General features: G+C 65.7%; 105 protein-coding genes and 13 pseudogenes (2 of these 118 only partly in view). 45 read left to right on the forward strand and 73 right to left on the reverse strand.

The genetic code is table 11. The features are described 5' to 3' along the window. The 6 genes from MYXE_RS22735 to fadD5 form a co-directional block, all read right to left on the reverse strand. Window positions 1–599, reverse strand: partial view of a virulence factor Mce family protein gene (locus tag MYXE_RS22735; RefSeq protein ID WP_048890428.1) — the 5' end (the start) only. It extends 1,006 nt beyond the left edge of the window; only the first 599 of its 1,605 coding nucleotides appear in the window; its start codon is at window positions 597–599; the stop codon falls past the left edge of the window. Beyond that, window positions 596–1,636: a virulence factor Mce family protein gene (locus MYXE_RS22740; RefSeq protein WP_048890427.1), complete on the reverse strand. Its 1,041-nt coding sequence runs from the start codon at window positions 1,634–1,636 to the stop codon at window positions 596–598. The genes MYXE_RS22735 and MYXE_RS22740 overlap by 4 nt, the downstream gene beginning before the upstream one ends. Continuing rightward, window positions 1,633–2,943: an MCE family protein gene (locus MYXE_RS22745; RefSeq protein WP_085195398.1), complete on the reverse strand. Its 1,311-nt coding sequence runs from the start codon at window positions 2,941–2,943 to the stop codon at window positions 1,633–1,635. Before MYXE_RS22745 ends, MYXE_RS22740 begins: the two co-directional genes overlap by 4 nt. A gap of 5 nt (window positions 2,944–2,948) precedes the next feature. Next, window positions 2,949–3,818: an MlaE family ABC transporter permease gene (locus MYXE_RS22750; protein ID WP_085195400.1), complete on the reverse strand. Its 870-nt coding sequence runs from the start codon at window positions 3,816–3,818 to the stop codon at window positions 2,949–2,951. Between the two features lies 1 nt (window position 3,819). Beyond that, window positions 3,820–4,536 (reverse strand): MlaE family ABC transporter permease, encoded by a 717-nt coding sequence (locus tag MYXE_RS22755; protein ID WP_415624503.1) that lies wholly within the window; start codon window positions 4,534–4,536, stop codon window positions 3,820–3,822. 300 nt (window positions 4,537–4,836) lie between these two features. Then, complete coding sequence (gene fadD5 / locus MYXE_RS22760) at window positions 4,837–6,468, reverse strand: fatty-acid--CoA ligase FadD5 (protein WP_050947727.1); 1,632 nt, start codon at window positions 6,466–6,468, stop codon at window positions 4,837–4,839. 132 nt (window positions 6,469–6,600) lie between these two features. On the opposite strand from fadD5, the gene MYXE_RS22765 reads away from it, so the two are divergent. Further along, the gene (locus tag MYXE_RS22765; RefSeq protein ID WP_039890417.1) at window positions 6,601–7,317 is read left to right on the forward strand and encodes a GntR family transcriptional regulator; all 717 of its coding nucleotides are present in this window, start codon (window positions 6,601–6,603) and stop codon (window positions 7,315–7,317) included. On the opposite strand, the gene MYXE_RS22770 is transcribed toward MYXE_RS22765, so the two are convergent. Together MYXE_RS22770 and MYXE_RS22775 are read right to left on the reverse strand one after the other, a co-directional pair. Continuing rightward, a complete protein-coding gene (locus MYXE_RS22770; RefSeq protein WP_004571635.1) occupies window positions 7,318–7,761 on the reverse strand; it encodes an SRPBCC family protein in 444 nt (147 codons plus the stop codon). A gap of 30 nt (window positions 7,762–7,791) precedes the next feature. Beyond that, window positions 7,792–8,262, reverse strand: a complete 471-nt coding sequence (locus tag MYXE_RS22775; protein WP_004571634.1) for an acyl-CoA thioesterase — start codon at window positions 8,260–8,262, stop codon at window positions 7,792–7,794. Window positions 8,263–8,276: 14 nt separating this feature from the next. On the opposite strand from MYXE_RS22775, the gene MYXE_RS22780 reads away from it, so the two are divergent. Next, a complete protein-coding gene (locus MYXE_RS22780; RefSeq protein ID WP_071700170.1) occupies window positions 8,277–9,383 on the forward strand; it encodes an alcohol dehydrogenase catalytic domain-containing protein in 1,107 nt (368 codons plus the stop codon). A 14-nt stretch (window positions 9,384–9,397) separates the two neighbouring features. Here MYXE_RS22780 and MYXE_RS22785 read toward each other — a convergent pair whose 3' ends face one another. Together MYXE_RS22785 and MYXE_RS22790 are read right to left on the reverse strand one after the other, a co-directional pair. Further along, window positions 9,398–9,973 carry a hypothetical protein gene (locus tag MYXE_RS22785; protein ID WP_004571632.1) on the reverse strand — a complete coding sequence of 192 codons (576 nt, stop codon included), beginning with the start codon at window positions 9,971–9,973 and terminating at the stop codon, window positions 9,398–9,400. A 90-nt stretch (window positions 9,974–10,063) separates the two neighbouring features. Continuing rightward, window positions 10,064–11,236, reverse strand: coding sequence for a CaiB/BaiF CoA transferase family protein (locus tag MYXE_RS22790; protein ID WP_085195434.1), 1,173 nt, complete (start codon window positions 11,234–11,236; stop codon window positions 10,064–10,066). 81 nt (window positions 11,237–11,317) lie between these two features. On the opposite strand from MYXE_RS22790, the gene MYXE_RS22795 reads away from it, so the two are divergent. Continuing rightward, on the forward strand, window positions 11,318–11,992 hold the full coding sequence (locus MYXE_RS22795) for a DUF427 domain-containing protein (RefSeq protein WP_085195404.1): 675 nt from the start codon (window positions 11,318–11,320) through the stop codon (window positions 11,990–11,992). Between the two features lie 72 nt (window positions 11,993–12,064). On the opposite strand, the gene MYXE_RS22800 is transcribed toward MYXE_RS22795, so the two are convergent. After that, window positions 12,065–12,946 carry an acyl-CoA thioesterase gene (locus MYXE_RS22800; protein WP_004571629.1) on the reverse strand — a complete coding sequence of 294 codons (882 nt, stop codon included), beginning with the start codon at window positions 12,944–12,946 and terminating at the stop codon, window positions 12,065–12,067. Between the two features lie 38 nt (window positions 12,947–12,984). Beyond that, a complete protein-coding gene (locus tag MYXE_RS22805) occupies window positions 12,985–13,911 on the reverse strand; it encodes an LLM class F420-dependent oxidoreductase (protein ID WP_085195406.1) in 927 nt (308 codons plus the stop codon). 91 nt (window positions 13,912–14,002) lie between these two features. Here MYXE_RS22805 and MYXE_RS22810 point away from each other — a divergent pair, with 91 nt between their 5' ends. Next, the gene (locus MYXE_RS22810) at window positions 14,003–14,842 is read left to right on the forward strand and encodes an SMP-30/gluconolactonase/LRE family protein (RefSeq protein WP_172442125.1); all 840 of its coding nucleotides are present in this window, start codon (window positions 14,003–14,005) and stop codon (window positions 14,840–14,842) included. Between the two features lie 16 nt (window positions 14,843–14,858). Next, window positions 14,859–15,671, forward strand: a complete 813-nt coding sequence (locus tag MYXE_RS22815; protein ID WP_004571626.1) for a thioesterase family protein — start codon at window positions 14,859–14,861, stop codon at window positions 15,669–15,671. A gap of 116 nt (window positions 15,672–15,787) precedes the next feature. On the opposite strand, the gene MYXE_RS22820 is transcribed toward MYXE_RS22815, so the two are convergent. Continuing rightward, window positions 15,788–16,456, reverse strand: coding sequence for an SDR family NAD(P)-dependent oxidoreductase (locus MYXE_RS22820; protein WP_139821157.1), 669 nt, complete (start codon window positions 16,454–16,456; stop codon window positions 15,788–15,790). Window positions 16,457–16,579: 123 nt separating this feature from the next. Between MYXE_RS22820 and MYXE_RS22825 the strand changes: the two genes are divergently transcribed. Beyond that, window positions 16,580–17,116, forward strand: coding sequence for a TetR/AcrR family transcriptional regulator (locus MYXE_RS22825; protein WP_004571624.1), 537 nt, complete (start codon window positions 16,580–16,582; stop codon window positions 17,114–17,116). Here MYXE_RS22825 and MYXE_RS22830 read toward each other — a convergent pair. Further along, window positions 17,113–18,463 (reverse strand): annotated as a pseudogene (locus MYXE_RS22830) (FAD-binding oxidoreductase). The gene MYXE_RS22825 and the pseudogene MYXE_RS22830 overlap by 4 nt on opposite strands. Window positions 18,464–18,501: 38 nt before the next feature. Here MYXE_RS22830 and MYXE_RS22835 point away from each other — a divergent pair. After that, a complete protein-coding gene (locus MYXE_RS22835) occupies window positions 18,502–19,398 on the forward strand; it encodes an alpha/beta hydrolase (protein WP_085195438.1) in 897 nt (298 codons plus the stop codon). Window positions 19,399–19,628: 230 nt separating this feature from the next. Here the strand turns inward: MYXE_RS22835 and MYXE_RS22840 are convergent, their stop codons facing one another. Then, the gene (locus tag MYXE_RS22840) at window positions 19,629–20,303 is read right to left on the reverse strand and encodes a TetR family transcriptional regulator (RefSeq protein WP_071700167.1); all 675 of its coding nucleotides are present in this window, start codon (window positions 20,301–20,303) and stop codon (window positions 19,629–19,631) included. A 107-nt stretch (window positions 20,304–20,410) separates the two neighbouring features. Between MYXE_RS22840 and MYXE_RS22845 the strand changes: the two genes are divergently transcribed. Next, complete coding sequence (locus tag MYXE_RS22845) at window positions 20,411–20,536, forward strand: hypothetical protein (RefSeq protein ID WP_004571620.1); 126 nt, start codon at window positions 20,411–20,413, stop codon at window positions 20,534–20,536. Between the two features lie 67 nt (window positions 20,537–20,603). Here MYXE_RS22845 and MYXE_RS22850 read toward each other — a convergent pair whose 3' ends face one another. Genes MYXE_RS22850 through MYXE_RS22860 form a run of 3 tightly spaced genes read right to left on the reverse strand, consistent with a single transcriptional unit; the run spans window position 20,604 to window position 23,452 of the window. Then, window positions 20,604–22,028: an NAD(P)(+) transhydrogenase (Re/Si-specific) subunit beta gene (locus MYXE_RS22850; protein WP_004571619.1), complete on the reverse strand. Its 1,425-nt coding sequence runs from the start codon at window positions 22,026–22,028 to the stop codon at window positions 20,604–20,606. Beyond that, window positions 22,025–22,354, reverse strand: a complete 330-nt coding sequence (locus MYXE_RS22855; protein WP_004571618.1) for an NAD(P) transhydrogenase subunit alpha part 2 — start codon at window positions 22,352–22,354, stop codon at window positions 22,025–22,027. The genes MYXE_RS22850 and MYXE_RS22855 overlap by 4 nt, the downstream gene beginning before the upstream one ends. Beyond that, window positions 22,355–23,452 carry a Re/Si-specific NAD(P)(+) transhydrogenase subunit alpha gene (locus MYXE_RS22860; protein ID WP_039890410.1) on the reverse strand — a complete coding sequence of 366 codons (1,098 nt, stop codon included), beginning with the start codon at window positions 23,450–23,452 and terminating at the stop codon, window positions 22,355–22,357. A 123-nt stretch (window positions 23,453–23,575) separates the two neighbouring features. Here MYXE_RS22860 and MYXE_RS22865 point away from each other — a divergent pair, with 123 nt between their 5' ends. The 4 genes and pseudogenes from MYXE_RS22865 (at window position 23,576) to MYXE_RS22880 (ending at window position 26,775) form a co-directional block, all read left to right on the forward strand. Then, the gene (locus MYXE_RS22865) at window positions 23,576–24,790 is read left to right on the forward strand and encodes an acyl-CoA dehydrogenase family protein (protein WP_004571616.1); all 1,215 of its coding nucleotides are present in this window, start codon (window positions 23,576–23,578) and stop codon (window positions 24,788–24,790) included. Next, window positions 24,787–25,604: pseudogene (locus MYXE_RS22870) on the forward strand (tyrosine-protein phosphatase). The gene MYXE_RS22865 and the pseudogene MYXE_RS22870 overlap by 4 nt, the downstream one beginning before the upstream one ends. 493 nt (window positions 25,605–26,097) lie before the next feature. Further along, window positions 26,098–26,331 carry a hypothetical protein gene (locus MYXE_RS22875; RefSeq protein WP_004571614.1) on the forward strand — a complete coding sequence of 78 codons (234 nt, stop codon included), beginning with the start codon at window positions 26,098–26,100 and terminating at the stop codon, window positions 26,329–26,331. 6 nt (window positions 26,332–26,337) lie between these two features. After that, a complete protein-coding gene (locus tag MYXE_RS22880; protein ID WP_004571613.1) occupies window positions 26,338–26,775 on the forward strand; it encodes a type II toxin-antitoxin system VapC family toxin in 438 nt (145 codons plus the stop codon). A gap of 98 nt (window positions 26,776–26,873) precedes the next feature. Here the strand turns inward: MYXE_RS22880 and MYXE_RS22885 are convergent. The 12 genes and pseudogenes from MYXE_RS22885 to MYXE_RS22940 all read right to left on the reverse strand — a co-directional run. Then, a pseudogene (locus MYXE_RS22885) lies at window positions 26,874–27,191 on the reverse strand (response regulator transcription factor); the annotation flags it as partial. A gap of 68 nt (window positions 27,192–27,259) precedes the next feature. Further along, on the reverse strand, window positions 27,260–27,610 hold the full coding sequence (locus MYXE_RS22890) for a type II toxin-antitoxin system PemK/MazF family toxin (protein ID WP_004571611.1): 351 nt from the start codon (window positions 27,608–27,610) through the stop codon (window positions 27,260–27,262). Window positions 27,611–27,634: 24 nt separating this feature from the next. Further along, window positions 27,635–28,273, reverse strand: a pseudogene (locus tag MYXE_RS24810) (helix-turn-helix transcriptional regulator); the annotation flags it as partial. Between the two features lie 32 nt (window positions 28,274–28,305). Next, window positions 28,306–28,520, reverse strand: a pseudogene (locus MYXE_RS22905) (NADPH:quinone oxidoreductase family protein); the annotation flags it as partial. 3 nt (window positions 28,521–28,523) lie between these two features. Then, window positions 28,524–29,387, reverse strand: coding sequence for an SDR family oxidoreductase (locus tag MYXE_RS22910; RefSeq protein ID WP_003921445.1), 864 nt, complete (start codon window positions 29,385–29,387; stop codon window positions 28,524–28,526). Window positions 29,388–29,418: 31 nt separating this feature from the next. Beyond that, the gene (locus tag MYXE_RS22915) at window positions 29,419–30,840 is read right to left on the reverse strand and encodes an aldehyde dehydrogenase family protein (protein WP_085195410.1); all 1,422 of its coding nucleotides are present in this window, start codon (window positions 30,838–30,840) and stop codon (window positions 29,419–29,421) included. An 86-nt stretch (window positions 30,841–30,926) separates the two neighbouring features. Then, entirely contained in the window at window positions 30,927–31,856 is a 930-nt protein-coding gene (locus MYXE_RS22920) for a class I SAM-dependent methyltransferase (RefSeq protein WP_085195412.1), read from the reverse strand. Window positions 31,857–31,885: 29 nt separating this feature from the next. Further along, window positions 31,886–32,838 (reverse strand): annotated as a pseudogene (locus tag MYXE_RS22925) (class I SAM-dependent methyltransferase). An 82-nt stretch (window positions 32,839–32,920) separates the two neighbouring features. After that, on the reverse strand, window positions 32,921–33,361 hold the full coding sequence (locus MYXE_RS22930) for a TetR family transcriptional regulator C-terminal domain-containing protein (protein WP_332102255.1): 441 nt from the start codon (window positions 33,359–33,361) through the stop codon (window positions 32,921–32,923). A 42-nt stretch (window positions 33,362–33,403) separates the two neighbouring features. Continuing rightward, window positions 33,404–33,568, reverse strand: a pseudogene (locus MYXE_RS25145) (TetR family transcriptional regulator); the annotation flags it as partial. A 44-nt stretch (window positions 33,569–33,612) separates the two neighbouring features. Next, the gene (gene dps / locus MYXE_RS22935) at window positions 33,613–34,173 is read right to left on the reverse strand and encodes a DNA starvation/stationary phase protection protein Dps (RefSeq protein ID WP_003921439.1); all 561 of its coding nucleotides are present in this window, start codon (window positions 34,171–34,173) and stop codon (window positions 33,613–33,615) included. A gap of 149 nt (window positions 34,174–34,322) precedes the next feature. Next, a complete protein-coding gene (locus MYXE_RS22940; protein ID WP_085195440.1) occupies window positions 34,323–35,234 on the reverse strand; it encodes a DNA-3-methyladenine glycosylase family protein in 912 nt (303 codons plus the stop codon). A 110-nt stretch (window positions 35,235–35,344) separates the two neighbouring features. Between MYXE_RS22940 and MYXE_RS22945 the strand changes: the two genes are divergently transcribed. Then, a complete protein-coding gene (locus MYXE_RS22945) occupies window positions 35,345–35,719 on the forward strand; it encodes a nuclear transport factor 2 family protein (protein WP_112650240.1) in 375 nt (124 codons plus the stop codon). Here the strand turns inward: MYXE_RS22945 and MYXE_RS22950 are convergent. The 4 genes and pseudogenes from MYXE_RS22950 to MYXE_RS22965 all read right to left on the reverse strand — a co-directional run bounded on the left by MYXE_RS22950 (window position 35,716) and on the right by MYXE_RS22965 (window position 38,085). Continuing rightward, complete coding sequence (locus MYXE_RS22950; RefSeq protein WP_003921433.1) at window positions 35,716–36,096, reverse strand: DUF427 domain-containing protein; 381 nt, start codon at window positions 36,094–36,096, stop codon at window positions 35,716–35,718. The two genes, MYXE_RS22945 and MYXE_RS22950, sit on opposite strands and share 4 nt — an antisense overlap. Before the next feature lie 72 nt (window positions 36,097–36,168). Continuing rightward, window positions 36,169–36,497, reverse strand: a pseudogene (locus tag MYXE_RS22955) (hypothetical protein). A 68-nt stretch (window positions 36,498–36,565) separates the two neighbouring features. Beyond that, window positions 36,566–37,582: an NAD-dependent epimerase/dehydratase family protein gene (locus MYXE_RS22960; RefSeq protein ID WP_085195414.1), complete on the reverse strand. Its 1,017-nt coding sequence runs from the start codon at window positions 37,580–37,582 to the stop codon at window positions 36,566–36,568. Then, window positions 37,579–38,085 (reverse strand): nuclear transport factor 2 family protein, encoded by a 507-nt coding sequence (locus MYXE_RS22965; protein WP_003921429.1) that lies wholly within the window; start codon window positions 38,083–38,085, stop codon window positions 37,579–37,581. The genes MYXE_RS22960 and MYXE_RS22965 overlap by 4 nt, the downstream gene beginning before the upstream one ends. Before the next feature lie 69 nt (window positions 38,086–38,154). Here MYXE_RS22965 and msrA point away from each other — a divergent pair, with 69 nt between their 5' ends. Continuing rightward, window positions 38,155–38,667, forward strand: coding sequence for a peptide-methionine (S)-S-oxide reductase MsrA (gene msrA, locus MYXE_RS22970; RefSeq protein WP_003921428.1), 513 nt, complete (start codon window positions 38,155–38,157; stop codon window positions 38,665–38,667). Window positions 38,668–38,740: 73 nt separating this feature from the next. Here the strand turns inward: msrA and MYXE_RS22975 are convergent, their stop codons facing one another. Next, entirely contained in the window at window positions 38,741–40,078 is a 1,338-nt protein-coding gene (locus MYXE_RS22975; protein WP_085195416.1) for a cytochrome P450, read from the reverse strand. Window positions 40,079–40,189: 111 nt separating this feature from the next. Here MYXE_RS22975 and MYXE_RS22980 point away from each other — a divergent pair, with 111 nt between their 5' ends. Continuing rightward, on the forward strand, window positions 40,190–40,795 hold the full coding sequence (locus MYXE_RS22980; protein WP_085195418.1) for a TetR/AcrR family transcriptional regulator: 606 nt from the start codon (window positions 40,190–40,192) through the stop codon (window positions 40,793–40,795). Between the two features lie 125 nt (window positions 40,796–40,920). On the opposite strand, the gene MYXE_RS24815 is transcribed toward MYXE_RS22980, so the two are convergent. The 4 genes from MYXE_RS24815 to MYXE_RS22995 are packed head-to-tail and all read right to left on the reverse strand — an operon-like array spanning window position 40,921 to window position 43,986. Further along, entirely contained in the window at window positions 40,921–41,154 is a 234-nt protein-coding gene (locus MYXE_RS24815) for an alpha/beta fold hydrolase (RefSeq protein WP_232061684.1), read from the reverse strand. Further along, window positions 41,126–41,812, reverse strand: a complete 687-nt coding sequence (locus MYXE_RS22985; protein ID WP_232061685.1) for an alpha/beta fold hydrolase — start codon at window positions 41,810–41,812, stop codon at window positions 41,126–41,128. The genes MYXE_RS24815 and MYXE_RS22985 overlap by 29 nt, the downstream gene beginning before the upstream one ends. 21 nt (window positions 41,813–41,833) lie before the next feature. Next, the gene (locus MYXE_RS22990; RefSeq protein WP_003921423.1) at window positions 41,834–42,868 is read right to left on the reverse strand and encodes a phosphotransferase family protein; all 1,035 of its coding nucleotides are present in this window, start codon (window positions 42,866–42,868) and stop codon (window positions 41,834–41,836) included. 2 nt (window positions 42,869–42,870) lie between these two features. Continuing rightward, window positions 42,871–43,986, reverse strand: a complete 1,116-nt coding sequence (locus MYXE_RS22995; protein WP_085195420.1) for a hypothetical protein — start codon at window positions 43,984–43,986, stop codon at window positions 42,871–42,873. 52 nt (window positions 43,987–44,038) lie between these two features. On the opposite strand from MYXE_RS22995, the gene MYXE_RS23000 reads away from it, so the two are divergent. Beyond that, window positions 44,039–44,638 carry a TetR/AcrR family transcriptional regulator gene (locus tag MYXE_RS23000; RefSeq protein ID WP_085195422.1) on the forward strand — a complete coding sequence of 200 codons (600 nt, stop codon included), beginning with the start codon at window positions 44,039–44,041 and terminating at the stop codon, window positions 44,636–44,638. Here MYXE_RS23000 and MYXE_RS23005 read toward each other — a convergent pair. Further along, window positions 44,635–45,741, reverse strand: a complete 1,107-nt coding sequence (locus MYXE_RS23005; RefSeq protein ID WP_003921420.1) for a fatty acid desaturase family protein — start codon at window positions 45,739–45,741, stop codon at window positions 44,635–44,637. The two genes, MYXE_RS23000 and MYXE_RS23005, sit on opposite strands and share 4 nt — an antisense overlap. Window positions 45,742–45,874: 133 nt before the next feature. On the opposite strand from MYXE_RS23005, the pseudogene MYXE_RS23010 reads away from it, so the two are divergent. Then, window positions 45,875–47,277, forward strand: a pseudogene (locus tag MYXE_RS23010) (IS1380 family transposase). A 178-nt stretch (window positions 47,278–47,455) separates the two neighbouring features. On the opposite strand, the gene MYXE_RS23015 reads toward MYXE_RS23010, so the two are convergent. Further along, complete coding sequence (locus MYXE_RS23015) at window positions 47,456–48,523, reverse strand: ferredoxin reductase (protein WP_085194527.1); 1,068 nt, start codon at window positions 48,521–48,523, stop codon at window positions 47,456–47,458. Window positions 48,524–48,593: 70 nt separating this feature from the next. Between MYXE_RS23015 and MYXE_RS23020 the strand changes: the two genes are divergently transcribed. From MYXE_RS23020 to MYXE_RS23030, 3 genes are read left to right on the forward strand one after another with little or no spacing between them, the layout of a single operon-like run. Continuing rightward, the gene (locus MYXE_RS23020; protein ID WP_085194587.1) at window positions 48,594–49,268 is read left to right on the forward strand and encodes a TetR family transcriptional regulator; all 675 of its coding nucleotides are present in this window, start codon (window positions 48,594–48,596) and stop codon (window positions 49,266–49,268) included. A 37-nt stretch (window positions 49,269–49,305) separates the two neighbouring features. Continuing rightward, a complete protein-coding gene (locus tag MYXE_RS23025) occupies window positions 49,306–50,100 on the forward strand; it encodes a DUF427 domain-containing protein (RefSeq protein WP_085194529.1) in 795 nt (264 codons plus the stop codon). Window positions 50,101–50,102: 2 nt separating this feature from the next. Beyond that, window positions 50,103–51,176 carry a DUF4185 domain-containing protein gene (locus tag MYXE_RS23030; RefSeq protein WP_085194589.1) on the forward strand — a complete coding sequence of 358 codons (1,074 nt, stop codon included), beginning with the start codon at window positions 50,103–50,105 and terminating at the stop codon, window positions 51,174–51,176. A 6-nt stretch (window positions 51,177–51,182) separates the two neighbouring features. On the opposite strand, the gene MYXE_RS23035 is transcribed toward MYXE_RS23030, so the two are convergent. From MYXE_RS23035 to MYXE_RS23050, 4 genes are all read right to left on the reverse strand, one after another. Next, entirely contained in the window at window positions 51,183–51,530 is a 348-nt protein-coding gene (locus MYXE_RS23035; protein WP_003921415.1) for a hypothetical protein, read from the reverse strand. Window positions 51,531–51,579: 49 nt separating this feature from the next. Continuing rightward, the gene (locus tag MYXE_RS23040; protein ID WP_003921412.1) at window positions 51,580–52,332 is read right to left on the reverse strand and encodes an SDR family NAD(P)-dependent oxidoreductase; all 753 of its coding nucleotides are present in this window, start codon (window positions 52,330–52,332) and stop codon (window positions 51,580–51,582) included. A 49-nt stretch (window positions 52,333–52,381) separates the two neighbouring features. Further along, window positions 52,382–52,987, reverse strand: coding sequence for a GNAT family N-acetyltransferase (locus MYXE_RS23045; protein WP_085194531.1), 606 nt, complete (start codon window positions 52,985–52,987; stop codon window positions 52,382–52,384). A gap of 221 nt (window positions 52,988–53,208) precedes the next feature. Continuing rightward, a complete protein-coding gene (locus MYXE_RS23050; protein ID WP_003921410.1) occupies window positions 53,209–53,664 on the reverse strand; it encodes a MaoC family dehydratase in 456 nt (151 codons plus the stop codon). Window positions 53,665–53,913: 249 nt separating this feature from the next. Here MYXE_RS23050 and MYXE_RS23055 point away from each other — a divergent pair, with 249 nt between their 5' ends. The 5 genes from MYXE_RS23055 to ag85C all read left to right on the forward strand — a co-directional run bounded on the left by MYXE_RS23055 (window position 53,914) and on the right by ag85C (window position 57,673). After that, complete coding sequence (locus MYXE_RS23055; RefSeq protein ID WP_003921408.1) at window positions 53,914–54,408, forward strand: metallophosphoesterase family protein; 495 nt, start codon at window positions 53,914–53,916, stop codon at window positions 54,406–54,408. A 22-nt stretch (window positions 54,409–54,430) separates the two neighbouring features. Continuing rightward, a complete protein-coding gene (locus MYXE_RS23060) occupies window positions 54,431–54,892 on the forward strand; it encodes a MarR family winged helix-turn-helix transcriptional regulator (protein ID WP_003921406.1) in 462 nt (153 codons plus the stop codon). Beyond that, window positions 54,889–55,707: an ATP-binding cassette domain-containing protein gene (locus MYXE_RS23065; RefSeq protein WP_085194533.1), complete on the forward strand. Its 819-nt coding sequence runs from the start codon at window positions 54,889–54,891 to the stop codon at window positions 55,705–55,707. Before MYXE_RS23060 ends, MYXE_RS23065 begins: the two co-directional genes overlap by 4 nt. Window positions 55,708–55,777: 70 nt before the next feature. Continuing rightward, a complete protein-coding gene (locus tag MYXE_RS23070) occupies window positions 55,778–56,527 on the forward strand; it encodes an ABC transporter permease (RefSeq protein WP_112650239.1) in 750 nt (249 codons plus the stop codon). 153 nt (window positions 56,528–56,680) lie between these two features. Then, window positions 56,681–57,673, forward strand: a complete 993-nt coding sequence (gene ag85C / locus MYXE_RS23075; protein ID WP_003921402.1) for a diacylglycerol acyltransferase/mycolyltransferase Ag85C — start codon at window positions 56,681–56,683, stop codon at window positions 57,671–57,673. 66 nt (window positions 57,674–57,739) lie between these two features. On the opposite strand, the gene MYXE_RS23080 is transcribed toward ag85C, so the two are convergent. The 4 genes from MYXE_RS23080 to MYXE_RS23095 all read right to left on the reverse strand — a co-directional run bounded on the left by MYXE_RS23080 (window position 57,740) and on the right by MYXE_RS23095 (window position 62,642). After that, window positions 57,740–59,080 carry a maltokinase N-terminal cap-like domain-containing protein gene (locus MYXE_RS23080; protein WP_085194535.1) on the reverse strand — a complete coding sequence of 447 codons (1,341 nt, stop codon included), beginning with the start codon at window positions 59,078–59,080 and terminating at the stop codon, window positions 57,740–57,742. Next, window positions 59,077–60,846, reverse strand: a complete 1,770-nt coding sequence (gene treS, locus MYXE_RS23085) for a maltose alpha-D-glucosyltransferase (protein ID WP_112650238.1) — start codon at window positions 60,844–60,846, stop codon at window positions 59,077–59,079. Before treS ends, MYXE_RS23080 begins: the two co-directional genes overlap by 4 nt. A gap of 93 nt (window positions 60,847–60,939) precedes the next feature. Further along, window positions 60,940–62,004 carry a S1C family serine protease gene (locus MYXE_RS23090; protein ID WP_039890393.1) on the reverse strand — a complete coding sequence of 355 codons (1,065 nt, stop codon included), beginning with the start codon at window positions 62,002–62,004 and terminating at the stop codon, window positions 60,940–60,942. A 185-nt stretch (window positions 62,005–62,189) separates the two neighbouring features. Then, entirely contained in the window at window positions 62,190–62,642 is a 453-nt protein-coding gene (locus tag MYXE_RS23095) for a nuclear transport factor 2 family protein (RefSeq protein WP_003921396.1), read from the reverse strand. 22 nt (window positions 62,643–62,664) lie between these two features. On the opposite strand from MYXE_RS23095, the gene MYXE_RS23100 reads away from it, so the two are divergent. Continuing rightward, window positions 62,665–63,090, forward strand: coding sequence for a TIGR03668 family PPOX class F420-dependent oxidoreductase (locus MYXE_RS23100; protein WP_003921395.1), 426 nt, complete (start codon window positions 62,665–62,667; stop codon window positions 63,088–63,090). 33 nt (window positions 63,091–63,123) lie between these two features. On the opposite strand, the gene MYXE_RS23105 is transcribed toward MYXE_RS23100, so the two are convergent. Continuing rightward, window positions 63,124–63,903, reverse strand: a complete 780-nt coding sequence (locus MYXE_RS23105) for an SPFH domain-containing protein (RefSeq protein ID WP_003921394.1) — start codon at window positions 63,901–63,903, stop codon at window positions 63,124–63,126. A gap of 265 nt (window positions 63,904–64,168) precedes the next feature. Here MYXE_RS23105 and MYXE_RS23110 point away from each other — a divergent pair, with 265 nt between their 5' ends. Then, complete coding sequence (locus MYXE_RS23110) at window positions 64,169–66,304, forward strand: elongation factor G-like protein EF-G2 (protein WP_003921393.1); 2,136 nt, start codon at window positions 64,169–64,171, stop codon at window positions 66,302–66,304. 15 nt (window positions 66,305–66,319) lie between these two features. Here the strand turns inward: MYXE_RS23110 and MYXE_RS23115 are convergent, their stop codons facing one another. Continuing rightward, window positions 66,320–66,961 carry a cysteine hydrolase family protein gene (locus MYXE_RS23115; RefSeq protein ID WP_112650194.1) on the reverse strand — a complete coding sequence of 214 codons (642 nt, stop codon included), beginning with the start codon at window positions 66,959–66,961 and terminating at the stop codon, window positions 66,320–66,322. A 715-nt stretch (window positions 66,962–67,676) separates the two neighbouring features. On the opposite strand from MYXE_RS23115, the gene MYXE_RS23120 reads away from it, so the two are divergent. The 5 genes from MYXE_RS23120 to MYXE_RS23140 all read left to right on the forward strand — a co-directional run bounded on the left by MYXE_RS23120 (window position 67,677) and on the right by MYXE_RS23140 (window position 72,559). Then, entirely contained in the window at window positions 67,677–69,227 is a 1,551-nt protein-coding gene (locus MYXE_RS23120; RefSeq protein ID WP_003921391.1) for an aldehyde dehydrogenase family protein, read from the forward strand. A 14-nt stretch (window positions 69,228–69,241) separates the two neighbouring features. Beyond that, window positions 69,242–70,393, forward strand: coding sequence for an NDMA-dependent alcohol dehydrogenase (locus MYXE_RS23125; protein WP_039890472.1), 1,152 nt, complete (start codon window positions 69,242–69,244; stop codon window positions 70,391–70,393). Between the two features lie 52 nt (window positions 70,394–70,445). Next, on the forward strand, window positions 70,446–70,721 hold the full coding sequence (locus tag MYXE_RS23130) for a DUF3303 domain-containing protein (protein WP_003921389.1): 276 nt from the start codon (window positions 70,446–70,448) through the stop codon (window positions 70,719–70,721). A gap of 357 nt (window positions 70,722–71,078) precedes the next feature. Then, window positions 71,079–71,834, forward strand: coding sequence for a L,D-transpeptidase (locus MYXE_RS23135; protein ID WP_003921387.1), 756 nt, complete (start codon window positions 71,079–71,081; stop codon window positions 71,832–71,834). Window positions 71,835–71,899: 65 nt separating this feature from the next. Continuing rightward, a complete protein-coding gene (locus MYXE_RS23140) occupies window positions 71,900–72,559 on the forward strand; it encodes an O-methyltransferase (protein ID WP_003921386.1) in 660 nt (219 codons plus the stop codon). A 116-nt stretch (window positions 72,560–72,675) separates the two neighbouring features. Here MYXE_RS23140 and MYXE_RS23145 read toward each other — a convergent pair whose 3' ends face one another. From MYXE_RS23145 to MYXE_RS23180, 8 genes are all read right to left on the reverse strand, one after another. Further along, window positions 72,676–74,637, reverse strand: a complete 1,962-nt coding sequence (locus MYXE_RS23145) for an acyltransferase family protein (protein ID WP_085194592.1) — start codon at window positions 74,635–74,637, stop codon at window positions 72,676–72,678. A 241-nt stretch (window positions 74,638–74,878) separates the two neighbouring features. Then, entirely contained in the window at window positions 74,879–76,303 is a 1,425-nt protein-coding gene (locus MYXE_RS23150; RefSeq protein WP_003921384.1) for an aldehyde dehydrogenase family protein, read from the reverse strand. Window positions 76,304–76,317: 14 nt separating this feature from the next. After that, a complete protein-coding gene (locus MYXE_RS23155; protein WP_003921383.1) occupies window positions 76,318–78,024 on the reverse strand; it encodes a thiamine pyrophosphate-binding protein in 1,707 nt (568 codons plus the stop codon). 2 nt (window positions 78,025–78,026) lie between these two features. Next, window positions 78,027–79,220 carry a CaiB/BaiF CoA transferase family protein gene (locus MYXE_RS23160; protein ID WP_039890470.1) on the reverse strand — a complete coding sequence of 398 codons (1,194 nt, stop codon included), beginning with the start codon at window positions 79,218–79,220 and terminating at the stop codon, window positions 78,027–78,029. Between the two features lie 16 nt (window positions 79,221–79,236). Beyond that, window positions 79,237–80,172 carry an SDR family NAD(P)-dependent oxidoreductase gene (locus tag MYXE_RS23165; RefSeq protein WP_085194541.1) on the reverse strand — a complete coding sequence of 312 codons (936 nt, stop codon included), beginning with the start codon at window positions 80,170–80,172 and terminating at the stop codon, window positions 79,237–79,239. Further along, window positions 80,173–82,020 (reverse strand): flavin-containing monooxygenase, encoded by a 1,848-nt coding sequence (locus MYXE_RS23170; protein WP_003921380.1) that lies wholly within the window; start codon window positions 82,018–82,020, stop codon window positions 80,173–80,175. A gap of 168 nt (window positions 82,021–82,188) precedes the next feature. Beyond that, the gene (locus MYXE_RS23175) at window positions 82,189–83,547 is read right to left on the reverse strand and encodes an aromatic ring-hydroxylating oxygenase subunit alpha (RefSeq protein ID WP_003921379.1); all 1,359 of its coding nucleotides are present in this window, start codon (window positions 83,545–83,547) and stop codon (window positions 82,189–82,191) included. After that, window positions 83,544–84,392, reverse strand: coding sequence for an SDR family NAD(P)-dependent oxidoreductase (locus tag MYXE_RS23180; protein WP_039890468.1), 849 nt, complete (start codon window positions 84,390–84,392; stop codon window positions 83,544–83,546). Before MYXE_RS23180 ends, MYXE_RS23175 begins: the two co-directional genes overlap by 4 nt. A gap of 169 nt (window positions 84,393–84,561) precedes the next feature. Between MYXE_RS23180 and MYXE_RS23185 the strand changes: the two genes are divergently transcribed. The 5 genes from MYXE_RS23185 to MYXE_RS23205 are packed head-to-tail and all read left to right on the forward strand — an operon-like array spanning window position 84,562 to window position 90,750. Beyond that, window positions 84,562–86,178: an SMP-30/gluconolactonase/LRE family protein gene (locus MYXE_RS23185; protein WP_085194543.1), complete on the forward strand. Its 1,617-nt coding sequence runs from the start codon at window positions 84,562–84,564 to the stop codon at window positions 86,176–86,178. After that, window positions 86,175–86,912: a GntR family transcriptional regulator gene (locus MYXE_RS23190; protein ID WP_003921376.1), complete on the forward strand. Its 738-nt coding sequence runs from the start codon at window positions 86,175–86,177 to the stop codon at window positions 86,910–86,912. The genes MYXE_RS23185 and MYXE_RS23190 overlap by 4 nt, the downstream gene beginning before the upstream one ends. 7 nt (window positions 86,913–86,919) lie before the next feature. Further along, window positions 86,920–88,509 carry an AMP-binding protein gene (locus MYXE_RS23195; RefSeq protein ID WP_085194545.1) on the forward strand — a complete coding sequence of 530 codons (1,590 nt, stop codon included), beginning with the start codon at window positions 86,920–86,922 and terminating at the stop codon, window positions 88,507–88,509. A 1-nt stretch (window position 88,510) separates the two neighbouring features. Then, window positions 88,511–89,284: an SDR family NAD(P)-dependent oxidoreductase gene (locus tag MYXE_RS23200; RefSeq protein WP_085194547.1), complete on the forward strand. Its 774-nt coding sequence runs from the start codon at window positions 88,511–88,513 to the stop codon at window positions 89,282–89,284. Beyond that, complete coding sequence (locus tag MYXE_RS23205; RefSeq protein ID WP_085194549.1) at window positions 89,281–90,750, forward strand: AMP-binding protein; 1,470 nt, start codon at window positions 89,281–89,283, stop codon at window positions 90,748–90,750. Before MYXE_RS23200 ends, MYXE_RS23205 begins: the two co-directional genes overlap by 4 nt. Window positions 90,751–90,758: 8 nt before the next feature. On the opposite strand, the gene MYXE_RS23210 is transcribed toward MYXE_RS23205, so the two are convergent. The 4 genes and pseudogenes from MYXE_RS23210 to MYXE_RS23225 all read right to left on the reverse strand — a co-directional run bounded on the left by MYXE_RS23210 (window position 90,759) and on the right by MYXE_RS23225 (window position 94,676). Beyond that, window positions 90,759–91,223, reverse strand: a complete 465-nt coding sequence (locus tag MYXE_RS23210) for an SRPBCC family protein (RefSeq protein WP_085194552.1) — start codon at window positions 91,221–91,223, stop codon at window positions 90,759–90,761. After that, a complete protein-coding gene (locus tag MYXE_RS23215) occupies window positions 91,220–91,972 on the reverse strand; it encodes an enoyl-CoA hydratase/isomerase family protein (RefSeq protein WP_232061686.1) in 753 nt (250 codons plus the stop codon). Before MYXE_RS23215 ends, MYXE_RS23210 begins: the two co-directional genes overlap by 4 nt. A gap of 283 nt (window positions 91,973–92,255) precedes the next feature. Continuing rightward, a pseudogene (locus MYXE_RS23220) lies at window positions 92,256–93,017 on the reverse strand (AMP-binding protein); the annotation flags it as partial. 3 nt (window positions 93,018–93,020) lie between these two features. Continuing rightward, window positions 93,021–94,676 carry an AMP-binding protein gene (locus tag MYXE_RS23225; protein WP_085194597.1) on the reverse strand — a complete coding sequence of 552 codons (1,656 nt, stop codon included), beginning with the start codon at window positions 94,674–94,676 and terminating at the stop codon, window positions 93,021–93,023. Between the two features lie 82 nt (window positions 94,677–94,758). Between MYXE_RS23225 and MYXE_RS23230 the strand changes: the two genes are divergently transcribed. The 3 genes from MYXE_RS23230 (at window position 94,759) to MYXE_RS23240 (ending at window position 96,153) form a co-directional block, all read left to right on the forward strand. Beyond that, window positions 94,759–94,923 (forward strand): hypothetical protein, encoded by a 165-nt coding sequence (locus tag MYXE_RS23230; protein ID WP_003921368.1) that lies wholly within the window; start codon window positions 94,759–94,761, stop codon window positions 94,921–94,923. A gap of 102 nt (window positions 94,924–95,025) precedes the next feature. Then, window positions 95,026–95,661 (forward strand): class I SAM-dependent methyltransferase, encoded by a 636-nt coding sequence (locus MYXE_RS23235; protein ID WP_003921367.1) that lies wholly within the window; start codon window positions 95,026–95,028, stop codon window positions 95,659–95,661. A 69-nt stretch (window positions 95,662–95,730) separates the two neighbouring features. Beyond that, window positions 95,731–96,153: a nuclear transport factor 2 family protein gene (locus MYXE_RS23240; RefSeq protein ID WP_085194556.1), complete on the forward strand. Its 423-nt coding sequence runs from the start codon at window positions 95,731–95,733 to the stop codon at window positions 96,151–96,153. On the opposite strand, the gene MYXE_RS23245 is transcribed toward MYXE_RS23240, so the two are convergent. Continuing rightward, window positions 96,135–96,287: a DUF899 family protein gene (locus tag MYXE_RS23245; RefSeq protein ID WP_003921365.1), complete on the reverse strand. Its 153-nt coding sequence runs from the start codon at window positions 96,285–96,287 to the stop codon at window positions 96,135–96,137. The two genes, MYXE_RS23240 and MYXE_RS23245, sit on opposite strands and share 19 nt — an antisense overlap. Window positions 96,288–96,602: 315 nt before the next feature. Between MYXE_RS23245 and MYXE_RS23250 the strand changes: the two are divergent. Then, window positions 96,603–101,395, forward strand: a pseudogene (locus tag MYXE_RS23250) (HAD-IC family P-type ATPase). Window positions 101,396–101,406: 11 nt separating this feature from the next. Here the strand turns inward: MYXE_RS23250 and MYXE_RS23255 are convergent. Next, window positions 101,407–102,969 (reverse strand): AMP-binding protein, encoded by a 1,563-nt coding sequence (locus tag MYXE_RS23255; RefSeq protein WP_085194561.1) that lies wholly within the window; start codon window positions 102,967–102,969, stop codon window positions 101,407–101,409. After that, a complete protein-coding gene (locus MYXE_RS23260; RefSeq protein WP_085194563.1) occupies window positions 102,966–103,832 on the reverse strand; it encodes an SDR family NAD(P)-dependent oxidoreductase in 867 nt (288 codons plus the stop codon). Before MYXE_RS23260 ends, MYXE_RS23255 begins: the two co-directional genes overlap by 4 nt. Window positions 103,833–104,027: 195 nt before the next feature. On the opposite strand from MYXE_RS23260, the gene MYXE_RS23265 reads away from it, so the two are divergent. Further along, the gene (locus tag MYXE_RS23265; protein ID WP_003921361.1) at window positions 104,028–104,771 is read left to right on the forward strand and encodes a methyltransferase domain-containing protein; all 744 of its coding nucleotides are present in this window, start codon (window positions 104,028–104,030) and stop codon (window positions 104,769–104,771) included. A 29-nt stretch (window positions 104,772–104,800) separates the two neighbouring features. Here MYXE_RS23265 and MYXE_RS23270 read toward each other — a convergent pair whose 3' ends face one another. Both MYXE_RS23270 and MYXE_RS24820 read right to left on the reverse strand, forming a co-directional pair. Further along, window positions 104,801–106,090 carry an acyl-CoA dehydrogenase family protein gene (locus MYXE_RS23270; protein WP_085194565.1) on the reverse strand — a complete coding sequence of 430 codons (1,290 nt, stop codon included), beginning with the start codon at window positions 106,088–106,090 and terminating at the stop codon, window positions 104,801–104,803. A gap of 100 nt (window positions 106,091–106,190) precedes the next feature. Then, window positions 106,191–106,688, reverse strand: a complete 498-nt coding sequence (locus tag MYXE_RS24820; RefSeq protein ID WP_332102198.1) for an SRPBCC family protein — start codon at window positions 106,686–106,688, stop codon at window positions 106,191–106,193. Between MYXE_RS24820 and MYXE_RS24825 the strand changes: the two are divergent. Beyond that, window positions 106,605–106,913: pseudogene (locus MYXE_RS24825) on the forward strand (cytochrome bc1 complex cytochrome b subunit); the annotation flags it as partial. The gene MYXE_RS24820 and the pseudogene MYXE_RS24825 sit on opposite strands and share 84 nt — an antisense overlap. A 12-nt stretch (window positions 106,914–106,925) precedes the next feature. On the opposite strand, the gene MYXE_RS23280 reads toward MYXE_RS24825, so the two are convergent. From MYXE_RS23280 to MYXE_RS23290, 3 genes and pseudogenes are all read right to left on the reverse strand, one after another. Further along, the gene (locus MYXE_RS23280; protein ID WP_085194569.1) at window positions 106,926–107,360 is read right to left on the reverse strand and encodes a VOC family protein; all 435 of its coding nucleotides are present in this window, start codon (window positions 107,358–107,360) and stop codon (window positions 106,926–106,928) included. After that, window positions 107,314–108,155 (reverse strand): annotated as a pseudogene (locus tag MYXE_RS23285) (AraC family transcriptional regulator). The gene MYXE_RS23280 and the pseudogene MYXE_RS23285 overlap by 47 nt, the downstream one beginning before the upstream one ends. Window positions 108,156–108,238: 83 nt before the next feature. After that, window positions 108,239–109,150, reverse strand: a complete 912-nt coding sequence (locus tag MYXE_RS23290) for a hypothetical protein (RefSeq protein ID WP_085194571.1) — start codon at window positions 109,148–109,150, stop codon at window positions 108,239–108,241. Window positions 109,151–109,370: 220 nt separating this feature from the next. Here MYXE_RS23290 and MYXE_RS23295 point away from each other — a divergent pair, with 220 nt between their 5' ends. Together MYXE_RS23295 and MYXE_RS23300 are read left to right on the forward strand one after the other, a co-directional pair. Then, window positions 109,371–110,402 carry a fused (3R)-hydroxyacyl-ACP dehydratase subunits HadA/HadB gene (locus MYXE_RS23295; protein WP_085194602.1) on the forward strand — a complete coding sequence of 344 codons (1,032 nt, stop codon included), beginning with the start codon at window positions 109,371–109,373 and terminating at the stop codon, window positions 110,400–110,402. Between the two features lie 214 nt (window positions 110,403–110,616). Continuing rightward, entirely contained in the window at window positions 110,617–110,943 is a 327-nt protein-coding gene (locus MYXE_RS23300; protein ID WP_003921354.1) for a PDDEXK family nuclease, read from the forward strand. 51 nt (window positions 110,944–110,994) lie between these two features. Here the strand turns inward: MYXE_RS23300 and MYXE_RS23305 are convergent, their stop codons facing one another. Both MYXE_RS23305 and MYXE_RS23310 read right to left on the reverse strand, forming a co-directional pair. Continuing rightward, window positions 110,995–112,263 carry an amidohydrolase family protein gene (locus MYXE_RS23305; RefSeq protein WP_039890457.1) on the reverse strand — a complete coding sequence of 423 codons (1,269 nt, stop codon included), beginning with the start codon at window positions 112,261–112,263 and terminating at the stop codon, window positions 110,995–110,997. Window positions 112,264–112,276: 13 nt separating this feature from the next. Further along, on the reverse strand, window positions 112,277–112,720 hold the final stretch of the coding sequence (locus tag MYXE_RS23310) for an amidohydrolase family protein (RefSeq protein ID WP_085194573.1). Its footprint extends 771 nt past the window's final position; only the last 444 of its 1,215 coding nucleotides appear in the window; the start codon falls outside the window, past its right edge; it ends in the stop codon at window positions 112,277–112,279.

The raw sequence follows: 112,720 nt of genomic DNA on the forward strand, positions 1-112,720 counted from the left end.
GCCTGCGCGAGTAGGTGTTTGACCTCTTCATCACGTTTGCCGACGGTGTCGGACAGTTTCGCCACGCCGTCCAGCAGGGGGCTTAGGTGGGGGTAGGTCTCATCGATGGTCTGCGACAACACGTTCAGCGAGCGCTTGACGGTGTCAATGTCCCAGCCGGCTGCCGCCCGTGTCACGTCGAAGAAGGCGTCATAAATCTGGTACGGGGTGGTGCTTTGGCCCAGCGGCAGCACCCCGTTCGGACGCAGCGCCTGGGTGCCGCGCGGCTCGATTTCGAGGACCTTCTTACCGAGGATGGTGTCGGTCTTGATTGCCAGCCGGCTTTCGGTGCCGATGGTGTTGCTTCCGGTGGAGAACTTGATCACGACGTGATCGCCGTCGATCTTGAGTCCTTGCACAACACCGACGTTGACGCCAGCGATGCGTACTTTGTCGCCTTTGTTCAGTTGGCCGGTGTCGGCGAACTGCCCGTAGTAGCTCGGCTGGGCGAACAGCATGGGGACGCTGGTCATGGTCTGGCCAAAGGCCACGATCATCAGCACCACCACCAGGCCCATGAGCCCGATGCGAAGCCGGTTGGGAGGTTCGAGCGTTCTCATTGGGGCGTACACCTGCCCGTCGGCTGCTGCCAAATCCGGACCGTGCGCACCGGACCGCCCGGCTGAAGCCCGTTCCACTTGATCGTGATGTCGCAAGCGTAAAAGTTCACCCAGTCTCCGTAGGTGCCGATCACGCGCCCGATCGTGTTCAACGCGGGCGGGGCCCGATGGAACAGATCGTCGTACTGATCACGTTGATCAATGATCGGCTGCTGGACGGCCTGCAGATAATTCAGTCCCTTGTGCAGCAGCGCGCGGTTGTCGGCCAACAGGTCGGCGACCGTTCCGGCCGCGTTGCTGATGTTGGCGGTGCCGGCGGCCAGTGGATCGGCGTGGTTCTTTAGACCGGTGACAAGTTTCTCGAAGTTGTCAACGGTCTGATCGAATTCCCTGCGATGCCTAGCGGTGGTGTCCAGCACGGTGTTGAGGTTCTTGATCACCTCGCCAATCGCCTGGTCACGCTCGGCGATGTGGGAAGTCAACTGTGCTGTCTGGTCAAGGATGTCGTTGATGGTCCCGCCTTGACCCTGGAATACGGTGATGATGGTCGATGCGATGGTGTTGACCTTGTCCGGATCGAGCGCCCGAAACAGCGGTCTGAACCCACCGATCAGCGCGTCGAGATCCAGGGCTGGGGAGGTGCGCGACAGCGGGATAAATCCGCCCGGCGGCAGAACCCGGTCGGACCCTTCGCCCTGACCGCGCTTGAGCTCGACATAGCGGTTGCCGATCAGATCCTGATAGCGGATCTGTGCTGTCGTTGACTGGTACAGCGGCAAGTCCCGCTCGACCGTGAAGTCCACCCGTACCCGCCGGCCACCGTTGATCAGCTGGACGTTTTTGACCTTGCCGACCTCCACTCCGGAGGCCCGGACGAATTGGCCGTTGCGCAGCCCGCTGGCATTGCTGAACTCCGCGGAATAGCTATAGGTCCGGTCGAAGCGCATCTGACCGAACACCACGACGATCAGCGCGGTGAACAGCAGCAGCACCACCGCGATGATGCCGAGCCTGACAGCGGTACCGGTGATTTTCATGGGTTGATCGTGTTGTCTCCTACTTGACGGCCCCAGACGTACTCGATGGCATATGGCGAGCCCGTGTCGATGTGGTTATACGGTGCAACGCTGTTGCCGGTGTCCATCACCAACATGGGTGCTGGCCAGAAATCACGGGTAATGGTCTGCCAGCAGCCCGGTGCACCACCCGGTCCGCCGTGAGCATTCACGCGCGGCAGATTCTCCGGGTAGATATAGGGATTCGGCGCGCCACCAACCAGCCCGGCCAGCCCCGCTAATCCCTGGGTTAGCACGGTGGCGGTCAATCCCGCGGGAGTCAGGACGAATCCCAACCCGGACAGCGCTTCCGTTTCCGTTCGCAGTGCGTAACCGCCACGGCCGCCGGTCCCTAAATAGACCTTGTGTTCCACATCGTGGTAGTTGCGGATGGTGCAGTACAGCTCCGGGCTGTAGGTGTCGAGCAGCTTGGCGGTGGGAACCAGGTCGGCTGCTCCCCGCTCCAGGTACGGCCCGCCCCTGCGGAAGACGTCTTCCGTGGTGTTGCCGAATCCGGTCGCAGCCAGCAACGCCGCATCCAGATCCTTTTCCTGACGGTGCAGCGTGCGCGCCGTGATCACCGCATTGTTAAGGAAGTCGAACAGATCCGGCGCCGCGTTGGCGTACACGTCACCGAGGGCGGCCAATTGTTGTATGTCGTGGCGGACCTGCGGCTGCTGCGGGTTCACGTCGTCGAGGACGGCGTTCGCCTTGACCAAGGACTGGCCGAACTTCTCGCCCAACCCGTTCAGCGCTTCCGCGGCTCCGCTCAGTGTCAGGTTGACCTTGACCGGATCCACTTTCTCGGCGATCGACGTAATCGTCTGGAACAACGTGTTGATCTCCGTCGTCACCGACGTCGCGTCGATGACATCATGTGGCGTGATCCGTTGCGGGCTGGGGTTTTTCGGTGACGTCAGTGCCACATATTTATTGCCGAACACCGTGGTCGCTTTGATATTCGCGTCCACGTTGGCCGGAATCAGCTTGATGTACTTGGGATTAACGTCGAGGATAAACTTCGCTGCCGGCTTGCCGTCATGCTTGACTTCGGAAATGCTGCCCACCCGCCCGATCTGGACACCGTTATAAGTGACCGGCGCCCCGGGATCCATCACCAGACCGGCGCGCGCCGACAGCATTGTCAGTGGTGTCTTTGGGGTGAAATTGCCCCGAAACTGCCAGTACACCAGTGCAGTGATCAACACGCCGAGTGCCAATGCCACCACCCCCGCCGTCTTGTACGGCGGGGTACGCATCGGGTTGATTTTGCCTCGCGGTGTCGTCATGGCAGCTACATCGTCAGGTTGAAGTTCGGGTTGACGCCGTAGAGCGCCAACGCAGCAAAGAGGGCAACGACCTGGACAGAGACCAGCGAGAACCGCATCGACCGCCCGACTGCCTCACCCACGCCGACCGGGCCGCCGCTGGCCGTGTAGCCGTAGTAGCAGTGGGTGAGCATGACCAGCCCGGCGATGATGACTGCCTCCACGAACGACCACAGGACGTCCTCGGGACGCAGGAATGACCGGAAATAGTGGTCGTAAGTGCCCGAGGGTTGGCCGTACAACACGGTGGTGACGAGCTGCGGGGAGATGAACGACATCAGCATCGCCGCCGCATACAGGGGAATGATCACGACCAGGCCAGCCAACGCGCGGGTGGACACCAGATACGCGATCGACTTGATGCCCATCACCTCCAGCGCGTCAATCTCCTCACTGATCCGCATCGCGCCCAACTCGGCCGTCGCGCCGGCGCCGACAGTGGCCGCCAGCGCTACGCCGGTCACCACCGGCGCGGCGATGCGCACGTTGATCAACGCGGCGAAAAAACCCGTGAACACGTCGAAACCGATGTAACCGAGCGACGCATAGCCTTGGATGGCGACCAGCGAACTACCGGACAGGGTCACGAAGGCAACAATCGCGACCGTTCCGCCGACGACCGCCATCGCGCCGGTGCCCATCCCGATCTCGGCGATCAGCCGCAGCACCTCCCGGCGGTAATGCCGCAGCGCCCAGGCAAACCCCGTCGCGCCTTCCACCGCAAACCAGGCCATCTGTCCGACCCGGCTCAGTTCGCGACCCGCGGCACCGCCGTAGCGGCTGAGGTTGGCAGTTGCTCGCGGGAAGCGCGCGCGCAGCACCTGGATCGTCGACATGTCAGCGCCCCGTTCCGAAACGGACACCGATGGTGGTCAGGATGACGTTGACCGCATACAGTGCGACCACACACAGCACCACGGTCTCGTTGACCGCGGTGCCCAGTCCCTTGGAGCCACCCCGCACGGTCAGGCCCCGGTAGCAGCCGACCAGCCCGGCGATCAGTCCGAACACGGCGGCCTTGACGGTCGCGATGACCACCTCTGGCAAGCCGGTGATCAAAGTCAGCGAGGTGAGGTAGGCGCCACCCGACACGTTCTGCAAGTAGACACCAAAGATGTAGCCGCCGACCAGACCCACCATGACCACCAGGCCGTTGAGCAGGGTGGCGACCACGGTGGCCGCCAGCACGCGAGGCACCACCAGTCGGTGGATCGGGTCGATGCCGAGCACCTCCATCGCGTCGATCTCTTCGCGGATGGTCCGCGCGCCCAAGTCAGCGCAGATCGCGGTCGAACCCGCACCGGCCACCACCAACACCGTGGTGAGCGGACCCAGTTGGGTGACCGCACCGATCGCCGCACCGGCCCCGGAGATGTCGGCGGCCCCGGCCTGAGCCAATAGAACGTTGAGCGTGAAGATGAGGAGCACGGTGAGCGGGATCGACACCGCGATCGTCGGCAAGATGCCGACCCGCATGATGAACCAGCACTGCAGGATGAACTCGCGCCACTGGAACGGGACGCGAAATAACGCCTTGCCGGTCAGCACACACATCCGGAAAAAGCCACCGACGAGGGTGATCGGCGGACCCAGTTGATCGCGGACATAGTCGGTGAGCCGCGGCTGCGTCGTCGTCACTGCTGCCCCCTCACCATCAAACCGCGAGCTCCCAGGTGTAGCGGCGGTTGATGTCGCACGCCTCCTCCTTGCCCCGACCCTCGGTGTGTGACCGCCGCCTCCCTACTCACAGGTAGTAAGAGAGACCACAGGACTGTACCCGATGGCCCGCGGCGCGTACACCGCAATCCGCACAATTGACCCTCCGTCGCCGCCATAGTGAAATTGCCATCATCGTCAATTTCCTGTTCTGGCTGTAGGACAGCTCTTTTCGGCGTCCGGGTCGGGCTTCGTCGCGGCGCCGTACCGTCTGCGCAATTCGGTCTTGAGCACCTTTCCGGCCGGGTTACGCGGCAGTGCATCCACGATTTCCAGACCCTTCGGGTGCTTGTAGCGCGCCAGCCGACCGTCGAGGAATTCGTCAATGTCTTCGAGCCGCAGGTCGTCTCGATTGACGGCTGCGACCGCGACGGGAACTTCGCCCCACCTCTCGTCAGCTCGGCCGATAACGGCAACTTCGACGATGGCGGGATGACTGGCCAGGACGTTTTCCACCTCTGCGCAGTAGATGTTTTCTCCGCCGGAGATGATCATGTCCTTCTTACGGTCGACGACCCAGACGTAGCCCTCGTCGTCCATTCGCACCAGGTCACCGGAATGAAACCAGCCACCCGCGAACGCTTCCGCGGTCGCTTCCGGATTGTTCCAGTAGCCGCTCATCAATGTTGGTGCGCGATAAACGATTTCGCCGACCTCACCGACCGGGACGTCGTTCATGTCGTCGTCAACTACCCGGGCGGCGACCGTCGGGATGACCCTGCCGACCGATCCACGTTTTCTGATGGCGTCCTCACCGAGCAGCATGCAGGTGACCGGCGACATTTCGGTCTGACCGAATGCCGCGAGGATTTGGGCGCCGGGGAAGGTTTCTGACATCTGCCGCAACAACGTGTCCGACGCCGGTGCCGCTCCCCAGGAGATCACCCGCAACCGAAGCTCACGCGGATTGGCCTGCTGTTCGGCGCACACCGCCTGCCACTGTGCGGGCACCAGGAAGATGCCGGTGACTTTTTCCGCCGCCAGCACATCGAGCAGCTGTCCGGGGTCGAACGCCCCGAGGGGATGGATCACCGTGGGGATCCCGAGCAACATCGGCGTCAGCATGTTGCCGAGCCCGGCGATGTGGAACAGCGGCACGCCGATGAAACCGACGTCGTTGTTGAGGTCGACGCCGTGGGTGTAGAGCGCGGTCATCGTCTGCCCGGTCAGGTTGGTGTGGGTCAGCACCGCGCCCTTGGGCCGGCCGGTCGTTCCCGAGGTGTACATGATCAACGCCGGCGCGTCGTTGGGGATGTCGACGGGTTGGTGTGGATCGCCGGTCATCTCGTTCACCAGGTCTTCGTAGCCCAGCAGGCCGTCTTCGGTGGCACCACCGGCGACGACGATCATGCCCAGCCTGGGCTCCTTGTCGCGGACAGCGCTGGCCACCGTCGCCAGCACGGGCTCCGTGATCATGACGCGCGGCTCACAGTCGGCCACCAGGAAGGCAAGCTCGGCGGGCGTGAGCCGAAAGTTCACCGGCACCGCGATCGCACCGATCATGTTGGCGGCCAGGACTGCCTCGATGAACTCGGTGCGGTTGAGCATCAGGATCATCACCCGGTCGCCGAACCCGACCCCGCGTCGGCTCAGGGCACCGGCCAGTGCCGCGACTCGGCCCCGCAGCTCCATCCACGTCAGCGTCTTGCCCAAGAATCTCAGCGCCGGCGCATCCGGCTGCATCAGCGCATGGCGCTCGAGTTGGTTGACCCAGTTCTGGCGGCGGGAAAGGTAAGGCTGCTCAGTGGAGGCGGCGGTCTGGCCGGTCATCAGCGCGGTCAAGTAGTGGTGTCCCTTCGTCGTCGTTCGCGCCCTGGCGGCAAGTTGATATTTGATCAAACATGGTGTTGTGTGGGTCACATTATGGCCTGACCGTCGCGAAGACAAGCGCTGGAAACGCAGGTGAACGCACCACTTTCCGCATCTGTTGCCGCATCTCGTGTTCGCCAGCCGCGCAGCTGGCGACCAGTGCGCCGGGCGCAATTGTCTGACGAGGTCGCGGGACATCTACGTGCCGCGATCATGTCCGGAACGCTGCGTCCGGGGACGTTCATCCGGCTCGACGAAACGGCCGCCCAGCTCGGTGTCAGCGTCACGCCGGTGCGCGAAGCGCTGCTCAAGCTCCGCGGCGAGGGCATGGTCCAGCTTGAACCGCACCGTGGCCACGTCGTGTTGCCGTTGACCCGTCAAGACATCCACGACATTTTCTGGCTGCAAGCAACGATCGCCACGGAGCTCGCCGCCACGGCCACCGATCTGATCACCGACGCCGAAATCGACGAACTCGAACACCTCAACGAGGAGCTGGCCGCAGCCGTCGGCTCCGGTGATACCGAGGCGATCGCGTCAGCGGAGTTCGCCTTTCACCGCGTTTTCAACCAAGCGAGCGGCCGGATCAAGCTGGCGTTTTTTCTGCTGCATGCCGCGCGCTACATGCCGGCATTGGTCTACGCCGCCGACCCCGACTGGGGTGCTGCCGCGGTAGCCAATCACCGGCAGCTGATCAGCGCGCTGCGTAGTCGCGACAAGGCCGCTGTGCTCGAGCACACCACCTGGCAGTTCACCGACGGCGCAGAGCGACTGATCCAGAAGCTCGAACGCACCGGAATCTGGAGGTAGTCAAGAACTGGCGGCCAGCTGCTCGGCGCGGCGTTTGAGGTTTTCCGCCAGGTAGTCCAGCACGTCGTTGACCATTTTCTTCACCATCGGCTTGGGCACCGACATCTCGGTCTCGACGTCCATGTCGACGGTCAGCAGCGACTTCGGACCCATCTCCACCACGCTGAACAACTGCTCGTGCTTGGTGAAATGGTCGCCTTGTTGCATGACGGTCTGAATCTGCGTGGGGCCCGGGTAGTAGACGGCCTGGATGTAGGTGCCTTCGATGCCCTGCCAAGCCATGTCCAAGCGCAGCTGGCTGGGCCGCCCGTCGTCGTAGCGGGCCAGCACCCAGAGGCCTTTGATCTCCTCGTTCCACTGTGGGTAGGACTCAAAGTCGGCGACGATGGCCATGATTGAGCCGGCGTCGGCGGCAACTTCGACTGTCTTGCTCACGAACGGCATTGGCTGAGCATACGTGGATGCACTGGGCGACTAACTGACACAGGCCGTCGACAACAGCGCTCGAATCGCGTCGGGGATCGGTACCGGTTTGCGGGTGGCCCGATCGACGTAGACGTGCACCCAGTGCCCCAGCGCCGCGACTGTCTGCGGCTCGTCGGCGGTGAGTTCCTCGGCAGCGCGAAACAGGCCGAGCCGGTAGGTGACACTGGTGCGCCCGAGCCGAGTTACCGCCAGCCCGACGACGAGCCGCTCCGGGAAGTGCAGCTCGGAAAAGTAGCGACAGCCGGACTCGGCGACGATGCCCTGTGCCGGCATGGTGACCGGATCCACTTCGATGTTCGTGTTGATCCAGCCGTTGATCGCGGTGTCGAACAGCTGGTAGTAGACGGCGTTGTTGAGGTGGCCGAACATGTCGTTGTCGGCCCATCGGGTGAGCACCGGCCAGTGCACCGGAAAGTCGCGGCTGGTGAGGTTGTCCGGTGTAGGCGGGACCGACGTCATGGTTGTATTCCAACATGTTTCGAATTCGGGGCGCCGTGCTGGAGCGGATCGGGCTGCCGCGCCCCTACGCACGATCGAAGCCCATCGATGTGGCCGAGTTGGATTTGGCGCCGCCAGCCGCGGGCGAGTTACGGGTCCGCATCGAAGCCGCGGGGGTGTGTCACTCCGACTTGTCGGTGGTCGACGGCACTCGGGTGCGACCTGTGCCCATGCTGCTCGGTCACGAGGCCGCCGGGGTCGTCGAACAGGTCGGCGACGGGGTTGGCGATGTGGCGGTGGGGCAGCGGGTGGTCATGGCGTTCTTGCCGCGCTGCGGGCGCTGCCCGGCTTGCGCCACCGAAGGCCTTACCCCGTGCGAACCGGGCAGCGCCGCCAACGCGGCCGGGACCTTGCTCGGCGGCGCGATGCGGCTGAGCCGCGAAGGTCGCCCGGTGTACCACCATCTCGGCGTATCTGGCTTTGCGACCCAGGCTGTGGTCAACCGGGCCAGCGTGGTGCCGGTCGACTTCGACGTTCCGCCAACCGTTGCCGCTCTGCTGGGGTGTGCCGTGCTGACCGGTGGCGGTGCCGTGCTCAATGTCGGCAGACCGAAACCTGGCGACACCGTGGCGGTCGTCGGGCTCGGTGGCGTAGGTATGGCTGCCGTGCTAACCGCGTTGGCGCACAACGATATTCGCGTGGTCGGGGTCGATCAGCTGCCGGAGAAGTTGGCAACCGTTCGGGCCTTCGGCGCGCACGAGGCCTACACGCCGCAGCAGGCCAGCGAGGCCGGTGTCAAGGCCGCCGTAGTGATTGAGGCCGTCGGCCACGCCGCCGCGTTGCAGACCGCGATCGAGCTGACCGCTGCGGGCGGGCGGACGATCACGGTGGGGCTGCCGCCACCGGAGACGCGGATTAGCTTGTCGCCGTTAGGATTTGTCGCAGAAGGCCGCGCACTGATCGGCAGCTATCTCGGTTCCGCGGTGCCCGGCCGCGACATCCCCCGGTTCGTGCAGCTGTGGCGATCGGGCCGGTTGCCGGTGGAGTCACTGGTGTCCTCGAGAATCAGTCTCGACAAGATCAACGAGGCGATGGACCAGCTGGCCGATGGTGCCGCCATTCGGCAACTGATTACCTTCTAGGGTGGCGTCCTGGATCACTCGAGCGGTACCAGCTCGGAAGCGACTGGCAAACTCCCCTTCATGTCGCTGAGCAGCGTCTCCGTGGGGTCCACCGGCTGGCCGGGGATTCCCGCGGCGGTAAGCGCATGGGCCTTGAACGCCCGTGCCGCCCCGCTCAGCACATGCTGAACGGTGGTCGTCCGGCGACCCACGGTCAATGGCCAACCGTCGTCCCAGAGTGTGACTTCCGTGAAATGGCGATCCAAGGCTTCGAACACCAACTCTTGGACACGTGAATTGGTCGCGAACACACCGGCACTGACCGCCAATCCTTGGCTGACCCATGCCGTGCTCGTCGGCGCGAACCGGGACTTCAGCTCGAGGGCGTGCACGCCCAGAATCTGCAACGGCCGCGTATCGCCGTGCTGCGGCAAGAGCACAGTCACCTCCCAGCCGGCTGCCACGCGGTCGTACAGCCATCCGCCGGCCGAGCGCACCACATCGACGACCGAGTTCGCGACAACGTCGAGCCGGTATTTGAGCGCTGCAGCCTGGGGATCGCTGAAGCGCCTCGCAGAATGCGGGTTTAGCGCCACAGTGGAGGTCGTCATCGCATCCCTTCAGCATTGTCGTCAAACGACGCCGAGACGTGGCCCGGCCCACATAGCGTGACAGTTTTACTTGAATCTGTAAAGCCTGTGTCATGCGCGACGGCGGCGCGCTTTGAGCTCGGCGAGAACTTGTTCAGTGTGCTCACCGAGCTGTGGCGCGGTGGATCGTGGTGCCCACGGGGTGCCGTGGAAGTCGGCCGGGGTGGCGACCATCGGGACCGCTCCGCGCGGGTCCGGTACGTCGACGAGGCCGCCGGCGGCATGGAACTGCGGATCGACGACCATGTCTTCGATCGAATTGATCGGCGACCAGAAGAACTCCGGTTCGCTAGCGAAGGTCTCCGCCCACTCGTCAAGCGGTTTGGTCGCGAAGATCTCATCCAACTGGGCGATGAGCTCGACGGCGTTGGCGGCGCGCGCTCGGCCGTCGGCGAAGCGGGGATCGGTCAGCCAGTCCGTGCGCCCCACGACGCGGCAAAGAGCGGGCCAATGGCGGTCGCCCTGCAGCCCGACAATCCAGAACCGCCGCCCGTCTCCGGCGGCGTAGTTGTTCATGCACGGGTTGGCCATCGATTCGCGCTGCCCGATGGCGATCGGTTGACCGGTCATCAAGTAGGTATTGATGTCGAAGCTCACCATGTAGGCGCCCTGCCGATACAGCGACGTGGTGACCAGCTGCCCAGTCCCAGTTCGGCCGCGGGCGAGCAATGCGGCGCAGATCGCCGCCGCCAGCGTCATGCCGGCCATGTGATCGCCCATGCCACCGCGCTGAAACGGCGGCGTATCACCCGGGCGGGTGAGCAGATGAGCTACCCCGGCGCGCGACCAGAACGCGGCGATGTCGTAGGCGGCGCGCTCGGCGTCGGGCCCGGTTTCGCCGTAGCCGGTGATCAACCCGTAGACCACACGGGGGAAGGCCGCGGCCACCGACTCGAAGTCCAATCCGAGGCGCCGCAACGCACCGAGGCGCACATTTGTCACGAAAACATCAGCGTCGCTGAGCAATTCGAATGCGAATTTGCGTCCCTCGTCGGTGTTGAGGTCGAGAACGATGCTGCGCTTGGAGCGATTGTCCATCTCGAACGGTGGGTTGGCGTCCAAGTCCAGCCCCAGCATGCGGCCGAACTCGCGCCCCGGGTCGCCCGCGGGCGGCTCGATCTTGATGACGTCCGCACCCCAGTCGGCCAGGATGCCGCTGGCGGCCGGGCCGGCCACCCACACTCCGAGCTCAACGATTTTGACGCCTTCCAGTGGTCCAGCCATGGCCATACCCTGCCACGAACCCCCGGCTCGGGGTTGTTTACAGAGCCGCCATGCTTTGTAAGCTTCAGGCGTGGAGGAACTATGAGCCTGGTCGCCGGGCGCGGGCCGCTGAGCGATGATCCCGCCGGATGGTTCTCGTCACCGCTGCCCAAGGACGTGGTCTACGTCGAACCACATCCCCGGCGAATTCAAGCTTTCCGCGACGGGCAGAAAGTGATCGACACCGAGCGCGCAGTGCTGGTGCATCGCCGAAATCGCCCACTCAGCTACGCGTTCCCCGCCGACGAGGTTGCCGGCTTGCCTGGTGAGCCCGAGCCGCAAGCACCCGGCTTGGTCCGCGTGCCCTGGGATGCGGTCGACACCTGGCTCGAGGAGGGCCGCAAGCTCGTCCACTACCCGCCGAACCCCTATCACCGCGTCGATTGCCGACCCACGCGGCGACGCCTGCGGGTCCAAGTATTGGGCACCACGTTGGTCGACACCGACGACACCGTCATCGTCTTCGAGACGGCGCTGGAGCCTCGCCTTTATGCCGATCCTGCGTTGGTGCGCACCGAGGTACTGCGGCAGAGCGACACGTCGAGCTACTGCAACTACAAAGGTTTCGCGACGTACTGGACGGCCGTCATCGGTGACGGCGTGGTCGAAGACGTGGCTTGGAGCTACCCGGATCCGCCTCCGGAGAGCCTACCGATCAAGGGTTACTTCAGTTTCGACCCGGCACGGGCCGACGTCGCCGCGGAGCTGCCGTCATAGCTCGGCGAGCGCTCCGAGTCGCCTCCGTTCGCGATCGACTTTGTGCCGCCAACCGTCCGTGCGCTGCGAACGCTACAGCCGCGCTTGGGCTTTGATCGCGGTGTCGGTCTGCCGCAGCGGCCGGATCAGCGCTTCCTGAGCAAACGACGCGAGCAGTTGGCCTTCCTCGGTGTGCACCGTGCCCCGGACATACGACATGCCGGCCCCCACTTGGGTGCTCTCATGGGTGTAGAGCAACCAGCCGGTCCACGACACCGGCTCGTGGAAGCTGACCGAGATCGTCATCGGCGCCGTCGACACGGTCAGGTGCGCCTGGCTGGTGCCGATGCCCTCGTGGGCGCGCATCGTGGTCGAAATACCCAGGTGCCCAGTGAAATACGCGACCAGCGCCTTGGCCAGGTCGTCACGTGCGGGGATCGGGTCGTAGTGCACCCACGCATACAACTCCGGCGGCCCGACCTCGTCGGGACTGTTGACGTCGACCACGTCGACCAGCCGCACCTCGCGGCCGGTCATCGGCATCGGCGACGGGTTCGCCGCAGCCGGCGGGGCCACGTCCGGTCGCGGTAGATGGTGGCGGATGACGTCGGGCGAGGGCACGTCGGCCAGCGCCGTCACCGTGATGCAGCGCCGGCTGTTCTGCTGCACCGAGACGACGGCCGTGGCGGTGGAGCGGCCCTCGTGCACGACGTCGATGTCGAGTTCCACCGGCGGGCCGACCATGACGGCGCGGGCGAACACCGCGTGGGCCGAGCGAACCGACTTGCCCGGGAATCGTTTGGCCACCGCGACAATCGCCTGAGCCAGCACCTGGGTGCCTTCCACCACCTGCCGCTCGTCCGCGCCGGCGATACCCGTGTCGCCGGTGAATCGGTCGCCCTGCGCGGCCTGTACGTCGAACAAGTCCAGGAGGCCGGTAACCGACCAGTGTGTCTGCTCAGATTCCGTGGTCACACAGGGAGAGTGACATTGTCGGGGAAAGTTGTAAAGGCTTAGGGCCGGTACGCGTCGATCACCAGGGCCCGGAACCGGTCGATGGTGTCCAGCACGTGGGCCAGGCTGTCGCCGGGCAAGCCGACCTGCACCCAGGTCACACCCAACGCGGCCAGCTTATCCAGGCCGGTCAGATAGGCGTCGGCGTTGAAGTCGTCGCTTGCCGGGCTGCCGCCGTCGAAGTTGCTGAACACCACGTCGATTGCCGACCAATCCCGGTCGGCTGCGTCCAAGCGGCGGCGCAGATCGTCGATGCCGGCGGCAAGCCGCTCGATCGAATCGATGGCCGCCGTGCGGGCGGTCTGGGCCAGCGCCGCCGGGGCGGGGAACGGACACCAGCCGTCGCCGTGCTTGACCACCCGCTGACGGGCGGCCCCGGTGTTGCCGCCGATCCAGATCGGTGGATGCGGCCGACTCACCGGCCGCGGGTGCGCGGTGATCCCGCGGGCGGTGAAATGCCGGCCGTCGAAGCACAGGTCGTCGGTGGTCCACACCGCGCGGATCACTTCGAGCGCCTCGTCGAACAGCTCGGCCCGTTCGTCGTAGTCGACGCCCAGGGCGGCGAACTCGCGTTTGAGGTAGCCCACCCCGGCCGCCAGCGTGAACCTGCCACCGGACAGCAAGTCCAGCGTCGCGCCGGATTTGGCCACCAAGAACGGGTTTCGGTACGGCAACACCACGATGTTCGGAATCAGCCGCAACGAGGTGGTGCGGGCGGCGGCGAAACCCATCGCCACGAACGGGTCCAGCGCGTCGTGGCCACCGGCGTCGAGCCAGCGCTGCGTCGGGGCGGGGTGGTCGGTGAAGCCGAACCCGTGGAACCCGGCGGCTTCGGCCGCCGCAGCAACCGCAGATATCCCCTCCCCACAGGCCAATTCCGGGTGATACGGGTGGCTGTGCATCGGGTGAGTGATCGAGAAGTACACGCCAGGCACGTTACCGCCTAAAACGGCTTGACACTCGTGAGCTAGTCTGTAAAGCCTTGGTTTGGCGTCGTCGCAGTAGGAGGCAACCAGGGTGGGCATCGTGACCACGCGCTACCAGTTGACACCGTTAGCCGACGGCTTCTGTTTCGGCGAGGGGCCGCGGTGGTTCGAAGGACTATTGTGGTTTTCCGACATGCTCGGCGAGGCGGTGCACACCGTCACGCTGGGCGGCTCGATGACGACATTGCCGCTGCCGGGCCACAGCCCGTCGGGGTTGGGATTCCGCCCGGACGGCTCACTGCTGATCGCCTCAACCGAAGACCGGGTCGTGCTGCGCTACGACGGTGACACGGTGACCACCATCGCTGACCTTGCCGCGACGGTGCCCGCGGCTCTCGGGGACATGGTCGTCGACCAAGTGGGGCGTGCCTTCATCGCATCGCCGGCCCTCGAAGGGGGCGTGATCGTGCGCCTCGATCCGGACAACTCGGTGACCGTCGTCGCCGACGACCTCGCTTTCCCCAACGGAATGGTGATCACGCCGGACGCTGGAAGCCTGATCGTCGCGGAGTCGATGGGGCGACGGCTGACCGCTTTCCGCATCACCGACGATGGTGCCCTCACCGACCGCCGGGTTTTCGCCGACGGGTTGGACGGCCCACCCGACGGCATCGCGCTGGACGTCGAGGGCGGTGTGTGGGCGGCGATGACGCAGGCACACCAGTTCGAGCGGATCACCCAAGGCGGTGCCGTGACCGAGCGCATCGACATCGGTGAGCGCGCCGCCATCGCCTGCACGCTTGGCGGGCCGGCGCGGCGCACCCTGTTTCTGTTGTCGAGCACCGACGCTTACCCCAAGCGGCTCAAAGGAACCCGGCTCTCCCGGGTCGACACCGTCACCGTCGATATCCCTGGCGCCGGCCTGCCGTGACGCCGCAAGGCCGAGCATGACCGACGCGTACTACGAGCTGACCGGTGCTGCCGACCCGCTGGGTGAGCAGTTCACTGCCACTGATCTAGTGCGAAGCACCTGGTCGGCGGCGATTCAGCACGCCGCGCCGGTGTCGGCGCTGTTGGTGCGGGCACTCGAGCACTGCGCTCGCCGTGACGACACGCGGCTGAGCAGGGTTGCCGTCGACCTGCTGGGACCGGTGCCCGCCGACGGTGACTTCTGGGTGCGCTCGCGCATCGAACGCCCCGGCAAACAAATCGAGTTGGTCACCGCCGAGATGCTGGGACCGGGACCGGATGGTCGGCCTCGGCCCGTCGCTCGCGGCAGCGGCTGGCGGCTGCAGCAGCTCGACACCGCCGATGTGATGCGGGCGCCTGCGCCGCCGATTGGCCCGCTCACCCAGGGCCGCAGCCGCAATCTGGAAAAGGATTTCGACCGCAACTACGTGCACAGCCTGGACTGGCGGTGGCTCACCCCGCCCCTCAACGACGGGCCGGGGGCATCGTGGATCAGGCCGACCGTGGACCTCGTCAAGGGCGAGACGATGACGCCGCTGCAGCGGCTCTTCGCTGTCGCCGACTGCGCCAACGGCATCGGCTCGAAACTCGACATCACCAGATGGACTTTCCTCAACAATGACCTCGTCGTCCATGTGCACCGAATCCCCGAAGGGGAGTGGATCGGTATCCGCGCCGAAACCAGCTACGGTCCGGACGGAATCGGAACCACCGTCGGCACCCTGTTTGACGAAAGCGCCGCCGTGGGCGCCATTCAGCAGTCGGTGCTGGTGCGGCGGCGGTCTGGCTGACGAGAAATCCGGATCACCAAATTCGTCCCCGGGTGGACGAGATAGCAACTCGCGGAACAAGTTTCGCAGTTTACGCCATATTCACAGGTCATATTCACGGGCCAGGCCGGCGACGGTTAGCGAACTTCTCGCCCCTTGGCGGGCGCCGCCGCGGGCCGATGCGAGATGACCTCGACAAGCCGCAGGTGCATGCGTTCGTCCGAGGCCAGCATCGCAGCGATGACACATGCCACATCGTCAGGCGCCACCCTGCTGCCCGGCCACGCCGACCGGACGAGCGAAGCCCGCACGCCGGTGCCGACGAATTCGGCATCCAAGCCCGAGACCCAGACGTCGAGTGCTTGCCGGCTTGCCGCCGACACCGCCGTCCTCGGTGGCTTCGTCCCGGCGACGAGGTCCGGGCTGACCAAAACGACGTCGCCGTGTCCATGCCGGATCATCGGCGGAATCAGTTGCGCGGCAAGGTGCTGCGCGCCAACCACGTGCGCCTCGGCAGCGCACAGGCCGGCATCGGTGATCAGCACGTCGACCTCACCGATGAGATAGCGAGCGGACTCGACGAACCGATCGATGGACACCGTGTCAGCGAGGTCGAGATAACCGGCGAACGCCGTGGCCCCCTGGCCCCGAAGGCGACTTGCCAGCCGCTCACAGTGGTCGGGACGGCGTGCGCCCATCAGCACCAGGTCGCCGCGCTGGGCCAATCGCGCGGCGGCTGCCCGGCCGACTGGTGACCATGCCGCGGTCACCATGACGGCGCGCGCAGGCTGGCCCCCTTCAGCCACGGCGAGCGGCTAGGATTTGGTGGTCGGATACGTCATCTGCGGGCGAAACGGCCCCCGCCAAGGACCAACAAAGTGGCACCCAAACAGCGTGACACTTCACCTACAGTTTGTAAAGTTTCGAATGTGAACCACCCGTCACCGACTGAGGCCGACACGTCGACCCGGCAGCGGATCCTGGCGGCCACTGCCGAGGTAATCAGCCGCAACGGCAAACGCAAGCTCAGCCTTTCAGACGTTGCCGCTCAAGCGCACGTCTCACGCCCCACGTTGTATCGCTGGTTTGCCTCCAAAGAAGAGTTGCTGGACGCGTTTTCACGCTACGAACGGCAAACGTTCGAAAGCGGTTTAGCCAAGGCCACAGCCGGCCTCAAGGGTGCCGAGAAACTCGACGCCGCACTGCGGTTCATCGTCGACTATCAGCACTCCTACTCGGGCGTCCGCATGGTCGACATCGAGCCCGAGCACGTCATAGCGCAGTTCTCCCGTGTCATCCCGGAGATGCGGGAAGGACTGCAACGCCTGCTTCCCGGACCCGGCGGCGCGGTGAAGGCCGCGGCCGCGATCCGGATCGCGATCTCGCACTACATGGTGAGAAGCGACGACGCCGACCAATTCTTGGCGCAGCTGCGGCACGCGGTGGGCATCAAGGCGGCGGACTAGTCGAACAGCACCGCGGCGTTGAGGTAGCCGGTCGGGTCGAAAGCATGCTTGACCGTGCGCATCGCCGCGATATCGGCCGGTTCGCGTGACATGCCGACATACGCGCGCTTGCGGCTACCGACGCCGTGCTCGGAGCTGACGTTGCCGCCGCAGTCGGCGATCAGCCCCATCATCGCCGCGTACAGGGCGTGTTCCTGCTGCAGCGCGCAGCGCAGGACGTTGAGATGCAGGTTGCCCTCGCCGATGTGGCCGAACAACACCGGCAGCGCGTCAGGGGCGTGCCGGTGCACGAGCTGGCCCGCCAGGCGGGCGAACTCGCTGATCACCGCCAGCGGCAGCGAGACGTCGAACTTTAGCGGCGGCCCGTACACACCGAGCACCTCGGACACCGATTCCCGCACCCGCCAAAGCCGCTGCTGCGCGGCCGTGTCCACACCCACCGCCGGCTCTCCGCACGTCTGCAGGCCGTCGAGCGCGTCGGCGAGCCGCTGGGTCTGGTCGTGATCACTGGCCAGCTCCACCAACAACAGCCAGTCGGCCCGCACGGGCGCCGTCACGCCTAGGTGTTCGGCCATCAGGAGACCGGCCCGGCCGTCGATCAGTTCCAGGGCCGCGATGCCGTCGAGATCGCGAAACGTTCGGGCGGCTTCGACCAGCGCACCCAGGTCGGCGAACCCGCACAGGGCGGTCACCCGGTGCGACGGGGTGGGGTGCAACCGCAGGTCGAGTGCGGCGATGACGCCGAGGGTGCCCTCGGCGCCGACGAACAGCGCCGCAGGTTGTAGCCGGTGTTGTCGGCGCGCACCCGGCTGTGCCGGCGCAGCACCGAGCCGTCGGGCAGCGCAACGTCCAACCCAAGCACCTGCTCGCCCATGTTGCCGTAGCGCACCGTCCGCAGGCCGCCGGCATTGGTCGAGGCCATGCCGCCGACGGTGGCGGTGTCGCGGGCGGCCAGGTCGACACCGAATACCAACCCGCGGCGCTGGCCGCCTGCTGCACGGCGGCCAGCGTCGCCCCCGCCCCGACGTGCAGGCGGCGCTCGACAGCGTCGACCTCGCCGACGGTGTTTAGCCGCTCTGTGGACAGCAGCACGTCGTCGTGCTCGGGAACGGTGCCGGCCACCAGCGAGGTGCGTCCACCCTGGACTGTGACATGAGCCGCAGCACCGCGGCACACCCGCAGCACCTCGGCCACCTCGCCGGTGGACCCTGGGCGCACCAGCACACTGGCGTGGCCGCGGTAGCGGCCGGTGTGGTCGACGCTGCGGGCGGCAAGCACGTCGGGATCGGCGCTGACATGCTGTCGACCCACCACCTCCGCCAGCTGTTGCAGCACGCTTGCGGTCATGGCGTCGAAGTATCACACGGTGCGCAATGATGCGAATCATGGCGCAGCGTGAAGACGTCCAGTTCACCTCCGGCCATGAGCGCGTCAGCGCCTGGCTGTACCGGCCGGAAGCACCCGGCGACGCGCCAATGCTGGTCATGGCCCACGGGCTGGGCGGTGTGCGCACGATGCGGCTGGACGCCTACGCCGAGCGGTTCAGCGCCGCCGGGTATGCCTGTCTGGTGTTCGACTACCGCAACTTCGGTGACAGTGAAGGCGAGCCCCGACAGCTGCTCGACATCGGCATGCAACTGCAGGACTGGGCCGCGGCCGTGGCCTACGCCCGCACCTTGCCCGACATCGACAGCCGTCGAATTGGCTTGTGGGGCACGTCTTTTAGCAGCGGGCACGTGATCGCGACGGCGGCGCAGCTGCCGGGCATCGCCGCCGTCGTCGCGCAGTGTCCCTTCACCGACGGCATCGCCTCAGCGCGGGTGGTCAACCCGTTGACCATCGCGCGCGTTACCGCGCTCGCGGTGCGCGATCTTGCCGGCGCCCGGCTCGGCAGGCCACCGGTGATGGTGCCGGTGGTCGGCCACCCGGGCGAGGTCGCGATGATGACCGCGCCCGACGCATACCCAGGCTTCATGCGGCTGGTGCCCGACGGTGTGCAAGTCCGCAACGAGGTCGCCGCCCGCTTCGGCGTCAAAGTACTCGCCTACCGGCCGGGGCGCGCCGCCAGGAAGGTCACCTGCCCGATCTTGTTCTGCGTGTGCGAACCCGACTCCGTCGCACCCGCCAGTGCCACCCTGCGCCACGCCGCCAAGGCACCTCGGGGCGAGATCAAGGTCTACCCCGACGGCCACTTCGACATCTACGTCGGGAAAGCCTTCGACCGCGTCGTTACGGACCAACTGGCCTTCCTCGACGCGCATTTGAAGGCCAGCGCGCCATAACTGCCTCCACCCCGTCACGGGTGAACTCCTTGCCGACCTGGGTCACCTTGGAGACCAAAGCTTTCCAGGGTCTTCACGTCCGGCATGGCTAAATAGGGCACTCCGGACAGCCGAGAACTCATGCAGTGGATCCCGCGGCTGGAACTGGTCGAGACGGTGGCGCACATCGACCCGGCGAATATTCCATTGAAACCCCGCCCGCCTTACCAGCTAGTGTGCGACCCCGGGGATCAAGAACTGCGACCAGCTGTATCGGTTCGCGCTGTGACGTCATCGCCCAGCGACCACTCCGCGCGGATCTTCTCGTCACGGATCAAGCCCCGCAGCAGCGCGGTGCTGAATTCGGCGGCGATCTCCTTGGCCGTGCGCCGTCCGCTGGGCCGCAGCCAGCGGTAGGCACCAAGCGTCATCCCGATGTAGCCCAGCGCCAGCACATGCGAGTCACAATCGAAGAACTCACCGCTGGCGATACCGCGGTCGATGAGGCCGTGGACGTGGTGATAGACCTGGGCTTCCTTTTCGCGGATCTCGGCGACCTGATCTTCGGTGAACCACTCGGTGATGTAGGGCTGTTCCTGAAAGTAGACCGCGGCCTGTTCGGGATTGCTCGCGATCCCGGTGAGCAGCCGCACTGTGTACTGGTAGAGCGCCTCTCGGGCGGTCAGGGACGGATCGTCGTGTACGGCGGCCAGCGTCCCCTCGGCGGCACGGCGGTAGATGTCGAACAGGATCAGTGACTTGCTGGCGTAGTAGTGATACACCGTCGCCTTGTTCAAGCCGACCACATCGGCGACGTCGTCCATCCGGGTGCCGTGGTATCCGCGCGCGGCGAACAGCTTGGTAGCGACGGCCAGCAGCTCTTCGCGGCGGGAGAGCCCATTGGGCGTGGTGATGTCGGATGGCATTTCCACTCGTTTCAGTGTCGATCAACTAGTTGGATAGTCTATTCAAGCGGTTGACGGAGGGGATTAGACTGCCGTCTTAGCACGTCGTCGAGTCGAGAGGTGGTCACATGGATCCAGATCCGAGCTACGACTTTTCCGACGAGCTGGAATTCTTCTTCAAGTACTTCACCTGGGGCTTGCGCGGCGTCACCGACGGCCAGGGCTACCCACCCCCGGCATATCCACCGGTCTAAGCCCGCGCGACCAAACGCAAAAGGCGCCCTAAAATCGCAGGTTTTGGGGTCTTTTTGGGTCCTCTCGTCACAGGGCCTTCAGCTCCTCGGTCACCTCGGTCACCGACTTCTTCGCGTCGCCGAACAACATGGTGGTGCCGTCGGCGTAGAACAGCGGGTTGTCGATGCCCGCGAATCCGGAATTCATCGACCGCTTGAGCACAATCACCGATTTCGACTTGTCCACGTTGAGAATCGGCATGCCGTAGATGGGCGAGTTCGGCTCGTTGCGCGCGGCCGGGTTGGTGACGTCGTTGGCGCCGATCACGAGCGTGACATCGGTGCGGGCGAACTCGTCGTTGATGTCGTCCATGTCCTTCATCGCGTCGTAGTCGACTTCGGCTTCGGCCAGCAGCACGTTCATATGCCCTGGCATCCGGCCGGCGACCGGGTGTATCGCGTATTTCACTGGGACACCGCGAGATTCCAGCAAGGTGGCCATGTCCTTGACCGCGTGCTGTGCCTGCGCGACGGCCATGCCGTAGCCGGGCACCACGATCACCTGGTTGGCGTAGGCCATCTGGATCGCGGCGTCGGCGGCCGAGGTGGCTTTGACGTGCTTGTCGCCGCCAGCGGCGCCGCCAACAGCCACGCCACCACCCCCGAAGCCACCCGCCACGATCGCCGGGATGGAGCGGTTCATCGCCTTGGCCATCAGGTTGGTCAGGATCGAACCGGACGCGCCGACGATCATGCCGGCCACGATCATCGCGGTGTTGTTCAGCGCCAATCCGGCAGCGGCGGCGGACAGCCCGGTCATCGCGTTGAGCATGGAGATGACCACGGGCATATCTGCGCCGCCGATAGGCAGCACCACCATCAGACCCAGGACGCCCGCGGCGGCCAGCAGTCCGATCATCCACCACAGCGGCACCCCGCCGCTGCCGGGGTGCGCGCCCAGACCGATGACCACGGCGCAGACCACGGCGCCCACCAGGAGCAGCACGTTCAGCGGCTGTTGCGCCTTGCCGATGCCGATCGGCCGACCAGGGATGACCTCCTGCAGCTTGCCGAAAGCGATGATCGAACCCCAGAACGAGATCGACCCGATGATCGCGGCGAACAGCGAGGCCACCACGATGTGCACCGTCGGCGACTCGCCGTACCGGAAAGCGGAAAAGCCTGTGGTCTCGATGAATTCCGACAACGAGATCAGTGCGACGGTGCCGCCACCGACACCGTTGAAGAAGGCCACCAGCTGCGGCATGGCGGTCATCTTGGTCAGCCGTGCCGGGGGAACCCCGAGCACGACGCCAAGCACCAGCCCGGCGATGATCAGCGGCCACTGCTGGGTGTGCCGGATCATGATCAGCGTGGCCCCCACGGCGATGGCCATGCCCACCGCGGCGATCAGATTACCGCGCACCGCGGTCTTGGGCCCGGTCAAGCCCATCAGCCCGTAGATGAACAGCGCAAACGAGATGATGTAGAGGATCGTGACCAGGTAGTTCATCGACCTTGCCCGTCCGTCTCGGCTTTAACGGGAGTGGGCTTCTTTCCTTTGAACATGCCCAGCATCCGGTCGGTGACGATGAACCCACCGATCACGTTCAGCGTGCCGAACACCAGCGCCACGAACAGGATGATCTGTAAGGCGAGCGACGGGTGCTCGATCCGCCCCAGCAACACCAGCGCGCCCAGCACGACGATGCCGTGGATGGCGTTGGTCCCCGACATCAGCGGAGTGTGCAGCGTGTTGGGCACCTTGGAAATTACCGCGAAGCCGACGAACCCGGCGAGCACCAGGATCGCCACGTTGGCCAGGAGTTCGTCGTACATCTAGCTGCCCTCTCCTGCTGTTCGGGTGACGCATGCCGCCGCCACCACCTCGTCGTCGAAGTCGGGCGCCAGCTTGCCGTCCTTGATCAACAGGTCTAGCAGCGCTGTGATGTTTTTGCTGTAGAGCTCGCTGGCGTGCTCTGGCATGGTGGCGGGCAGGTTCAGCGGCGCGGCGATGGTGACATCGTGCTTGACGACGGTGCACCCGGGCTCGGTCAATTCACAGTTTCCGCCCGCCTCACCGGCGAGGTCCACCACGACGCTGCCCGGCTTCATCCCTTCTACCGCCGCCGCAGTCACCAGCCGCGGTGCCGGCCGGCCCGGCACCAGAGCGGTGGTGATCACCACGTCGAACCCGCTGATCGCCTGCTCCAACGCTTTCTGCTGCTGCTCGCGCTCCTCCTCGCTGAGCTCACGCGCGTAGCCGCCCTCCCCGACCGCGTCGATACCCAGGTCGAGCCACTGCGCCCCCACGGAGCGCACCTGGTCGGCCACTTCAGGCCGCACGTCATAGCCGGTGGTGCGCGCGCCGAGTCGCTTGGCCGTGGCCAGCGCCTGCAGGCCGGCCACCCCGACGCCGAGCACCAGCACCGTGGCCGGCTTTACCGTGCCCGCCGCCGTGGTCAGCATCGGAAAGAACCGGGTCGACTCCCATGCGGCCAGCAGCACCGCCTTGTATCCGGCGACGTTGGCTTGGGAGGACAGCGCGTCCATCGACTGCGCCCGCGAGATCCGCGGGATTGCCTCCAGCGCGAAGGCCTGAACCCCGGCGGCCCGAAGCGCCTCGACCTGGTTGTCGGGGTTGCGCGGTGCAAGAAAGCCGATCAGGGTCTGCCCGCGGTGCAGCCGCCGAACTTCCTCGGGCGTCGGCGGCGCAACCTTGACGACGATGTCGGCGGCCCACGCGTCACCAATGCTGGCGCCGGCGGCGGTATAGAGTTCGTCGGGCAGCAGCGCCCGCTGGCCGGCACCGGATTCGACGACGACCGCGACACCGCTTTTCGTCAGCGGCACGACCGCCTTGGGAACCAGTGCTACCCGCCGCTCGTCGTCGCCCGACTCGGCGACCACCCCAACCGTCGTCTGCGTATCTGTCATCGCACGTACATCTACTTTCCTGCGCCGTCGGATTGCCTCGCTACCCTAACCCGTTGGCGCGACGGCTCCGCGAAGTCACGGGCGCCGACGCGGTGGCCTATCGTGACGGGCATGGATTTTGCGATGTCGGCCAAGGCCAGTGACTACCACAAGCGGCTGTCCGACTTCATGACCGAGTATGTATTTCCCGCCGAGGCGGAGTACGACCGATACCGCCACGACGCCGGCCCGCATGACCACACGGTGCCGCCGATCGTCGAGGATCTCAAGCACAAGGCCAAGGAGCGTGGGCTCTGGAACCTGTTCCTGCCCGCCGAGTCCGGGCTGAGCAACGTCGACTATGCGCCGCTGGCCGAGCTGACGGGCTGGAGCCCGGAAATCGCCCCCGAGGCGCTCAACTGCGCCGCGCCGGATACCGGCAACATGGAGATCCTGCACCTGTTCGCCACCGAGGACCAGCGCCGGCAGTGGCTGCAACCGCTGCTCGACGGCGAGATCCGCAGCGCGTTCTCGATGACCGAACCGGCGGTGGCCAGCAGCGACGCCCGCAATATCGAAACGGCGATCGCGCGCGACGGCGACCACTACGTCATCAACGGCCGCAAATGGTGGACGTCGGGAGCCGCCGACCCACGCTGCAAGATCCTCATCGTGATGGGCCGCACCAACCCAGACGCCGCGGCCCATCAGCAGCAGTCGATGATTCTAGTGCCGATGGATACCCCTGGTGTGACGGTGGTGCGCTCCACACCGGTGTTCGGCTGGCAGGACCAGCACGGCCACTGCGAGGTGATCTACGACAACGTGCGGGTGCCGGCGACGAATCTGCTGGGCGAGGAGGGCGCCGGCTTCGCGATCGCGCAGGCGCGGCTAGGGCCGGGGCGCATCCACCATTGCATGCGTGCGCTAGGTGCGGCCGAACGCGCGCTGGCGCTGATGGTCGACCGGGCCCGCAGCCGGGTGGCTTTCGGCAAGACGCTGGCCGAGCAGGGCGTGGTGCAGCAGTCAATTGCTAAGTCCCGCAACGAGATCGACCAGGCTAGACTGCTGTGCGAAAAGGCCGCGTGGACCATCGACCAGCACGGCAACAAGGCAGCCCACCTGCTGGTCTCGCAGATCAAGGCGGTGGCTCCGCAGGTGGCTTGCGATGTGATCGACCGGGCCATCCAGGTGCACGGCGCGGCCGGAGTCAGCGACGACACCCCGCTGGCCCGCCTGTATGGCTGGCATCGCGCCATGCGGATCTTCGACGGACCGGACGAGGTCCACTTACGGTCGATTGCCCGCGCCGAGATCGGCCGTGAGAAAAGCGCTTTCGCCGCGGCGGTTACCAGGTGACCACCGAGATCCAGGAACTGCCTGGCGCGGTCAACTTCCGCGACGTCGCGCTTTCGGCCAGTGTGCGGCCCGGCCGGCTGTTCCGCTCCGGTGAGCTGAGCCGGCTCGACGACGACGGCCGCGCGGCGCTGCGCCGACTCGGCGTAACCGATGTCGCCGACTTCCGCTCTCGCCGCGAGGTCCAGCGCCGCGGGCCCGGCCGTGTGCCCGACGGCGTCGCCATTCACCTGCTGCCGATCCCTGACCTTGCCGCCGACCAAAGCGACGCCGACGGCGACCCCCGCACGAGCACGCGTTCCGGCGGCTGATGACCGACAGGCCCAGCGCCGAGTCGGTCGCCGACGCCGCCACCCGCTACATGGTCGACGAGTACCGTCGATTTCCCACGTACGGCGGCGCACAACGCGCTGTGCGACAGGTGGTTTCGCTGCTGGCAGCCGGACGCTCGGTGTTAGCGCACTGCTTTGCGGGCAAAGACCGCACCGGCTTCGTCATCGCGGTAGTGCTGGAAGCAGTCGGACTGGACCGCGACGAGATTCTGGCGGACTATTTGCGCAGCAACGACGCGGCACCGCACTTGCGGGCCCGGATCATGGACATGATCCAGCAGAGGACGGACACCGAACTGACCCCGGAGGTGGTGACGTTTACCGAGGCCCGGCTCTCCGACGAGGTTCTCGGTGTGCGCCCCGAATACTTAGCCGCCGCTCGGCAAACGATCGACGAGACGTACGGCTCGCTGGACGCCTACCTGCGCGACGCGGCCATCACAGACGCCGATGTGGACCGGTTACGCGAAGCGCTGATGGCCTGAGCCAACCAGCACTTCCGAAAGTGAACGGCGACCGTGTTGAGCGAAGGGCACATCAACACGCTCCGCATCGGGATCGGTCGTCGTCATCCCGGTGACCACGACGATGACTGATGCGCCGTATCGCGAATTGCGCTATCAACCACCGGACTTGCCCCAGCGCGCCGGTCGAACCTCGGGGCGCGCGTCGGTCGCGTGTTCCCGAACATCAGCAATACCGGCCTCATCACCCGACTTCATGCGTGCAGCTATGTATCGGCGAACTCTCACCTTTGGACCTGACCAGCGGAGGCTGAGACCGCCACCAAGTGGTGGCTGGCCGACCTCGACCTTTGTCCGGGTCGCGACAGCCGATCCCGACGGCACGAATAGTCCTCGCGGGCTGGTCACCGTTCGTGCGCACGACCGGTTGAAAACGCGCCCCACCGGGTTGGAGACGCGTGACACCACACCCGACGATGTTGATGCGTTTTAAATATAGATGTAAAATCGATGTATGATTCGGACCCAGGTCCAGCTGCCGGACGAGCTCTACCGCGACGCCAAGCGGGTCGCGCGCGAGCACGAAATGACGCTTGCGGAAGTCATCCGTCGCGGGCTTGAGCACATGGTGCAGATTTATCCGAGGCGCGACGTGGCGTCCGACACCTGGCAGCCGCCTACACCGCGTCGACTCGGTCCGTTTCGGGTGTCGGCGGACGCGTGGCGCGAGCTCGCCAACGAGGCGTGAGTCGTCGTGCTCTCGATCGATACGAATGTCCTGCTGTATGCCCAAAACCAGGATTGCCCCGAACACGATGCCGCCGTCGCCTTCCTCGCCGGGTGCGCCGGTCGCACCGACGTCGCAGTCTGCGAGCTCGTGCTTATGGAGCTTTATCAATTGCTGCGGAACCCTACGGTGGTGACGCATCCGCTCGATGGCCCCGAGGCGGCCGAGGTCTGCCAGACGTTCCGTCGCAACCGGCGCTGGGCGCTCATCGAGAACGCCCCGGTGATGAACGATGTCTGGGTGTTGGCGGCCACGCCCGGCATTGCTCGCCGGCGCCTCTTCGACGCCCGGCTGGCACTGACATTGCGCCACCACGGTGTCGACGAGTTGGCTACCCGAAATATCAACGACTTCACCGACTTCGGCTTCTCCCGCGTGTGGGATCCGATAACGTCGGACCACTGATCCCGCGGGCTTCTCAGCCGCCGACCACACACACGTCCCGTGGTCGTCGCGGTGCCTATCCTGCGGGTCTCGCCGTCGAGCGGTGTGCGCAGTGGCGTTTAGCCGTGGCGGGCTGCCTCCTGGGCGAGCTGCACGCGGGAGGTCAGGCCCAATTTGGTGTAGACGTGGGTGAGGTGGGACTGCACGGTGCGCGGTGAGACGAAAAGCCGTGTGGCGATGTCGTTGTTGGCGAGTCCCTCGCCGACCAGCTTTACGACGTCGCGTTCGGTGGGCGTGAGCGAGGCCCAGCCGCTGGCAGGCCGTTTGCGTTCGCCGCGGCCGCGCTGTGCGTAGGCGATCGCCTCCTCGGTCGACAACGCCGCGCCCTCGGCCCAGGCGGCATCAAAGTCCTTTTCTCCCATGGCATCTCGCAGCGCTGCCCCCCGGGTACGTATCTACGACCCAGCAACGCAAATCTGCGCCACCAGGGGATCGACTAGTGGGCTTAGGCGATCTGGATGCCCAGAATTAATGCGAGGCCGCGTTCGATTTGATCCATCGTGTCGGGCGCCACGGTGCCCAGGCGCTCCAGTAGACGGGTGCGAACGACGGCGCGGATGCCGCGGCACACGGCGACGCTTTTAGTGTCCACGCCTTCGGTGAGTGAGATGTGTGGCCGCAATGGATTGTGGGTCAGTGAGCTCGACACCGGTACCACGACGATGAGTTCGTCGCCAATGCCGGTGAGGATGTCATCGACGGAGACGACGACGGCGGGGCGGTGCTTGCCGGGTTCGCCGGCGCGGGCGGCGCCGAGGGCGACGAGCCAAAGCTCGCCGCGTTGCGGGTCAGGCAAGGGCGTCGCCGACCGTGGCGGCGTTCAGGCGTGGCGTGCCGCTTCTTGGACCAGTTGTACGCGCGATGTGACTCCGAGTTTGGCGTAGACGTGGGTGAGGTGGGTTTGCACAGTGCGCGGTGAGACGAAAAGCCTTGTGGCGATGTCGTTGTTGGCCAGCCCTTCGCTGACGAGCTTTACCACGTGGCGCTCGGTGGGGGTGAGCGAGGCCCAGCCGCTGGTGGGGCGTTTACGTTGGCCGCGGCCGCGCTGGGTGTAGGCGATCGCCTCCTCGGTGGACAACGCCGCCCCCTCGGCCCAGGCGGTGTCAAAGTCCTGCTTGCCCAAGGCATTCTCGCGGCGCCCGCACCGAGGTCTCATAGCCGACGTCCCAGACCTTGAAGCGCACCGCTCCCATCCGTTGCCGGATCGCTGCCGCCGCGCCGAAAAGACTGGCGGCTTCACGGTGACTGGCGGCCTCGCCAGCCAGAGCGCCGAGACACTCGAGGACGGGAATGCCCAAATACGCTTGCATGCTGGCCGCGATCGCGAGCGCGTCGTGGGCGTCGCGCTCGGCCTGATCCGGCTCGCCCTGGGCGATCGCCACGCGGGCGCGCGTGTCAGCACGACCATTAGCCAGCAGTCGGCCGTGCTCGACACGGCCTCGTCGGCCCAGCCGCGGGCCGCGATCAGAGGGGGCGCCCACGTGCCGGCGCTCCGCCTCGTACGCCCCGGGCCGACTCCGGCGGCGCCGAGCGCACCACCTCGGCGGTCTCCATGCCGGCGATGAACGGTGGCGGCAGCTTGAGTTGGTACTCGCCCTTGCTTAGCAGCAGGTCCGGAAAGCACACCCGGCGGCGTGCGCATCGATGACCACCACGTAAACTACGCCCGGCAGGCCTGTAAGTTCTTGAACTACACAGGCTTTCACGAATTACCGAATCGAGAAACTGGCCTGCTTCGCACCCGAGAGGTCGGTGATCTGCGCCCATTTCGCAGCGACTTCGTCGACCGACGGCGGATTGTCGAAGTTGACGCCCTCGTTCTCGAACAATGCCACCCGCTGCACCTTGCCACCACCGACAACGAATACCGATCCGTTGTCGCTGGACTCCTCGGTGCACAGGTACGCCACCACCGGAGCAACGAACTCGGGCTTGAGTTTCTCCAACACCTCGGGCGGCAGGATGTCCTGCGTCATCCTGGTGGCCGCGACGGGCGCAATCGCGTTGGCGTGGATGTTGTATTTGGCGCCTTCGAGCGCCAGGGTGTTGATCAGGCCGACCAGGCCGAGCTTGGCCGCCCCGTAGTTGGTCTGCCCGAAGTTGCCGAACAGCCCGCTGGTCGAGGTGGCAACGACCACCCGGCCGTAGCTCTGCTCGCGGAAGTGCGGCCAGGCCGCCCGCAGAACGTTGTAGCCGCCGTAGAGGTGCACCTTGAGCACGGCGTCCCAATTCTCGAACGACATCTTGTGGAAGGTGCCGTCCCGCAGAATCCCGGCGTTGCTCACCACGCCGTGCACAGCCCCGAACTCGTCGAGCGCGGTCTTGATGATGTTGGCCGCACCGTCGGGCTCAGCGACGCTGTCGTAGTTGGCGACCGCGCGTCCGCCGGCATCTTTGATTTCTGCCACGACCTGGTCGGCCATCGAATGTCCGGCGCCCGTGCCGTCGCGGGCCCCACCGAGGTCGTTGACGACGACGCTGGCACCTTCGCGCGCAAGGGTCAGGGCGTATTCGCGGCCCAGCCCCCCACCGGCTCCGGTAACGACGATGACACGATCCTGCACTCCCGGCATGAGCTTCCTTTCTCGGTGTGATTACGCGCCGTCAGAACAGCCTGCGCGCCAACTTCCACGCCTTCTCTGTATACGGCGGGTAGATGAAGCTCGATAAGTCGGGTCGGGTGGGCTTGGTGAGCACCGACTTGCGGTGGCTGAATTCCTCGAAGCCCCAGCGGCCGTGGTATGCGCCCATTCCCGACGCGCCGACCCCACCGAACGGCAGCTTAGCCGTCGACACCTGGAACGCGAGGTGGTTGACGAGCATACCCCCCGCGGGCACCTCCTTGATGACCCGCTCGCGCACGGCGCGGGTCTTGGTGAACAGATACGCCGACAGCGGCTTGGGCCGCGAGTTGACAAAACGTATTGCGTCATCGAGGGATTCGACGGTGATCACCGGCAGGATCGGACCGAAGATCTCGTTGGTCATCAGCGGTTCTGCGGGGTCCGGGTCGACCACCACCGTCGGCTGGATGCGTAGATCCGCAGCGTCGAACGTACCTCCCACCGCTACCGTGCCCTTGGTGTTGGACAGATACCCGGTGAGCCGGTCGAATTGGCGTTGGTTGACGATGCGCATTCCGGCCGGCTCGTCGGCCGCGAACGCGGTGACGGCTTCACCAATCTTGGTGACGAGCTCGTCGCGGATTTTCGCCTCGGCCAACACATAATCGGGTGCGACGCAGGTTTGGCCCGCGTTGAGCAGTTTGATCCAGGCGATCCGCTTGGCCGCGACGTCCACGTCGGCATCGGCGGCGACGATCACCGGGCTCTTGCCGCCCAGCTCCAGCGTCACCGGCGTCAGATGTGGCGCCGCCGCCTCATATACCTTGCGGCCGATCTCGGTGCCGCCGGTGAACAGCACCCGGTCGAACCCTTGCGCGAGCAGTTGCTGGCTGACCGCCGCGTCGCCTTCGATCACCGCGATCGCGTCGGGGTCGAGGTACTGCGGCACCAACTCGGCCATCAGCCGTGACGACGCCGCCGCGATCTCAGAAGGCTTGAGCACCACGGCGTTTCCCGCGGCGATCGCGCCCACCGCCGGGCCGAGCGTCAAATAGAACGGGTAGTTCCAGGCGCCGATGATCAGCACCGTGCCGTAGGGCTCGTATTCCACCCAGCCGCGACCCGGCAGTTGCGCCAGCTCAAGCAGGTGGTATCTGCGGCGCATCCATTTCTTGACATGCTTGGCCGCGTAGCGGGCCTCGGCGGCGGTGGTCGCGGTGTCGGCCAGCCAGGCCTCGAATGGTTTGCGGCACAAATCGGCTTGCAGCGCCTCGGCAATCTTGGCCTCGTTCTCGGCCATCATCTTCTCGAGGGCACGCAACTGGGTGCGCCGCCATTGAAGACCGCGAGTTCGCCCAGTGGCGAAGGTCTTTCGCAAGCGGTCAACCGTCTTCTGAATCTCGGCGGCGACCGGCGCGGCGGTGTCGGCAGCGGTGGTGTCGGCGGCGGCATGGGTGGGCATGCGGTCTCCTTCCTGACCGGCGAAAACCCAATCCTAATCAACCACTGGGTTGGGTAACAGACGCGCTCGGCCAGGCCGCTGCCCGACTAGGTGCGCTCGGCCGTCACGAAATCGGCGAACGCATCCTTGTCGTCGCTCATCGGCACACCGTCGACCCAGCGACCCAACCGGCGCATCTCGTCGTGTGAGTGTTGCGCGCTGGCCCGCCAGCCGTGCCCGTTGAGCCAATCCACTACGACGGCGCGGTCCTCGTCGTTGTAGACCAGGTCCTGCACGTCGACACTTTGCTCGAAGCCGAGCTCGTCGGCGACGCGCTTGAACCGCTCTCGCATCTCTTCGCTGCGCTGGTCGGCGTGGCGTGCGGCGGTTTCGACCGCGATCCGGCTGCCCGGCGCACTGAGCTCGGTGATTTGCTCGAACAGGCGGTCCTGCGCGGTGGCCGGCAAATACATCAGCAGGCCTTCGGCCAGCCACGCCGTCGGCGCCGCGGGGTCGAAACCCGCCTCGCGCAGCGCGGCCGGCCAGTCCTGCCGCAGGTCGATGGGCACCTCCCGGCGGTCGGCCGACGGGGTCACGCCATGTGCAGCCAGCGTCGCCGACTTGTAGGCCAGCACCTTGGGCTGGTCGATCTCGTAGACCACGGTGCCGGGCGGCCAATCTAATCGGTAGGCGCGCGAATCCAGGCCGGAAGCCAAAATCACCACCTGCCGGATGCGTTTGCCGACGGCCTCGCTGAAGTAGGCGTCGAAGAAGTGGGTGCGCACCGCCTGGTAGCTACGCATGTGGTGGACGATCGCGGCAGTCTCGGGGTCGGCGGCCTCCAGCTTGGCCACTATCGACTCGTCGAGCATGGCTTCCCAGATGCCGGTGCCGGCATTGGTGACCAGCAGCCTGGCGTAGGGGTCGTTGATCAGCGAATCCGGGCGGTCGGTTTCTGTAGCGCGGGCGGCAGCCACCATCACCGCGGTCGAGCCCACGCTGGTGGTGATGTCCCAGGTGTCATCGTCGGTGCGCATCGTGCCCCTTCGCGAACGGGTCTGACCAGTCAATCGGCGGTGACGCGACGTGCGCGCAACAGTGTGCTGCTCACGGTTTCCTCAGCCAGGTCGTCCGGTATCGGCCGACCCAGACGAGCCATTTCGTCGGCGTTGCTTACCGCGTGAACCTGCCAGCCGTGCTCGGTCAACCACCGCACGGCATCGGCGCGGCGGCTGTCGTTGTACGTCAGCGTTTCAAAGTTGATGTCCAAGCCCAGCCGTTCCCGCACCCGGGCCCACCGCGCCCGCCGCGCCGCACGGCGTCGTTCGCTGGTGGGCGCGGTCAGGGAGAACGCTTCGACCGCCAGTTGGCTGTCGAGCGCGCTGAGGTCGGTGACATTCTCGAACAACCGGTCCTGTGCGTCCGGAGGCAGATAGGGCAGCAGGCCTTCGGCCAGCCACGCCGTCGGCTCGGTGGGATTGAATCCGGCGGCGATCAGCGCCGCGGGCCAGTCCTCACGTAGATCCACCGCGACCGCTCGCCGGTTCGCCTTGGGAACGGCGCCATGCCTCTGCAGTGTGCTGGACTTGTACTCCAGCACCTTGGGTTGGTCGATCTCATAGACGGTCGTGCCGGCCGGCCAGTCCAGGCGATAGGCTCGCGAGTCGAGCCCGGCCGCCAAGATCACCGCCTGGCGGATGCCGCTCGCCACCGCTGCGCGGAAATACTCGTCGAAATAGTGGGTGCGCACAGCCTGGTAGTCGCAGGTCACCCGGTGGGCGCGCCGACCATGCTCGTCGTCGCTGATCCACTCCAGATCGGGGCTGGCCAGCCGGGCCCACGCCGCCCGGCTGACGCGACCAGGACGGAAGCGAACTCGTCGCGAATCAGCGGTTCAGCAGACGCGGTCTCGACAGCGCGCGCGGCGGCGACACTGAGCGCGGTGGCGCCGACACTTTCGGTGATGCTCCAGCTGTCGCCGTCGGTCCGTACCGAGCGCACCTCATCCAGGTCAGTCATGCCGTAGCCATGCTACCGAATAACTTAGGCAAACTATGTGCTTGTGTGCGCTACATCACTGCGCAGGACTGCTGTCCGCTCACTAACTCTCCACCTGCCAGAGCCTGCCATCCATCAACCGCTCGAGCTGGCGTGTGACCGCATCCAATTCCTCTCCTTGGCCGACGTAGCCGGCATAGAAAACCACGCCGCATAGCAGCGCCACCAGCATCTCGGTCAGCGACGCGCTGTCGGCCTCGGTGGCCACCTCGCCGCGGCGGATCGCATCATCGAGCACGCGGTTAAGGAATGCGCGCGTACTGCGCAACAAGTCGGTCTCGACCGCGCGCAGCTCCGGATGGCGCCGCGACTCCAGCACCGAGGTGATCAGAAACGCCGCAGCCGACCGGTCCTGGGCATCGGTGTCGGTCGTGGCCGCGATGAACGTCGACAGCCGTCTGGGCAACGTCGTCTCGCGCTCCGCCCGCCTGATGCTGGCGGCGAGGAGGTCGCTCGTCTGCTCCAGCACCTCCAGATACAGCACACGCTTGTTGGCGAAATAGTGGTTGATTGCGGGCCGCGTCAGGTCGGCTCGGACCGCGATCGCCTGAAACGTCGCCGCTTCGTAACCGCGTTCGCTGAATACTTCACGAGCAGCATGCAAAATGCGTCTTCGCGTTTCGGCAGCCTTCGCTGCCGGGGGCGACCCGGTCCCCGACTCCCGGTTCGCGGCACGCCTAAATTGTGCCACAGATCACACTGTCGCCTCGGGCTCCAGCGAACCCCTGACGATGGCTAGGCCGATTTCGGACTCTTCCGCCGCGCCGTGCTCGCGGCGTCACGTTCGGTCGCGGATCCTTCGTGGGCCAGCTTCCCGCCCGCGTTCTCCAAGTGAGCGCGCACAAACCACTGGAACTTCTCGAGCTCGGCGGCCTGGTCGATCAGGATGTCCTGGGTGACTCGGTCGAGCTCCTCGGTCTCGTCGATACCCTTTCGGACATCTTCGATGACACCGGTGTAAACCAGGTCCAGCGCGGCTAGATGTGCTTGCACGGTGTCGCGGCCCACCGAATAGTCGTCCCACGTGCGATCTTTGACGATCGCACCAGGGGTGCCTTGCGGAGAGGCCCCAAGCGCGGCAATCCTCTCGGCCAGCACGTCGGCGTAGCCACGCACCGCTTCTACTTGTGGGTCGATCATTTCGTGCACACCAATGAAATTGGGTCCGACTACGTTCCAGTGGATGTGCTTGAGCGTCAGATGCAGGTCGTTGTAAGTGCTCAGCTGTTTCTGCAGCAGCTCCACCAGCCGCGCTGCCTGCTTGTCGGACAAGCCTGGAATTGTGAACTGTGTCATCGCGATTACTCCCTCACCTGAAAGACACATGGTCCGATCACGAGTACCCGCTGACCACGGCCGGTAAGCATCTCCTTGGCGAGCAGACGCCTACGCCCCCAATTCCGGTGCGAAATGGGAGCTTACGCGTCTGCTCGGCGGGCTGGCCCCTACAAACCGCGCAGGTTTTGGACCGGCAACCGCGGTCCGCGGCGCGGTTCGCAGGCCAATCCGCTGGCTTCGAGTAGCCGGACCACCCGGTGGCGGTGCGGCCGCATCGGCTCTAGTAGCTCAACCATGACCGCGTCGACGACCGGCCTGCCCAGCAGCGTCCACCCGATCATCTTGGGGATGTGATAGTCGCCCACCGACAACGCGTCGGCGTCACCGAATGCTCGTTGCGCGGTCTCGGCTGCGGTCCACACGCCCACTCCGGGCAACGAGGCCAGCGCCTGCCGCGCCCGTTCCGCCGGCAATGCCACCAGCCGTTCCAGCGATGACGCCCGCTGTGCGCAGGTGACGACGGTGCGCGCGCGCCGCGGGTCGACGTTTGCGCGATGAAATTCCCACGACGGGACCGCTCGCCATACCTCGGCCGACGGCGGCACCCGCATCGCGGCCGGCGCTGGACCGGGCGCGGGCGTGCCGAATTTGGTGACCAGCACCCGCCAGGATCGGAAGGCGTCGGCCCCCGGAACCCTCTGCTCGAGAATCGCCGGAATCAGCGCTTCCAGCACCCGCCCGGTACGGCCCAGCCGCAGGTGTGGCAGCCGTCGATGCGCGGCGGCGACGGTGGCATCTTGGGGCAGGAAATCCGAGGCGTCGTCGTCGGCGCCCAGCATCGCCGGCAACGCGTCGAGGAACTCCTCGGCCCCGCTGCCCCAGGCGACGCCCTCCACGGCATTGGGTGCCGCGCGGCTAATCCGCGCCGTCACAGGTCCGGTGGGCAACAGGCTGGTCCGCCAGATCGCCCCGCCACTGACTTGAAAACACGGGTCGCGGGGGCCGCGCCGCAGGGGGGCCAGCGTGATGTCCGGGCTGACCACGCCCGGGAACGTCACGGTGCGACAAGCCCGCTTCACCTGCACCTAATCACTCCAACGCCGCGACTGCCGGATCCCACAGATCATAGGTTCGTACCGGTTTACCCGTGATTGACCGCCGGTGTACTGCGAGACAGGATGGCGGTGTGATCACGCCGTTCGATAATCCCCAGGCTGAACTGGCGTGGATGTTCCTGCAGTGCCTGCAGGGCGGAGACATCGACGAGTGTTTCGCGCTGCTCAGCGATGACTTCACCTACTGGAACGTCGCTACTCGGGAATCGGCCGACAAGGCTTCGTTGCGCCGGCAAATCGAGCGGCGCAAGCAAGACCTCGAGCTGACCTTGGATTTGGTCCGCTACATCGCCGACGGTGACAGTGTGGTGATCGAGGCGCACGGCGATGGTGTCACCGCCGCTGGAACGCGCTACGACAGCCCGTATGTCTTCATCTTCGATACCCGCGACGGTCAGATCGTGTCGCTGCGCGAGTACTCCGATACCCGGGTGGCGGCCACCACCTAGTCGGGTTCCACGGTGATTTCGGCCTTGTCGGGGTAGAAGGCGACGTGGCCGGCGATCGCTGCCACAGCGGGGTACGGCTCCGCATAGGTCCAGATCGCGTCGTCGACGGTGTCACCGGCCGCGGTGGTCACGCTGTAGTAGCTGGCCTCGCCCTTAAATGGGCAGTAGGTCTTGGTGTCGCTGCGAGTCAGCACATCGCTGACGACGTCGCCTATCGGAATGTATTGCACGGCAGGCAAAGTCGCTTCCTGCAGCGTTAGTGCCGCGTGGGTGTCGGCGACGAGCTCGCCGTTGACGCGAACCCGCACCCGGCCTTTGGTCGGCTCGATCGTGATCGGGTGCTCGGTGCTTGGTTCCAAGACAATCCGGTCGCTCATGGTGGCATCTCCTCACGGTGGATAGCAGGTGTAACGCCGCGCGGCGACGGACATTCCCAGCTGTCCGTGGATTCAGAATGCGTAGCGGTGGTATTGCGCCATGTTGGCCAAGGCCGGCACCAGCGACATGGCCCTGCCCAACACCTGTGTCGGCGCGGTAGCCGGGCGAATGTGGCCGATTCATACCACCGCACCCATGCCAACAGTCGTGTGTTGGGCACCGCCGCGAGCATCTCGTCGGGGCCGTTGATCCCCCAATGCAGTCGACTCTGACCGTGGTAGCGGTCCCCGGCCGAGAACAGCTGCCGGGGCAGCTCGGCGATGTCTCTCGCGTACCGATCACCCAGGATCGGCTCCGGCACGTCGGCGTCGAGCGCCTTGGCGTAGAGCGCGGCCAGCATGGTCTGCGGCGCCCCGCGTAGCTCGACAGATAACTCAACCACCACCGGAGTGACGGTAGTACGGGTAGTCAGCTCGCAGCCGCGCTCTTGCCCTTGGCGTCGCGCAGCGCCATCCAGAACCGCGCGGCTTCACGGATCGATTCCTCGACCGGCCTTGGCTGCCAACCTAATTCGCGAACCGCCTTGCTGTGGTCTACCGGCGCTTCGGAGCGCATCATCCGCACCGACTGCAGGCTCAGTTCCGCGTCTTTACCGGTGAGCCGAGCCTTCAGACTGCCCAGGGCCCCCAGGGCGTAGAGCGCCGGTACCGGGATCGACCGTCGCGGCGGTGGCACGCCGGCTTCGTCGGCGGCGATCCGCACGACGTCCTTCAGCGGCATCATCCGTTCCGACACAAGGTATCTTTCGCCGTTGCGCCCGCGTTCAGCGGCCAATATCAACGCTCGGGCAGCGTCGTCGACGCCGACCACTTCCAGCTCGATGCCGTCCATCAGAAAGGGCAGCTTGCCGAACACCGCGCCGGCGATGAAGGCGCCATGTGGGGTGCGGCCCCAATCACCGCTGCCGTAGGTCGTCGACACGCACATCGCGACCGCGGGGAGCGCGTGCTCAGAGGCGTACCGCAGCACCAAATCCTCGGCCTGCACCCGTGATTGGACATACGCGGTCAGGCCGCGACGGCGGATCTGATCGTCTTCGGTGGCCACGTGGCCACGACGTCGGCCCACGGTCGCGTAGGTGCTGGTGAAGACGAACCTGTGCAGATCCGCGTCTTTGGCGACGTCGAGGACGTTGCGGAGGCCTTCGACGTTGGTGCGGAATAGCGGCGCGGGGTCGCGCAGCCACGCGCGGGTGTCGACGACGCAGTAGTACACGTCGGCACAGCCGTTTATTGCGGCGCGCAGCGTGGGGGTGTCGAAGATATCGCCCTCGAAGCGGGTGACCGCTAGGTCGTCGATGCTGCGGGTGTTGGCGGTGGGCCGCACCATCACCCGGACGTCGGCGCCGTCGGCGACAAGCTGTCGGGTGACGTGTGACCCCAGGAAGCCGTTGGCGCCGATCACCAGCTTGGGCGCCGCACTCATTTGTCACCTCCGTACTGGCGCATCCAGCGCGCTGCGTCCTCGTCAAGCGTGCCGAGCTGCTCAGCCTTCTTGCACCATTTCATCGCGGCGCGGACAAAGCGCAGCGGGTTGTAGATGTCTTCTTGACGACACCACAAGCCGTCGCCGGCGTAGGTGAGGATCGTGATGTTGGTCGCGCTGATGACGGTGCCGTCGCCGGGATCTTTCATCGGGTTGTCCAGTTCGCAGATGATCCTGCCGGTCGGCTCGTCGATGACCGACCACAGCGCCGGAAACGCGACCATGTGACTGCCCGGAAACGTCGACATCGTCTTGCGGATCCAAGCCAGCACCTCGTCGCGGCCCCGCATGGTGCCCGCCGCGTGCTCGACGTACTCGACGTCGGGTGTGTACTGCTGCACCCAGGCGTTCCAGTCGCGGGTTTCGGCGGCGCGGGCCACGGTCTGCTCGTAGGCGTTGAACGCGGCGGCCAGTTCGTCGCGGCTGAACGGCTGAGTCGTCACGTCAAAACTAGAACACGTTCTACCTGGATTTGTCGAGCACTTCCTATGCTCGGATGAAGGAGGCTGAACATGACGAGTACGAAGAAGGCGATTCTGGCGGGCGGCTGCTTTTGGGGCATGCAGGATCTGTTCCGTAAACAGCCCGGCGTGGTCTCGACCCGCGTCGGCTACACCGGCGGGCAGAACGCCAACCCCACCTACCGCAACCACCCCGGTCATGCCGAGGCGATCGAGATCGTCTACGACCCGGCGCGCACCGACTACCGCACGCTGCTGGAGTTCTTCTTCCAAATCCACGACCCGACGACCAAGAACCGGCAGGGCAACGACGTCGGCACCAGCTATCGCTCGGCGATCTTCTACCTCGACGACGAGCAGAAGAAGATCGCGCTGGACACCATCGCCGACGTCGACGCATCCGGCCTATGGCCGGGCAAGGTCGTGACCGAGGTCAGCCCGGCCGCCGAGTTCTGGGAGGCCGAACCCGAGCATCAGGACTACCTGGAGCGCTACCCCAACGGCTACACCTGCCACTACCCGCGCCCGAATTGGAAGCTGCCCCGACGGGCCGCGGTCGAGTAGCTGGCCGAGCAGACGCAAAATCGCCCAATTGCGTTGAGAAAACGCGATTTTGCGTCTGCTCGGCAGGGGTGGCTTAGCGGCGATGTACGACGATGCGGCCGCCACGCTTGGGGGTGAAGGCGACACCGCGCGCGTGCCACTTTTCACCGGGAGTTGTCGTCGTTTCAATAGTGAACTGCCGCAACACAGTTCGCAGCACAACGTCCATCTCCATGTTGGCAAATGCCGCGCCGACGCAGCGCCGTGTACCGCCGCCGAACGGGATCCAGGCGAAGGTGGGCGGCTTCGTGCCGAGGTAACGCTGCGGGTCGAAACGCTCCGGATCGGGGAACACGTCGGGGTCGTCGTGTATCTGCGAGATTGCGACGACGATCGAGTAGCCCCGGGGGATAACCCATTCGCCCAGCTGGTACGCGGGAGCATAGACGTGCCGACCGGCAAAGTCGATGACGGTCCGATTGCGCTGCACCTCGAGGATCGCCGCCTGGCGCAACTCGTTGTTGTCGGTATCGGCTTCCTCCACCAGCTGCGCGAGCACGTCGGGATGTCGGCTCAGCCGCTCGAACGCCCAGCCCAGCGTAGCCGCAGTGGTTTCGTGTCCGGCGGCCAACAGCGTCAGTAGCTCATCACCAATGTCTTTGCGGGACATGGCTGAGCCATCCTCGTACGTGCTGCGCAGCATGAGCGCAAGGATGTCGGTGCGGTCCTCGAAGTTCGGGTCGGCCCGCTCAGCCTCGATCAGCTTGTCGATGACGAGGTCGTACTTCCGCCGTCGCTCGGCCAGCCGCCCCCAGGGGCTGTAGCGGCCATAGGTCCGGGCGGGTTTTGGCAGTGCTGCCAGTCGTGAGCCCAGGGTGACCCAGGGCGGGATCAGGTGTCGCAGCTCGTCGAATTCGGTGCCACCGGCGCCGAATACCGCCCGCAGGATGGCGTTGAGCGTGATGCGCATCATCGAGGGCAGCGTGGGGAATTCCTTGTGTTCGGGCCAGCTTTCGGTCTCACGCAGGGTCTCTTCTTCGATGATCTTCTCGAAATTCTTGACGCTCTTGCCATGAAACGGTGGAGCCAGCAGACGCCGGCGCCGTCGGTGGTCGTCGCCGTCGAGCGCGAACACTGATCCGGAGCCAAGCAGCCGACTCAGATTGGGTTGGATATTGCCGAGCTGTTCGGGGCTGGTGGTGAATACCTGCTTGGCCAGCTGCGGGTCGGCGACCACCACGGTGTGCCTCCAGATCGGCATGGTGAGCGTGAAGGTGTTGCCGTATCGCGGCACCAGTTGCTGTATGGTCCATCGCCGCGACGTCGCGAATGCAATTCCGAGGAATGTCTTCGGGATTCGTACCGCGGGTGGCAGGTTGATCGTGGGCGGTGCTGCTGCCGCATGGGTGCCAACGGTGACGGCGTCGCTCATGGTGATGCGCTCCCAAGGTCCGCGTGGTACTGCGGTGTACCAGAGGCTCATCGGGTACGGTACTCTTTGGTACCAAACTCTGGCAAGGGAGAATTCGAGAGGAGCGCCGACGTGTCAGCTGTGGCCGACGACGCGTCTCCGCTCGACATCGATCCATTTCGGCGCCGGCTGCTCGACGGCCTCGCCACCTCGATTGGCGAACGGGGATACCGCGCGACCACGGTGGCCGACATCGTCCGGCATGCGCGCACGTCAAAACGCACGTTCTACGACCGGTTCGTCAGCAAAGAGCAATGCTTTTTGGAGTTGCTGCGCGCCGACAGCGAACGGCTCAGTGAGGAGATCCGGGCGGCGGTCGACCCCGAGGCGGACTGGCATCGCCAGATCCGTCAGGCGGTCGACGCCTACGTCGGCAGCATCGAATCTCGGCCGGCCATCGCGTTGAGTTGGATTCGCGAGCTTCCGTCCCTCGGCGCAGCGGCGCGGCCGGTGCAGCGCCGAGGGTTAGAACTGTTGACCAACCTGCTGGTCGATCTCAGCGGCAGTCTCGGGTTTCGCCGAGCCGGCCTGCCGCCGCTGACCCCGCCATTGGCGGTGATATTGCTGGGCGGGCTGCGGGAACTCACCGCGCTCGCGGTCGAAGACGGTCACGACATCCGCCAGATCGTCGAACCTGCCGTCGACGCCTCGGTAGCACTGCTCGGCCCGCGGCAGTGAAACGGACAACTTCCCCGGCCGCCGTTGCGTGCCCACTGCGATCCTGAATCGATCCGCAGAGGCCCACCGAAAAGCGCTGCGAAAGCGCATATTTCGCTGCACCAACGGCGGTGGTGCAAGGTTGTTCACACCTTGACGAACTTGCGGACGCGGTCGAGCACCAAATCGGGACGCTGTTCGACGATCCAGTGCCCGACTCCGTCGACGAGTTCGAGTTCGAAATTGCTTGCTCGCTTGGCATATCCGCGCAGCAACTGCGGCCTGATGACAGGGTCGGCGGTGCCATGCAGCCAGCGGATCGGAATGCTCAGCTGCTCACTGTTTTTCGGCTCATACGCACCGCGTAGCCAACTCAGCATCTCCCTGGTCTGGAAGGTGCGGTACCACCGCGACCCGGCGACGGCGTGCCCAGGCTCGCGCATCAGCTCGACATAGAACCAAAAGTCGTCGTCGGGCGGCGAAAACCCCGCCGACCCACGACACCAGCATTCGGAAGTAGCGAGCCTTGGGGTCGCCGATCACCCGTGGCCCGATGACCGGGAGCGCGATCGGGATTTGATACCACAACCGCCACATATTCGAGATTGTGGCAAGGTCGCGACTGGGCCACGGCGCCAAAGTGTTCAGTCCGAAGAATCCGTCCACCTTCGCCGGGTGGCGCAGCATCATAATGAACGCCACGGGGCCGCCCCAGTCGTGGGCGACCACCTTCACCTTCCCAACATCCAACCGGTCAACAACAGCGGCAAGATCGTCTGCCATCTCGTCTTTGCGGTACAGCGAACGCGGTGCTGAACTCCATCCCGCGCCGCGCAGATCGGGACACAACACCCGGTAACCGTCGGCGGCTAGCGGGTCGATCAAGCTGTGCCACTGCCACCAATTCTGCGGAAAGCCGTGCACCAGCATCACCGCCGGCCCGTCGGCGGGGCCGGCATCGGCGACGTGGATTGTCACCTCATCAGCTACGTCGATGAACCGGTGCTCGACCCCCTCTAGAGCTGGCAAGCTGACCATGTGGCGACAAGATAGCCGAAATCAGTCCCCGCCGAGCACAAACTCGACACGCTGCGCGCAAATTTCGGCCAGGTCCACCCCGTCCATCGCAAGCTTGGCGTTCAACCGGATCATCGCCACGGCCAGCAGCAGCGCCGACGTCACATCGGCGAACCGCATGTTGGTCAGCCGATGTCCGGTCAGTCGCTGGTAGCGCTCGAGGGTTTCCTCTCGGCCCGGCGTGCCGGGGGCCGGTGCATGCCCCTCGAAGGGGCTGGATATCCAGTCGGTCATCAGCATCCACGCGACGTCGCCGGCGGGATCTCCCACATAGGCGATCTCCCAGTCGAGCGCGGCGACCGGCGTGAAGTCGCGACGGTAGAGCACATTGGACATCCGACTATCGCCCCAGCACAACGTGACCCGCTCCGGGGTGTACAGATGCGCGTCGAGCCAATCGAGCGCCCGGGTAAACACCGGATGCAGCGGCGCGTCCCCGCTGGCCCAATTCAGCGCGTAGCGAAGGAAATTGGCCAGCCGCTGCGGTGGTGTGCTCCCGAACTGCGACAACGCTAGAAACCCCAACCGATAGCGGTCCGGATCTATGGCGTGGACCTTCGCGATGATGTCCAGGCAGCCATTCCACAGCGCAGCGCGGCCCTCGTCGTCGGTGTCGGCGAAGATGCCCGCCTGCTGATAAGGGGGCACGTCGCTGACGGTGACAACGTCGTCAATACGGTCCATCACGAAATACGGCGTGCCCAGCGCGGTGCCGTCGGCGTCGATCCAGCGCACGGTCGGCACTGGGACCGGTGAGCCGGCCAGTCGCTGCATGGTCAGGAACTGTCGGCGCAGGTCGTAGCCGGGAAGTATCGCGTGGTCGGGAGGACGGCGAAACACCAGGCCAACACTCGACGGAGCGCTCAATCCGACAACGTCGAACAGGTATGTCTCGGTGGAATAGCCGCCCTCGGCTCGTCGCCAATTGACGATGCGTGCCGAGTCGCCGCCTGGAATCATCTTTCGCACAACGGGTTCCAGCGCCAGCGGTAGTTCTTCGGCGGTCAACCGCGCCACGGTTACCAACCCGTGTACCCGTAACGGGGGTAGGCACCCATGAACACCATTTCGACCAGGCCATGCCCGACCTTGCCGTCCATGCGGACTTCACACAGTGTTTCGCTGAGCATGCTCACCGGTCGGATCACAGCCAGGTCGCCGGTGTCGACGGTGTAGCCATCGATGAAATCCGTTCCGCGCCAGTAACCGGAGGCGTAACCGTTGACCTCCATGTAACCGGCCAGGCCAGGCCAAAAGTCACACAGCGGAGTGACGTCGATGGTGCTCGTGCTGCGGTCACCCCGGTGGATGGTGAAGGTGCCGGAGCGAATGACGCGCAGCTCGTCACGGAACTTCAGATCGTGCTCGACGTCGATGATCTTGCCCGGTTCATGGCCGCTGTCGATCGGATACAGCAGCTCACCCTCGAATTGCCAGCGTTCGCCGGCGCTGGTCTCGCGCTGCGCGAAATGCACCAGCTCGTCATCGAACTGAAAAATGCCCATGTAATACAGCACGCCGTCGGGAATCTCGGCGGGCTGCAATTCGGTGCCTTCCGGTAGGCTGCCGCCGCCCGGGCCGTGGCGCACACCCCACGAGTGATCGCGGCCGAACCACCAGCGCTGCGGATCGATGTCGATGCGCTCGTCGCCGACTTCGATCCAGCCTTCCAATTCGCCATTCTGATAGAAGCGGCGTGCGTCCTCGATGACCCGGCCCCGGCTGCGGTGAAAAGCCGGCGTCTGCTCGTAGACGGGAAACTGGCCGCGTAACCGTAGATCCAGGCTCAGGCCATGGTCGTTGGGGCCCAACACCGCTCGCACACACCGCAGCGGTTCTTCGATCGTGTAGGTGAACGGCCCCACCGTGTAGGTGCCCAATTCCGCGGTGTCGGGTCGCAGTTCGGTCGACATGCGCACCACGGTGGTCTGTCCACCGCGTCGGGTCACCATCGCGTAGGCATCGGTGACGTTGCGGTTGGGGTAGCGAGCCAGACCGGTCATCACGTTGATGTCGCCGGACTTGTCGAATCCGTACATCACGATGCGCTCGGTCCAGCGCAGGTCGCTCTGCGAGACGTGGTCGAAAGTGGTGGACAGCTGGTGGCACAGCAGCTCGTCATGGGACGTCAACATAGGGGATTACGTTAGAGCATGCCACGTAATAAAACTAGAGTAGGTTTGCGGTGTGAAACCCCAGCCCGCAGCCCCCGGACGCCCCCGCGACCCACAGAAGGATCGCGACGTGCTTGCCGCCACTCGACAGCTGCTGGTGGAGGTCGGCTATCAGCGAACGACGATCGCCGCGGTGGCCCGGCGCGCCGGGGTCGGCGCGCCGACGATCTACCGCCGTTGGCCTCGCCGGGAGGCGCTGATCGAGGATGCCGCGTTCGGTCACACACAGCCCGCGCCGCTGCCCGCGGCGACCGGTAATCTCTACGCCGACCTGCGGGCGTGGGTGGAGGCATTCCTGGTCCAGTTGGCCGACCCGGTCACCCGCGCGGCCATCCCTGGCCTGCTGGTGGCCTATCACCGCGACGAAACACTCTACGAGCGCCTGGTATCGCGCAGCGAAGAGGATGTGCGCGCCCAGCTCGTCGAGCTGCTGGCCGCCGACGGGCTCGAGGAGCGCGCCGACGCGGTGTTCGACCTTTTGGTGGCGTCCACCGCCATCCGGGCATTGACGGTCGGGCTGCGCGACGTGGACAAGTTCTGTGAGCGGACCGCGGAAGCCCTCACCGCACTTGCCTATTCGTCGTGGCAGCCCGACCCAGGCCGCGACGGTTAGGCGGCTGCCCGTTCCTCGTCGTCGACGACGTCCTGTTGGGCGCCTTTCGGCGGGAAGGCCAGCTTGACGATCTTGCGCACCACGGTGCCGAACTGGCGCAGCAGCGGCCCGCTGTTGTACGGGATACCGTACCGTGCGCAGATCTCGCGTATCTCGGGTGCGATCTCTGCGTAGCGGCGCGCGGGCATGTCCGGAAACAGGTGGTGCTCGATCTGGTGCGACAAGTTGCCGGACAGCAGATGAAAGAGCCTGCCACCGGTCAAGTTTGCCGAGCCCAGTATCTGCCGCAAGTACCACATGCCGCGAGACTCATCCCGTGTCTCTTCGATGGAGAATTCCTGCGCACCGTCGGGGAAGTGTCCGCAGAAGATGATCATGTACGACCAGACGTTGCGGATCAGGTTGGCCGACATGTTGCCGGCGAAGACCAACGGCGCAAACGGCCCGGCCAGCAGCGGGAAGGCGACGTAGTCCTTCAGCAGTTGACGACGCGTCTTGCGCCAGATCCCTTCCAATGTCTCGCGCTTGTCGGCCAGCGAGATCTCGCCGGCACGAATGCGTTCGGTTTCCAGCTCATGAAGCGCGACGCCATATTGGAATAGCACCATCAGCAGGAATGCGTAGACGGGGTTACCCAGGTAGTACGGATGCCAACGCTGACCTTCGCTCATTCGCAGGATGCCGTAGCCGATATCCCGGTCCATCCCAACGATGTTGGTGTGGGTGTGGTGCATGTAGTTGTGTGAGTGCCGCCATTGATCTGCCGGGCACGCGGTGTCCCATTCGAAGCTACGACCCGAGATCGACGGGTCACGCATCCAGTCGTACTGGCCGTGCATGACGTTGTGCCCGATTTCCATGTTGTCCAGGATTTTCGACAACGCCAGCATCGCGGTGCCCGCCAGCCAAGCCGGCGGCACAATCCCTGCGAACAGCACGGCACGGCCGCCTATTTCGAGCACGCGTTGGGCCTTGATGACCCGGCGGATGTAGGCGGCGTCGCGTTCACCGAGGTCAGCCATGACGCGTTCCTTGATGGCGTCGAGTTCGCGGCCGAGGGCCTCGGCCTGGTCGGGCGTGAGGGTGATCGTGGGTTGTGACACGACTTCTCCTTAGCCTAAATCCGTGGATGGTTCCGGTGATTTGATCGGCGTGTGAACAGCGAAAATGCCTTCTGAACTGGGACAATACGAGTGCTGAGGCCGCATTTGTCCATAGTCCGGGAAGGCACTTTCGATGCACTCATCGTATACGTTCACCACCGGATCGGCGGTGTTTGACGAGCAGAATCTGCTGTCGGCGGCCGGGTTGGTGCCAGTGCTGGAACTGGCTGAGCAGACCGGTCTTTCGGAATTGATCAACGAGCGCGTGGATCTGCCGTCGACTCGGGTGAAGTCCGGCGCGGTCAACCCGGCTGGCAAGCTGACCTCGATCGTCGCCGGGATGATGTGCGGCGCGGACAGCATCGATGATGCCAATGTGCTGCGCGCCGGCGGCACACCCCGGGTGTTCAACGAGGTATATGCCCCATCGACGTTGGGGATCTTTTTGCGCGAGTTCACCTTCGGGCATACCAAACAACTCGCCGCAGTGGCCCGCGAGCATCTGATCGCACTGGCGGCGCGCACCCCGCTGCTGGCTGGCGCCGACGAGCGGATGTTTTTGGACATCGACTCGCTGCTGCGCCCGGTCTACGGCCACGCCAAGCAGGGCGCCTCCTTCGGTCATGCCAAGATCGCCAGCCGCGCGCTGCTGCGGCTGGGCCTGTCCCCACAGATCACCACCATCTCCACGGCGACCGCCGCGCCGGTGATCGCCGAGGCGCAGCTACGGAGCGGCAAAGCCGCCTCCGGGCGCGGTGCCGCATACCAGCTCAAGCAGGCGATCACCACCGCGAAAGCGATCAACCCCGACGCGCCGATCCTGGTGCGCGGCGACTCAATGTTTGGCACCAAGAAAGTGATCACCACCTGCATTCAGCGAGGCGCCGAATTCTCCCTGTCGATCAGCCGCAACAAGCGCATCAACGCCGCGATCGCCGCCATCGACGAGGCCGCCTGGACCCCGGTGCACTACCCGGGCGCGGTCGAAGACCCCGACACCGGGGCGTTGATCTCCGATGCCCAGGTCGCCGAAACCCCTACACCCTGCGCCTGGCCCGCGGCCGAACACTGACCGTGCGGCTGGTAGTGCGCCGGGTCAAAGACGCCCGCCACCTGGATGCGTTGTTTCCGGTGTGGCGCTATCACCCGTTTGTCACCAACTCCGCGCTGCCGGTCGACCAGGCCGATATCACCCACCGACGCCACGCCATCATCGAAACCACCTTCGCCGATTTAATCGACGGCCCACTGGCACACATCCCGTCGGGGCTGTTCGCGGCCAACTGCGCCTGGCTGGCCTGCGCGGTGATCGCCCATAACCTGCTGCGCGCCGTCGGCACCCTCGCCGGTGGCCACCATGCCGTGGCCCGCGGGGCTACCCTGCGCCGCGACCTGATCAACATCCCGGCCCGCTTCGCCGCCCCGGCCCGCAAACCAATGCTGCACCTACCCGCCCACTGGCATTGGCGAGCCAGATGGAAGGCCCTGTGGCACAACGTCATCGGTTACCCGATCGCGCAACCCCGCGCCGCCTGACCCCACCTTCCAAGCCCTGTCCGCCCCGCCATCCCAGGCCCGACCCAAGGAACCCAAAGGAAAGCTGGTACAGGCCAGCGGATCACCCACGCCCCACCGCGCCACACTCGGCCGCATCCCAAAACAACCGCGTCGACGGCAACACGAAATCACCCATCCACGGATTCAGGCTTAGGGCTTATAGGGCCAGTTCGACGTCGCCGAGAGGGACGGACACGCAGATCTGCACGTCCTCGTCGGGGGCAGTCGACACCGCACCGGTGGTCAGGTTGCGCACCGCGCCCGCGGTTTTGCGGCGCGTGCAGGTGTGGCAGATGCCCATCCGGCATCCACTTTCGGGCGACAGGCCGGCTGCTTCGGCCTGGGCGAGCAGCGGGCGCCCGTCGCCGACGATGTCAATGCCGCTGTCGGCAAACGTGATCCGTCCGCCCGACGTTTGCTCCACTGGCTCGAATGTCGGCGTCACGAAGCTTTCCGCACGGGCGTTCGGGCAGAGTTCGCGGACCGCGTCCACCAACGCGGTTGGCCCGCAAACGAACACCGCGTCCGGTGCCGGCATTGCGGCCGCCAGGTGCTCGGGGCCGAAGCGACCGTGCAGGTTGCCCGCACCGGAGCGGGTGTAGCCGTGCAGCACGCGCACCCCGGTCATCGCGGCCAGCTCGTCGCGGTAGCAGGCCTCGCCGGGGTTACGCGCGTAGTGGACGAACGCGAGCTCGCCGTCATGGCCCTCGGCTAGCAGCGTGCGCAGCATCGCCATGACCGGTGTGATGCCGCTGCCACCAGACACGAAGAGAATTCGGTGCGGCCGTGGGCTCGGCAGCACGAAATCGCCGCCGGCGCCGGCGAGACCGACCACCATTCCGGGACGGGCCCGCTCATACAGGTAGTTCGACACTAGCCCGCCGTCGTGGCGCCCGATGGTCAGCTCGAGACGGCGGGCGCCCTCGGCATTGGCCGGCGAATAGCAGCGCGTGTGCCGGCGGCCGTTGATCTCGACGGCGAGGGTGACGTACTGGCCCGCCGTGACGTCGGCGGTGAAGGCGGCGTTCGGGGTGAGGGTGAGCGTGACGCTGCGCGGTGTGCTCCGCCGGACATCGACGACCTTGGCGCGCGCCTCGCCGAGCGTCCACGTCGGCGCCACCAGCTCGGTGTAGCGGTCGATGCCGTGCGGGCCGGTAAGCAGGTCAACCAGGCCGGAACCAACCAGCCGGTGCCGCGCTGTCCGAGCCAGGACTTCAGTGAACATATGTACACCGTACGACCACACCGGAGGCCGTAGTCAAGCAGTTACGTGGCTCTGTGTTAGGTTTCACATGGTGAACAGCCGTACGCCTGATCCGCGGCCGCACCGGTCCGGCCAGGGCCGCGGCCGGGAACGTCCCTCCCGGGAAGAACGCAAGGAGGCGACGCGTCGCGCCATCGTCGCGGCCGCGCTCAAGCTGCTTGGCGACCGCAGCTTCGGCAGCTTGAGCTTGCGAGAGGTCACCCGCGAAGCCGGGATCGTGCCCGCGGCGTTCTACCGGCATTTCGAGTCGATGGAGGCCCTCGGGCTGGTGCTGATCGACGAGTCGTTTCGCACCCTGCGCGATATGCTGCGCGGCGCGCGCGCCGGCAAGCTGGACCCCAACCGGGTCATCGAGTCCTCGGTGGAGATCCTGGTCGCCAGCGTCACCGACCGACGGGAGCACTGGCGTTTCATCGGGCGCGAGCGCTCCAGCGGAATGACCGTCCTGCGCTATGCCATCCGCACCGAAATCCGGCTCATCACTTCAGAACTCGCGACCGACCTCGCCCGATTTCCCGGCTTGAACGCGTGGAGTACCGAGGATCTCAACGTGCTGGCCACGCTGTTCGTCAACTCGATGATCGTCATCGCAGAGGCCATCGAAGACGCACACAGCGCCGAAGCGCTCGAAGAGATCAAACGGATCGCGGTCAAGCAGTTGCGCATGATCGCCATCGGGGTGGCCGGTTGGCGCAGCAACCCGTGAGGTAGCCGCACTCCATCGCCGAGGCGATGATGAATCGATGGCCACCAAGATGAGCGACCTGCTCGGCGGCGTGCTCGCGTCGCTGCGCTACGAACCCACCGAGAAGCGGCTGCGGGTTTGTCTCGACGACGAGTTGGTCGCCGACACCCGCCGTGGGCTGCTGGTCTGGGAGCCGCGTCGGGTGGTGCCGACCTACGCCGTGCCGGTCTCGGATCTCTCGGCGCGGCTGGAGCACGTCGAAACCGCGGCACATCCGGGAGACCAGCCGCTGCTGGACCCCGCCGTCGCGTCCGCCGCGCACAGCTGCCCTGGCGCGGTGTTCGACGTCGTGGTCGACGACTTGCGGCGCGCGGCGGCCGCGTTCCGGCCAGACGATCCCGATCTGGCCGACTATGTCGTGCTTGACTTCGGCGCGTTCGAGTGGCGGGAAGAAGACGAGCCGATCGTGGCGCACCCGCACGACCCGTTCAAACGCATCGACATCGTGGCCAGCACCCGCCACGTCCGGCTGGAGTTGCAGGGCCGGTTGCTGGCCGCATCGTCGCGCCCGATGCTGCTGTTCGAGACGCTGCTGCCGGTGCGGTTCTATCTCCCACCCGCCGATGTGGCGGTCGAGCTTGAGCCCAGCGATACCGTGACCTACTGCGCGTACAAGGGTCGGGCGTCGTACTTCTCCGTGCCCGGCGGTCCGGCCGATCTGGCCTGGACCTACCACCACCCCCTTCATGACGCCGAGCCGGTGCGCGACCGGATCGCCTTCTTCGACGAGCGGGTGGACGTCATCGTCGACGGCGAGCGCAGGCAGCGCCCGGTTACCCCGTGGTCGCGCTGAGGATGGGGACGTCGCGGCGGCGTCCAACCGGCAAGCTGGCCGATCTCACCGGCCCCGGGATCACCGACCGGTGGGGTATGACGTGCGCCGATCTCGGCGCGTCGGTGTGCGCGCCCAACGGCATGGTGGTGTCGGTGTTTGGAGACACCTTCTCGGGCACCAAGGTTGGTGACGGCGACTGGCGTTCACCGGTGATCCTGATCGGTACCGGCGACGCCACCCATCCGATCAGCTACCAGCGCGCCGGCGGCGACGATCCCGACTATGCGCGACAGCTTTGGCATTACGTGCACCACACCAGCGGCTCGGCCCGCCGCGGCATCAGCACCGTCATTCCCTCCGACCTGCTGCGGGTCGGCGAGTCGCTTTATCTGCACGCGATCGTCAATAGCGGTTTTGGCAACGTCGTCTGGACCGAGATCTGGAGCTCTGCCGACAGCGGAATATCGTGGCGGCACTTGGGAAATCGCGCGAAGTTCCCGGCGCAGTTGCACCACGGTTACGCACAGTGCTGGTCGTGGGATTACGACCCCGACGACAACTGGGTATATGTCGTGTCCACCGGCTTTCAGCGCGACAAGGGCATCATCTTGCGGCGCGTTCGCCCGAGCGGTATCGCAGATGCGCGCCAGTATTCGGGGTGGGGTGCGGCCAACGGTCGCTGGTCGTGGGGCCAGGATCCGACCCCGCTCACGCCCCACGACGAAACCTGGGGCGAGCTGTCATTGCGCCGGCTCCCCGACGGGAAATGGATTCTCGGCGGATTCCTGTCGTCACACTATGCGCTGGGCTACCGGGTGCTTGACTCCCCCACCGCGGTGCACGACGCGCCACTCCAACGGCCGGTCGTCGGCTCGGCGTGGGAGGCTGAGGACCACGCCATCAACCGGGTCGCGCAACTGTACGGCGGATACGTTCTTCCCGGCTCGCGACTCGATATGCCCGGGGGTGTGGGTCTTGCGGTCTCGCAGTGGAACACCTCGCACGGTTGGCCGTATCGGGTGATGCAATTTCGGGCGACGCTTCGTGACACCACCCGCTCGTCGCACCGCACCGCCGACCAGATCACCCGCTGAAGCCGATCACTCGTCGGGAACCTCGAACAGCGAATCGCCGTCCTCGGGAGTCCCGCTCACCTGGCCGCGATGCGCTCGGCAACGGACGTCGTCGTCCACGGTGTCGTCGAGGACATCGGGCTCCTCGGCGGCGAGCCTGTCGTCAAGTGATGGGCTTTGGCGCTCTTGGCCTTCCGTCGTTTCGATCCTGTCGGCCTCGCTCCACGCCTCCGGTGGATCGACGACGATGTCGCCGTCCGCGTTACGGAGTTCGTCGGAATCGGTGGACTCGCTCGGGTTGAGCGTCTGGCCAGGCCCGCCCTCCTCCGGGAAGTCCGACGGGTCGACGAGGTCTTCGGCGTTGTCCCTAGCCATAGGCAACGGTTGCCCCTGGTGTCGGATCGCTAAACCAGCCGGAGGGCGGTTAGAAGTTCAGCGGGTAACCGCCGCTGACCTTCAGCGTCTCACCGGTGATGAAGGAGGAGTCGTCTGAACACAGGTACAACATCGCCGACACGACGTCGTCCGTGGTGCCGAGCCGGTGCACGAGCTGACGTTCGCGAACGATGTCGTCGACCAGCCCATGGGGCAGGTCGGCCAGTGCATTCTCGGTGTTCGTCAGGCCTGGCGCGATCGCGTTGACGCGAATCCGATCCGGTGACAGTTCGGAAGCAAAGGCGACGGTCAAGCCCCGCACCGCCAGCTTGGACACCCCATACGGGCTGACGTTCATGAAGCCGGCCATCGACGAAATGTTCAGCACGACACCGCCGCCTCGCTCCCGCATCGAATCTCGGCATGCCAGAGTGCAATTGATAACACCGATTACATTGACTTCGAACAACTCACGGATGTCGTCGCGCGAAAGCACGCTAAACGGTTGGTTGTACTTGGTGAGGTGACGACCGGCGTTGTTGATCAGGATGTCGATGCCGCCCAGCTGTTGGATGGCCAGGCCGACGGCAGCGTCGACTTGCTGTTCGTCGGCGACGTCGCAGGTCACGGCGATCGCGCGGGCGCCTTCGGCGGTCAGTTCGGCGGCGGCGCGATCCGCGGCAGCGCGGTCGATGTCGGCGATTGCCACGCTCGCCCCCTCACCGGTCAGCGCCCGGGCGAACGCTCGGCCCAGCCCCGTCGCGCCGCCGGTGATGAAGGCGATCTTCCGGTGGAATCGCACGGGGCAACGGTAGCGCGGTTACGGCCGCGCTCCAGCGGTATTGCAGCGGTTATCTCGGCGCCCGCCACATCGGCCAGAGGGTCGGCCCGCCGTCGGGGAGCACGATCTCGCCGGTGACCGTGAAGCCGAAACGCTCGTAATAGGGTACGTTGTCGGGTTTGCTCGACTCGAGATAGGCCGGAGCATGCTCGGCATCGCAGCGGTCGAGCCGTGAACGCATCAGGGCCTGCCCGAATCCGCGGCCGCGGACCGCGATGTCGCTTCCGATGACGGCCAGATACCAGTGCGGCTCCTCGGGATGGTGATGCTGCAGGAGTTCCATCGCGTCGCGCGCACCCGATAGCCGCAAGCCGAATGTGCGGATCAGCGCGGGCAGCATCGCCAGCTGCTCGCGCGCCGAGTGCTTCCACCGGTTTGGCGGATCCCACAGCGCCGCCGCGCCGATGCCCGAAGCATCCCAGGCGACCTCGACGCCGCCGCCGGAGAGATGGTGATGGCGGATCAGCGTCGCGAACAGCGCGGGCAATCGCGCGGAGCGCGCGTTGTCGTCTGGCAGCATCCAGGTGGTCACCGGATCGTCGTAGAACGCTCGTCCCAGTACCCGCGACAACCCACGGACATCGGCTTTGCGGGCGGGACGGGTCTCGATCGTCACAACCGCAAGGCTATCGTGCGGGCCTTGTTGCTGACGGGCCTAGAGGTCGCCCCAGCCGGGTGAACCCAACCGCAAACACCGACGACCGATGCAGTCGAGCCGGTGGGTCTAGAGCCGGACAAATGACGGCCGTCGCATGCTGCGCGAATACGGGCCTGCGTCAACAGCTTTCCTGTTTCAGCGTTTGCCGACCGAACACGCCGCCGCGGAATTCTAGGCGCTCAAGAAACGTAGCGGACAATGCTTTCCGCCACACAGGCCGGCTTGGCTGCTCCCTCGATCTCGATGGTTGTCGACAGCGTGGCCTGCACTGCGCCGTCACCGACGTCGGCGACGTCGACCAGCGAGCTTTGCGCCCGTATCTTCGAGCCCACCGGCACCGGCGCGGGAAAGCGCACCTTGTTCAGGCCGTAGTTGATGGCGAGCTTGATGCCCTTGACCTCGTAGATCTCATGCAGCAGGCGCGGAAGAAGCGACAACGTCATGAACCCGTGCGCGATGGTGGTGCCGAACGGCCCTTTGGCCGCCCTGTCCGGGTCCACATGGATCCACTGGTGGTCGCCGGTCGCGTCGGCGAACAGGTTGACCTCTTGCTGAGTGATGGTCACCCAGTTGCTCCGGCCGATGGTCTGGCCCTTGGCCGCGGCGAGTTCGGCGACTGACTCGAAGGTGCGCATGCGGTGTTCTCCTCTGCTAGGCCCGGCGACAATGCTGGTATGAATCGTGCCACCGTTGGCGCGGGGAGCTGCGCCGGTCCCTGACCGATGTTTCGTGCTGGTCGGTGTTCGGGTAGTCCGATGCCAGCAGGTGCGGCATCTCCGGGCATCGGAAGGACGCAACCATGACCGCAAAGAAGGGCCATAAGAGGATGCCGGCGAAACCGGTGCCGAAGCCCGGCGCAACCGCGGATAGCGCACGATGAGCGGGTGAGGCTCTTACTGCTCGCCGATACCCACATCCCGCAACGGGCTCGTGACCTGCCCGCACGGGTGTGGGACGAGGTCGCCGCAACCGATGTCGTGGTGCACGCCGGGGACTGGACAGCCCCGCAACTCCTCGACGAAGTCGAAGCTCGGGCGCGCCGGCTGGTGGCGTGTTGGGGAAACAACGACGGGGCCACGTTGCGCTCGCGGCTGCCGGAGCGAGCAGATGTCATCCTCGACGGCGTGCGTTTCACGGTCGTGCATGAGACCGGCAGCGCCAAGGGCCGGGAGACGCGCATGTCGCGGCGCTACCCCGACACCGACGTCCTGGTGTTCGGGCACAGCCACATCCCGTGGGATGCCACGACCGCCACCGGCCTGCGGCTCCTGAATCCGGGCTCGCCCACCGATCGGCGCCGCCAACCGTACTGCAGCTACATGACCGCCACGGTGGACGATGGCGTTCTCAGCGGCGTGGCGCTGCACCGCCTCGAATAGATAGCTCCTAAACAGAGCTATTATGGGTGCAGTGAAGTCACGCACTGATCTGGGCTCCGAGGTATGCCGCGTGATCGGGCGGTTTCGCCGCCAACTTCGACGATCCGCCGGCCACGGATTCGCGTCCGCGCGGTTGACCGAATCGCAGGCGGAGTTGTTGTGGCTGGTAGGACAGCGCCCCGGGATTTCGGTCAGCCTCGCCGCCGCCGAACTCGGGCTGGTGGCCAACACCGCGTCCACCCTGGTGTCCAAGCTGGTCGCCCAGCAGTTGTTGGTCCGCACCGTCGACGCCGCCGACCGTCGCGTCGGCAGGTTGTGGCTCACGGAGTCGGCGCAGCAGATGGTCGATGCGTCGCGCGCCGCGCGCCGGGCGGTGCTTTCCGACGTACTCGGTGAGCTTGACGAGCGCCAGATCGCTGCGCTGACAGAGGGATTGGAGGTCCTCGAGAACATGACCCAAATGATGCGGGAAAGATCAACATGAGCCGATCACCGATGCTCGCCGTCGATTGCCGGAATCTGACATATCGCTACGGCCAGTTCACTGCCGTCGACGATTTCACCCTGCAGGTGCGCTCCGGCGAGACGATGGGTCTGCTGGGGCCCAACGGCGCCGGAAAGACGACGCTGGTGCGCATGCTCACCACCTTGGCCCCGGTACAGCATGGCGAGCTACACATCTTGGGCTTCGACGCTCAAGCCAACACCGTCGACATTCGCTGCAACATCGGCTATGTGCCGCAGGAACTTTCGATTGAGCCGGCGCTGACGGGCCGGCAGAACGTGGAATGGTTCGCGCGACTGTACGGGGTGCCACGCGCCGAACGCCCCGTGCGTGTCGACGCGGCGCTCGCCGCGATGCAGTTGCTCGACGTCGCTCACCGGCTGGCGGCCACCTACTCCGGTGGCATGGTGCGACGGCTGGAACTCGCGCAGGCGCTGGTCAACCGGCCCTCGCTGCTGATGCTTGACGAACCCACCGTCGGGCTGGATCCGATCGCTCGTGACAGCGTGTGGGCGCAGGTGCGAAACCTGCAGGACGAGTACGGCATGACCGTGCTGCTCACCACCCATTACATGGAGGAGGCCGACTCGCTGTGCGACCGGGTCGCGCTGATGCACCGGGGCAAGCTGCGTGCGCTCGGGACGCCGACCGAGTTGAAATCGAGCGTCTCATCCGATGCCACGCTCGAAGACGTGTTCCGGCATTACGCAGGCTCCAGCCTGGACGACGACACCTCCTCGCAGGGTCTGCGCGCAATCCGTTCCATCAGAAGGGTAGCGGGTCGTGTCGGTTGATTACACCGCTGATTGCACCGCGGGCGGTCAGTTGGCCCGCGCTCCTCGTGGTTGGCAGCGGCTGCGCGGGATGTGGTCGCGTGTCAGCGCTTTCGCAGTCGTCGAACTTCAGAAACTGCAGCACGACCGCACTGAGTTGGTCATGCGGATGGTGCAGCCGGCCCTGTGGCTACTGATCTTCGGCACGACGTTTAGCAAGTTGCATGTCATCGATACCGGATCGGTATCCTACCTGGCGTTCTTGGCTCCCGGCATCATCGCCCAGTCGGCGTTGTTTATCGCGATTTTCTATGGGATACAGATCATTTGGGATCGCGACTCCGGTGTGCTCGCCAAATTGTTGGTGACGCCCGCACCGGCGTCGGCGCTCGTCGCCGGGAAGTCGTTTGCGGCGGGGGTGCGCTCGGTTGCGCAGGTGATCGGAGTGCTGGGCTTGGCGTATCTGATGGGCGTGCATTTGACCGCCAATCCGCTGCGTGTGCTGGCAGCGATGGCGGTCGTCGTAGTAGGTGCGGCGTTTTTCGCTTGTCTGTCAATGACTTTGGCTGGCTTGGTACGTAACCGCGACCGCCTGATGGGCATCGGTCAGGCCATCACGATGCCGTTGTTCTTCGCGTCGAACGCGCTTTACCCGGTCGACGTGATGCCGAGATGGCTGCGCTTGCTCAGCAAGGTCAACCCGGTCAGCTATGAAGTCGACGCCCTGCGGGCGCTGCTGATCGGTCCGGGGTTCAAGGTGGCGGACATCGCCGTGTTGGTGGTCGCGGCCGCAGTCGGCATCGCCACGGCCTCAGCGTTATTGCCGCGCCTGGTCCGCTAGCCCGAGTCCGCTCCGAGTCGTAATCGTTAGCCAACCGCGACATCCCACCACGGCGGCGACAAACGCCAGACCGTATCCCGCTGTGTTTGACTGCCGAAGAACAGCCACTCGGCCGCATCTAGCGGCAGATGAAAGTTGGGATGGGTAGGAGCTATGAAGTTCGTTGAACAGTTGCGCGGTGCAGCGGTGAGTCTGTCGCGCAGGCTGACGATCGCGGCCATAGGGGCTGCCCTATTGCCCGGTGTGGTCGGCGTTTTCGGCGGCTCGGCGACCGCGGCGGCATTTTCCAAACCGGGTCTGCCGGTCGAGTATCTGCAGGTGCCCTCACCGTCGATGGGCCATGACATCAAGGTGCAATTCCAGGGCGGTGGACCGCACGCGGTGTATCTGCTCGACGGGCTGCGCGCGCAAGACGACTTCAACGGTTGGGACATCAACACTCCGGCGTTCGAGGAGTATTACAAGTCGGGGTTGTCGGTGATCATGCCGGTCGGTGGGCAGTCCAGCTTCTACACCGACTGGTATCAGCCAGCCTGTGGCGCAGCCGGCTGCCAAACCTACAAGTGGGAGACGTTCCTGACGCAGGAATTGCCCACCTGGCTGCAGGCCAAGAAAGGTGTTTCCCCGACTGGCAATGCGGTGGTGGGCCTGTCGATGTCGGGTGGTTCGGCGTTGATCCTCGCCGACTACCATCCGCAGCAGTTCCCCTACGCCGCGTCGCTGTCGGGCTTTCTCAACCCGTCGGAGGGCTGGTGGCCGACATTGATCGGCCTGGCGATGAACGACGCCGGCGGATTCAACGCCACCAACATGTGGGGTCCGACCAGCGACCCGGCGTGGAAGCGCAACGACCCGATGCTGCAGATCCCGCGGCTGGTCCAAAACAACACCCGGATCTGGGTTTACTGCGGTAACGGCACTCCGACCGACCTTGGTGGCGACAACATGCCGGCCAAGTTCCTGGAAAGCTTCACACTGCGCACGAACGAAGCCTTCAGGGACAACTACATCGCCGCGGGCGGCAGAAACGGCGTGTTCAATTTCCCCGCCAACGGGACGCATTCCTGGCCGTACTGGAACGACCAGCTGGTGGCCATGAAGCCCGACATCCAGCGGGTGCTCGCGGCCGCACCCAACGCCGCCTGAGACACACGAACGTCGGCAGCGGCGCAGCGCCGCGCTGCTGCCGATGTTCGTATCGGCACCGTCAGGTCAGGAAGCAGTGAGCCGGGCGATCGCGCGCAACGGAATCGGCAGCCATCCCGGGCGGTGCCGCGACTCGTAGCCCGCCTCGTACACCGCCTTGTCCAGCTCATAGGCCGTGAGCACCAGCGCCGAATCGCGCGGGTCAACACCGGCCGCTGCCGTGTAACCGTCACAAAAGGCGGTGTGGTTGCGCTCGACCCATTCGCGAGCGCGAGCCGCGAGCTGTTTATCGGGCGCCAGATCCACCAAAGGCCCATAGGCGGCGTATTCGTAGGACCGCAGGACGCCAGCCACGTCGCGCAACGGCGAGTCCGGTGCCCGCCGCTCCTCCAGCGGCTGTCCCGGCTCGCCCTCGAAGTCGATCAGCAGCCACGTGTCCGGCGTGCGCAAAACCTGCCCCAGATGCAGGTCGCCGTGCACCCGCTGCACCGTAATCGTCTCTTGGGCGAGCTTTTGGAAGCGTTGTTCGATCGTCTCGGCGTACTCCTGAAGTTCCGGCACGGCCGCCATCGTCGAGGACAGCCGGGCCAACATGGTGTCGACCGGAAATGTGGCCTCCGATGTGCCGAGCTCCGCGGCGAGCGTGGCATGCACAGATGCCACGGCTTCACCGAGGCGGTAGGACTCGGCGGCGAAGTCGCCGCCGACTTCGTGCGCGTAGAGATCGCCCTCGGCGAACAGGTCGCGCACGCTGGCGGTGGCCATGGCCCAGCCTTCGGCCGCGTTGGCCGCGTACTCGGTCACCATGCCCAGTGGGAACGGGGCGCCGTCGGCCGGTGCGAGCTCGTAGGCACCCAACAGCCGAGCGACGTGGGGGTTTCCGGCGCGGCCAAGCACCCGGTTCAGCTCGATGTCGGGGTTGACCCCACCGATCACCCTGCGGAACACCTTCAGGATGGCGTCTTCCTCGAAGATCACGCTGGTGTTGCTTTGCTCGGCCTCCGACACGCGCGGAAAGGCCTGCACCGGCAGCGACACATCCGGTTCCCGGGTGAAAGTCAGCTGACCGGTGGCAAAGTCCCGCACGGCCGACGAGTCGATCAGCGACAGCAAAAATTGGGTTGCGCCCGGGTCGTACAGGGCGTCATAGCCGGTGCGATCGCCCGCTGCGCCGATGGTGGCCACGGTGGTGTACTCCGACAGCGGTGCGGTATCCCAGCTGACCAGCACTTGATAGCGTTCCGAGGACCCGTCGGTGTATGCGACGTCGACCAACACCAGGTCAAGGTTCTCGCGCAGGGCGACGGAGGTGTGCGCGCTTGCGGATGCCAACTCTCGATTACGCCCGGCATACCAACGTTGCTGCGGAAGCCAGTCTGACCATGGCAGGTTGGCTGGCGAATTCATTGGGTCTCCTCTGATGGGCTCAGCTGGAACCAGTAGAACCCGTGTCCTGGCAATGTCAGCAAGTACGGCAGCTGACCGATACGTGGGAACTCCACCCGTCCGCTTAACTCGATCGGCGTGTAGCCGTTCCAGTGCTGAAGGTTCAACTCGATGGGTTGCGGGAAACGGGACAGGTTGTTGACGCACAGCACCACGTCACCGTCGGCTTCTCGGACATAGGCCAGCACGGACGGGTTCGAGCCACCGAGTTCGCGAAATGAACCGATGGCGAACGCCTCGTGCCGGCGTCGGACCGCCAGCATGGTGCGGGTCCAGTTCAGCAGCGACGACGAGGTGTCGCGTTGCGCTTCGACATTGACGGCCTGATAGCCGTAAACCGGGTCCTGGATGGGCGGCAAATACAACCGGCCCGGGTTGGCGGTGGAAAACCCGGCGTTGCGGTCGGGTGTCCACTGCATCGGGGTGCGCACGCCGTCGCGATCACCGAGCCAGATGACGTCACCCATGCCGATCTCGTCACCGTAATAAATGACGGGCGAGCCCGGCAGCGAGAGCAGCAACGCAGTGAACAACTCGATCTGGTTACGATCCTTCTCCAGCAACGACGCCAGTCGGCGGCGGATGCCGACGTTGGCTTTCATGCGCGGGTCTTTGGCGTACTCGGAGTACATGTAGTCACGCTCTTCGTCGGTGACCATCTCCAGCGTCAACTCGTCGTGGTTGCGCAGAAAGATGCCCCATTGCGCCAGCTTCGGAATGGGTGGTGTCTGGGCCAGGATCTCCGAGATCGGAAAGCGTGATTCGCGGCGGACCGCCATGAAGATTCGTGGCATGAGCGGGAAGTGAAACGCCATGTGGCATTCATCGCCGCCGGTGTCGGGATCACCGAAATACTCGACCACATCGCTCGGCCACTGGTTGGCCTCGGCCAGCAGCACCCGGCCGGGGAATTCGTCGTCGACGACTCTGCGGACGCGCTTCAGAAACGCATGCGTCTCGGGCAGATTTTCGCAGTTGGTGCCTTCCCGCTCGAACAGGTAAGGCACCGCGTCCAACCGGAATCCGTCGATCCCGAGGTCCAGCCAGAAGCGAATGACGTCGAGCATCGCCTCCTGCACCGCTGGATTGTCGTAGTTCAAGTCCGGTTGGTGGGAGAAGAAGCGGTGCCAGTAGAACTGGCGTCGCACCGGGTCGAAGGTCCAGTTCGACTCCTCGGTGTCGACGAAGATCACCCGGGCCTCGGCGTACTTGTCGCTGGTGTCGCTCCACACGTAGTAGTCGCCGTACGGGCCGTCGGGGTCGCGGCGGGATTCCTGGAACCAGGGGTGCGAATCGGAGGTGTGGTTCATCACCAGATCGGTGATGACCCGGATGCCGCGGCGGTGAGCGGCATCGAGCAACGCGACGAAGTCGTCGACCGTGCCGAATTCGGGCAGCACCTTGTAGAAGTCGCGGATGTCGTAGCCGCCGTCGCGCAGCGGCGAATCGTAGAACGGGGGCAGCCAGATGCAGTCGATGCCCAGCCACTGCAGGTAGTCGAGGCGCTCGATGAGCCCGCGCAGATCACCACAACCGTCCGCGTTGGCGTCATAGAACGCCCGCACCAACACTTCATAGAAGACGGCGTGCTTATACCAGGTTCGATCGGCGGGCAGCGCAACAGCGTCGGCGAAGTCGTCTGCGCTGGGATGCTCGACAACCCCCGCTTGGACGTGGCTGCCCTCGGCAGGATCGTGGTCGACGGTGTTTTCGAGGTCGCGGGTCAAGTTCACTAGTCTACCGGTATCCGAAATACAGCCCCATAACCTTCTGCGGCGCAAAAGGATTGAGCGTTGCCGTCGAATATCCCGCGCCGACAATCAGCCGGGAGGACCGGGCGCCAAGGTCACATTCACGCTACGGACAGCGCCCGGACCGCTTAGCAGACCCAGCACGACGGTGTCGCCGGGGTGCCGCTGATCGAGGATGTTCGTCAGTGCGGTGGCCGAGTTGACCGGCTGGTTATCGATCGACACGATCCGATCGCCCGGGCTCACTCCGGCGGCCGCTGCAGGAGCATCAGGAATCACCCGCTGCACCAAAGCGCCGGCGCTATTGCGGGCGTCGCTGACACCGATGCCGAGGAAGCCGGTGGGACCGATGTGCACGGTGGGCGATGCCGCACCGGACCGGATTTGTCCGGCGATCGCCATGGCCTGGTTGATCGGTATCGCGAACCCTTCACCGCGCCCAAGCTTGTAGTTGTCGGAGGCGGCGGTGTTCATACCGATCACCTGGTTCGTGCTATTGACCGTCGGGCCGCCCGAGTCACCGGGACGTATTGCCGCGTCGACCTGGATCAGACCGTGCAGCGTCTCCGAGCTGCCGGTCAGGGCGTCTGCGGCCGAGACGGTTTGGTTCAGCGCGATGACGCGACCCGGCACCGCGCTGGGCGCCCCGCCGACACCACCGGCATTACCCAGCGCAACGATCGGGTCGCCCACCGCGACGGTGGACGAGTCACCGATATTGGCGGTGGGCAGCCCGCTTGCGCCGGCGAGCTGCAGCACGGCCACATCATGGCTGCGGTCGTAGCCGATCACCTCGACGGGGTAGGTCTGACCGTTGCCGATGTCCCTGGCGCGGATATCGGTCGCTCCGGCGATGACGTGGTTGTTGGTCAGCACCACGCCGCCGGGATCGATGACGATGCCGGTCCCGGCGCCCACCGCGCTCTGGTAGCCCATCTTGGTGTCGATGTCGACGATCTCCGGACCCACCTGAGCGACAGCCGACAACGGGTCGAGCGGTGCGGGCGCTTCACTGAACCGGTCAACGGTCGGCGACGCGTTGGCCGGCGCCGTGGCAAAAGCTAGGCCGACCGCAGCCGTCAGACTCAGTAAGCACGGCAAACACCGTGATATGCGGCGGTGCGATCCGCTCATCCCGTCACCTCCCGATAGGCTTAAGACTGAAAGATTGTCGCAACCATTGTGCCTGACAGTATCTTCTCAGCCTCTTCACCGTAGTGTGCCTCCTCCTGGTGAGGTCCGCATCCTGCGGTGGCGTGCCGCGCGAGCACCGCATCGGGAGTAGCCACGCCGTGTACTCGGCAAACGACGTTGCGCTTTCACGACCCAGGCACGATCGGCGCGCTCAGGTGGCGGCTCAGGTCGCCGACCAGGTCGACGAGGGTGTAGTCGCGAAAACAGAACCTCCACGCGCCGTCGACGCGTTCGAACCCGTCGTGGTAGCGGCCGACGACAATCGGCTGCAGTGGAAAGTCGTCGATCTGCTGCAGCACCGTGTAGTAGCTGCGACAACTCGCGGTGCCGGCGTCCTCGTCGATCTCGATGATCGGGTTGGTGACCACGTGTTTGGTGCGTGGTGTCCCGTCGGGATAGAGGACAACCGCGGCCCTCCAGAACCTGAGCATGGTGGCCGCGTCAACAGTGCCCCCGTCGCCGCTGCCGACCCGCAACCGGGCGTGCTCGAAAAGGGACGCGGCCCCGTCAAGGTCTCCGGCGTCCATGCATTCGGCGTAGCGGTACAGCAGGTTGATGATCTGGGTCTCGGCCGACATGCCGTCAACCTAAGCTGGCGCGGTGGTCGAATTCGACCCCAAGACCCGGTTCGCGCAGGCACCGGTAGCACGGCTGGCGACAGTGACGCCGGGCGGCATGCCGCATGTGGTGCCGGTGGTGTTCGCGCTTCGCGATGACGTGGTCTACACCGCTGTTGACGCCAAACCGAAGACCACGCAGCGCCTGCAGCGGCTGGCCAATATCGAGTGCAATCCACAAGTGAGCCTGCTCGTCGACGAGTACCGCGACGACTGGTCGCAGCTGTGGTGGGTCCGTGCCGACGGGACCGCCGCAATTTACCGCGAGGGCGACGTCGTGCACACCGGATACCGCTTGCTGCGCGCCAAATACCCTCAATACCAATTTGTTTCGTTGGACGGCCCAGTGATCACTGTCGCGGTGCAGCACTGGTCTAGCTGGCAGGCCGGGCGGAAGCCTCGGCTTTAGCCCAGGACCGTCGCGGGCTGGGTGACCTCGCGGCTAGTCGGTGGGCAGCGCCCGCTCCGGCGTCAGCCGTTCGAGGAACCGGAGCAACTCCACCGGGAACGGCAGGACCAACGTGGAGTTCTTCTCGGCGGCCACTTCGACCACCGTTTCGAGCAGCCGCAACTCCAGCGCGGCCGGGTGCTCGGCCATCACCTGCGCGGCTTGGGCCAGTTTCCGGGAGGCCTGCAACTCGCCGTCGGCGGTGATCACCCGGGCTCGGCGCTCGCGTTCGGCCTCGGCCTGCCGCGACATCGACCTCTTCATCGAATCCGGCAGCACCACATCTTTGATCTCGACGCGGTCGATATGGATCCCCCAGCCCAGCGCCGGGCTGTCGATCATCAGCTCCAAGCCTTGGTTGAGACCCTCGCGGTTGCACAGCAGGTCATCGAGGTTGCTCTTGCCGATGATCGAGCGCAGCGACGTCTGGGCGACCTGCCCGATCGCTGACATGTAGTCCTGGACATCGACGGCTGCCCGCACCGGATCAGACACCTTGAAGTAGATGACCGCGTCCACGCGGACGGTGACGTTGTCGCGGGTAATGCCGTCCTGGGCGGGCACCGGCATCGTGATGATCTGCATGTTGACTTTCTGCAGGCGATCCGCCAGGGGCAGCAGCCAGGTCAGCCCGGGCTGGCGCACCCGAGGCTGCACCCGCCCGAACCGGAAGACGACGCCTCGTTCGAATTGCTTGATGACGCGCACACTGGTGGCCAGCCACAGCGCGCCCAGCACACCCGCGACGGCGAGGACGTCTAACGCGATCACCATGCGTCCGTTCTTTGCCCAGCCAGTGGGACCGGCGGGCCCGCGTTCATGGGTCCGATTGTCCCACCGGCATTTCTGCTTCTCAACACTCCGCTGCTCAGGGTCGTTTCGACACCCGGTCGATCTTGTCGCGGTCTTGTGCTGGGTGAGCGTTAAGGGGAAGGTGGCTAGTAGGTCCGTGATCTGGGCCACACCCCCGCAACGGGTGGTATCGCCACCTTGAGGTGTGGGCGGATGAAGCGACCCGGAGGATGAGGAGAGGAGCGTCATGGCAGACAAGGCGACTACCGCCCAGGGCGCCGGAGCCGCCCCCGCTGTAGACAGTCCGGCCGCCGTTCGCAACGTGGTGCTGGTGGGCCCGTCGGGCGGCGGCAAGACCACCCTGGTAGAGGCGCTTCTGGTCGCTGCGGGCGTGTTGTCTCGACCCGGATCGGTGGTCGAGGGCACCACAGTCTGCGACTACGACGACGCCGAGATCCGCCAGCAGCGGTCAGTCGGACTTGCCTTAGCGTCACTGGCGCACGACGGCGTCAAGGTCAATCTGATCGACACGCCTGGCTACGCCGACTTCGTCGGCGAATTACGCGCCGGGCTGCGGGCCGCTGACTGCGCGCTGTTTGTGATCGCAGCCAACGAGGGTGTCGACGAGCCCACCAAGTTGCTCTGGCAGGAGTGCAAGCAGGTCGGGATGCCGCGGGCAGTGGTGATCACCAAGCTCGACCATGCCCGGGCCAGCTATCAGAATGCATTGGCCGCCGCCCAGAATGCGTTCGGCGACAAGGTTTTACCGCTGTATCTTCCTGCTGGGGACGGGCTGATCGGGCTGCTCTCACAAACGCAGTACGACTACAGCGGCGGCAAACGCACCACCCGCCCGCCCGACTCGTCGTACGCCGATCAGATCGAGGAGCAACGCGGCGTCCTGATCGAAGGAATCATCGAGGAATCCGAGGACGAGTCACTGATGGACCGATACCTCGGCGGCGAGAAAATCGACGAGTCGGTGCTCATCGACGATCTCGAAAAAGCGGTGGCCCGCGGTTCGTTTTTCCCGGTGATTCCGGTGTGCAGCACCACCGGCGTCGGCACCATGGAGTTGCTGGAGATCATCACCCGGGCGTTCCCGTCTCCGTTGGAACATTCGCTGCCGGAGGTGTTCACACCGCAGGGCGCACCCCGCAATAGCCTCACCTGTGACCCCAATGCACCGTTGCTTGCCGAGGTGATCAAGACGACGTCCGACCCCTATGTCGGCCGGCTCAGCCTGGTGCGGGTGTTCTCGGGGACCATCAAGCCCGACGCGACCGTTCATGTGTCAGGGCATTTCAGCTCATTTTTTGGCGCAAGCAATGGCCACGCCGACCACGACGAGGACGAACGCATCGGGACGCTGTCCTTCCCGCTGGGTAAACAGCAGCGTCCCGCTCCCGTCGTGCTGGCGGGCGACATCTGTGCGATCGGTCGGCTCAGCAGGGCCGAAACCGGCGACACCCTCTCCGACAAGTCGGAGCCGCTGGTGCTCAAACCGTGGACGTTGCCCGAGCCGCTGTTGCCGATCGCGGTCCAGGCGCACGCCAAGACCGACGAGGACAAGCTGTCGGTCGGATTGGGCCGATTGGCTGCCGAAGATCCAACCTTGCGCATCGAACAGAACCAAGAAACCCACCAGATCGTGCTGTGGTGCATGGGTGAAGCCCATGCCAGCGTCGTCCTCGACGCCTTGGCCAACCGCTACGGCGTGACCGTGGACACCGTGGAGTTGCGCGTACCACTGCGAGAAACCTTCGCCGGCAAGGCCAAAGGCCATGGGCGCCACGTCAAGCAGTCCGGTGGACACGGGCAGTACGCCGTCTGCGACATCGAGGTCGAGCCGTTGCCGGAGGGCTCGGGTTTCGAATTCCACGACAAGGTCGTCGGCGGCGCAGTGCCCCGGCAGTTCATCCCCAGCGTGGAGAAGGGCGTGCGAGCCCAGATGGACAAAGGCGTGCATGCCGGCTATCCGGTGGTCGACATCCGGGTCACCTTGTTCGACGGCAAGGCCCACAGTGTCGACTCGTCGGACTTCGCCTTCCAGATGGCCGGTGCACTAGCACTGAAGGATGCCGCCGCGGCGACCAAAGTGATCTTGCTCGAACCGATCGACGAAGTTTCAGTGCTGGTGCCCGACGACCTTGTCGGCGCGGTGATGAGCGACCTTTCGGGGCGGCGCGGCCGGGTGCTCGGCACCGACACGGCCGGCGATGAGCGCACGGTGGTGAAGGCGGAGGTCCCGCAAATCGAGTTGACCCGCTACGCCATCGACTTGCGGTCGCTGTCGCATGGCGCGGCGTCGTTTACCCGGTCGTTCGTGCGTTACGAACCCATGCCGGAGTCGATCGCCGCCCGAATGAAAAAACCTGACTGACCGCTACGCGCCCCGCTACTGGTTCAGCCATGCCAGGGCCGAATCCAGGTTGCGCACGTCCACCCCGATGCGACGGCATTCCTCGATCCCGCCATCGTACATACCTGAAATAGCTTCGAAGACAAGGACAATCCGGAAGTCGCGTTCGGACGCCTCGTATATCGATGTGCGCGGGCAATTGGGAAAGTTGCACCCGGCAAAGACAAGCGTGTCGCTGCCAACCTCGCGCAAGTGTTGTTCGAGCTTAGTCAGGTAGAACGCGCCCCACCGTGGCTTGTACATCACATGCTCGCGCGTCCCGACCTGTTGAAAACCGCCTTCTAGCAACAATTGATGGTCCAGCTCAACGGGACTCGGCAACAGCTCCGGTGCTATTTGCGAGCCTGTGCTGCCCGGTGCGGCAATCTGTGCGCCTTGCTCAAGTGAGCGCCGTCGCACCAGGTCCGCGTTGGAACCATCGGGCAGATACAGCCGAACGACGTGAACGATCGGTAAGCGTTTGCGCCGGAACGCGGTTGCCAGCTTCGCCATCCTCGGGATGGCGTCGCGGGTGCCGTCGATGGGTAGTGGTGCGTCGTCGGAGTAGAAGTCACATTGCACGTCGATAAGAACGAGCGCCGCCGAGCCGGAATGGGGCCGCGTGTAGGGATCGTTCATAGCGTCTTGTTTTAACAGACCAGCCAGATTCGAGTAGCACACTACGCACCCCATCCAGGCCCGCGCGCGCAAGCGTGAAACGTAGCTAACGCGGCTGCGGCAGAGGGCAAGAGCCGATCGACAGCCGATCCGCACCACCAAGGAGCCCAAAAATGACGGCTATGCCAGACACCGTGGGTGTTGTCGCACCGAACACCGAGCCCATCATCGAAGCGCCGGTCCTGGTGCCGATCCTGGTCAGTGGGGAACAGAGTGGCCCGAGTAGCACGGCAGTGAGGCTGGCCCGGCCGGCCATTCTGCGCCGCTGGGTGAAGGCAACCTTTGTTGTCATGACGCGCCGGTCGGTCATATCGGTGCCGGGCGCTCGCCGAGAACGCCGGCACCACCCGAAGAGTTACAGATTCCTCGAACACGCCTGCATGGCGCGCGATGCACCGACTGTGAAAACAGTCGACCTCCGTGGAACCAAAATTCTTGTCCCCCAAGTTATTTGCCTTCACCGATGCCTGGCGCCCGTTCGCTGGCATCGCCGCAGCAGCTGGGCACCGACATAGTAATAGCGAATTCGAGTACCCAACTACTCTATCGGGCCCTTCTGCCTGCCAGCACGATCGTTAGGCAGGCATCAACCTGACCGAACTGGCGCCACCACCAGTGACCTAGTGCCACAAACCGCGGGTCATTACCTGCACAACGGAGAATGGGATTTTCGTCCATGACTGAAACAAGATCGAAGATCGACACGACAACCATCGTGGTGCGAAACCCCGCCGATGGGTCGGTGGTCGGCCAAGTGGCGGTTCATTCGGCCGAATCCGTGGCGGCGATGGCCCGCGAGTTGCGGCTGTTTCAACCCGACTGGGACGCCGCCGGCCCAAGGGGTCGAAAGCTTTGGCTGCTGAAGTTTCAGGACTGGATGCTCGACAACGCCGAGCACATCGCCGATGTGCTGCAGTCGGAGACGGGCAAGACCCGAGCTGACGCCAGCATGGAGGTGCCGGCGTCGGCCGACATGATCAACTACTGGGCGAACAACGCCGAGAAATTCCTCGCCGACGATCACCCCAAGCCGCACAGCCCGTTGTCCGCGGTCAAAAGGCTGACCACGGTATACCGGCCGTACCCGGTGGTCGGTGTGATCACGCCGTGGAACGGTCCGTTCGTCGTGCCGAGCATGGATGTGATTCCGGCGCTGGCGGCCGGCGCAGCCGTGTTGTTGAAGCCGTCAGAAGTCACCCCGCTGAGCGCGATGGAGTTCGTGCGCGGGTGGGCCGAGATCGGCGCCCCGCCCGTGCTCGCGTTGGCGACCGGCTACGGCGAGACCGGTGCCGCTGTGATCAACAACGCGGACTTCGTCCAATTCACTGGGTCTACGGCGACAGGACGCAAGGTCGCCGTCCAGTGTGCGCAGCGGCTGATCCCGTACAGCCTGGAGCTCGGCGGCAAGGATCCGGCGATCGTGCTCGCCGACGCCGACCTGGACCGGGCTGCCAACGGCATCACCTGGGGCGGGCTTCTGAATTCCGGGCAGATATGCGTGTCGGTGGAGCGGGTCTATGTCGAGGAACCCGTTTACGACGAGTTCGTCGACAAGCTCACCAAGAACGTCCAGCAGTTGAGGCAAGGTCAAGACGACCGCGGATACAAGTTCGACATCGGTGCGTTGGCCACCGCCACGCAACGCGACATCGTGCAGCGCCATGTCGACGAAGCGGTCGCCAAGGGTGCCACGGTGCTCACCGGCGGAAAGCCAACCGGCACCGGCACGTTCTTCGAGCCGACCGTGCTCACCGACGTCGACCACTCCATGTCGTGCATGACCGAAGAGACCTTCGGCCCGACGCTGCCGGTGGTGAAGGTCGCCGACGAAGCCGAGGCGATCCGGCTGGCCAACGACTCCCACTACGGGCTGTCGGCCACGGTGTGGACCAGGGATCGCGAACGGGCGCAGCGGATTGCGCGTCAACTCGACGTTGGTGCAGTGAACATCAACGACGCGGCTGCCAACGCCTTTGCCCTGGCGCTGCCGATGGGCGGGTGGAAGCACTCGGGTGTCGGCAGCCGGCTCGGCGGCGCCAGCGGCATCCGCAAGTACTGCCGCGAGCAGGCGATCACCGCACCGCGGATTCCGACGCAGTCCAAGGAGCTGCTGTGGTATCCGGTGTCGCGTCGCCGGGTCAAGCTGGCTACGGGGGTGATGCGCGCGGCCGCGGGTCGGGGTGTTCGCCGATTCGGGATCACGCCACGCGGGAGGCGCGAGCGATGAAGTGCCAGGCCGCAGTGCTGCGCGGAGTCGGTCACGACTGGGAGATCTGCGACATCGATCTCGACCCGCCTCGTCACGGCGAGGTTTTGGTGCGGATAGCAGTTGCCGGCATCTGTCATTCGGACGACCATTTCGCCACCGGCGACATGGTGCCCACCCCGGAAATGGTTGCGACTCTGGCCGCCAACGGCTTACCCGCGCCGGACTGGTTCCCGCTGCTTGGCGGTCACGAGGGCGCGGGCGTTATCGAAGAAGTCGGTCCGGGCGTGACAGCCCTGAAACCCGGTGACCGCGTGGCCATGTCGTTCATTCCCGCCTGCGGCAAGTGCCGCTGGTGCGTGAACGGGCAAAGCTACCTCTGCGATACGGGTGCCAGCCTGCTTACGAAGGAGATGCCCACCGACGGGACCCCTCGTCGCCATCTGGGTGATGACGATCTGATGGCTTTCGCCCAACTCGGGACCTTCTCCGAGTATGCCGTGGTGGCGGAAAATTCCGCCGTCAAGATCGATGACTCGATTCCGTTCCACGCGGCGTCCCTGGTGGCGTGCGGCGTCACCACCGGGTGGGGATCGGCGACGGTGTCTGCGGGCACGGAGCCGGGTGACACCGTCGTCGTCCTCGGCACCGGAGGTGTCGGGATGAACGCGGTACAGGGGGCACGCGCGGCAGGTGCCAAGTACGTCGTCGGGGTCGATCCCCTTGAGTTCAAGCGTGATTCGGCCAAGATCTTCGGTGCGACGCATACCAGCCCGTCAGCCGAGGAGGCGATCGGCCTGGTGCGCGAACTCACCCGCGGTGTGATGGCCGACCGTGTCGTGCTGACCGCGGGCGTGGTCCACGTCGATCTGATCCCGTTGGCGATGATGCTGACCCGCAAGGGCGGCACCTGCGTGCTGACCGGCATCACACCGACCAGCGAAACGATGGTTCCACTGCAGCTTCAGGACATGGTGTTCTGGGGAAAACAGCTGAAGGGCGTTCCGTATGGCGGCATGAATCCGCGCACCGCCATGCCGATGCTGCTGTCGCTGTACGCGGCCGGTGCGTTGAAACTCGACGAGCTGGTGACGCGGCGCTATCGGCTCGACGAGATCAACGTCGCGATCGCCGATCTGCGCGAGGGCCGAAACATCCGCGGCATCATCGAATTTCCGAACGTCTAGTGGAGACGCCAATCGGCTCCGCGACGATCACAAACAAGGAAAGGGTAACACGATGAAATACCTTGTGCAGTGGAACTTCTTGGAACCATCATTGGTTCGGCCCGCGGCCCAACGTTTCCTCAAGACCGGCGCCAAACCACCGGACGGGGCAACCCAACTCGGTCGCTGGTTCGGCCTCAACGGCAAGGGATGTGCTGTGCTCGAAGCCTCCGACCCTAAGCCGGTCTTCGAGCTCATCTCGGAATGGCAAGAGTACATGCAGATCGAGGCCACACCGGTGCTCGAAGACGACGACGCCGGCGCCATCATCGGCAAGTTGTACGGGTAGATCAGCGTCCGCAGGGACGCTTGGAAAGGCGGGGGACGCGCGGGGCGTCCCCCGCTATTCGTTTGGCTTGGGCCTTGTCCGAAGTCACGAATCGTCGATTCTCTTCGGCGATTTCAGCGGCGCTTGATCCGCTGAACCACCGAATCACCGCATCGCGCGCTCGCCAGGCGCTCGGAACCGTGGCGCACCGTTCCGGGATTTTCCGCGATTTGCTGGGCAATTGGAGTGCCGCGCGCCTTGTCGACGACACTCCGTCATTGCGGTGCTAAATCGAGTTTGCTGGTCGGCGAATAGGGTAGATATTAAGGAAACAGCATGTGGTGCGGGCTCGCGCACCAACTCGAGGGGGTAGACACCATGCGAAGAGCGCTTCGGCAGGCATTCGTCGTGGCAGGGATCATGATCGCGGCGACGGCGGTGTCGGTGAGCCCCAGCTTGGCCGCCAGTGCCCCGCCTCAAACCGCTCCCGGCATCGCATCGATCCAGCCCGCCAACGGCGCGGTGGTGGGTGTCGCGCATCCGATCATCGTCACATTCACGGCGCCGGTCACCAACCGCGCCGCCGTCGAGCGGACCATCAAGATCATTTCTCCGAGTGACGCAGTCGGGCGGTTCGCCTGGGTCGACGACAACGTCGTGCAATGGACGCCGGAGCAGTACTGGGCCCCGCACACCACCGTCAAGGTTCAGGTGCACGGCTTGACGACTGGCTTCGAAACCGGTGACGTCGTGCGCGCGGTTGCCAGCATCTCCGCGCATACGTTCACCGTGAGCATCAACGACGAGGTGGTCCGCACGATGCCGGCGTCGATGGGTAAGCCGAGTCGTCCGACACCGATCGGCTCTTTCACCGCGCTGTCGAAAGAGCGGACGGTCACATTCGATTCGCGCACCATCGGCATCCCGCTCAGTTCGCCTGAGGGCTACTTGATCCAAGGACAGTACGCGGTCCGGGTGACCTGGAGCGGCGTCTACGTGCACTCGGCGCCATGGTCGGTCGACTCACAGGGGTATGCCAACGTCAGCCACGGTTGCATCAACCTCAGCCCGGACAACGCGGCTTGGTATTTCGACACCGTGCACATCGGCGACCCGATCATCGTGCAGGCCTGACACCCAGCCGGGACTTGCCAGATTGCCCACGACACTCGGCAGACTCACCGCCTACCCTCGACGTCATGGCCAACACACTGCAAGACCCCAAAGTTGCGACCGCGCTTGAGCGCATGTATGCCGAGAGCCAAGAGCAGGTGGCTCAGTTGCGGGATTGGCGTGATGAGTTGCAGCGACTATCTTCGGCGAGCGCGCAGGAGCGCGCTGACGCGTTCGGCGCGTTCTACATTCCGGTAACGCCCGACGCGGGCCGCTTGTTGTACATGCTGGTCAGAGCGGCTCAACCGACGACGATTGTCGAATTCGGCATGTCTTTCGGCATCTCTGCCATCCACTTGGCGTCGGCGGTGCATGACAACGGCGCCGGGCGGGTCATCACCACCGAACTCAGCACCGCCAAAATCGGCGCTGCCAGGAAGACATTCGCCGACATCGGGTTGGACGATTTGATCACTGTGCTCGAAGGGGACGCGCTGTCGACCCTGAGGACCGTGGCCGGGCCCGTCGACTTCGTGCTGCTCGACGGCTGGAAAGACATGTATCTGCCGGTCGTCAAGCTGCTCGAACCACAGCTGTCACCAGGTGCCCTGATCGTCGCCGACAATACCGAAATGGCCGACACGCAGCCGTACCTCGACTATGTGCGGAACACCGAAAATGGCTATGTCAGCGTCAACTTCCGCGCCCGCGAAGCCGACAGCATGGAAATCAGCTGCCGTGTCTGACGTTTGAGTTGCCAGATCAGCGGTGCCACCGGCAGCGCCACGCTGCCGGCCATCGCGGCACGACCCCTGCTCGGGTTGTGGCGGTTTCCCTGGCGGCGAGCCGGATCGGCAGGCCGTTATCGCAGCGATTCTTCGAGCCACGGCGTCAGCCACTGCACCCCTTCCGGGGTGAGGTGCACTCCGTCGCTGCGCACTTGGATACCGTCGACCTTGGCGGTGTAGACACCGTCGGGACACAACTTCCTATTCAGATCTAAGATCGATACATTCGGACGTTTTCCAATTGTGCGACGCAGCAACGTGTTCCATTGGTCGACCCGTTCAGGCTGGTCTTCTGGGTACAGGGTTCCATCCGGCTTTTCGCCGCGACGGCTGTAGGGCACGGTGGTCACTGCGACCCGAATCCCGTTGGTGCCGAGAGTATCCAGCGCTCGTTGCAGCTCACCGGCAAGATATGCGTCGAATGCCGGATCGCCGATATGAGTCCACCGTCCTTCGTTGACCCGGTCGACCGTTTCCCAGCGCCCGATGATCAGCAGTGCGACATCGGGCTGGTCAGCGGCGATTTGCGCGGACCATCTGCCGGGCCAGGCTTCGCATTCGGGTTTTTGGTCGAGCGTCTGGCCGAGATATCGATATGGCCCGCCGCGCACCAGGCTGCATCCGATGATGGTGTGATCGACGAAATGGAACCCCGGGGTCGCCGGAAGATAGTGCATCAACGTCCACGCGATCGAATCACCGAAAACCGACACGGTGAACGGCCGGTTGGGATTTCGCTGCGCCACGGGGCGAACCGGCATCGCGGCGACCGGCGGGGACGGGGTAACGGCGGCCACTTCAGATACTCCCGGTGGAAGGCTGCTCTCAAGCCCCGTATGGGGCGTTGTTCCGACCGGGACAATCAGCACCGTAGCCACGACAGCGGTACCGACTGTGGCCCCGGCCAGCGGCAACAACCGGACGCGGACCGGGCGCCACCGTCGAATAGGCTGTTCGACCAACCACCACGACGCGGCCGCCAGGGTAACTGTGACGAGGAACCGGACGGCGAACAACCGCCAGCCGGACCAGCCGGTGCGTTCCCCGTTGAGGACCAAAAAGATTGGCCAATGCCATAGGTAGATGCCGTAGGAGATGGCACCCAGCCACACCAACGGTCGCCAGGCCAGCACCCGGGCCATCGCTGTCCGCTGGTCGAGCGCCACCGGCGCGATCACCGCGACAGCGGCGATCGCCACCCCGGTCAGCAACCCGGTGCGGAATTCGCGCGCGCTGCCGGTCGCGTAGTGTGCCGCCAGCACCAACGCCGCCAGACCGGCGACCGGCAGAACGCGGGCGGTCCATCTGGCCCAGGGGGCCCGAACGGCAGACCGGCCACGGGTCAGCGCCGGCCAGTCGCGCACCAAGAGAACCGACGCCGCCGCGCCGGCCAACAGTGCCTGGGCGCGGGTATCGGTGCCGAAGTAGACCCGGTCGTGCGGGGCGTTTGACGACCAGGCGATCGCCGCGGCCGCCGAGCCGACCGCGCCCAGCGCGGCCACCACGAACACGATCAAGCGAACGCCGCTCAGGGTTGCCCACAGGCGGTAATGCCTGGCCCACATCGCCAGCGATACGGCGACCGCGATCAACACCAGCGGCCAGACGAAGTAGTACTGCTCCTCGACTCCCAACGACCAGGTGTGCCGCAGCGGTGACGGTGTGGCGCCCTGGGTGAAATAGTCCGTCTTTTCAGCGACGAATCTCCAGTTCGCCATCCAGACGAATGCGGCGATGGCGTCGTCGCGTAGCTCGGCGACGGACTCTTGCGGAAGCAGGTCGCGCCCGAGCGCCACGGTCAGAACCATCAGCACGAGCGCGGGCAGCAGCCGCCGGGCACGGCGAATCCAGAAGCCGGACAAATCGATCCGACCGGTGCGTGCCAGCTCGTCGAACAGCAGCGAGGTGATCAGAAATCCGCTGAGGACAAAGAAGATGTCGACGCCGATGAAGCCGCCGCCGAGACCGGGGATGCCGCCGTGCCCGGCGAGCACCAACGTGACCGCGATGGCGCGAAGCCCGTCCAGGGCGGGAATGCCGGGGCCAGGGCGGTGACGTGCAAGCTGTGGGACCGGAGCAACCCATCGGGGCCGTCGAGCGTAGCGAACCGGGGCAGGATAAGGCCTGGCCGGTTCAGTGTTCGCTCGCCGCGCGGCTCGGCTGGCCGGCCGGACCGCGGTGGTGTTGCTGCCGATACGTCGATGCACCTCCCCGTCGGATCATGGCAAGCTTAGCCGCGGCTGAGCACCATGAGCGGAAGACACGGCGGGGCAACAGCTACCCGGATGCGTAACCCAGGATCGCCTTGGTCTCCAGGTACTCGTGGAAGCCGAACTCGCTCCATTCGCGGCCGTTGCCGCTGCATTTGTAGCCACCGAACGGCGCGTTCATGTCGAAGGCATGGTTGATGGTCACCCAGCCGGCACGGATTCTGCTGGCGACTGCCCGCGCTTTGTCGAGGTCGGCTCCCGAAACATAGCCGGCCAGACCGTAGTCGGTGTCGTTGGCGATCTCGACGGCCTGGTCGATGTCGTCGTAGCCGAGTATGCACAGCACCGGCCCGAAGATCTCCTCGCGCGCGATGGTCATGGCGTTGGTGACGTCGGCGAAGACGGTGGGCTTGGCGTAGTAGCCGGTGGTCAGCCCGTCGGGCCGCCCTGGGCCGCCGGTGACCAGTGTGGCGCCCTCGTCGATGCCGGTCTGGATCAAGCGCTGCACTTTCTCGAACTGGGCCCGTGAGGCAAGCGGTCCGATGGCGCGGCTGTCGTCGGGGTCGCCGACCTTCACCTGTTCGGCGGTTTCGCGCGCAACCGCGACGGCTTCTGCCATGCGTGATTTCGGCACCAGCATGCGCGACGGCGCGTTGCAGCTCTGGCCGGTGTTGAGCATCATGTTGGCCACGCCGGCGCGGACACTGTTCTCGAATTCCGCATCGTCGAGCACGATGTTGGGGCTCTTGCCCCCGAGCTCCTGGGTGACCCGCTTCACCGTCGGCGCGGCCTTCGCCGCCACGTCGGTGCCGGCACGCGTCGAACCGGTAAACGACACCATGTCGATGCCGGGATGGCTGGACAGCGCCACCCCCACCCCCGCGCCGTCGCCGTTGACCAGGTTGTACACGCCGGCCGGCACGCCGGCGGCATCGAGGATCTCGGTGAAAATGTAGGCCGAGTAGGGGGCCACCTCTGACGGTTTCAAGATCATTGTGCAGCCGGTCGCCAGCGCCGGATACACCTTCACCGCGATCTGGTTGAGCGGCCAGTTCCACGGGGTGATCAGCCCGCATACCCCGATCGGCTCTTTGACCACCCGGGTAGCGCCGTGCTGTTCTTCGAACGCAAAATTCTTCAGCACGTCGATAGCGGTCATCAGGTGACCCAGGCCGAGCTGCACCTGGGGACCGGCGGCCAGCGACGGCGGAGCCCCCATCTCCTCGGTCACCGCTTCCGCGAGATCGTCGGCACGCCTTTGATATTCGGCCAGGATCGCTTGCATCAGCTCGAGTCGCTCTTCCCGGCTGCTCTGCGACCAGCTGGCGAAGGCGCGTCGCGCCGCGGTCACCGCGGCGTCCACGTCGTCGCCCGAGCCGAGCGAGATTCGGCCGCTGACCTGTTCGGTCGCGGGGTTTTCGACGTCGAAGGGCTGTGGCCGCACCGGATCGACCCACCGGCCGTCGATGTAGAACTTCAGATATTCGCGCATGACGCCATCCTCCTCTACTGGGTTCCTTCGGCGTACCAAGTTCTGAATTCTGCGTAGTTCGGCATCTCCTCCGAGTTGGCTTTGGGGTCGATCTCGACGTGCACGACCCCCGGCCGGCCGCTGGCGTAGGCACGTTTGATCGCCGGGCCGATGTCGTGCTCGTGCTCGACGTATTCGCCGTGGCAGCCCAGGCCTTCGGCGATTTTGTCGAAGCGCACGTTCTTGCTCCAGTGCACCCCGGGCTGCGGCGAGGGCTGGGGGAAAGTTCGCTTGTAGACACCGACTTCCAAACCCCACTGGTGGTCGACGCCCACGATGCACACCAGCGGCAGGTTCAGTCGTGCGGCGGTCTCTAATTCGGCGATGTGGAACAGGAACGACGAGTCGCTGGTGAGCAACATGACCGGTCGCTTGCCGCCGTCGGCCACCGAAGCGCCGACGGCATAGGGCAACCCGGTGCCGAGGTGGCCGAAGTTCTGGTTCCAGATGACGTCGCGCGGTTTGGCCTGCGAATAGGTCCACTGGAAGATGACCGTTGCACCGCCGTCGCGCACCAGAATGCCCTCGGACGGAAAAGCTTTAGTTGCCTCGACCACGAAACGCGCGGGATGGATGGGTATTTGGCCGCTGGGTGCGGTCTCAGCCAATTCAGCCAACTGGTCGGCGTCCTGCTTGACCCAGCGGGCCAGGTCGGCCGACGGTGAGCGGGGGCTGTCCCCGAGCGCGTCCACCAGCTGCGGCACGACCGCCCGCAGGTCTCCGACCAGCGCCACGTCCACCGGACGGTTCACCCCGATCGCCGTCGGATCCTGCTCGACGTAGATCCACTTGCGGATGGGGTCGTTTTGCGCCCAGTGGCGAGTCCTGCCGTAGTGGACCGGTTCGCCGAGTTCGGTGCCCAGCGCGACACACAGGTCGGAGGCGGTCACCGCCTCGACAGCCGCTGCCGAAAACCCGTAGGGGAAGGTGCGGTCCTCCAGACCCGGGATGTACGAGGTGCCGCCGGAGGTCTGGATCACCGGGCAGGCCATCAGCTCGGCGAGCGCCTTCACCGCAGTTTGGCTGCGCGACGTGTGTACGCCATGACCGACCAACAGGATCGGCGCCTTGGCGTCTTGGATCAGCCTGGCGGCCTGCGCGATTTCCCGCGCGCCCGCACCCTGGCCGACAAGGCGGTAGGTGCCGGGCGGCGGTGGTGCCGGCACCTCCAGTTCGTGCAGCAGCACATGCGCCGGGTATTCGATGTAAGCCGGGCCCGGGGTGCCCGACATCGCCCGGCGGATCGCCTCGTGAACGATTTCGTCGGTCTGGTCGGCGTATTCGATCGATGCGCTGTATTTCACCGACGGCTCCACCAGGGCCTCCTGGCGGACGAACTGGATACGCCCGCGCCGCACCCGTCGTTCGGTGATGCGCGCGCGTTGACCGCCGATGAAGATGACCGGCGAGTTCTCCACCTTGGCGCACATCATCGCTCCGGCCAGGTTGGCCACGCCGGGTCCGAGCGTCCCGATGCACAGGCCCGGCCTGCCCGTCATGCGTGCGGCCGCGTCGGCCATGAAGCCCGCGCTCTCCTCGTGATGCGGGGCCACCACCGCCCAGCCGCGTCGGTCGGCTTCCAGGAACATGTGCACGAAATTCGGGTCGGGGATACCGAACAGGGTGTTGACACCCTCGGCCTCGAACAGGTCCAGAATGCGTTGGTAGACAGGCACACCCATGCTCAGCGCTCCTTTCCGTGCCGAGCAGACGCAAAAGCCCCGTTTTCGACGGCGTGTCGGGTGCTTTGGCGTCTGCTCGCGCTGATTTCCTCGAGCACCTCGGCGGTATGGGCCCCCAACTCCGGGGCCGGCCCGGCGACCCGGCCCGGGGTGTGCGAAAACCAGGTCGGCACACCGGGAAACCGCATCCGCCCGTGCGGGCTATCCACCGTCTCGAACAGCCCGACGGCATTTAGGTGCGGGTCGTCGAACAGCCCGTCGGGTGTGCGGATTGGCGCCGCGGGTATCTCCAGCTTGCGAAACAGCGTCAGCCATTCCGCGGTGGTGCGCTCCCGCATCGTCTGGGCCACCAGGCCGTACACCGTGTCGATCTGGCGGGCCCGCTGCTCGAGCGTGGCGTACCGGTCGCAGGCCCATGGCGGCTGCACGGCGTCGATGAACGCCGACCAATGCTTGTCGGTGTAGATCAGCGCCGAAATGTAGCCGTCGCTGGTCTGGTAGGGGCGGCGGTTGGGGGCCAGCGCGCGCGGATAGCCGGCCGGTCCAAGCGGGGGCTCGAAGATCGCGCCGTTGGCGTGTTCGACCAGCATGAACGACGCCATGGTTTCGAACATCGCCACCTCCACCTCTTGGCCCTCCCCCGTGCGCTCGCGGTGGAACAACGCCATCATGGTGGCGTAGAGCGCCGTCAGGCCGGCGACCTTGTCGGCCATGATTGTGCCGACATAGCTGGCCTCGCCGGTCAGCATCTGCTGGACGGCCGGCAGCCCGCATTCTGCCTGGATGGTGTCGTCGTAGGCGGGCAGATCCCGGTCCGGGCCGCGGCGGCCGTAGCCGTAGCAGTTGGTGTAGACGATCGCCGGGTTGATGGCGGCGACTTCGTCATATGCGAAGCCGAGCTTGCCGATCGCCTTGGCCCGCATCGAATGAATGAACACATCTGCTGTTTCGATGAGTGCCCGCAGCGCGGATTTGCCGTTGTCCGAGCGCAAGTCGAGTACGATGCTGCGCTTGCCGCGGTTGACGTTCGCGAATACCCCGCTCATGCCCGGCGCGGGCCCCACCGTGACGTAACGCGTGACGTCGCCCTCCGGTGGTTCGACCTTGAGCACGTCGGCGCCCATGTCGGCCATGATCTGGGTGCAGTACGGCCCCATCACCATCGCGGTGAGGTCGACCACCCGCACGCCGGCCAGCGGACCTGTGCCGGGCCTAGCCATGAGGCGCTCCTTCCCGTGTTTGTCGCCGGGCCATCCGGAAGCTGTAGTCGATGTGGTCGGCATGGCCGTGGGGCAGCACGGGAAACATCACCGGCGTCGATGCATCCCGGATCGCGTCGATTTGCTCGCCGACCGTCTCGACCGACCATGAATCGCGGCACACGCCAGGAGTTTCGGCGACGGCGACCCGCGCAATCCGGCCAGCGATCGCGACCAGCATCTCACCGCTGATCGAACAGGCTTCGTGGGCGAGCCAACCGACAGCGGGCGCCACCAACTCCGGGCCCCACGGGGGGTAGCCAGAGGTGTCGCGGCCCTGCGCCATTCTGGTCTCGGCCGCAGGCACGATCACGTTGCACTTCACGTTGTGCGCGCCGCCCTCGAGCGCCACCACATTGGACAGCCCGATCACCCCGGCCTTGGCGGCCGCGTAGTTGGCGACGCCGTGGTTGCCGTACAGCCCTCCGATCGATGACGTCAGCACGATGCGGCCGTACCCTGCCGCGCACATGTGCGGAAACGCCGGCCGCACAACATGAAACGCACCACGCAGGTGGACATCGAGGACCGCGTCGAAGTCCTCGTAGCTCATCTGCTGCAACGAACGGCTGCGGACGATGCCGGCGTTGTGTATGAGGATGTCCAGTCGCCCGTAGCGCTCAAACGCCGCCGCGATGATCGCCGCGCCACCGGTCGGGGTCGCCACCGACTCGGTGCACGCGATCGCCTCACCACCCGCCGACTTGATTTCTCGCACTACTTCGTTCGCGGGAGCCGCGTCGGTGCCGTCGCCGGTGAGGGCACCACCGGGATCGTTGACGACGACGTTCGCCCCCCGCGAGGCGAGCAACCGTGCGTAGGCGCGTCCCAGACCCCGGCCGGCGCCGGTTATCACTGCGACTTGATCGTCGAATCTGAGCTCAGGCATCTAGATTCCGAGTTCGAGGCCGTCGAGATCGCCTTGGGCGCGCCATTTCTCGAGCAATTCGCCGAAGGCGTAGAAACCCGGCCCGTAGGGCTCGCCGAGGTGGGTGCGGATGCCTTCGCCGCCACCACCGCCTTCGTTGTTGTAGTAGCCCGGGGTGCAGGTCTGGTCGAATGCCGAAGTGTCGACCGCGGTTTCGCGGATGGTCCTGATCCACTCCTCCTGGGCCCGCTGGCTGGGCTCGACGGTGACGACGCCGCGTTTGTGAGCTTCGGCGATGATGTAGGCGATGTGCTCGGCCTGCTGCTCGAGCATCGCGGTGGTGTTGGCGGCCACGCCGCCCTGGATGAAGCCGGTGTGGAACTGGTTGGGAAACCCTCGGGTCGTCATGCCGTGCAGCGTTTTGTAGCCGTCTCGCCAGTAGTCGAACAGCGACAGCCCGTCGCGGCCCTCGATCGTGTCGATGGCGTAGCGGCGGCTGATCTCCGTGGTGATCTCGAATCCGCTGGCGTAGATGATGCAGTCGACTTCGTATGCGACACCGCCGGCGAGGACCGCCGTTTCGGTGATCCGTTCTACGCCCTTCGACTCCGCTACGTCGACCAGCGTGACGTTGGGCCGGTTGAATGTGGTCAGGTATTCGTCGTTGGAACAGGGTCGCTTGCACAGGAACCGGTAGTAGGGTTTGAGCGCTTCTGCGGTCCGCTTGTCCTCGACGATGCTGTCGATGCGGCGGCGAAGACGCTCCATGACCTTGTAGTCTTCTTCCTCCCGGATCGCCATGATCTGCTCCACGGTCAGCGACGCGGGATCGTCCATGGCCGCGATCCGTGCGGTCATGTTGCGGCCCAGTTCGGTCCAGAAGTCGCAGACCAGGTCCGGTTGGTCGAACACCACCCCTTCGAACGGGCTCCAGCGGTGGAAATTGCGCTGCCGCTCCTTCTGCCACCCCGGCTTGAGCGTTTTGACCCATTCGGGATCGGTGGGTGTGTTCCCACGCGAGTCGACCGACGACGGCGTGCGCTGGAATACGTACAGGTGCTTGGCGTAGCGGCCCAGGAACGGCACGATTTGAATGCCGCTGGCCCCCGTGCCGATCAGGGCGACGCGTTTGTCGGCCAGCTTATGCAGCCCCCCGCTCGAATCCCCGCCGGTGTACTCGTAATCCCAGCGGGACGAGTGGAACTGGTGGCCGGTGAAGTCCTGGATGCCGGGAATCCCGGGAAGTTTCGGCCGGTTGAAGGACCCGTTGGTCATGACGACGAAACGGGCTCGGATGTCGTCGCCGCGGTTGGTGCTGATCCGCCAGCGTTTGATCGTTTCGTCCCAGCGAAGCGCACGGACCTCGGTGGAAAAAATTGCCGAGTCGTAGAGGCCGAAATGCTTTCCGATGCGCTGACAATGCTCCCTGATCTCGGCGCCGTCGGCGTACTTCTTGGTCGGGATGTAATCCAGTTCTTCCAGCAGCGGCATGTAGCAGTACGAGTCGTTGTCGCATTGGATGCCGGGGAACCGGTTCCAATACCAGACGCCCCCGAAGTCGCCGCCCATCTCGATCACGTGCACGTCATCCACGCCGGCTTTCTTCAGGTAGGCGCCCGCTAGCAGGCCTGCGATGCCGCCACCCAGAACGGCGACGTAGATGTCCTCGCTGATCGGATCGCGGACCACCGGTGGCGAGTACGGGTCGATTTCGTAGAACTTGGCCAGCTCACCGGTCAGTTCTAGATATTGCTTGGAACCCTCGGGCCGCAAACGTTTTTCACGTTCCTGACGGTATTTCTCGCGCAGCGCATCGATGTCGATGTCGTCGGGAGTTCTTGTTGGTTGCTCGCAATCGGGCGTGGTCATCTGGCGCCGCTCCTCCTCATCGCTACGCTCTGCATCGTCACCAGCGCGGTCATCTGGCGCCGCTCCTCCTCATCGCTACGCTCTGCATCGTCACCAGCGCGGTCATCTGGCGCCGCTCCTCCTCATCGCTACGCTCTGCATCGTCGTGGGCGCGGTCATCCGTTCTCCTCAAAGCTCACGCGGTTCGCCGGTGCCCATGTATTTCGACAGCTGGTAGTGCAGGTTGACCGTGCTGCGTTCCATGTAGGGGTTGGGTTTGGTGCCTTTGAAACCCAGCGATTTCATGCCCTGCTGGACTGCGGCCATATTGGAGAAGTCCTGCGGGAACACAGTGCGCCAGCTCGGGTCTTCGGGCGGGAGGTATTCCCACTCTGTGTGTGGCTCTTGCCCTTCCGGGTAGAGCTCATAGCATGAGGCCTCGAAGATGCACTTGTTCGGGTCGTAGCCGTGGGGCCGGGCACTGTAACACAGCGCGGTGGTCAAGCCCTGACCGATCTGGAAATTGGGAAAGATCTGCCAGGCTGTGCCGCTGGCCGCAAGGTGTTCGGGGTCGATGGTGGGCCAGAGCACCCCGCGGGCAGCGTCGTCGCGGCGTGCAGAAGACAGCCAATGTTCGAGCACCTGGTCTGCCGGGGTGCCCTCCGGAAGTTCGTCGACCAGTCTGCGCGCGGCCTCCACCAACGTTTTGGTGGTGGTGGCGTTGGTTTCTTCCAGGGTATAGACCTGCATCTGCGCGGTGGAGATGCGCGGGTCGGCGCCAGTCCCGAGTCTTATCTTGGATTTGGTTTTTTCCAGATCCTTAGGGGCGTCATACCCAATGTTGCTGTGCCGGCCCTGGACCTTGGCCCAGCCGCGAAAGCTGCCGAACTTGTTGAACTGCGGGTGTGTCGTGGCGACATGGTAGGTCTCGTTGAAGGCCTCCATGGCCACTTTCCAGTTGCAGTCGAAATGTAGCCATTTGCGCCACTTGCAACGCATTTTGTCAAGCTGGAACGGGTCGAGCATGGTCGCGGCCGGCTCAAGGTAATCACGCAAAGGCTCGCAGTTCGGGTCCATGTTGATCCATACCCAGCCGCCCCAGGTGTCGACGTTAACCGGTGCTAGGTGGGTGTTCTCCGCTGTCAGCGCGCCGCGCCAATCTTGCTTTTCGGGCACATGAACGCAGGAGCCCTCCAGGTCGTATGTCCACCCGTGAAAACCACATACGAACGACTTCTTGCGCCCACAAGCACTTTTCGCGCCGTCCGGGATGTCGATGAGCCGACGGCCTCGGTGCATGCACACGTTATGGTGAGCCTGGAACGTGTTTGGCCCGGTGCGCACCACCACCACGGAATCATCGAGAATGTCGTAGGTCAGGTAGCTGCCCACGTGGGGAAGGTCTTCGACCCGGCCGACCTGCTGCCACACTTTGCGCCACAGCTTGTCACGTTCAGCGCGCGCGTAGTCCTCTGACAGGTAGGCGTCGACGCCGATCGTCATCGGTGCGGAAAGCTCTTCGGCTGATTGAACTTTGGAGTCGGTCATTGCATGCTCCTTAGCGCCGCCCGGAACGAGTCGTCCTTGAGAAACAACGACGTGTTGTCCGCGTCTAAGTGGGACCACCTGAGGTCGAGGCCGCCGTCGACCAGCAGGGTCTGGCCGGTGATGTAACTGGAAAGCTCCGACAACAAAAACAGGATCGCCCCGGCGATCTCCTCCGGGCGCCCCCGTCGTCCCATCGCGATGGCGCGGCGGTCACGCTCCGGGTCGTGGTCGACATACGTGCCGGAGGCCGGTGTCGCGGTGATCCCCGGCGCGACCGCGTTTACCCGGATGTTGTCCAGCGCGAGCTCGAGGGCCATGGTGCGCGTCATCGCCGCCACCGCCGCCTTGGCAGTCCCGTAGGCAATGTGAAACGGCGCGGTGTTCATGCCGCTGATCGAGGACAATGACACGATCGCGCCGGGCTTTCCGTGCTTTTTCAGCTCCGCGGCAACCGCCCGGCTCATGAAGAACGCGGTCTCGAGGTTTGCGGTGAACAAGTCCCGCCACTCGCGTCGGGCCACTCGGGTAGCGGGCATCCAGGTTGACGGCGCCGCGCCACCAGCGATGTTGACGAGCCCATAGAGTTCGCCCGCGGCGCCTCGGGCGCGGTCGATGACGGTATCGATGCCCTCGTCGGTCGACGCGTCGGCGGGCACTGGTATGACCGGAAGACCCTGGCGGGCCAGCGGCGTTATGTGCTCGTCGAGGTTCTCCTTGGACCGGCTCACCGCGATCACGGTGGCGCCCGCCCGGGCCGCCATCGACGTCACCGTGGTGCCGATGCCGCCGCCACCGGCGCCCGACACCACCACCACGCGGCCGTCCAACTTCAACAGATCAACAATCACTACAATTGTCCGGACAAGATATGTTACTCTCCATTTAGTAGAACACTATTCCGCTCAAGCTAAAGCCGAGTCAAGTGCCGGTCGCGCCAATGCGTGAATAGTTGTCTGGACTAGCTGCAACCGATAAAGCAGTGGTGCAACGCGGACGGAAGGGTTCTGTAACGCCATGACCACGTCACCAGCAACGGGCCGCTACACCTCGGTACGCCCACTGCAGTTGGCCGAAGGGTGGCAACTCGAGCGGGTCACCGCGCCCAGCCGGCTCTTCGGCGCCAACGGCTTGCGCACTGGCCCGGACGATCGGATTTATATCGCGCAGGTGACGGGCAGCCAGATCAGCGCGTTGAATCTGCGGACCGGGCAGTTGGACACCGTGAGCGCCAAGGGTGGTGACGTCGTCGCACCCGACGACGTCGCCTTCGACCCCAGCGGCAACCTGTACGCCACCGAGGTGATGGACGGCAGGGTGAGCGTGCTGGAGCCCGGTAAGCGACCGCGGGTGCTGCGGGATGACGTCCCGGCCGCCAACGGCATCACGTTTCATCGGGGACGGTTGTTTATCAGCGAGTGCCGCGTCGGCGGGCGCATCCTCGAAATGGACCTGGGCGGCGGCAAGCCGCGCGTGCTGCTGGAGAATGTGCCGCTGCCCAACGCGATGGAAGTCGGCCCGGACGGCCTGCTGTATTTCCCGGTGATGGGTGCGAACGAGATCTGGCGCGTCGGTTTGGACGGTGGTGAACCGCACTGCGTTGCAGCCGATCTCGGCGTCCCGGATGCGGTCAAGTTCGATTCCGAAGGTTTCATCGTCTCCACCCAGGTGGCCAGTGGACAGGTGTTGCGCATCGACCCCCGCAGCGGTGAGCGAACCGTCCTGGCCACGCTTAGCCCCGGGCTGGACAACCTGACCTTCGCCGGTGGTCGGCTGTTGGTGTCCAACTTCACCGGCGAACTCACCGAGATTCGGGCCGGGGGCGAGACCGCCACGCTGTTGCCGGGCGGCCTGAACTGGCCGCTGGATCTGGCGGTAGGTGACGACGGCAACCTCTACATCGCCGACGGCACCGTCTTTTATGTGCTCGATCCAGGTGGGAAGTTGCGGACCGTCGGGATGCTCTTCTCCCCCGGCTATCCCGGGTTTGTGCGTGGTGTGGCACCGTCGGGTGGCGGGCAGTTCGTGGTGACGACGTCGGGCGGTCAGGTTGCGCGCTACCGGCCGGCGGCCAGCGAAAGTGAGGTGCTGGTAGACGGATTCGACCAGCTCTACGGTGTGGCCGTCGCGTCGTCTGGTGTCGTGTTCGCCGAGCTGGGCACCGGGCGGGTGCTCTTACTGCGCGCGGGCGGCGTCGAGACGCTGGCGTCCGGGCTGTGTGACCCGGTGGGCGTGGCGATCGCCGCCGACGGCTCAGCTCTGGTCGCCGAATCCGGCGCCGGGCGAATAGTCCGGTTGAGCGGCTCACATCCGGAGCCGGTTGTCGACGGATTGGGCTGTCCCCAAGGCATTCTGGTCATCGGTCAGCGGCTCTATGTCGTCGACGCCGACGCCAAGGAGTTGCTCGAGTTCGATCTGGACACCCGGGCGCGGCGCACGATTGCCGCGGGCTTGCCGGTCGGTGCCCCGCCCGGTGTGGTGCCCAAACCGCTCAAGGGCTTGCCGCCGTTCTCCGGCCCCCAGGGCCCGTTCGCGGGCATCACGGCCGCACCGGACGGCACCCTGTTCGTCTCCGCCGACGCGGAGGGCAGCGTCCTCGCGTTACGCCCAACTGCTGGGGGGGACCGCCGATGACCGTCAGCCCCACCGATCACCGCTACCTTCAGGTCGCGCGTACGCTGCGCAAGGAGATCGTCGACGGGGTCTATCCCGTGGGCTCCCAGCTGCCCACCGAACACGAACTGTGCCAGCGGTTTAGCGTTAGCCGCTATACGGTGCGGGAAGCGTTGCGCCGGCTCAGGGAAGACAACCTCGTCGTGTCGCGGCCCCGGGCGGGGACCATGGTCGTTCCCCGGCCTGCGTCGAATTCGTATGCCCAGGACGTGAAGTCGATCAATGACCTGCTCGCCTTCGCGACCGGCACCCACTTCGCCATCGACTCGACCGCAATGGTGACCGTCGACGACGGTCTTGCCGCGCGCAACGGGTTGCCGGTCGGCACTCAGTGGCTGGCCATCCGCGGGTACCGGCAAGCCGAGGAAACCTCGGCGCCGATTTGCCGCACCGAGTACTACATCAACCGCGCCTTCGCCGCGGTCGGTAGGCTGCTGCAACGCCACACCGGGCCGGCTTTCCCGCTGATCGAGGACTTGTTCGGGGTGAGTATCGTCGAGGTGCATCAGGAGATCGGCGCGGTGGTGCTCTGCCGCGAGTTGGCGGACGGCCTCGAGGTCGAGCCGGGGACCGCGGGGCTGGAGATCCGCCGCACCTACAAGACATCGGACGGTGAGGTCGCCCAGGTGACGATCAACACGCATCCGTCGTCGCGGTTCCGGCATTCGATGATCATGCGTCGGGTCAAAGACTAGGCCGTCGGTGAAAGTTCGTTTCGACGAGCACACCGCTGCCGGCGCTTATGCCCGCGGGTGGTGGGTCAAGACCACGTTGGCTGACGCGCTGCGCGAGGCCGCACGGCAGACTCCGCAGCGCCTGGCGGTGGTCGACGACAATCGCCGATTGGATTGCCAAAGTCTGTTTGAGCAAGCCGCGGCGCTGGCGCAGGCCCTGCTGGCGCGCATGCCGACTGGCAGTGTGGTGTCGTTCATGCTGCCTAATTGGCATGAAGCCGTGGTCATCTACCTTGCGGCCACCCTGGCCGGGATGGTGGTGAACCCGATCCTGCCGTCGCTGCGGGATCGCGAGCTGCAGTTCATCCTCTCCGACGCGGGCAGTCGGATGATCTTCGTGCCATCCAGCTTCGGCCGCCACGACTACGTGTCCATGCTCAGCCGAGTCTTGGCTGAGCTAAACACACGCCCCGAGGTTGTCGTGTTGCGCGGTGATCCCGGCGGTCACACCGCCTACCGATCGCTGATCGAAGAGCGGCCGCCGGCGCACGAATTGCCGAAGGTCAACGCCGACGCCGTGCGCATGATCCTCTACACATCGGGTACTACCGGCCGCCCGAAGGGTGTGCTCCATAGCCATAACTCGCTTCACGCGTTAATCTGCCAGATCCGGGAACACTGGATGGTTGAGCCAGGTGACCGGTTCCTGGTCCCGTCCCCGATCGCTCACATCGGCGGGTCGATTTATGCGTTCGAATGCCCGCTTCTGCTCGGAACGGCCGCGGTGCTGATGGACCGGTGGGACCCCGAAGCTGCGGTACGACTCATGCGCACCGAGCGCTGCACCCATGTCGCCGGGGCGACACCGTTTCTGGAACAGCTGCTCGACGCGGCGCGGCGGGCCGGAACTCGGCTTCCCGACCTGAAGCTGTTCGTCTGCGGCGGCGCGTCGGTGCCGCCGTCTTTGATCCGCAGCGCTGCAGCATATTTCGAGCGGGCCGTCGTCATCCGGGTCTACGGCTCAACTGAGGTCCCGGTCACCACGATTGGCGCGCCGAACGACCCCGACCGCGCCGCCGACACCGATGGGCGTCCCGGCTTCGCCGCGGTCAAGATCTCCGCCGCAGACGATGCATCGACCAGCGGCGGCGAAATCCTCGTCCGCGGACCCCAGATGCTGGTCGGCTACGCCCATCCTGAGGACGAAGTCGACTCGTTCGATGCCGACGGGTATTTCCGCACCGGAGACCTCGGCCGCTGGGTCGACGGCCAGTACCTAGTCGTCACCGGCCGCGCAAAGGACATCATTATCCGCAAGGGCGAAAACATTTCACCGAAGGAGATCGAGGACATTCTTATCGGGCACCCGGATATCGCCGAGATCGCCATCGTCGGCCTGCCTGATGAGTCGAGCGGTGAGCGGGCCTGCGCGGTGATCGTGCCCGCCGCCGCGTCAGCTCCCGATGTCGCCAGCGTGCGTGACTTTTTGCTATCACACGGCGTGGCCAAGTTCAAAGTCCCTGAGCAGGTGGTGATCTGGGATGCGTTGCCGAAGAACGACGCAGGAAAAGTATTGAAACATCGGATCAGAGCGGCGCTCATGAAGGCGGATAGATGACATGCAGGTAGCGATCGTCACCGGCGCAAGCGGTGCTATCGGCTTTGGTTGCGCAGCAAAACTTGCCGCGGCTGGCATGGCCGTGCTGGGAACCGGGCGGAATCAGGGCCGCCTCAGCGAGCTTGAGCGGGCCGTCGGCGATCCTGAACGTGTCGGCACATTGGCCGTCGATCTCACCGGCGCCGAGGCGCCTCGACGGATCGTCGACGCCGCCGTCGCACGCTGGGGTCACGTCGACTTCCTGATCAACAATGCGGGAGTGGGCAGCCCGAAACCGCTGCACGAAACCGACGACGAATCCCTGGACCACTTCCTCGGCTTGATGCTGCGGGCGCCGTTTCGGTTGGCGCGGGATGTGTTGCCGCACATGCATCCTGGCTCCGCGATCATCAACATCACCTCGACGTTCGCCGTGGTGGGGGGGTTGCGCGGGGGTGCCTACTCTGCGGCCAAGGGCGGCCTGACGGCGCTGACCACCCACATCGCCTGCCAATACGGTTCACGTGGCATCCGGTGTAACGCCGTGGCGCCCGGCGTGATCGAGACGCCGATGACCGAAACCCGGCTGCAGGATGAGCGTTTCCGTCGGCTCAACATCGAGATGACCCCCCATCAGCGGCTGGGCACGGTCGACGACGTGGCGAGCGCCGTGGCGTTCCTGTGTTCGCCCGAAGGCAGTTTCATCAATGGGCAAACTATCGTCGTCGACGGCGGCTGGAGTTCCACCAGATATCTGTCTGACTTTGCGCTGACGTCGCGGTGGACTGTCCGATGAATCTGTTCACGCTGCTAGAACAGGCCGCGCATCGCTTTCCCGAACGCGGCGCGGTATACCATGGCGAGCGCCTGTTTTGCACCTGGGGCGAGCTGCGTGAACGCTCGCTGCGATTGGCCGGCTCCATTCGGCAGCGCTGCCCGGCGGCCGCGCGGATCGGGATTGCCAGCGAAAACCGCCCGGAAATCGTTGAACTGCTGTTCGCTATTTGGGCGGCCGAATGCGTAGCGGTCCCGATTAATTACAAGCTGCACCCACGTGAAATGGCGCAGATTTTCGGCGACGCCGGCGTGGCCCAGGTTTTCGCATCCGCGACGGTGGCTGCCAACCTTGCTTCGGGCGCAGCTTTTCCGATCGAAGAGATTGGGGGGCCAGCGTATCTGCAGCAGATCGCCGGTCCGCCTGTTACACCGCCGTGCACCGATCCTTCGGCTCTGGCGTGGCTGTTCTATACCAGCGGTACAACCGGCCGGGCCAAAGGCGCCATGCTCACCCATCGCAACCTGACGGCGATGACGCTTGCCCACCTCGCCGACATCGACGCACCCGACGAAGGATGCAGCCTGGTGCATGCCGCGCCGATGTCGCACGGCTCCGGACTCTACATCCCCGCCTATGTGCTACGCGGCGCCCGCCAGGTGGTGCCGGCGTCCTGCAGATTCGACCCCGGCGAGTTTCTCGACCTCTGCGACCACCATCCCGGCTGCAGCGCCTTCTTGGCGCCGACGATGGTGCAGCGGCTCGTCGAAACCGGCCGCGAACGCCCGCGGCATCTGCGGACGATCATCTATGGCGGTGGCCCGATGTACCTGCAGAACATCAAGAAGGCGCTGGCCGCATTCGGTCCGGTATTCGCCCAGATCTATGGCCAGGGTGAGGCCCCGATGACCATCACCGGGCTGCGCCGCGTCGACCACGAGACGGCCGACGACGCAATCCTGCGTTCGGTAGGCTACCCGCGCTCGGGTGTGGAAGTCGCGGTGCTGCGCGATGACGGTACCCCGGCGGCCGTCGGCGAAATTGGTGAGATCGTTTGCCGCGGCGACGTTGTCATGTGCGGCTATTGGAATGACGCGGCGGCCACCCGCGAGACGTTGCAGAACGGCCGGCTACGCACCGGTGACGTCGGTTCCATCGACGAGCGCGGCTACCTGACACTGCGTGACCGCAGCAAAGACGTCGTGATCAGTGGTGGCAGCAACATCTATCCCCGGGAAGTCGAGGAGGCGCTGCTCGAGCACCCTGGTGTGTTGGAGGCGTCCGTGGTCGGGGTGCCCGACGCCGAGTGGGGCGAGATCGTCGTGGCATTCATCGTGGGCACAACCGAACCCGAGGAACTAGATACGCATCTGCTGCAGCGCATCGCTCGGTTCAAGCGCCCGAAGCGGTACGTGATTGTCGAGGAGTTGCCGAAGAACAGCTACGGCAAGGTGCTCAAACGTGAGCTGCGCCGCCAGTTGGTGTGACGCCTGAGTCACGGCTGTGATTGGAAGTGCCGGCAGATGGCCGACAGCATCGTGATGTGCGCGTCGAGCGCTTGGCGGACGGTGAGCGCGGCCAGCGGACGGGGAGCTGTGATGCACAGGCGCTCGACGACCCGGGTGCCAGCGTCGATCTGCTCGAATGCCACGGTCGCGTGCAGCCTGACGCCGGGGAATTGCCGTGCTTCGGTGATCAGTTCGCCGTGTGTCGGCACGCAAATCCTAGCGCGGTAGCGGGTCCGAATTACCAGTCTACCCAATGAGATTCGATCTGTGATGCGGTAGCTCTGGGTGTACCCGGCTGTAGTTTCGTGGCGCGCCGCCGGATGCACGGCGACGATCAGCGGATGCACGAGCTTCATGTTTTGCAGGTCCGCGTAGAAATCACGCACCTGGTCGGGCACCGCCGGCACCTGTTGCGACAGCGTGTGTTCGGTTTTTCTGATGCACCAGCTCATCGGCGGTTGCGTGCAAGCGCGTCGACAAAAGCGGTGATGCGGCTGCGGGTTTCGTCCGTCAGCCAGTCGGCCCTCGCCTGCGCGTCCATGTCCGCACCAGCCTTGATCGCCGCATGAACCGGCCGATGCAACTGATCCTTCGTGGCCGCGTACGCGGTCGGTGAGTGCTCGCCGAGTTCGCGCGCGATCGCAACGGCGCGTGGGATCAGCTCGTCCTGCTCGACCACCTCGTCGATCCATCCCTGCGCCGAGGCTTCGTGCACACCAAGCGTCTTGGCTTGCAACGTCGCTCGGGTGATCGAGGCCCCCATCGCATAGCGGCATATCTCAAGGGCGGTCACCGGGAACGGTACACCCACGGCAAGTTCGGTCAGGCCAATGGTGCCGGTGGACATGACTCGGGTGTCGGCAGCCATGGCGAAGACACACCCGCCTGCAATGGCGTGCCCGTTGACCGCGGCGATTACCGGTGCGGGATGGTCGAAGACAGCGAGGAAAGCCGCCGAGAGCGCCGTGATGAAGTCGTCGGTGTACTCGCGTCCTCCGCCGAGGATCGCCCGCAGGTCGACACCAGCCGAAAAACACTTGCCCGCGCCGGTAAGAACAACCGGGCCCTCGATACCGCGCATTGTCGCGACCACGGCGTCGAGCAAGGCGAGATCAAGAGCATTCACTTGAGGGTGGTCCAATCGGGCTATCGTCACGCCGTCGAGCGCTTCTACGTTCATCGTGGATCCGCCTTGCGCCATATCCATGTCCTTTCCAAGCGCGCCTCGAGGACCGCCAGTGACAAGCCAGGGTCACCAAATCGCGCCCGCTGCCGCCGTGAATTGTGTCTCGTCGCAGCGGGCGATCGCGGCGATGATGCTGCCGATGCCGACGAAGATCAACCTCCTCGATCGTGGGCGACGAACCCTGGTTCTCGCCCTGACTGGACGCTAGCTGCGTGCTGAGTGGGCCGACAGCAGAATCGTTACCGCCCGGGCTTACCTTTCGGCGCGCCCGCCTGCAATAGCCTGATGCTTTGTTGGTTGCGGGGATGACCATGGTGGCCCCGTGCGTGGTGCAGCCGAGGTTGCCCAACACCATGCCGAAGCAATGGTAGAAGGGCACTGGTATGCACAGCCGGTCATCTGGGCCAAGATTCAGCAATTCAGTGGCAAAGAAGCCGTTGTTGAGGATGTTGCGATGCGACAGCGTGGCGCCCTTGGGGAATCCGGTGGTTCCCGAGGTGTACTGGATGTTGATCGGGTCGGTGTTGGCTAAAGCCGCCGATCGTGTCTTCAGCTCCCTGTCCGGGACGGATATCCCGCGGTCGCGCAGGGCGTCCCAGTCGTCGTTGTCAAGGAAGACAATGTCTTTGAGCTCGGGGCAGCCAGGACTCACCTCGCAGATCATGCTGCGGTAGTTCGAGGTCTTGAAGTTCGTCAGGCCGATCAGCGTGCGGACGCCGGACTGATTCAGCGCATAGGCGAGTTCGTGTGTGCGGTAGGCAGGGTTGATGTTGACCAGGATCGCACCGATTTTCGCAGTGGCGTACTGCACGATGGTCCATTGAGCGCAGTTCGGCGCCCAGATGGCGACGCGTTCACCTTTGGCGATCCCGAGGGATATCAAAGCCCTTGCAATTAAATCGATCGCGCTGTTCAGCTGGCCGTAGGTCCACCGCCGGTTGGCGGCGACATCGACCAGCGCCTCGGCATCGGGGTTGCTCGCGACCGTGCGTTCGAAATTCGCTCCGATCGTCTCCTCGAGAATCGGAGGCGTGGTCGGTCCAACGTCGTAGGACTGCACCAGTTAGCCCACCAGATCCTCGTATCGGTATTCCGTGGTGATCGGCGTTCCGGCGCGGTGTGCGGTCTCTTCGCGGCGCCGCAGTTCCACCCGACGGATTTTGCCCGAAATCGTCTTCGGTAGTTCGCAGAACTCGACGCGTCGCACCCTCAGATACGGCGGGACGCGGTCGCGCACGTGCTCCATGATCGCTCGTGCGGTGTCCGCGTTGGCGTTCCAGTCGGCGGCCAGCAAGATGTAGGCCTTCGGAATCGACAGCCGCGTGTAGTCGGGCTGGGGCACCACGGCCGCCTCAACAACCGCGGGATGTTCGACGAGAACGCTCTCCAGTTCAAACGGCGACACCTTGTAGTCGGACGACTTGAACACGTCGTCGCTGCGGCCGATGTAGGTGATGTCGCCGCCGGCGTCGCGCCGCGCGACATCGCCGGTGCGGTAGTAGCGGCCCGCGGTTGCGGGTTGGTCGTCGCCGAGGTAGCCGGTCATCAGGTTGACCGGGTGGGCGCTGAGGTCAAGACAGATTTCGCCCTCGTCGGCAGGTTGCCCGGTGGCCGGGTCGACCAGGACCACGGGCAGACCGGGCAGCGGTCGGCCCATGGACCCCGGCTTGACCGGCCGGCCGGGAAGGTTGCCGATCAACAGCGTCGTTTCCGTCTGCCCGTAGCCGTCGCGGACGGTCAACCCCCACGCTCGTTGCACCCGGGCGATGACGTCGGCGTTGAGTGGCTCGCCGGCGGCCACGATTTCGCGCAGCCGTTCCGGTTTGTCACCGAGGTCGGCCTGAATGAGCATGCGCCACACGGTCGGTGGTGCGCAAAACGTCGTCACCCCGGCGCGACGAATCTGGTCCAGTAACGCGCTTGCGTCAAAGCGGTGGTAGTTGTAGACGAAGATCGTCGCCTCGGCGATCCACGGTGCGAAAAAACAACTCCAAGCATGCTTGGCCCAACCCGGTGGGCTGATCGCCAAGTGCACATCGCCGGGCCGCACACCGATCCAGGCCATCGTCGACAAATGGCCGACCGGGTAGCTGATCTGGGAGTGCTGAACCAGTTTGGGTGTGCTGGTGGTTCCCGACGTGAAATAGATCAGCATCGGATCGTCGACGCTGGTTTGAGCGGTGAAGGGGCCGGGAGCGGCGATGCCTGCGGCGTCGGCGTAGCAGTGCCACCCGTCGACCGGGGCGCCCACCGCGATGCGTCGATAGTCACCCTGGATCTTGGCGAACTTGGCCGTGTCGGCGGCGTTGGCGATGACGAATCTGGCACGGCCGCGGCTGATCCGGTCGGCCAGGTCGACGGGGCCCAGCGCGGCGGTGGTCGGCATGACGACGGCGCCGAGTTTGGCGACGGCCAGCATCGCCTCCCACAGTTCCACCTGGTTGCCCAGCATCAGCAGAACGCGATCACCCTTGCCGACTCCCAGCTGTTGCAGCCACCCCGCGACCCGATCCGAGCGATCGGCCATTTCGGCGAAGCTCAGCCGTCTTTCGCCGCCGCTGTCGTCGACAATCCATAACGCGGTGTGATCGTTGCCGCGCGCGATGACGTCGAACCAGTCGGTGGCCCAGTTGAAAACGCCGGTGATGTGCGGCCACGTCAAGGCGCCGGCGAGCGCCCGGTCACGCGCGGCGCGATAGCGATCGGTGTTGGTCGCCACGCAGATAGCATCCACCCGGGTGCGGAGATTCGGCAGCGGGTTGGGCCGACTCTCGCGCGAGGCACATACGAGAATGTGCACCATGTGGCTCGATGTCAGCGCGGCGGTTGGCGAGCCGGCGTCGCTGGCCGCGACCTACTACCCAGCCAGTACGCCCGACCCGATCGTGTTGGTGTGCCTGCCCGGCGGGACGTACAACTGCGCCTACTGGCATCTGGACGTGCGGGTCCCTGCGGATACAAATTAGCCGAGTACGCCGTGGAACACGGCCATGCGGTGGTGGCTGTGGCGGCAGCTGCTGGCGTGGGCCGAGCAGGTTGGGCGCGCGGAACATGGGTAGGCTGCAGATGTGGAAGCAGCTCGACGGCGCGGCTTCAATGACACGGTCACTCGGTTCTGGAGTTTCGCGGCCCCCGCCTACAACTTCCCGACTCTCCAGCGCTGGGTCTATCGCCCGGCCCACGACGAGGTAATCGAGCAGCTGCGCGCCCACGGGTCTAGCCGAATAGCGGATGTTGGCTGCGGCACAGGTGTTTTCGCGGACCGGATCCAGCGCGAGCTCGAACCAGACGAGGTGTACGGGGTCGACATGTCCGACGGGATGCTGGCCCAGGCCCGGGCACGGTCTGATCGGGTCCAGTGGCTCAAGGGCCCGGCAGAGCATCTTCCGTTCGATGACGCTGCGCTCGATGCCGTGGTGACGACGTCGGCGTTTCACTTCTTCGACCAGCCGGCGGCGCTTCGCGAGTTCCACCGCGTGCTGGCACCCGCCGGGCTGGTGGCGGTCGCGGCGCTCAGCGCGCGTCAACCTCGCCTGCAGGCCCCCTCGGCCAGCCGGTGGAAACCGGCGCATCACCCGTCGCCGGCCGAGATGCGCGCGCTGTTCGAAGACGCCGGCTTCACCATCACCGAACAACACCGGGTCCATCGGCCCGTTTGGACGAAAATCGTGTCCGATCTGCTCACCGTCGGGATCAAGAGCTAGCCCGCTGGCCGTCGACCGAGCCGGGGAGACGATGTGTAGATTCTGCGCACAACAGGTCAGGAGGGCGACGTGGGTGATCCGAGCCAAAGCAGCGGCGTGGTGGAACGCTATTTAGCGTGCCTGGGCAGCCAGGATTGGGATGGTCTGGCCACCACCATCGCGGACCGGGGTCTGGTCCGCGACGGCCCGTTCTGCGACATGGTCGAAGGCAAAGAAGCCTACCTCGGCTTCCTGCGCGGCGTTTTCTCCGGACTCCACGGCTATCAGTTGCATGTGCATCGGATTTCTCATGCCTCCGAACGTCTTTCATTCGTCGAGCTGACGGAGACGTTCGACATCAACGGCATGCCAACCGAATACCCGGAATGCCTCGTCTTCGAGCAAGACGGCGACGGCCTGATCTCATACGTCAGCGTTTTCATCAAGCGGCCCGGAGGGGAGCCACGCGTCGAGGGCGGTCGCGCGGGCCAACGTCAGCGCGGCACGGCGTAATACTCGTCATGGCGCCGCACCCAGGCGACCGCTACGGACGGGTCGTCGTCCTTGCGTCTGCGGGGAGCGCGGTCCAGCACTCGGTAGGCCGCGTGGAACGCGTCGAGTCCGCGGGCATAGCAACGTGCCTGCACAGGAAGACTTCACGGCGCAGACGATCTCAACGTGAACGGCGGCGCCCATCAGTGGCTAGAACCGATTTCCGACGCGTTGACCCCGAAACAGCTGTCACGGCAAGGAAAAGCATTCGGCTGGCTGTCCTCACCGCCATGCAAGAGCTTCCGGCGCGGCAGCGCGGTGTTGATCCCAAGCTGTTTGCCGCATTCGGCCTGCCGCCAACCCGCTGAGCCGTTGAGCGACGGCAGCGATCCCGTTTACCAGGCAACTTTGCGGTCGGTGTTAGGTAATAGTCGTATGTCTTGGCCGCGGCAGACGTGAAGGGTAACGCGATGAGGGTTCCGGGTGTGGCCACCGTTGTCGGTGGCGTGGCCGATGGCGCGGTGCGGGTGGTGCGAGCCGGCGTGCAGACCGCGGCCGGTGCCGCGGGTGCGGCGCAGTTGCTGACCGCCCCGGTGGTGCGATCGGCCGGACGCGTCGTCGGGACAGCGAGCAACTCGCACCGCGCGGCCGCACCGTCGGTGCGTTGGCATACCGAACGACGCCTGCATGTCGACCTGGATCCGCTGCTGCCTTTTCCGCGCTGGCATCAGCATGCGGAAGCGGTAGAGCGGGTGGCCCGCAAGGTTCCGGGCGTGTCGTCGGCCCATGTCGAGCGTGCCCTGGGTCGGCTGGTGGTCGAGCATGAGGAATCCGTCGACGGCGACACGATGACGAACGCGGTGCGTGATGCGGTGACATCCATCGCGGTCGACGGCATTGACCACGAGCCGGCGCCTCGGATAGCGCCCTTCGCCGACCCCGGAGATCCCGCGGCGATGCTGGTGCCGTTGACCGCTGCGGCCCTCGACGTGGTCGCGGTCGGCGCCGCGGTGGCGGCTGGCTGAGCCGGCTGCCGGCCGCGCCGCGAACCGCCCGCGCCGCCGTCGCCGTCCTCAACCAACCCCGGGTGCGGTCGGTCCTGGAGTCGCGGCTGGGCCGGGCGAGTACCGAGATCGCGCTCAGCGCCTCCTCCGCCGCGGTGCATGGGCTTGCGCATTCGTTCGGCACACCATTGTTGGACTTGGCGCATCGAGGTTTTCAAATCTCCGAAGCCGCGGCCCATCGCCGAACCTGGGGGCAGCGCGAACCCGAGATGGCCTCACCGCAGCGTCCACAGGCACCGGTGGTTCCCGTCATCTCGTCGATCGGCGCCGGCCCGCAGCCATCCGGCTCCCCACAGCCCGACGGTGAGCCCTCACACGTCGTGGTCGACGGGGCCGTCGACGCGGCGATTGACACCGCCAAGGGCGCAATGCCCGGCCCGGTCGAGCAATACCTGGAACAAGCGGCCAACGGTTCGTTGGTGGCCGCCGCGGGCACGTTGCTGGCGGCGGCGGATCCGAGGCCGTCGCCGACGCGATCTTGGCTGCGATACCCAAAGCAGCTGTCTACGGCCGGGAAGCCTTCGCCGCGGTGTTGGGCCGCGGGCTGGCCGAAAGCGGGCAACTGGTGCTCGACCGGGGCGCGCTGCGCCGCCTCGACCGGATTCAGGTCATCGTCATCGACGGCGCGGCACTGCGCGGCGACGCGCGGGCGGTGCTGCGAGCCACAGGCGGCGCCCCGGGTGGGACGACGACCGGGTCTACGAAGTCGCCGACGCGCTCCTGCACGGCGAACAGGCGCCCGAGCCCGATCCCGACGAGCTACCCGCCACCGGCGCACGCCTGCAATGGCTTCCACCGCAGGGCCCGGCGGCCACCCCGGCCGAAGGCCTGGAGCGCGCCGACCTGGTGGTCGACGGCAAACACGTGGGCAGCGTCGAAGTGGGCTGGGAGGTCGACCCGTTCGCGATCCCGTTGCTGCAAACCGCGCACCGCACCGGGGCCCGGGTGGTTTTGCGGCACGTCGCCGGCACCGACGATCTGGCGGCCAGCGCCGCGGTCGCCCATCCGGCGGGCACCCCGCTGCTGAAGCTGGTTCGCGACCTGCGGGCCGACCGCGGGCCGGTGCTGCTGGTCACCGCGCTGCACCCGGATTTCGCGTCCACCGACACGCTGGCGGCACTGGCTGTCGCCGACGTCGGAGTCGCCCTCGACGACCCGAAAGCGGCCACCCCGTGGACCGCCGACATCATCACCGGCACCGACCTCGCCGCGGTAGTGCGGATCCTGTCGGCGCTTCCCGCCGCCCGGCGCGTGAGCGAGACCGGTGTGCACCTCGCGCAGGGCGGCAGCACACTTGCCGGACTGATCGCCGTCACCGGCCAACCCGGGCAAGCCAACCCGGTGGCGCTGCGACGCTGGCTCAGCCCGGTGAACGCGGCCGCCGCGACCGCCCTGATATCGGGCGCCTGGTCGGCCCGGAAGGTGTTGCGGCTGCCCGAGCCCACCCCGCAACCGCTGACCGCGTGGCACGCCCTGGATCCCGAGATCGTCTACTCTCGGCTGGCCGGTCGGAGGCGACCACTGGCGGCCGAGCCGGGCGTGTCGTCATGGCAACGCTTCCTCACCGACCTATCCGACAGCCCGCCGCTGGCGCCGCTGCGCGAGCCGGCCCGTGCCGCGGGCCGGTTACTGGCCGCGACCCGGGCTGAGCTTCGTGATCCGCTGACCCCGATCTTGGCGGTGGGCGCCGCGGCGTCGGCCGTTGTGGGCAGCAATGTCGATGCGCTGCTGGTCGCCGGGGTGATGACCGCCAACGCGCTAGTCGGTGGGGTGCAGCGGTTACGCGCGGAGCGTGCGGCCGCCGAGCTGTTCGCCGAACAGGAACGCTTCACGCGCCGTGTCGTCGTCCCGGTGATGGCGACGACACGGCGCCGCTTGGACGACGCCCGGCACACCGAACGCATGGTCACGGTGCCCGCCAGTTCGCTGCGGCCCGGCGACATCATCGACCTGGCCGCTCCGGAGGTGGTACCCGCGGATGCGCGGCTACTGGTCGCCGAGGATCTCGAGGTGGACGAATCCCTGCTCACCGGTGAGTCGCTGCCGGTCGACAAGCAGGTGGAGCCCGTCGCCGCCGACGATCCCGATCGGGCCAGCATGCTGTTCGAGGGCAGCACCATCGTCGCCGGGCACGCGCGCGCCATCGTCGTCGCCACCGGGTCGGCGACCGCGGCGCAACGCGCGATCTCCGCGGTTTCCGACGTCGAACCGGCAGCCGGCGTGCAGGCGCGGCTGCGGGAGCTGACCAGCAAGGTGCTTCCGCTGACGCTCGCCGGTGGCGCCGCGGTGACCGGCTTGGCGTTGCTGCGCAGGGCGTCGCTGCGTCAGGCGGTCGCCGACGGCATTGCCATCGCCGTGGCCGCGGTCCCCGAAGGGCTGCCGTTGGTGGCATCGGTCGCCCAGCTGGCCGCCGCACGTCGGTTGTCGCGCCGCGGGGTGCTGGTCCGCGCGCCGCGCACCATCGAAGCGCTGGGCCGCGTCGAAACCGTCTGTTTCGACAAGACCGGCACGCTGACCGAGAACCGCCTGCATGTGGTGTGTGCCGTGCCGGCCACCACCGACCCGACCCGGGCATTCCCCGACTTGGCCGATCCGCAGGCCGCCGAGGTGCTTTTGGCCGCCGCGCGGGCTTGTCCGGAGCCGGAGGATCAGCACGGACACGCGCATGCCACCGACGAAGCGATCATCTCCGCAGCCGGTTCGCTTGGCGGCCAAGCTGATTCGGAGTGGACGGTGATTGCGGAGGTTCCGTTCGAGTCCAGTCGCGGATTCTCGGCCACGATCGGCGCACTGCGGGACGAGGCGCAAGCACCGATGCTGGTGCTCAAGGGCGCACCCGAACAGATCTTGCCGCGCTGCCGGTTTGCCGAGCCCGAGGCCGAGCGCGAGCATGCCGAGTCGGTGGTGCACGGCCTCGCCGAACGCGGCTTGCGGGTGCTGGCGGTGGCGCGGCGCCGCTGGGACGGCGACACCGCCGAGGAGTCCGACACCGACGCCGACGCTGTCGAAGCCGCCGCCCAAGATCTGGAACTGCTCGGCTATGTCGGCCTGGCAGACACCGCTCGACCGTCGGCGCGGCCGCTGATCGAAGCGCTCCAGGATGCCGGGCGACGCGTCGTGCTGATCACCGGAGACCATCCCGTCACCGCCCGGGCCATCGCCCACCAATTGGGCCTGCCGGCCGACGTGCGGGTAGTTACCGGAGCCGAACTCGCCGGGCTCGACGAGGACGCCTGCGCCAAACTGGCCTCCGAGGTCCAGGTTTTCGCCCGCGTCAGCCCGGAACAAAAGGTGCAGATCGTGGCGGCGCTGCGCCGTTGCGAGCAGGTGATCGCGATGGTTGGCGACGGCGCCAACGACGCCGCCGCGATCCGGCTGGCCGATGTCGGTATCGGGGTGAGCGGCCGCGGTTCGTCAGCCGCCCGCGGGTCGGCCGACATCGTGTTGACCGAAGACGACCTCGGTGTGCTGGTTGACGCACTGGTTGAGGGCCGCGGCATGTGGAGCGGCGTGCGCGATGCGCTGACCATTCTGGTGGGCGGCAACGTGGGCGAGGTGATCTTCACCATCGTCGGCACCGCGTTCGGCGCGGGACGCGCACCGATCGGGACGCGCCAACTGCTGTTGGTGAACCTGCTCACCGACATGTTCCCCGCGCTGGCGGTGGCGGTTACCCCGGTATTCCCCGAACCTGAAGACAGCGACGAACAAACCGGTGACGGCCTCGATGAGGCACACCGCGCCTACCAGCGTGCGGTGCTCACCGAGCGGCGCCGTCGCTGGACACGCCGCTGATGCGGCAGATCGTCAGCCGCGGTGTGGTCACCGCCGCCGGCGCCACCGCAGCCTGGGCCATCGGGCGTTGGACACCGGGAACCGAAAGACGCACGGCGACCATGGGATTGACCGCACTGGTCGGTACCCAGTTGACGCAAACCCTGCTGACACGCCGCCACAGCCCGCTGGTGGTGGCCACCGCGCTGGGCAGCGCCGCGGTTTTGGTGGGCATCGTCCAGACCCCGGGCCTTAGCCAGTTCTTCGGGTGCACGCCGCTGGGCCCCGTCGCCTGGACGGGCGTCATCGGCGCGACCGCAGCGGCGACCGCCGTCTCGGCGCTGGCCCCGAACTGGTTGACCAAGACCGTCGACGCGTCGGCGTCCGTGCCAGACATGGCCCCGCGGCTGCGGGTCGTGGAGTAGACAGTACGCTTTCAGGTCGTCAGTTGGCTTCGCACGACCTTGCCGGCGGGGTTGCGTGGAATGCTACTGACGATGCCGATGTCTCTCGGCTGTTCGAATCGGGAAACCTTGTGCTTCAGGTATTCCCGTACCGCGGCTTCGTCGATGCCGGTGTCCGGCCGGGGCACGACATAGGCGGCTAGACGATGACCGAACCGGTCGTCGGGAACCCCGACCACCGCATAGTCGGCGATGTCAGGATGCTCCGCCAGCGCGTTTTCCACCGCCCGCGGATAGACGTTTTCCCCGCCGGAGACGATCATGTCGTCTTCGCGACCGACGATGTAGAGGCGCCCGGATTCGTCGAAGTATCCCATGTCGCCGGTGCTGCTCATGTTGTCGACGACGGCTTTGGCGCCGCCGCCGGTGTAGCCCTGTGCGGTCAGCTTGCCGCCGACGAACACCCGCCCGATGACATGGGACCCGACCGGGTTGCCGTTTTCGTCGAGAATGCGCACCGGGCAGCCGGCCACCGGTCTACCCACGGTTTCCGGAGCCTCGCGCAAGTCGGCCGGTGTGGCCAAAGCTCCGATGCCGACCTCGGTGGAGCCGTAGCCGTTGTAGAGGATGTCACCGTAGGTGTCCATGAACCGTCGCGCCACACCGGGATCCAGGCGGTCGCCGCTGGATAGCACCACCCGCAGGTACGGCACCGGGTTGCGGGCCCGCACGGCGTACGGCAGGTCAAGGATGCGCGCCAGCATCACCGGCACGGCGGTAAACGCCTGGGCGCGGTGCAGCGACGCCTGCGCCAGCGCGGCCTCGGCGTCGAATCGCCGCCGAGTCAGGATGGTGCCGGCCAGGCCTACGGACAGCATGGTCATGCCCAACCCGAGACCGTGAAACATGGGTACTGCCACCGAAATTCGCGAGCCGATCCGGAGCCCGGTGCGATCGAGTATCGTCGCGCCGACGCCGACCGCCGATATTATCCGCGGGGTGCGGGGCACACCCTTGGGTTTACCGGTGGTACCCGATGTCAGCAGGACGATCCGGCCTGCTGTCGCGACTTTGGGCCGCTTATGCTCGGGGGTCTCGATCGTTGCCGGGTCGATCGCCGTCATCGATTCTCCGGTTGCCGCCAGCTGTCGGACAAATTCGTTGTCGCACACCACGGTTGTGATCCGGTGAGTGCTCAGCGCAGCGGCCAGAGCATCGGTGCGGAACTCCGTGTTGACCAAGACGACGTCGGCACCGACCAACGCGACCGCGAACACCGCCTCGAGGAAGCCGCGGCCGTTGCGGCACAGGATTCCGACCGCCTGCCCGGGTCGAACGCCGCGGCGGTATAGCTCGCAAGCGACGGCCTCGGTCTTCGACTGCAGCTCGCGGTAGGTGATGGCGCCGTCGTCGTCGATGATGGCCGCTCGATGCGGCGCGCGGGCCGCCGCGATGGTCAGCAACGTAACGGGATTGGTGCCGCCGCGGCGCATCTCGCGAAGCAGGCGATGCGCCTGGGCAGGGCCTGGCGGCGTGAGCAATCGGGAACGCAGCAGCGCTCGGGCCGCGGTGGTGACCACGCTCGCGGTCGTCATGGCCGGCGCTTGGGCTCGATGGCGTACCGATACCACAGCCGCGCCGCCCAATCCACCGGCCCGGCCAGTGCCACCGTGGCGAGTTCGGCGGGCCAGACCCACCATGGCTCGATGGTGCGGGGACGCTCGATGATCGCTTTCGCGACGACGTCGGCGGCCTCGTCGGCGGATAGGCCCGGCAGTTTGCGCAGCAACGGGGTGGGTTCGGTCATCCGGGTGTGCACCAAGGCCAGATAGATCGTGGTGACATCGACGCCGTCGGCATGCAACTCGGGGGCGACGCTGCGCAGCCAGATGTCGAAGGCTCCCTTCGATGCCTGGTAGGCACCCCACTGCGGGCCGGGCGGCACCCGCACCCCGACACTCGAAATGCTGATGATGTGGCCGCCACCGTGCTCCCGCATCGCGGGCAGCACCCCGAGCAGCAGCCGGATCGGGCCCAGGTAGTTGACGTCTATGGTGCGCTGGAAGTCGTGCGGGCGGTCGTACTGGTGATGTAGCGAGCGCCGGATCGACTTGCCGGCATTGCTCACCACGATGTCCAGTGGGCCGTGGTCGTCGGCGATGCGTTTGGTCAGCGCGCTGACGGCCGCTTCGTCGGTGAGATCGGTCGGGTAAGCGACCGCTCGTCCGCCACCGGCGGTGATCGCTGCCACCAGGTCGTCAAGCCGATCGGCCGAGCGGGCGACGGCGAGCACGGTCCCTCCTGCAGCGGCCACCACACGCGCGGTCGCCTCACCGACGCCGTAAGACGCGCCCGTCACCAACACCGTTTTGCCGGCAACGGCTCGGCGCAACTTGTCGGGATCGGCAACCCGCGGCGGGTTGACCAGCTCGTCGATCACCTTGGCGGTCACGCTCATGCAACCATTCTCACCGCATGCGGCTACTCGACCGGCCGGGCAACGTCGGCGGTGGGGCGGTGGGTTCGCCGCGTTTTCGCGCCGCGTTAACGCATCCGGCAGCGGCCGGGCGTAGGCTGCAAATCAACACCCGCTTGATGCGGCGCGTGTGACGTAATCACCAGTACAGCTTGACATTTGGCGGAAGGAAGGTGCATGACCGATCTGAACACCACCACATTGCCGCCCGCGCTGCGCAAGGCGCTGGAGCTTTTGATTGATCCGCCGGCAGACCCAGACGTCAGCAAGGGTTACCTCGACTTGCTGGGCGCGGCGTCGGGGCAGGAATCCGCACCGAGCAAGGGCGTAATCCAGGCGATATGGACCTCGCCGGTGGTGGCGACGATCTACGACACCCAGCAGGCCCTTGTGCGCAGGCTGCTCGGCGTTTTGCGGCTGCCCATCGAGTGGTTGAACATCTCGGCCGGCGCCACCGTGCTCGACGTCGGCTGCGGCCCTGCCAGCATCACCGCGTCACTGGCCCACGCGGTCGGGGCCGAGGGCCTGGTCTTGGGCGTCGACTTGTCCGAGGCGATGTTGTCGCGGGCGGCGCGCACCCAGTGGGGGCCGCAGGTCGGCTTTTTGCGGGCTGACGCGCAACAACTGCCGCTTCGCGACCAGACCGTCGATGCGGTGGTCTCGATCGCCGTGCTGCAGTTGGTCCCGAATCCCGCGGCGGCGCTCGCCGAGATGGCGCGGGTGCTGCGTCCGGGCGGGCGACTGGCCGTGATGGTGCCCACCGCCGGGCGCGCCGCGCGGCTCTGGCGGGTTCTTCCCGATATCGGGGCCTATGTCTTCGGCGAAGACGAAATCGCCGACATACTGGAAGACCACGGTTTCGTCAGCGTGCGCACCAAGGTCGTCGGCACTTTTCAATGGGTCCGCGCCAAACGCGGATAATGATGTGACTCAAGGATTTTCGCTTTCCGCTAGCCGGAGCGCCGGGATGCGAAGTATTGCTTGTAGGCCTCGGCCGATGCGCGTAATTCGGGATTCGCCTGGAACTTCGGCTCGAACTTCTTCCACGCCGCCTCTCGTTTGGCCGGGATGTACTCCGTCGGCCAGTACGGGTGTTGCTGCGGCCGGTACTGCGTCAGGAGCCGTCGGGCGACGGTAGCCTTGTGCACCTCGTCGACTCCGTCGGCGATGCCCATGGTCGGGGCGCTGACGTACATCGCCTGCAGCGGAGTGAGATCCGTTGTACCAAGCGAGCCCAAGATGTGCAGCGCGCGAAACGATATCTCCCGCAGCACCTTGGCCATCGTGAACTTGACGGCCGCAATCTCGGTGCGGGCCTCCTGGGTGCTCGTGTTGTCGATCTTCCACGCCGTGTAGAGCACCATGAGCCGCAGCTGCAGCAGCTCGGCGTAGGAGTCGGCGATCTTTTCCTGCACCATCTGGTGCTCGGCGATGATCTTGCCGTGCGATTCGCGCGACAGCGCACGCTCGCACATCATGTCCAGCGCCAACTTGCATTGGGCGATGGTGCGCATGGCGTGATGGATGCGGCCACCGCCGAGGCGCCGCTGGGCGAGCACCTTGGCACCGTCCTCCGGGCCCAGCAGGTGGTCGAGGGGCACGCGGACGTCGCGGTAGATGATGTGGTTGTGGTTGCGGGGCTCCGGCATGATCTCGACGCCGGGCGTCTTGCGGGGCACCACAAACATCCCGTTGGTGCACATGACGAATAAGATGTCGGCCACCCGGCCCGCGGAGGTGAACCACTTCTCGCCGTTGATCACCCACTCGTCGCCGTCGCGGACAGCGTGGGTCTTGAACAGGTTGGGGTCGGAACCGCCCTGCGGTTCGGTCATCGAGTAGGCGGAAAAAATGTCCTGGTTCAGCAGCGGCTTGAGCCACCGCTCCTTCTGCTCCTCGGTGCCGTAAGCGGCGAGCATTTCCATGTTGCCTGTGTCGGGCGCAGCGGCGCCGAACATCGCCGGCGCTGACGGGTACCGGCCGATGATCTCGTTGAGCAGCGCAAGCTTCAGTTGGCCGAAACCCGGGCCGCCGAGGTCTTTGTCGAGGAAGATCGCCCAAAGCCCGCGGTCTTTGATCTGCTGTTGCAGGCCGCGCACGTAGCTCTTCACCACGGGGTCCGGTGAACGGACCGCGTAGGGGAAGACGTACTCGAGGGGCTCGATCTCCTCGCGACAGAATTCCTCGACCCAGTCCAGCTTCCTCTGGAATTCCGGCTCGGTGGAAAAATCCCAGGCCACGGTGCCTCCTGTGGTCAATCGGTTGGCCAGCGGTACAGACGAGTATCGGCCTCCCCCCGACATGCTCGTGGGAGGGGGGCGCATGCCGCCCGGCCTCACATCAGCCCTGGTCGTCGCCCGCCGGCCGTGGTGTCGGCTCAATCAGAAGCCTGAGCCGCTCGTCAAGCGTGGCATGGAAGCGCCCGATCGCGCTTTCGTGCCGACCGAACTCCACGTAGGTGTTGGCGCCGGCGCGTAGACCTCGCTGCACGCCCTGCGACATTTCGTTGTCCTCCAGCGCGCCGGCTGCGAGCAGGGTGCGTGCACCGGCAGGATCGCGGCCGTTGGCGTATTTCGTTGGCTTCTCAGCCGATTCGGCTGTGGTCATCGCGTAGATGGTGACCACGAAATGCTCGACGTAGACCGGGTCGATGACGATTAACAGCACCTGGTCGGGGAATGTCGCAAACATGGCGTTGGGGAACAAGTGATACACATAGGTGGCCTGTCCGTCGGTGCACCAAGTCGATACGGGCGGTGGTGCGTCGCGTCGCAGCGCAGCGACCGCGAGGTGCTCGAGCACGGCATCGAGACCGGCATCATCAAGCGGTTGCCGCACGGCGCCTACGTCGAACTTCGTCAGCCGCTCGGCCCGTTCCGGCTGCAATACCAGGGGGCGCCGGTACCCAAGCGAATGAACAAGCTCGCTGTCAGTGGCGCTCCCCCGACCGGCGGCCTGCTCGTCGCCGACCCGCCGGCTGAACGGGATGCTCTTGCCGCCGCGGCATACGCGGCCGGGCAGCGGGCCCGCACCGCGCTACGGCAACGGCAGGAACGCGGCTAATCCCGCGGTTGCTTACCGGTGCTGTCCGGCCGCTCCGGCATCCTGGTTACCCGCCACGGGTTCGCCCGTGTAATCGCCGAACGACCACAGGTTGCCCTCCGGGTCCCGAACGGCGAATTCATTGGCGCCGTAGTCGGTTTTCGCCAGTGGACGGACAATTTCGGCCTTGCGGGAAAGGACCCGCTCGTAGAGGCCGTCCGGGTCGCTGGTGACGACATAACCGCCAGCGCTTCCCGGCTCACGGCACCAGTCGGCGCCAGGTTTGTAGCTGCCGAGCATGATGCCGCCGCTGCCTTCGGGCCAATTCAACTGCGCGTGATCGACCCTGTCGCCCGCGCCGTATCGCGCTGTGAGCACGAAACCGAATGTTTCCACGTAGTAGTCGATGAGCTTGGCAGCGTCATGTGCCTGCAGCGTGAGCCACACCGTCGGATTCGAAGTAGTCATGCTCCGACTGTGACCCGAAGGAGTGCCCGCCGTCTTGGATGTTTCGGAACTCTTCGGCGAGCCAGGTGCCCGGCGGCACGCCGGTAAACCGGACGAACTCGCGGGTCAGGTGGGCCTGGTCGCAATAACCGGTGTCGGCCGCGACCGCGGCTAGATCAACCCGGCGATGCCGCCGCACCGATGCCGCGATCCTCGTGGTCGCGTGCTCGAATCGCATCAGCCTCGACACGGTTTTCGGCGACCTGCCAACCTCCCGCCGGAACAGCGCCGTCAAGTGGCGTGCGCTCAAACCGACACGATCGGCTAACTGTCCCACCGGGATTCGCCCCCGCGTGCGCTGCAGCAGATGCCAGGCGTGCGCGACCTCGGGCCGCACCGTCACACCGTCGCGGCGTCGCCCGGCATCCGTGAGGAAGGCGCTGACCGTTGCGAACACCTCCGGCCACTGCCGCGCCGCGGCCGCACGCTCGGGCAGTTCGGCCGCGTGCCGGCCGAGCACTTGCCCCCGTCGTAGCCGGTGACGGGCAGCTCAGCGCTGGGCACACCAAACAGTAGGCGTGACGCCAGTGGGTGCACTGCGAGTTGCACACCGGCCTGACCGCGCCGCTGCCGCACATGGCTGGCTTGCAGGTGCAGGCCGCCGAGGATCAAGGGGTTAGGTCGCGCATCGGGCAGCGCCTCGGCGCTGGCGGCCGCCTCCACCCCGTCGTCGAGGCTGACGATGAACGTCAACGTCGACGACGGCATACCGCGATGCACGGTTTCCGGGACGTCCAGGGCTCGGTAGCCCACCATCGACGTGACGCCCGGGGCGCTGCGCGGCGGTGCCACGACGAACTCCCAGCTGCGCTGCATCTCGCCGACCATCAAGAGCAACGCTAGCCGCTGTCGCGGAGGCCAGCGCGCAGCAAATCCCATGCGAGACGCCGGGCCTCTGTGGCCCTCTTGTACATCAGGCGTTGCACCGGCGGAATCGGATTAGGATCTGGTTCGTGGCCGTCGATGACGGCGGCGTGCACCTCCTCGGCGACCCGCATCGCCATCACCGCAGCCTCGTTCACGTGTTGCAGCGCGCGGTGCAGGTGCTCGTCCTCGATTAGCAGGTGGGCGTTGTCGATCTCCACCGCAAAGTCGTTCACCACCTGAGCGATCCGCTCGATGATCGGATTCATGGCTTGCTCCCGTTGGTCGCGGTCCTCGAGGCGCAGCACCCTCGCGCCCTCGTCCCACAGGAGCGCCAGCATCTGGGTGTGCGCACCGACAGCGCGCGAGACCTCGACCAGCGCTTGCCTTTGTAACCGCTCGAGTAGATGCCTGCGCTCGACGCGGGCCAGTTCCCGTTGAGCTTCCATCTCCGCGCGGTGCAACGCCCGTTGGGCTTCCATTTCGGTCTGGTGCAAGCTTCGGGTCAACGCGAGCTCGCGCGCCGACCGTTCCTCGGCGGCGGCCAGCTGGCTGCGCAGGCGTTCGTGGGATTCGGCCGCGTTCTGGGCTGCTTGACGCTGGATGGCGATGGTCTGCCAGAGGGCTATCAGGGCGACACCGAAAACCACCGCGCCGAAGAACCACTGGGCCTTGGATCCGCTTTCGCCAGGACTGAACACGATGTACCAGACGATGACCACGCTGGCTGCGACTCCCCCGGCCAGCCAGCACAGCCCGCGCCACCCGCCGACGGCGTGGTGCCAGCGCGGGTCGCGGCGACGCGGCTGGAGGGGCGGCGTCGACCCGTTGAGCTCTCCGGCTCCCGGTGGCCGGGTGGCCCTGGCCGATCGCGCGGGCCAGCTCATCGTGGCCTCCCTTCTGCCTGAGCCTCCGCAATGCGGGTTCAGACTAGAGCCGCGGCTTGGCGGCGACGCCGCTCGGTCCATCTCGGACCGGCTGAGGGCTGCTCACCGCACCTCAGCGCGGCGACGGTATAACACGCTGATTGCGGTCGACGTCCGACGGCGGGTTAGTGTGCTTTGGTCAGCCTCGCGAAGAGGCGAACAGGAAAAGTTGGGCACCTTCATGACCACAGCAGCAGAAGCATCGGCGATCGAATCGCGGGTCGGCCACTACTACCAGATGGACCGCACCTACCTGGTCGGGCGCGAGAAGCTACGCGAGTACGCCCGTGCCGTGCAGGACTACCACCCTGCGCACTGGGATGTTGCCGCCGCCGCCGAGCTAGGCTACCCGGATCTGGTGGCGCCGCTGACGTTCACGTCGGTCCCGGGCATGGCCTGCAATCGCCGCATGTTCGAAGAGGTGGTCGTCGGTTACCACACCTATGTGCAGACTGAAGAAGTCTTCGAGCAGCACCGCCCGATCGTCGCCGGCGACGAGCTGCGTATCGACGTCGAACTGTCGTCGGTCCGCCGGATCGCCGGGCGAGACCTGATCACCGTGACCAACACTTACACCGATGCTGCCGGCGAACGGGTGCACACCCTGCACACCACTGTCGTCGGCGTCACCGCCGAGGACGTCGATCCGGCGATCAAGACTGCCGCCCAGAACGCGATGATGCACGACGTGAACATCGCCGAAATCGGTGCCTCGGATGCCGACTACGAGAAGACGGTGCGCCCCCCGAGCGAGGTTCGGATCGCCGAGGGCGGCACGACCCGCATTCCAGGGACGCGATTCTTCGAAGACGTGCAGGTCGGCGACGAGTTACCTGTGCGCCATGCGCGTCTGTCCCGCGGCGACCTGGTCAACTATGCGGGCGTCGCCGGCGACGCGAACCCGATTCACTGGGACGAAGGCATCGCCAAGCTCGCCGGGCTGCCCGACGTGATCGCCCACGGAATGCTCACCATGGGGTTGGGTGCCGGATACGTATCCGCATGGTCAGGTGACCCTGGCGCGGTTACCCGCTATGCGGTGCGGCTGTCCCAGCCCGCGATCGTGTCGGCCGCCGAGGGTGCAGACATCGAATTCAGCGGCCGGATCAAGTCGCTGGACCCGGCTACCCGCAGCGGTGTCGTCATTGTCGGCGCCAAGTCGGGTGGCCGGAAGATCTTCGGCCTGGCGACGGTGACCGTCCGGTTCCGCTGACCCCGACGCCCTGGTGGTGTCGACGGTGCGGTCAGAAACGGCCGAAGTTCGACGCCACCCGTGGATCGGGTAGCCACCAGCGCCTGGCGCGGCAGACGACGGGGTGAATCTGCGCAATGGGTGTCAGAGACTTGTCGGTGCCCGCTGGGATGCTTCGCGACGAGCGGGGCCGCTAACAGGCGTAACCTGCCCCCAAAGAGACTGGAGGTGCACGGTGGCGGGACTGGCCGAATTTCCTCGCGGCCTGGTGACTCTCGAAGAGTGGGACGCGCTCGAACTCGGCGACGCGCGTCGCTGGGAGCTCGTCGAGGGAAGCATCCTCATGACACCGCGGCCGCGTCCGCTGCACCAGGTCGTGTCGAAGAATCTCACTCGGTTGCTTGACGAACGGCGACCGGACTCGCTGGTCGTGCTGCAAGAGGTCGAGGTCGTCCTCCGCGAAGGGACCTATCAGCGGGTCGAGGCCACCGTCGGTGATTGGGTGCGAACTAAAGAACCTGTGGCGCTGGACTTTACGCTTGACCAGCTAACTCAGCCCTGAGCAGAAGGGCGCGCGTGCGAGCAGCTGCGGCGGCGTCCCTCCGCGGCGTTCTCAGCTCTCCACTAGGTCGGGGACAGGCTCTGCCCCCGTCAGCCAGTGGCGTCCGGTGCGGCGCGCGGTTTCCCACTTGGGAATGCTCACCGCGTCGTCCTGGCCGAGGTCCTCGGGGGTCGGGCCGATGCGCTCGGCCAGCGCAGCGAGGGCGTCCAGGTCGAAGTTGTAGATCTCGGCTGCTGCCAGGCCCAGCATCTGCCGGGTCTCCTCGATGGGAACGTCCCAAAACGAGCGACGCAGCCAGTCGCGGGTGTGCGGCCACGTCCCCTCCGGATGGGGAAAGTCGTTGCCCCACAGCATGTTCGACACGCCAATCTCGTAGCGCCGCGCCAGCTCCCGACGCTCGGTGGTGGTGGCCCCGATAAAACAGTTGCGGTCGAAGTAGGCCGAGGGCGGCATGGTCAGATCGCCCTCCATCTGATGGCTCATCTTCTTGGCCGAGTGCTCACGCAGGTAGCGGGTATCCATCAGCCACAGCAGGTCGTTGGCCCAAAACGCACCGCACTCGGTGACGCCCCAGCGCAGCCGGGGGAAGCGTTCGAACACCCCCGACCACAACGCGAACCACAGCGGCCGGGCCCCCCACCAGCGCACTTCGGTGACGTAGATGCCCAGGTGGCCGCCGTACTCCTCTTGCGGGGCGGGGCCGGAGTGGGTGTGCACCGGCATCTGCAGGTCCTGGCAGGCGGCCCAGATCTTGTCGTAGCGGCGATCGTGGTAGGGCGGGTAGCCGACCCAGCGTGCGGGGATCAGAATCCCGCCCCGCAATCCGGACTCCGCGGCGCGGGTGATCTCGGCGACCGCTGCGTCGACGTCTGCAAGTATCGGCACGACCGCGACCCCGGCCCGCCGCTCGGGGCTGTGGCTGCACAGCTCGGCCAGCCAGCGGTTGTGGGCCCGCGCCCCGGCCATGGCACGTCCGGGGTCGAGGTCGCCCGACTGGCCCAGCCCGGCCCCGAACGGGGCCCCGGCGACCCCGGTCACGGCGTCGGCGTCGGGGAAGATCACCTCGCCGACCACCCCGTCGCCGTCGAGCTCTTTGTCCCGCAGAGCTACGTCCCAACCGCCGGCAATGCCCTCTCCGTGCTCGGTGAACCACCGCTCCGCGAATTCCTCGTCGATGAACCCGCCGACCTGCGACGCCGCAGCCTTCTCGGCCAGGTAAGCCTCGAAGTCCTCCCGGTATTCGGGGTCGACGTACTCCCGGTATCGCTCGGTGGGCAGCTCGGCGTGGCAGTCGGCCGAGATGATGACGTATGGCTCCACGGTGGTCCCTTCGCTACCAGGCACGGATGGGGTCGGGTTCGAAGACGGTGCTGCGGGCGTCGGCGGGCACAGCGGGCAGCGGCTCAGCGACCTCGGCCACGGTCGGGCCGATTCGGTCGACGAGAGGCGTTAGGGCCTCGAGGTCGAAGCCGTAGACGGCCGCCGCGTTGCCGCCCACCATGGCCGCGACCTCGTCGGCCGGGACGCCGCTGAAGGTGTACCGCAGTGCCTCCCGGGTGTAGGGGGCGGTGCCCTCGAAGTGCGGGTAGTCGCTTCCCCACATGATCTTCTCGACGCCGATGCGGTGGCGCTCGGCGCATTCGACAGGCCGCATGAAGCTGGCGCCGACGTAACACTGGCGTGCCCAGTACTGGCTCGGCTTCAGGGAAAGCGAGCCGGCGGTGGGCCCGGCGAAGCGGGCGATCGCCGAACTTGCCCGGGCGTAGCGAGCCGCCGC

Source organism: Mycobacterium xenopi, from assembly GCF_009936235.1.
Taxonomy (GTDB): Bacteria; Actinomycetota; Actinomycetes; order Mycobacteriales; family Mycobacteriaceae; genus Mycobacterium; species Mycobacterium xenopi.

Bases quoted from the DNA above. Each gene is read 5' to 3' on its own strand.
- MYXE_RS23140 (WP_003921386.1), top strand. From the start codon at position 71,900: ATGGCCAACACACTGCAAGACCCCAAAGTTGCGACCGCGCTTGAGCGC.
- MYXE_RS22860 (WP_039890410.1), bottom strand. From the start codon at position 23,452: ATGACAGATACGCAGACGACGGTTGGGGTGGTCGCCGAGTCGGGCGAC.
- dps (WP_003921439.1), bottom strand. From the start codon at position 34,173: ATGACACAGTTCACAATTCCAGGCTTGTCCGACAAGCAGGCAGCGCGG.
- MYXE_RS23110 (WP_003921393.1), top strand. From the start codon at position 64,169: ATGGCAGACAAGGCGACTACCGCCCAGGGCGCCGGAGCCGCCCCCGCT.
- MYXE_RS23090 (WP_039890393.1), bottom strand. From the start codon at position 62,004: ATGAGCGGATCGCACCGCCGCATATCACGGTGTTTGCCGTGCTTACTG.
- MYXE_RS22745 (WP_085195398.1), bottom strand. From the start codon at position 2,943: ATGACGACACCGCGAGGCAAAATCAACCCGATGCGTACCCCGCCGTAC.
- MYXE_RS23290 (WP_085194571.1), bottom strand. From the start codon at position 109,150: ATGAGCTGGCCCGCGCGATCGGCCAGGGCCACCCGGCCACCGGGAGCC.
- MYXE_RS23070 (WP_112650239.1), top strand. From the start codon at position 55,778: ATGTGGTCGCGTGTCAGCGCTTTCGCAGTCGTCGAACTTCAGAAACTG.
- fadD5 (WP_050947727.1), bottom strand. From the start codon at position 6,468: ATGACCGGCCAGACCGCCGCCTCCACTGAGCAGCCTTACCTTTCCCGC.
- msrA (WP_003921428.1), top strand. From the start codon at position 38,155: ATGACGAGTACGAAGAAGGCGATTCTGGCGGGCGGCTGCTTTTGGGGC.
- MYXE_RS23015 (WP_085194527.1), bottom strand. From the start codon at position 48,523: ATGTTCACTGAAGTCCTGGCTCGGACAGCGCGGCACCGGCTGGTTGGT.
- MYXE_RS22755 (WP_415624503.1), bottom strand. From the start codon at position 4,536: ATGTGTGTGCTGACCGGCAAGGCGTTATTTCGCGTCCCGTTCCAGTGG.
- ag85C (WP_003921402.1), top strand. From the start codon at position 56,681: ATGAAGTTCGTTGAACAGTTGCGCGGTGCAGCGGTGAGTCTGTCGCGC.
- MYXE_RS22785 (WP_004571632.1), bottom strand. From the start codon at position 9,973: ATGACGACCTCCACTGTGGCGCTAAACCCGCATTCTGCGAGGCGCTTC.
- MYXE_RS23155 (WP_003921383.1), bottom strand. From the start codon at position 78,024: ATGGGTGTGCCTGTCTACCAACGCATTCTGGACCTGTTCGAGGCCGAG.
- MYXE_RS23230 (WP_003921368.1), top strand. From the start codon at position 94,759: ATGTGGCTCGATGTCAGCGCGGCGGTTGGCGAGCCGGCGTCGCTGGCC.
- MYXE_RS22985 (WP_232061685.1), bottom strand. From the start codon at position 41,812: ATGGTCAGCTTGCCAGCTCTAGAGGGGGTCGAGCACCGGTTCATCGAC.
- MYXE_RS23295 (WP_085194602.1), top strand. From the start codon at position 109,371: ATGACCACAGCAGCAGAAGCATCGGCGATCGAATCGCGGGTCGGCCAC.
- MYXE_RS22770 (WP_004571635.1), bottom strand. From the start codon at position 7,761: ATGCCGTTCGTGAGCAAGACAGTCGAAGTTGCCGCCGACGCCGGCTCA.
- MYXE_RS22775 (WP_004571634.1), bottom strand. From the start codon at position 8,262: ATGACGTCGGTCCCGCCTACACCGGACAACCTCACCAGCCGCGACTTT.
- MYXE_RS22840 (WP_071700167.1), bottom strand. From the start codon at position 20,303: ATGCCATCCGACATCACCACGCCCAATGGGCTCTCCCGCCGCGAAGAG.
- MYXE_RS23265 (WP_003921361.1), top strand. From the start codon at position 104,028: ATGACCGATCTGAACACCACCACATTGCCGCCCGCGCTGCGCAAGGCG.
- MYXE_RS23105 (WP_003921394.1), bottom strand. From the start codon at position 63,903: ATGGTGATCGCGTTAGACGTCCTCGCCGTCGCGGGTGTGCTGGGCGCG.
- MYXE_RS22835 (WP_085195438.1), top strand. From the start codon at position 18,502: ATGGCGCAGCGTGAAGACGTCCAGTTCACCTCCGGCCATGAGCGCGTC.
- MYXE_RS23255 (WP_085194561.1), bottom strand. From the start codon at position 102,969: ATGACGACCGCGAGCGTGGTCACCACCGCGGCCCGAGCGCTGCTGCGT.
- MYXE_RS23260 (WP_085194563.1), bottom strand. From the start codon at position 103,832: ATGAGCGTGACCGCCAAGGTGATCGACGAGCTGGTCAACCCGCCGCGG.
- MYXE_RS23025 (WP_085194529.1), top strand. From the start codon at position 49,306: ATGGCCACCAAGATGAGCGACCTGCTCGGCGGCGTGCTCGCGTCGCTG.
- MYXE_RS22790 (WP_085195434.1), bottom strand. From the start codon at position 11,236: ATGGCTGGACCACTGGAAGGCGTCAAAATCGTTGAGCTCGGAGTGTGG.
- MYXE_RS22795 (WP_085195404.1), top strand. From the start codon at position 11,318: ATGAGCCTGGTCGCCGGGCGCGGGCCGCTGAGCGATGATCCCGCCGGA.
- MYXE_RS23205 (WP_085194549.1), top strand. From the start codon at position 89,281: ATGAATCTGTTCACGCTGCTAGAACAGGCCGCGCATCGCTTTCCCGAA.
- MYXE_RS22750 (WP_085195400.1), bottom strand. From the start codon at position 3,818: ATGTCGACGATCCAGGTGCTGCGCGCGCGCTTCCCGCGAGCAACTGCC.
- MYXE_RS23035 (WP_003921415.1), bottom strand. From the start codon at position 51,530: ATGGCTAGGGACAACGCCGAAGACCTCGTCGACCCGTCGGACTTCCCG.
- MYXE_RS23030 (WP_085194589.1), top strand. From the start codon at position 50,103: ATGGGGACGTCGCGGCGGCGTCCAACCGGCAAGCTGGCCGATCTCACC.
- MYXE_RS22740 (WP_048890427.1), bottom strand. From the start codon at position 1,636: ATGAAAATCACCGGTACCGCTGTCAGGCTCGGCATCATCGCGGTGGTG.
- MYXE_RS23150 (WP_003921384.1), bottom strand. From the start codon at position 76,303: ATGCGCGAATATCTGAAGTTCTACATCGACGGCCGGTGGGTCGATCCG.
- MYXE_RS23215 (WP_232061686.1), bottom strand. From the start codon at position 91,972: ATGGCGCAAGGCGGATCCACGATGAACGTAGAAGCGCTCGACGGCGTG.
- MYXE_RS23080 (WP_085194535.1), bottom strand. From the start codon at position 59,080: ATGAATTCGCCAGCCAACCTGCCATGGTCAGACTGGCTTCCGCAGCAA.
- MYXE_RS23060 (WP_003921406.1), top strand. From the start codon at position 54,431: ATGGGTGCAGTGAAGTCACGCACTGATCTGGGCTCCGAGGTATGCCGC.
- MYXE_RS23210 (WP_085194552.1), bottom strand. From the start codon at position 91,223: ATGAGCTGGTGCATCAGAAAAACCGAACACACGCTGTCGCAACAGGTG.
- MYXE_RS24815 (WP_232061684.1), bottom strand. From the start codon at position 41,154: ATGCTGAGTTGGCTACGCGGTGCGTATGAGCCGAAAAACAGTGAGCAG.
- MYXE_RS23095 (WP_003921396.1), bottom strand. From the start codon at position 62,642: ATGTCGGCCGAGACCCAGATCATCAACCTGCTGTACCGCTACGCCGAA.
- MYXE_RS22960 (WP_085195414.1), bottom strand. From the start codon at position 37,582: ATGAGTGCGGCGCCCAAGCTGGTGATCGGCGCCAACGGCTTCCTGGGG.
- MYXE_RS23280 (WP_085194569.1), bottom strand. From the start codon at position 107,360: ATGACTACTTCGAATCCGACGGTGTGGCTCACGCTGCAGGCACATGAC.
- MYXE_RS22780 (WP_071700170.1), top strand. From the start codon at position 8,277: ATGTTTCGAATTCGGGGCGCCGTGCTGGAGCGGATCGGGCTGCCGCGC.
- MYXE_RS22995 (WP_085195420.1), bottom strand. From the start codon at position 43,986: ATGTTGACGTCCCATGACGAGCTGCTGTGCCACCAGCTGTCCACCACT.
- MYXE_RS23130 (WP_003921389.1), top strand. From the start codon at position 70,446: ATGAAATACCTTGTGCAGTGGAACTTCTTGGAACCATCATTGGTTCGG.
- MYXE_RS22920 (WP_085195412.1), bottom strand. From the start codon at position 31,856: ATGCGCACCGACGATGACACCTGGGACATCACCACCAGCGTGGGCTCG.
- MYXE_RS23120 (WP_003921391.1), top strand. From the start codon at position 67,677: ATGACTGAAACAAGATCGAAGATCGACACGACAACCATCGTGGTGCGA.
- MYXE_RS22850 (WP_004571619.1), bottom strand. From the start codon at position 22,028: ATGAACTACCTGGTCACGATCCTCTACATCATCTCGTTTGCGCTGTTC.
- MYXE_RS22845 (WP_004571620.1), top strand. From the start codon at position 20,411: ATGGATCCAGATCCGAGCTACGACTTTTCCGACGAGCTGGAATTCTTC.
- MYXE_RS23185 (WP_085194543.1), top strand. From the start codon at position 84,562: ATGACCACGTCACCAGCAACGGGCCGCTACACCTCGGTACGCCCACTG.
- MYXE_RS22975 (WP_085195416.1), bottom strand. From the start codon at position 40,078: ATGAGCGACGCCGTCACCGTTGGCACCCATGCGGCAGCAGCACCGCCC.
- MYXE_RS22855 (WP_004571618.1), bottom strand. From the start codon at position 22,354: ATGTACGACGAACTCCTGGCCAACGTGGCGATCCTGGTGCTCGCCGGG.
- MYXE_RS23190 (WP_003921376.1), top strand. From the start codon at position 86,175: ATGACCGTCAGCCCCACCGATCACCGCTACCTTCAGGTCGCGCGTACG.
- MYXE_RS23050 (WP_003921410.1), bottom strand. From the start codon at position 53,664: ATGCGCACCTTCGAGTCAGTCGCCGAACTCGCCGCGGCCAAGGGCCAG.
- MYXE_RS23115 (WP_112650194.1), bottom strand. From the start codon at position 66,961: ATGAACGATCCCTACACGCGGCCCCATTCCGGCTCGGCGGCGCTCGTT.
- MYXE_RS23165 (WP_085194541.1), bottom strand. From the start codon at position 80,172: ATGCCTGAGCTCAGATTCGACGATCAAGTCGCAGTGATAACCGGCGCC.
- MYXE_RS22950 (WP_003921433.1), bottom strand. From the start codon at position 36,096: ATGAGCGACCGGATTGTCTTGGAACCAAGCACCGAGCACCCGATCACG.
- MYXE_RS23175 (WP_003921379.1), bottom strand. From the start codon at position 83,547: ATGACCGACTCCAAAGTTCAATCAGCCGAAGAGCTTTCCGCACCGATG.
- MYXE_RS22910 (WP_003921445.1), bottom strand. From the start codon at position 29,387: ATGCCGGGAGTGCAGGATCGTGTCATCGTCGTTACCGGAGCCGGTGGG.
- MYXE_RS23200 (WP_085194547.1), top strand. From the start codon at position 88,511: ATGCAGGTAGCGATCGTCACCGGCGCAAGCGGTGCTATCGGCTTTGGT.
- MYXE_RS23135 (WP_003921387.1), top strand. From the start codon at position 71,079: ATGCGAAGAGCGCTTCGGCAGGCATTCGTCGTGGCAGGGATCATGATC.
- MYXE_RS22875 (WP_004571614.1), top strand. From the start codon at position 26,098: ATGATTCGGACCCAGGTCCAGCTGCCGGACGAGCTCTACCGCGACGCC.
- MYXE_RS23065 (WP_085194533.1), top strand. From the start codon at position 54,889: ATGAGCCGATCACCGATGCTCGCCGTCGATTGCCGGAATCTGACATAT.
- MYXE_RS23170 (WP_003921380.1), bottom strand. From the start codon at position 82,020: ATGACCACGCCCGATTGCGAGCAACCAACAAGAACTCCCGACGACATC.
- MYXE_RS22915 (WP_085195410.1), bottom strand. From the start codon at position 30,840: ATGCCCACCCATGCCGCCGCCGACACCACCGCTGCCGACACCGCCGCG.
- MYXE_RS22865 (WP_004571616.1), top strand. From the start codon at position 23,576: ATGTCGGCCAAGGCCAGTGACTACCACAAGCGGCTGTCCGACTTCATG.
- MYXE_RS22815 (WP_004571626.1), top strand. From the start codon at position 14,859: ATGACCGACGCGTACTACGAGCTGACCGGTGCTGCCGACCCGCTGGGT.